The following is a 115,343-nucleotide window of genomic DNA, read 5'->3' on the forward strand; positions in this document are numbered from 1 at the left end:
GCCATTATCGCTGCGGCATTCGAAGAGGTGGATTCTACGCCAATGGAAGGTTTTTCTCCGGAAGAAGTGGATAAAGTATTAAACTTAAAAGAAAAAGGGTTGAAAAGTGTTCTGTTGCTGCCGTTAGGTTACAGAGATGCTTCAAGCGACTGGCTGGTAAACCTTACTAAAGTGAGAAAACCAAAAGAAGATTTCATTACAGAAGTCAATTAATTATTTTACTTATAGAAAAATCCCTTTCAATTATTGAAAGGGATTTTGTTTTATTTTGAAAACAGAAATATCTGTAAGAATTAGAACTGAGTAGTTGGCTTCCAATCCACCACCGCTCTGATAAATGCTTCTGCATTTTCTACAGGGATATTAGGTAAAATTCCGTGTCCTAAATTGGCGATATATCTGTCTTTTCCGAAACGGTTGATCATTTCAGTCACCATTTTCTTGATTGTTTCAGGGGTAGAATGTAATCTTGCAGGATCAAAATTTCCCTGCAGCGTCATCGTATGATTGGTCATTGTTCTTGCCAATTCAGGAGTGATAGTCCAGTCAACTCCTAAAGCAGAAACTTTAGACATGGTCATATCTTCCAGAGCAAACCAACATCCTTTTCCGAAGACAACAACATGAGTTAGCGGGCTTAAAGCCTCAACAATCTGGTTGATATATTTCCATGAAAATTCCTGATAATCTGCCGGAGAAAGCATTCCTCCCCAAGAATCGAAAACCTGAACTGCAGAAACTCCTTTTTCTACTTTTCTTTTCAGGTAAGCAATGGTTGTGTCTGTGATTTTCTGAAGTAATAAATGAGCAGCTTCCGGTTGCTGGAAACAGAAAGATTTAGCAATATCAAAAGCTTTGCTTCCTTTCCCTTCTACACAATAGCATAGAATTGTCCAGGGAGAACCTGCAAAGCCGATCAATGGAATTTCATTGTCTAATTTTTGCAACGTCAATTCAATGGCATCAAAAACGTAACCTAACGTATCATTCACATCCGGAACCACAACATTCTGAACCTGTTCCATAGTTCTGATCGGAGTATCCAACCATGGACCTACAGATTCTTTCATCTTAAAGTCGATTCCCATTGCTTGCGGAACTACCAGAATATCAGAGAACAAAATCGCAGCATCCAACGGAAACCTTCTAATTGGCTGTACCGTAATTTCAGAAGCCAACTCCGGAGTCTGACATCTTGTGAAAAAATCATATTTGTCACGTAGTGCAATGAATTCCGGTAAATATCTTCCGGCTTGTCTCATCATCCAAACTGGCGGTCTTTCTACGGTTTCTCCGCGAAGTGCTTTTAAGTATAGGTCGTTCTTAATCATAATATAATAGACTGATATTGTCAAAAAGACAATTAAATATTCAATTTTTGTTTACAATTTCCTTTCTGATTAACTTTAAAACAGAGATCAGATTATTTCCTGCCGATACTAAAACCGGGTTCGAAGTATATTTTCTCAGTTCGTTGGCCGTAGTTTCACCAATAGAAACTAAGATCATATCATCAAGGGAATTTCGATTTGCAAAACTACGAACTCCGCTCGGACTAAAAAATACAGCGACATGATATTTTTCATTTATCAACGGATTGATTTCCTCAGTGTTGTAAACCGTAATTTTTTTATAGCTGATGTTTTGTAGAGGAAGATTTTCGTCAAGCACATCTAATGCGATGTTTCCACAGAAATGCAGGAACTTTTCATGCTGACAATGGGTGATAATAAATTTTGAAAGGGCATCGGCATTTTTCAGCACTTTAAAAGTTCCGAAACCATTTTTTCTCACTTCCCGTTTTGTTTTTTCACCAACACAATAAATTTTATTGTAATTCTTCGCGGTAAAATCCTCGTTAGGTTTAAAACCATTTTTAAAAAAAGAACTGACTCCTTTTGAACTCGTAAAAATCAACGAATAATTTTTCAGGTCAAAAGGTCTTATTTTTACAGGGTTTGTTTTAATTACCTCAACACAGTCAACCGAAATATCCTCTCCTAATTCTTTGGATATAATGGCTGGATCTATGTTTTTAGTAAATAAAATCTTCATTAAGGTTGATCTTTTAAATGTAAATCGGCGACCTGAAGTCTCACTTTGTTCATGAAATCTTTTCCCGGATCTTCTTTTCCTGTGAAATATTTCGGATCAGATTCTTTCCATAATTTTGAATTTCTGAAAACACCATATTCCGAATGGCCGATAAGATATTCTATTTTATATTTCTGGGTTAAATACCTTACCAATTGTGCATTGGCTAAAACCTGTTTTTCTGTAAGCGGTTCTTTTTTGCTTCCGATATTTTCAATTCCAATCGCACAGTAATTTAATCCTATTGTATGCCTTGCAAACTGAGTTGGCTCCATTAACTGATAAATTGTACCATCACGATCAATAATAAACTGTGAAGAAACATTTAATGTACTTTGTTTTTTTAAAGTACTTCTCCCATTTTCAAGGGTATTTTTATTAAAATATTTAAAATTGCTTTCTACCGTTCCGCCCGCTGTGTAATGAAGAACGATCATTTTAGTAACTATAGTCGGTGTTTTTTGAACCAATCCGTGATGTTCCTTTAGATATTCTAAACTTAAACGAATTCTTTCTTCAGAATAATTAATAGGTTTGTTAATTATTGTGGGTTCGTTTTTCTGTCCTGCCACAAAACCTATAATCAATACAAACAGAAAGCAAATAATATTTTTCATCCTCTTTTCTGATACTGATAATGTCCGGTAATGGTAAATTTAAATAAACAATCTTCGACAACCTGTCCGCCTCCTATATTATGAACAATTAAATATCGTTTTCCGTCTGCGGATTTTTTATTCACTACAATTCCGATATGTGTTAAATTTCCAGGTAAGATCCAGGTTACAATATCCCCCGGAACATACATTTCCGGCTTGGTTTCTATAGATTTTGATGTTCCGAATTTAGCAAAGAATACTCTCAGGTTCGGAACTCTTCGATGGTCGATATTGGTATCAGGCTTTTTTAATCCCCATGTTTTAGGATATTTTGAAAAATTTTTCACCATATCTTCATGCACTTCTTTCTGAAGATCTATCCCCAGTTTTCTGTAGGCTCTGATGATAACATCAGTACATACGCCTTTGTCCGATGGAACATCTCCGTTCGGATATTTTATAGTAAAATAAGCTGGATCATACGTTACTCTGTCTTTTGTTAAGCTTAAAGCCGCATCAGAGAGCTTTTGGGCAAACTGATTCTGTGCTTGTAAAGTCAAAACACAAAACATAATGATAAGAATGGTGAAATACTTTCTCATTATCAGGAAAATTTAGAATCAGTTAAATCTGACTTTTAATTTCTGTCATTAATTCTTTTCCACCATTTTCAAGAACTACTTTTGCAAATTTTTCTCCGAAATTTTCTTCCTCATTATAAAGAAAGCTTTCATCTGTTGCGATGCAATTTTTACCGTCTAATGAACAAAGGGCTCCTTTAAAACGGATCTGATCCTCAAAAATTTCAGCAAATGCTCCGATTGGGGCCGTACATCCGCCTTCCAGTGTGCTCAGGAAATTTCTTTCCATTTCCACACAGATTTGGGTAGGAGTGTGGTTGATTGATTGTAAAATGTCGTTGATTTCTTTTTTATCGGAATGTCCGGCAACGGCAATCACACCCTGTGATGCAGCCGGAATTAAAAATGGCAACATTTCATAATCGATGTCCATTTTCATTCGCTTGATTCCTGCCAAAGATAAAATCGTAGCGTCAAAATCCCCTTCTTCCAATTTTTGAAGACGGGTCTGAATGTTTCCTCGGATATCTGAAAACTCAGCATTCGGGAAATTCTTTAGCCAGAAGGCTCTTCTTCTTAAACTGCTGGTTGCTAATTTAAGTTCGTGGAATTCTTTGTCTTTTGCAGATTCTTTTCTGATCAGGACATCCTGTGGAAAATCTCTTTCCAGATAGGCAATGATCTCAATGTTTTGAGGTAATTGGGTAGGAACATCTTTCAGAGAATGCACGGCAATATCGATCTCGTCATTTAGTAATGCAACATCAAGATCTCTTGTGAAGACACCTGTAATTCCTAAAGAATAAAGTGGTTGGGTAAGGTTTTTATCCCCTGAAGAAACGATAGGGACGATCTCCGTTAAATAATTACTGTTTTGAAGATGCCTTGCAACTTCCCTTGCCTGCCAAAGTGCTAATGCGGAGTTTCTGGTTCCGATTCTAATGCTTTTCATTGAATTCGTTGTTTGGTTGTTCAACTAATATTTCGTGCATTAATTTACTAATTTCTTCGGCTTTTAAAGGATTATCGATGATATATTTTGCAAAACGGTTGGTGATTTTCTGAATCATTTTATCGGAAAGTTCCATGTCCGTGATGTTTATGTATTTATTTTTTTTATAAAAATTATGCATTTCATTACGTTCCATATTTTTTAAAACCGCTTTGAAATGATGAATGTTGGGAGCTAATTTTCTCTTTTTTTCCCATTCGAGGAAATCTTTTGTCAGCTCTTTGATGATGCCTTCAGCTTTTGGAACTTCTTTTTCTCTCTGCTGAATCGTTTCCTGAATCTGTTTTGAAAGTTCATCAATATCAATCAATGTTACATTTTCATTCTCCATTACGTTTTTATCAACGTTATTAGGAATGGAAAGGTCGATTACCAGAGTTTCTTTTCCGTTCGGGAAATGAGATTTGTTGACGATAGGATGTCTTGCTCCGGTTGCAACAATAAGAATGTCGGTTCCACTGAGTTCTTTGTCAAAATCAGCGTAATCGATATGAGGAATATTATATTTTTCAGAAATCTTTGCTGCGGTTTCTTGAGTTCTGTTCGCAATCTTGATTTTCGGCTGATAAACATGCTTTACCAGATTTTCAACCGTATTTTGTCCAATCTCACCAACTCCCAAAAGCAGGATGTTTTTTTCGGCAATTCTCTTTTGGTTATTTAAGATGTAATGAACGGCGGCGTAAGAAACAGAAGCTGCTCCGTTAGAAATCCCGGTTTCGTTTTTGATTCTTTTAGAAATCTGAATTGCAGAATTTATGGCTCTTTCTAAAAAAGGATTCGAATTTTGTCTTTCCTTCTTGAATCGGTTATATGCTTTTTTAATTTGCCCGATAATTTCAAAATCCCCGATAATCTGGCTTTCAAGTCCGGCTGCCACTCTGAATAAGTGAATTAAAGCCTCTTCTTTTGTTAAAATATTGGCAAACTGCAGAAAATCCATCAGATTGACTCCTATTGTTTTGCAATATTCTTCCGCAATCAAAAGATAATTGGGCGAAGTGGTATAGATTTCGGTTCTGTTACAGGTAGATACTACAAATGCATCCCCTAAGTTCTCATCGTGAATTCGGGTAACAAAATTTTTGATGTTTTCATCAAAGAAGGCAAATTTTCCTCTGGTTTCTACATCAGCCTTTTCAAAGCTAATGGAAAGTACCGAGAAATTCGCAGTTTGATGGATGTTGGAATACTGTAACATAAGCGCAGCAAATTTACGTTTTTTTTAATTAATCAGTCTCAGATAGTATATATGATAATTATCGTAAAAAACTATTTCTTCGGATTAAAAATGCAACTAGGGATTTATGCGGATGTTAAAAGTTTTAAGATGAATCAAAATTGTTTTATGATATAGATTTTATTATGTTAAATACTTTTGGTTTTCGACTTTTCCCTTTGCTGCTCGAAATTACCTTAAATCTGGTTGAGCTCAAAGTTCGTAAATATCTAAAGTAAAAGTTAATAAGCGATTAGAAAATTTAATAAAATTTTAACCAAATTATATGCTTGCAGAATTCCTTTGGTAGTGTTAAATTTATATCTTTGTAAATCTTTAAAAAAATCAGAAGTAAAATATGAGTTTATTCGATATGTTTACGCAAGAAATTGCGATAGACCTAGGTACAGCTAATACCCTTATCATCCATAATAATAAAATTGTTATAGATCAGCCGTCAATTGTAGCAATTGAACGCTCTACGGGTAGGCCGATTGCTGTAGGAGAACAGGCAAAACATATGCAGGGGAAAACTCATGAGGATATTAAAACAATTCGTCCGTTGAAAGATGGGGTTATTGCAGATTTTCATGCTTCTGAGCATATGATTAAGGAGTTTATCAAAAAGATTCCTGGAATTAAGGGTAAATTTATTCAGCCTGCATTAAGAATTGTAATCTGTATTCCTTCCGGAATTACGGAGGTTGAAAAAAGAGCGGTAAGAGATTCAGCTCAAAAAGTAAACGCTAAAGAAGTACGTTTGATTTATGAACCAATGGCTGCGGCAATAGGGGTTGGAATCGATGTTCAAAAGCCTGAAGGTAATATGATTATCGATATAGGTGGAGGTACTACGGAAATTGCTGTGGTTGCTTTAGGAGGTATCGTTTGTGATAAATCTGTGAAAATTGCAGGGGATGTATTTACAAATGATATTGCTTACTATTTAAGAACACATCATAATCTTTATATTGGAGAAAGAACTGCTGAAAGAATCAAAATTGAGGTAGGATCTGCAGTTGAAGATTTGGAAGTTGATATTGACGATATTCCGGTTCAGGGTAGAGACCTTATTACAGGTAAGCCAAAAGAAATTATGGTTGGGTATAAGGAAATTGCAAGAGCTTTGGATAAATCGATCATCAGAATTGAAGATTCTGTAATGGAAACCCTTTCTTTAACTCCGCCGGAATTGGCAGCGGATATTTACAAAACGGGTATTTATCTTGCAGGAGGAGGTGCATTATTAAGAGGTCTTGCGGACAGGCTGCACAAAAAGACAGGTCTTCCTGTTTTTGTGGCAGAAGATCCATTGAGAGCCGTTGTTCGCGGAACCGGTATTGCACTTAAGAATATGGATAAATTCAATTTCTTAATAAAATAATTCTAACCTTTTTACGAACACATCTGAATGGGATTTTTGCTGAGATTATTTTCGAAGAACGCACTTTTTGTCTTCTTTATATTTCTGCAAATTATTGCTCTGGTTCTGATATTTTCTAGAAATGCAATGCAAAGATCCTGGATTGCCGGGCAGTCTGCTGCGTTGAATTCCTGGGTTTCCGGATATATTGATGAAGGGGTTTCATATCTTAAATTAAAGCAGATCAATGAAGATCTTGTTGCTCAAAACAAATCTTTAATGATGGAGCTGTACGGAAAGCAGGGCGCAAAAAATCCTGTCTTCAGAAAAGTTCACGACACTTTGGGGGGCGGACAGATTTATACCTTCGTAGATGGTGAAATTGTTTTCAACAGTATTAACCGAAGAAATAATTACTTTACCATCAACAGAGGAAAAAGAGATGGAGTGTATCCGCAAATGGGTGTGATGGCACCAAAAGGAATTGCAGGTATTGTGATCAACTCTACAGATAGCTATGCTTTGGTTCAGTCTGTTTTGAGTGTGAATAAAATCAGAATCAACGCTGCATTGAAAAACTCTGGTTATTTCGGGACATTAACATGGAATGGAGATAATTCTCGCGTTATGCACCTTGCTGATGTTCCCAAATATGTTGCCTTAAAGATCGGAGATACCGTAGTTACGGACGGAAAGTCGGCAATTTTTCCTAAAGGAGTCATGATAGGGACTGTTGCTGGATATTCTGTAGATAATAAGACTGGTTTCTGGGATATTTCCGTTGAGCTAAGTGAGAAAATGGGAGCACTGAACAAAGTATATGTGGTTAAAAACCTGAAAAAAGCTGAGGTTCAAAAGATTCAAGATACAATGCAAGCTGTAATAAAAAAGGAAAATGATTAGCAGAACATTATTTACGGATATATTAATCATGATTTTTCTGGTTGCATTACAAATTTTTGTATTGAACAGGATTACGCTATTCGGTAAATATACTCCGGTGTTGTATCCGGTGTTTGTCATGTTCTATCCTTTTTTTAGAAATAAATTTCAGTTTTTAGCTTTAAGTTTTTTAATGGGTCTTGCGATCGATACGTTTTTACAGTCAGGAGGAATCAATGCTTTTGCAACTACTGCAATCGCCTATTTCAGAACTTTAATTTTCAGAACTTCTACGGATACTTCTACAGATTTTTTCTCTTTTCAGTCCTTACAATGGGGGCAGTTTTTGCTGTTTCTTTTTTCAAGTATCTTCTTGCATCAGCTTTTAGTACAGTATATCGAATTCTTTAAGTTGAGCAGATTTTTTGAAATATTACTTAATGTGTTGGTAACAAGTATAATTTCGTTTATATTTATAGTTATATATGCATTAATATTTAAAATCAAACAGAAAGTTTGAATACGCGTTATTTAAAGATTTTTTCCGTTCTTGTAGTTATAGCCTTGATTTTCGTGGCTAGACTTTCTTATTTACAGTTGTTTACAGACCGTTATGCTCTGAATGCAGCCAATACTTCTATTAAAATTGAATATGTTATTCCACAGAGAGGAGTCATTTTTGACAGAAATGGAAAAATTTTGGTGGGAAATCAGCCTGCCTATGAAATCTCATTTACACAGGCATTAATGAAACCCGATTTTGATACTCTAGGGTTTTGTAGTTTAATGAAAATTACGAAGCCAGATTTTATTAAAAGAATAGAGCTTATTAAAAAAGAAAAATATTATTCCAAACTTACTCCAATGACTTTCATTAAGGATTTGAGTAGAGAGGATATTGCAAGAGTTCAGGAGATTATTTTCAAGTATCCTGCGTTCAGTATCGTATCAAGACCTCAGCGTCAATATGAAGTTTCTACTTCCGGAAACCTTTTAGGATATACGAGTGAAGTCAATGAACGTGAAATTAAAAAGGATTCTCTTTATTATCTTCCGGGCGATTTCATAGGAAAAACAGGAATTGAAAAATCTTATGAAAAAGAGCTTCGTGGAGTGAAGGGAATGAAGTATATCCAAAAAGATATTAGACTCCGAAATGTTGGTCCTTATAAACAGGGCTCTTTAGATAAAGAAGTTGTAACGGGAAAAGATATTACGCTCACTATAGACTATGATCTTCAGAGAATAGCAGAAGAGATGATGGTCAATAAACATGGTGCCATAGTGGCATTAGATCCTAATAACGGAGAAGTTTTGGTTTCAGCTACAGGTCCGGATATAGATCCGAATCTTTTTACAGGTCCTAACAAATCTAAAAATCTTTACGCGCTGTCGAAAGATACGGTTTACGAAAACAAACCAACTTTTGATCGTTCACTACAGGCAGCTTATCCTCCCGGATCTACATTTAAATTACTGACAGCTTTGGCAGCAATGCAGATGGGAGTGATGGATGAGAAAACAATTTTCCCTTGTGGAGGTGGTTTTTTTTACAGAGGGAAAAGAATTAAAGGTCACGGAGGAGCAGAACCGCTCATTCCGTCCATTCAGGTTTCTAGTAACTGTTTCTTCACGTATGCATTCATAGCGATTATTAAAAAATATCCGGGAAATCCCTCAAAAGGAGTTGATGAATGGAAAAAGATTATGAGTAGCTTCGGCGTAGGGGAATTTTTAAATAATGATTTTGCGGTAGGAGCAAGAGGAAGGATTCCTTCAGGTGATTTCTATGAAAGACGCTTTAAAGCCATTATGAAAGCAAGCGGATCGCAGAGAACTGATTTTAAAAATTGGGACGAAATGCCTACCGGAGCAATCTACAACGGAATGGGGCAGGGAGATGTTCTTGTAACACCTATTCAATTGGCTAATTACGTTGCGGCAATTGCCAATCGGGGTTGGTATTATACTCCTCATATTGTAAAATCTATTGACGGTAAGCCAAATCCTGATCCAAGATTTAAAGTAAGACATCAGACTTTAGTAGATAAAAAACATTTTGAGCCTGTTTTAAAAGGTATGGAGGCTGTTGTACTTCGTGGAACGGCGGCAGGTCTGAAATCTCAGGATTTCACTCAGTTGGCTAAAACAGGTACGGCGCAGGTGCCTCAGGGAAAAGATAATTCGATTTTTGTTTTGATTGCTCCTGCAGATAAGCCCAAAATTATTGTTGCGGCTGTAATGGAGCATGCCGGTTTCGGTGCTACATGGGCGGGACCAGCCTGTACATTAATTGCTGAAAAGTATCTGACCGGAGACATAAAAAGAGATTATCTTTATAAAAAAATGGTGACAGCCAGTTTCATGCCTGAATATAAAAGACAATGGATTGCTGATTTGAAGCGTAAAGGTCTGTATAAAGAACCCAAACCCGATTCCATAAAGCTAAAAAGAATGCGGGATAGCCTAAACTTTATTAAAGAGCAGAAAGCTAAGCTGCAGAAGAAACTGGACGAAAAAACAAAAAGTACTAACAACACTAAAAAGGTAAAACAATGAAGTGGGCAGAAGGAATAGATAAACTAGGTCTGGGGTTGTATTTTCTGCTTTGTATTTTTGCCATTGCGAATATTTACAGTGTTGACCAAAAACTGGGTGAGAAGCAGCTTGTTTTCTTTTGCATCTCGCTGTTTGTTGGGCTGGTTATTTTTGTGGGTAGAAGTAAGTTCTTTGAAAATATGTCGGGAATCATTTACATTGGAGGGGTTTTGCTTCTTATTGGTTTGTTCCCGTTTGGAAAAGAAATTCTCGGACAAAAAAACTGGTACAAATTCGGGAGTTTTACCATGCAGCCGGTGGAGTTTGCCAAAATAGGAACGGCACTGATGTTGTCAAACTACGTCTCAGGGCCGGAATTTAATTTAAATAACAGAAAATCATTACTCACCACTTTAGCCATTATAGGAATTCCTGCGGCTGTCGTATTGGCTATTCCGGATGTGGGATCCATGTTGGTTTTTATAGCATTTTTCATTGCATTATACCGTGAAGGTTTAAGCGGGATGCTATTCGCTGTCGGATTTCTTTTTGCAGGAGTTTTCCTGGTTTCTCTAGCTGTTCCCCCTATTTATGTAGTGATTTCGATATTGGTTATTGTAGGAGGCTGGATTGCTCTCAATTATTATAAAATGTCCTGGAATGTTATTTCAATTTCCAGCATTGTAGGATCTGTTCTTGTTTTGTGTGGCTTGGCTTTTGGTTCTCCTTATATTTTAGAAAAACTGCCAAAACACCAAAGAGAAAGAGTTGAAGTTCTTTTTAAAGGGGAGAAAGCATTTAGAGATACTTCCGGGTACAATTTGCTCTATTCGAAGACGGCAATTGGTTCAGGAGGTCTTTTAGGAAAAGGATACCGTGAAGGATCCGTTACTCAGGGAAAATTTGTTCCGGAACAGGAAACCGATTATATTTTCTGTACAGTGGGAGAAGAATGGGGCTTTGTAGGGAGTTCTGTCTTGATTCTTTGTTACATGATTTACATAGGAAGGATCTATTATCTTGCAGAACGACAAAAGTCCTCATTTAATCGTGTCTTTGGGTATTGCTTTGCTTCGATCCTTTTGATGCACTTTTCGATCAATTTAGGGATGGTAATGGGGCTCTTTCCAACAGTTGGAATTCCTTTGCCATATTTTAGTTACGGAGGAAGTTCATTGCTTGCCTTTTCTATTATGACTTTTATTTTCTTTAAACTGAACTATTCCGATAAGAATAGCTTGGTTTAACCTTAAGTAAGTCTAATCAATTATTTTACGAAATAACTACAAAAATAAATCATAAAGCTTTATGAAAGAGGCTTACATCCTAGATCAAACTTTTGAGAATATATACTTTACTCAACAACCTCTGGAGAAAGGTGAATATGATAACTGTACTTTCAGAGATTGTAGTTTTGAATATATCGATCTTTCAGGATTCAATTTTAATGATTGTGAGTTCATAGATTGTAACTTGAGTATGGTAAAACTCTTAGGAACTGCTTTTCGGGATGTTAATTTCAAAGGATGTAAAATGTTTGGGCTTCAGTTCAATGACTGCAATGAATTCGGGTTGTCTTTTAGATTTGACGAATGTTTCTTAAATAATTCTGTCTTTTATCAAACATCAATTAAGAAGACTATGTTTAAGGATTCAAAGCTTATTGAAGTTGATTTTACGGAATGTGATTTATCCGGAGCTGTATTTAATGCCTGCGATTTATCCGGAGCTGTTTTTGACAATACTAATCTTGAAAAAGCTGATTTGAGGACATCCGTTAACTATTTGATAGATCCGGCTCAGAACAGGCTTAAAAAGGCTAAATTTTCACTCTCTGAAGTTTACGGTCTTCTTTATAAGTTGAATATTGAAATTGATAAGAATAGTTAATAATATATGGATTCTTAAAACTTCGTCTGATACATTATAAGAAAAAAGCCTTCAAAATTTTGAAGGCTTTTCATTATTTAAATCAATTATTTAAAATTAAAAACTTGTTCCGTTTGATACTGGAGTTATTGCAGCTAAATTATTATAAGCCTCACCGTTTTCATTGATGATTCTTTTTGCAAATCTGAACTTAGGTCCCCAATAAGAATCGTTAAGAGAAGAAACCATTACTCCTTTTGAAGTGGCAGCATGGATAAACATTACTTCTCCGTTTTCAGAAACGCTTTCAACAATTCCTACGTGAGAAATTCTTCTGCCATGAGAGAAGAAAATCAAATCCCCTTTCTGTAAATTCTCTTTTTCTACTTTTTCTCCTTCTTGTGCCTGAGAAGATGCTACTCTTGGTAAGCTAAGACCTGCTGCTGCACCGAAAACTGAAAGAACGAAGGCTGAACAGTCAATTCCGTTTCTTGTTGTTCCTCCATATCTGTAAGGCGTTCCTAAATAAGTAGCAGCTTCAGATAAAATGTTGTCGATTGTTGTATTGTGTTTGATTGCTTTTGCAATCTCAGAATTTTTAACCGCGTTTTTCGCATTGGCAATAGATACCGCTTTTTCAGCAAGGAAAGAATCAATTAATCTTTGCTTATCAAGCTCTGCTTTCTTAGGATCGAAAGAAGCAAGTTTGGCATCTGTTTTGTATTCTTTTGTATAAGTTGCTGGTTTTGAAACTACATAATTTGTAACACAAGATTGTAATGACATTGTAGAAACTACAGCAACTAAATAAAACAAAACTCTTTTCTTCATATATATTTGATTATCCGTGTTAAAAGGAATAGTTATTTTTCAAAAGCATTACAAAAATAAAGATTCCCATAAAAAGACCCCTGATATGATAATTGTCAGGTTCTTTATTTAACACATTTTAACATATTATTTAAGTATGTTAAAGAAAAACAAACCGTAACCGCCTATTTTAGGTGAGTCTACGGTTTTTTTTATTAAGATTCTTTAACATAATTATTATAGATTATTCCTATCACAGGATTTTTATAAATTTTAAATGAAGAAAATGAATTATAATTTTTGTTAATGAAAGCTTGATTAATAGCCTGTTTAAACAATTTAACTCTAATATTCTACACTTGCTTAAATTTCAGCTTTTTTAAAATTGAGTTTTGGGGTATTGTATTCTTTTTAGGGTTAAATTTCTAAGGTTTTTAAATAAACTTATATGACATTTTAAACAAAAAAACACCCCGATAAATCGAGGAGTTTCACTAATATGGAACTTTACAAATGTTATTTTGTAAACAACATTTCTCTGTATTTTGTCATTGGCCAAAGTTCATCATCCACCATCATTTCAAGATTGTCTGATGCTTCTCTGATGATGTCGAATAAAGGTTTTACTTTGTTACAGTAAGTTTCTGCCTGTTTTTGGCTGTCTGAGACCGCTTTTGCAGCTTCTCTAGCTTTGATTAAGTCTTCAACACCAACTTTAATTTTAGATACGTTTTCAGAGATGCTTGTAATTAAGCTCATTTGCTCTTTCGCTAATGATTTGAATTCTTTATCTCCAAAGATTTCTTTAAGACCTTTTACGTTCTCGATTAATCTGTTCTGATAGTTTAAAGCTGAAGGAATAATGTGGTTTCTTGCGATATCACTTAAAACTCTTGCTTCAATATCGATAACAGTAGAATATTTTTCTAACTTAATTTCGTTTCTCGCTTCAACCTCTCTGTGCGTGAAAATTCCCATTTCTTCATAAAGGGCCAGGAATTTTTTATCCATTTCCTGCTTAAGAGCTTCCGGAGTAGTTTTTAAGTTGTTCAACCCTCTCTTTTTAGCTTCTTTTGCCCAGTCGTCAGAATATCCGTCACCTTCAAACATAATGTTTTTACACTGCTTGATGTATTCTCTCAATACGTTGAAGATCGCTTCGTCTTTTTTAAGACCTGTTTCAATTAAAGCATCAACTTCTTTTTTGAAATCGTTTAATTGTTTTGCCGCGATCGTGTTCATTACCGTCATAGATTCAGCACAGTTTGCTGCAGAACCTACCGCTCTGATCTCGAATTTATTTCCAGTAAATGCGAATGGAGAAGTTCTGTTTCTGTCAGTATTATCCAACAGAATTTCAGGAATTTTTCCTACTACATTTAATTTTAGATCTGTTTTTTCGTCCGGTGAAAGTTTTCCTTCTGTTACTTTTTCAAGCTCTTCCAATACTCTGAACAATTGGCTTCCGATGAATACAGAAATAATTGCCGGTGGAGCTTCGTTTGCACCTAATCTGTGGTCGTTACTTGCAGATGCGATACTTGCTCTCAACAAATCTGCATATTCGTGAACCGCTTTGATTGTATTTACGAAGAATGTTAAGAACTGTAAGTTTTTCTTAGGGTTTTTTCCAGGGCTTAAAAGGTTTTCTCCTGTATCTGTAGCTAAAGACCAGTTGTTGTGCTTTCCACTTCCGTTTACGCCTGCGAAAGGTTTTTCGTGGAATAAAATGTGGAAATGATGTCTGTGAGCAATTCTAGCCATTACGTCCATCAACAAAGAGTTGTGGTCAACAGCAACGTTTACTTCTTCAAACATTGGAGCCAGCTCAAATTGGTTTGGAGCCACCTCGTTGTGTCTTGTCGTTACAGGAATACCCAATTTCATACATTCGATTTCCAGCTCTTTCATGAAGTTCATTACTCTTGTAGGAATTGAACCGAAATAGTGGTCATCTAATTGCTGTCCTTTTGCAGGAGAATGTCCAAGCAAAGTTTTACCTGTTAATACAAGGTCCGGACGAGATTGATACAATGCTGAATCAACCAGGAAATATTCTTGCTCCCAACCTAAAGTAGGAGTTACTTTTGTTACATTTTTGTCGAAATACTGCATTACGTTGGTTGCAGCTTCGTCTACCGCGTTCAAAGCTCTTAAAAGAGGGGCTTTATAATCTAAAGTTTCTCCTGTGTAAGAGATAAAAATAGAAGGAATACAAAGTGTGGTTCCCATAATGAATGCCGGAGAAGTAGGATCCCAAGCTGTATAACCTCTTGCTTCGAAAGTGTTTCTGATTCCTCCGTTCGGGAAAGAAGAAGCATCAGGCTCCTGCTGAATCAATAAGTTTCCGCTGAATCTTTCGATCGCTCTCCCTCCTTCGATGGGTGTGAAGAAAGAATCGTGCTTTTCTGCAGTTGTCCCCGTCAAAGGCTGAAACCAGTGTGTGTAGTGAGTCACTCCTTTGCTCATTGCCCAGTCTTTCATAGCTACTGCTACCTGATCTGCAATGTGCCTTTGGATTTTAGTTCCTTTTTTCATTGCATCCAAAATAGATTGGAATGCTTCTTTTGTTAAATATTCTCTCATTGTTTCTTCTGAGAAAACATTCTGGCAGAATAATTCTGACAATTTCATAGGAACTTCCACAGAGTTATCTCTTCTAAAGTCCTTAAATGGTAAAGTTTCTAACGCTTTGAATCTTAAAGTTGACATATAGGTTAATTTTTTACAGGGCAAATTTACAAAAAAATATAAGATAAAATAAAAACACCCCTAAAAATATGGGGTGTTTTATTTTTTTTATTCTGTTTTTTTGTTTTTAGGGATTTTCTGGGCAGATTCCTCCAATAAGACATAAACAATCACAAGTTGATGGATCAAACTCTACAGGGCAGTTTCTCTGTTGCCATAAAGACATATTGCACCATTGTCCACAAACAGAAGCTGGTTCTGCAGGGCAAGAATTACCTTTTCCTGATACTGAGCGTAATTGCTCTCGCGTTAATTTTTTTAGATTTTTCATAGTAAATTATTTGTTGTATACCAAATGTAATGAAAAAATAAATAATAATTAATAGCATTTTTAAATAATAATTTGTGAATGTAGTATATTTGTGTGAAATTTATTTTATGACAAATTCTAGAGCAAGAGAAACTACCGAAGCAATTGAAAGACTATACATATCTATGAGACATTTGTTTTATAGGGGGTTTTTTAAGCCGAGCGGAGTTTCTGGAGAAAGCATTAGAAGTTTGTTGAAAACGATCAATCCGGAAATTTACGGTACCATGAGTGTTCCAAGCAAATTGGAATTGGATGGTTTGATGTATGTTTTAGACAGACTTCCAGAAGGTATTGAAGAATGTGCTTTCATTCATTTAACTTCAGACGAAGGTTTTGATAAAGGAAGTTTCGAGCCGATCGTTCCCAAAAAGAGAAGAAGAAACTGTTACAGAATCGACGAACACCAGATGAACATCGAAGTTCTTTTGGGGCGTTCAGAGATCTATGATATTCTTACCCACTTAACATTCTTATTCATAGAAGCAGATAAAATCAGAAATTTAGCTTTCATTCAGGAAGAAAACTGGAAGCCTACACGTGCTTTTAAAATTATCGAAGAAGTGGTAAAAGGTGAAAAGAAATTCAGCAGAAAAGAAAAAGAGGTTGCTTTGATTCACTTATCTTCTTTAATAGGAAGAACTTTTGAAGAAACGTTAAATGCTTACAATACTTTCGGAGACGATAATAATCCTGATCGTTTATTTAAGATCATCTACAACTTAGGAAAAGTAAGTTTGGAAGATGCAAAACAGACGAGGGAAAGAGAAATTCATTTCAGTGCTATTTTAAAGGAAAGAGTAGGGCATCACTATTTTGGTGAAAAATGGGCAAACAAAGTGAAGGAAGTTTTATTTGAAAACAATCTTCACATGCGTCCGTTGCATATCATTTCTGCCAATATGCACTCGGTGAAAAATATGTTGTACGCCAACGATGCATTAAAGAAAAAAGATCATAAAGAAGTAGACTACAAATTGTATGGAGATATTTCTGATAAAAAAGAACTTCGCGACAAGGTTTCGAAATACGCTTTGGAGGAGGGGATGATCTATATTAATGATAAGAGCGGAAGTAATATTGATGTTCAGATTATTGATCTAAGCAAAACGAACCTTAAAAACACGCCTTTCCATGATATTAAATTTGGAGGAGACGATGTAATTATGGTTTTTGATTATGCTTTCGGTGAACAGGCTTATGAGGTAATGGACGAATTATTAAGACCTTACGAGCATAAAGGTGAAGTTTACATGATGAAAGTAAAATCCGTTTCCATTATGGGGAAAGCAGGAATTCTGGAAGGTGGAAAAGGTGATATTATGATCCCGACTTCGCATATTTTTGAAGGAACGGCAGATAACTATCCTTTTGAAAATGCCTTGAAACTGGCGGATTTTCACGATGATGAACTGAAAGCGTTTGAAGGACCGATGATTACCGTTTTAGGAACTTCGCTTCAAAACAGAGATATTCTTTCTTATTTTATGAATACTTCATGGAAAGCAATCGGACTTGAAATGGAAGGTGCGCATTATCAAAAAGCAATTCAGGTAGCGTCTAAAATCAGACATCATATTTCACCGGATCTGTTTGTAATGTATGCTTATTATGCTTCGGATAATCCTTTGGAAACGGGAAGTACGCTTTCTTCAGGTGGTTTGGGACTTACTGGTGTAAAACCAACTTATCTGATTACCTTAAGAATCTTAGAAAAGATTTTACAAAGCGGAAAGAAAGAAGTTTCTGCTAAAAAATAATTTTAATTACAATTTAGAATATGATCCTTCAAGGTTTTAAACTTTGAAGGATTTTTTTGTTTCCCACGGATTACACAGATTTGCACAGATGTTCATGTTTAAATTAAAAAAAATATGTGCAATCATCTGTGTAATCTGTGGGAGAAATAAATTTGAATGAAAAATAATTATCTTTAAAAAAATAAAAAACAAGTGAGCTCAACATCACAATTAGCAAAAAGATTTCGGGAAGTATTATTGGATGGTTTGTGGATTGCCAATACGAATTTTAAAGATCAGCTTTCGGATGTAACTTGGGAACAGGCAACAACAAAAATTGGTTCTTTGAATACGATTGCCATGCTTACTTTTCATATCAATTATTATATTGCAGGTCTTGTGAATGTTTTTGAAGGCGGTGATCTGGAAATCAGGGATAAATATAGTTTTGACCTCCCTTCGATTCAATCTCAGGAAGAATGGGAAGAGCTTTTAAACAAACTTTGGATGGATTCTGAAAAGTTTGCTGCGTTATTAGAACAAATGCCTGATTCTAAAATGAATGAAGTTTTTGTTGATGAAAAATACGGAACATATTTAAGAAATATTGACGGGATGATTGAACATGCCTATTATCATCTGGGACAGATTATTTTGATTAAAAGGCTTTTGACGAATTAAGTATTTTTAAACCATGCAGAAAGTATCTTCTCCCTTCATCATTTTATTCCCTTTTTATGGTTTCTCACAATTTAAAATGCCCAAAGGATTTGATTTTTTCAAATAAATTGTTCGGGAAATTAAGTTTAGTAGGGAAAGAATTTGAAAAAGAATAGAGATTTAACAACTCTCGTAAAAATACATCTAAAACCACAATAAACCTCATCATAACGCCAGATTTGAGGCTTTTATTTAAATTACTTATCTTTAGAAAACTAAAAAATTTTAAATGAAAAAATCGGTTGCAATCCTATTTGCGTTTATAATTTCACAATTTCATGCTCAACAGGGGGCTTATTATCAGCAGAGTGCGAAGTACAAGATGGATATTGATGTGAACGCTGAAAAATTTACGTATCAGGGAAATCAGACTTTAGAATACACCAACAATTCTCCGGACGAGCTCAATGTTGTTTATTTTCATTTGTACTGGAATGCTTTTAAACCCAATTCCATGATGGATCAGAGAGTTGCCGGACAAGGAAAAAACGGGGATTCGAGATTGCAGAAAGATGGGATTTCAAGACTGGCTTCTATTCCGAAAGATCAGGAAGGAGCGCAAAACATTCACTGGATAAAACAAAACGGAAAAACACTGAAGTTTGAAGTTCAGGAAACGATCATGAAAGTATATCTGGCGGAACCGATTAAGCCTAATTCAACCACAACATTCACGATGGATTGGGATGCGGTTATTCCTCAACAGATCAGAAGAAGCGGAAGAAATAATAAGGAAGGTGTTGATATGACGATGACGCAATGGTATCCGAAAATTGCAGAATATGATTACGACGGCTGGGCAACATTCGATTATATCGGAAGGGAATTTCACGCGCCATTTTCAGATTTTGATGTGACGATTAAAATCAATAAAGACTATGTTATCGGAGCAGGAGGAATTCTTGAAAATCCAACAGAAGTAAAAGGCTATGATACGAATGCAAAAATAAAAGCCGATAAAAATAAAGCTACCTGGAAATGGACGGCTAAAAATATTTTAGATTTTGCTTGGGCGGCCGACAGAGATTATATTGTAAAAAGTTTTGATGTTCCAGAAGGTCCAAAGGTTTTCCTGGTGTATCAAAATAATGACAAAACTAAAGTCTGGGAGCAGGCTCAACCTTATATTACAAAATATTATCAGTTGATGAATTCCCACTTCGGAAAATATGTTTATCCGACTTACGCTTTCATTCAGGGTGGAGACGGCGGAATGGAATACGGAATGTGTACGATGATTTTAGGAGAAGCAAAAGATATTAAAGGATTGATGGGATTAATGGCTCACGAAGGCGCCCATTCATGGTATCAGCAAATGTTGGCAACAAACGAATCAATGCGTCCGTGGATGGATGAAGGGTTTACAAGCTATGCGGAAAACTATGTAGTGTATCAGTTATTTCCGGAAGATCTTCCGAATCCGTTTGCACACTCTTTGGATGCTTACAGAAATTTTATTAAAAAAGGAATTGAAGAGCCTGCAGTTTGGTTAGGAGATCATCATGATAACGGAACTTCTTATACATATGCTTCTTATGTGAAAGGAGAATTGTATTTAGTTGAGTTAGGTTACATCATGGGAGAGCGGAATCTAGCAGAAACTTTAAAGCAATATTATGATCAATGGGCAATGAAACATCCTTCTGACAGGGATTTTCTGCACATTGCTCAGAAAGTTTCGGGGATGGATCTGAAATGGTTTCAGAATTACTGGATCAATACAACAAAAACCATTGATTATGGAATTAAGGATGTAAAGTATGATGCAAAATCCACAACAGTTACATTGGTAAATAACGGACAAGTTCCGATGCCGATTGATTTTAGCATTATAACAGCAGATAAGAAGATTGTGACTTATCAGATTCCGATGAATATGACCCATACCTGGAAAGAAAAGGATATTTACGGAGATTTTAAAACAATGCCTTATTGGCCTTGGACACAGAAAGAGTATTCAATTACGGTTCCTTATACAAAATCTCAATTGTCTGCATTAGGAATTGATTTTAGCCAAAGAATGGCAGATATCAATTTGCAGGACAATTTTGTTGAGGTGAAATAATAAACAATTACAATAATAAAAATTCCCGGAGAACTTTTTCCGGGAATTTTTTATTTCGAACAAAATGTTTAGAATAGCATTACATAAAGAGTTAAAAATAAGAATCACCCATCAATTTTAATGGGTGATTTTTCTGTAAGTTTAAGTTTTACTATATAAGGCAATATCTTTTAACAGAGCTTGGGCATCCTGGAATAGATGTGTACGTTAAATCAGGTCCTGGATTTAATTGGCATCCCATAGCATACATATTATCTACGCATTGCTGTGTATACCCTCCTTTTACTGTTTTTAGATTTTCTCTTGAAATTTTTTTAAGATTTTTCATAGTGATTAATAGTTTGTTTCTGTATTTTTCCTACTCTTTGTTAAGCTTTTCGGATCCCGCTTTAAATTTATCCTAAAGTAGTGAATTTAATTTGTATGATAAGAATTATTTAAAAATTTTTATAACTTAACAATAGGTGCTCAATAATTTAGTCACTTTGATTAAAAAACAATGATTTACTGTATTCCGAACTGCTGTACCATCCAATGCTTCGAATGATTTTTAATCAAATCATCTTTTATCGTGCTATCTTTGGTATTCAGGTAACTGTACACTTTAAGCGGAACAGAGTCCGGATATTCTTTTAAGCCTTGTGCAACGGTATTTTGAAATTCTTCTTTTTTATGACCGCTTTCTAATGCTTCAGCTTTATAAATATAAATAATGACAGGAATTTTTCCGAAAATATCCTTTGTTTCATTTTCAAGAATATTCATGGTCTCGATCTGGAAGTCTGGATCCGGTTCTTTTCCTACGGCTGCTGTTTTACTGATATGCTGCTGATACATTAGAAAAAGCATAAGAATATGGAGATTTTTGGTATTGGGATCGGAAACCAGTCTTTCAATTTGCTGGATGTCTTCGGGAGTCATTTCTTCCTGGTCTGCCTGGAGATTTTTTTCATAAAAAGTCGTTAAAAGATTATAAATCGTTTTATCAGATTTATCGATTTGGGATTTTTTCTTTAAGTCAGGATAAATGTCTTTAATGGAAGCTTTATTTTGGGCATAAAGAGTCAGATTGATCATTATAAAAAATACCAGAACGAGCTTTTTCATATCTGTAGGATATATTTGAGTGGTTGTGACTTTAAATATAATTAATTGTTTTAAAAAACAAAAATTTCGAAATAATTTCGAGTGTTCTAGGGGCTTGTTTTTATCAAAAATCATTAATTTTGAGCCTTAAATTAATGTGGCTTTTCTATTAGTAAGTAAGCCGGGTTGAAACATAAATCAATGAATTCAATTGTCATAAATGTTGGGAACAGCAATATCAGATTTGGACTTTTTAATGATGATAACTGTGATGTTTCATGGGTAATCAATACAAAACCTTACAGAACTGCCGATGAGTTATATGTTCAAATGGTGATGCTGTATCAAACGTATAAAATTGAACCTAAAGAAATCAGTAAAATAATTATCGGTTCCGTTGTTCCGCAGCTTACCAAAGTAATGAGTGCTGCGATCAAGAAAATACACGATATTACTCCTGTCATTGTAGACAGATCTACTCCTTCCGGGGTTCAGGCAAAGTCGAAGCAAATGGGAACAGATATTTATGCTAATCTTGTAGCGGCTCATAACCTGTATCCCGGCAGAAAAAAAATCATTCTGGATTTCGGAACTGCCCTTACTGCAAGCTGCGTTGCCGAAGATGGGGAGACATTGGGAGTGATTATAGCTCCGGGAATTGTTACTTCTCTCAATTCATTAATCAGCCAAACAGCACAGCTTCCGGAAATTGAATTAAAAAAGCCAAAAACTGTTTTGGGCTTAGATACTGTAACTTGTATGCAAAGCGGAATGGTGTATGGTTTCTTGGGAATGGTAGAAGGGTTTATAGACCGAATTAATGATGAAGTGGATGATGACTGCTTTGTAATCGCAACGGGGGGTGTTTCCCATGTTTACAAACCTTTGACAAATAAAATTCATATTGCAGACAGGTTGCATACCCTGAAAGGGCTTTATTTTTTAGGGAAAGATAAATAAAAAAGCAGCTTTATAAAAGCTGCTTTTTTATTTGATGATTACCTTTATATTATTAATAGAAAATAAGGGAATTATCTTTTGGACTTAAAAAATTCTTTTACGATTAAAGAACATTCATGTTCCATCACCCCAGTTACTATTTCCGTTTTTGGATGAAGAGAAAGGTTTTTATTGATGAATCCTCTCTGTTCGTCCCGTGCTCCGATCACTACTTTAGAAATTTGTGACCAGGAAAGGGCTCCGGAACACATTACGCAAGGTTCTAATGTCACATACAGCGTGCAGTCTTTCAAATATTTTCCACCTAAAAAATTAGCAGCAGAAGTAATGGCCTGCATTTCTGCATGGGCGGTTACATCATTTAAGGTTTCGGTAAGGTTGTGGGCTCTTGCAATGACCCTGCTGTTAGACACAATGACACAGCCAATGGGAACCTCATCTTTTTCCAGAGCAATTCCGGCTTCCTGTAAAGCCATTTTCATGTAATATTCGTCCGTAAACATTTATTCAATATTCATCGTTAAAGGAAGCTTGAAACTGAATCTTACCGATTCCCCATTCAGCGTTGCCGGAGAGAATTTCTCAGGAATAGAGTATAGCGCAATCTCGGCTTGCCTGTTGAAAGTGAAATTATCTCCCTGAGCATTTACATTGCTGATACTTCCGTCTTTTTCGACAATAAAATCAACATTGGCTTTGATTGTTTTGCTTTCGGAATATACTCCGGGTGTATAAAAAATCTGGGCAATCTCCTGTCTCAAAGCATTGATTCCTCCTGGGTAATCGGCATTTTTACTTACTGCTGAACCTCCTTTGGATTGAGTGTTGGATAATTCTACTTTATCGCCTTGATGGTTGATTTTTTTTAAATCTTCCAGATTTTTAACTTTTAATAAAGCTCCGATCATGGCAACATTTTCAATGCTGTCCATTTTTTTCATAAACAGCAGGAAATCCTGTTTTATGGATGCTTTGATCAATGTATTGGTTTCCGCGTCGAATTTCTTTTTAAACTCAGTATTGAGCATACCGCGATGCTGATTGTAAAAGTTTTTTACATTTTTAAATTCTTCTGTCTGTTGCGAAAAACAAAAAGAAGAAATAAGGCAAAACAAACAAAAGAATATAGGTTTCAAATTGAAATATTTATGTAAATGTAATCAAAAATAACCGAAATTCTTTATTCTTTTTTATTCGCTGAGGTAGCTATTCAAAGACTGTTGAAGGTGGTTCCGAATTTCATCAACTAAAGTTTTAGGTTCTAAAACTCGTACTTCTTTTCCATACGAAAGAACTTCCTGCATAAAGTCATAAGTGGGGTGGAGGAAGAATTCAAAATAAATCTCTTCAGGAGTTTCCTTCAGTTCTTTCTGAGACTGGTGAAGCGGAAAACTTTTGATGTATTCTCCCTGATGTCTGCTGCACTTCAGGACGATCTTTTCAGGATTCTGTTCGGAAAGATTCATCACACCGAACGCATTTTTAAAATGTTCCCTGAAGTTATATTTATACTTTTCCCTGAACTGTTTTTCGCTCACATCAAGATAATTGATTCGGTCCAGTCCAAAAGATTTCAGCATTTTATCTTTGGTGTCAATAGCGATCAGATACCATCTGTCTTTAGATTCTTTTAAAGCCAACGGATGAACTTTTCGGGAAGTCATCAGTTTGTTTTTGTAGTTATAATGTTCAAAAGAAACGATTCTTCTGTTTCGGATGGCAAAAAATAAGTCGTAAAAATTTTCAACCCCGGTTGGCTTTCTGCTTTCAAAGAAAATGAAATCGGCAAAGTCCGGATGGGTGTTCATCGCATTGCTTACCTGAAAAGACTCGAGCAGTTTCTGGTTGTATTCATCCACTTCCATGATCGGGCGACTCTCAATATAATACCGGTTGTCACCTTTCTTTTTATTGTGAATGGAAAGATTAAAAAGATCGGAAATTTCCCGAATATCTCTCTGTAAAGTACGGATCGAGTAACTTTTGATTTCTGCATCCTGAAATTCAAAAGAGTTGAGTAGATAGTCCTCCAGTTGCGAATAGGTAGCCGGAGAACTTTCTAATCTTTTTATAATTAAAGCATATCTTGTCAGGTAAAAATCTTTTTTCATTCGGATATATTTATGTTCCAGCTTTGCTGCGTTTTATTTTGTCGAATGGAACGTAAGCGTTTCATGGATGAATTTTATAAGACAAATATATAGGCTTAATGCGACAAAAGGTGTCGTGTTTTATTTTTTGTTGGAAAATTTTATTCCTTTATTTATAATTAAAACGATCTTCATCGGGAAAAGGGAGCTGCTCCTACCAAAGATTTATTAAAATTTCCAGTTAAAATATATTCTTTAGAATCATAATAATAAATATTGCCATGTGGTTTTTTGATAATATTATTGGTTTCTACCATCACTTCAATATCCGCTCCTCCAAAATGTTCTCCTTTACTTTTTAAATAACGCTCAGCTATGGCTAGCATTTCTTGGTCTGTTAACATGATTTTTTTTCAATTTTTGTGATTTTTTACTTTAACTATCAAAGACAACAAAAACAGCAGAAAAATATTCTGCTGTTTTTTAAGATCATATCAGTATTATTTATAATCAAATCTATCTTCGTCTGGATACCAATAAGTATCTAAAGCTGTAGACATAGTCCCGTTTTCATAAGCTTGTATATAATTTTCTAATCTCATTCTTGTACCAAAACTAACCACTCTTCCTGTATTTTTTTCTACTAAAAAGGGAGGGTTACCCGTCAATACTTTATTGAAATCTCTTGTTAAAAGAAATTCTTTAGACTGAAAATAATGAATATTACCATAAGGCTTTTTAATAGTTTCTTCATGTAATATTACGGCTTCCGTATCTTTGTCTACTCTTCTCTTTATAAAACGTTCTGCTATGGCTAGCATTTCTTGATGTGTTAGCATAAGTTGATAATATAAAATAATTTTTAAAGATTATAGTATTCGGCTTATTATTTTGTTGGCTTAAATTATAATTTCCATATATGGAATGCTAATCTAAATTATTAAAAGGGTCTTTACCATCTTCTAAATAGTGTTATAAAAATTCTGATAAACTATTTGTAAGTTTTGGAAAACTGTTTTTTTTCTGACCTTCCTGATAACCATAAACGGGCGGGTTATCTCCCTCATTTAATTTAAAAAAAGCATATATATATCCCTGATGGCTGCTAAATACAAAAATATTATTATTAATCTGGGAGATTAAGTTTATTTTACCATCCTCTTGTAATTGTTCTATTAAACCATCTTTGTTAGTGTAATTTCCAAAAACATCATCAAAGAAAATAGATTCACCGACAAAACCACCTCTTGAATAATCGTCTTTCCTATCCATATCATATCCGAAATTTTCTAGAAATTCCTTGTAACACAAAGGTAGCTTTTTTCCAATTTTTTGTTCAATATTGTTAATTTCATTTAATGAACAACCTTTATATATTGTACCCCATCCTTTTAATATTCCTTCGATGTTATTTAAATATTTCATTCTTTATAAAGATTATCATAACCTTCTTTCACTGTCATATACTCTTTGGTATAAAATTTTCGTCTGTATTCATTTTTAACTTTTAGCTATCTAAAAATAAGAAGAGAAAAACAAGCAAATTTGCCATTTATATTCCATTCTTTTAACTCATAAAACTTTTCCATTCTTTCATAATATCGATTAGCTCTTGAAGAGGCATATCAAAAGATTCATCATCATTTTTAGAGAAAAAATATGCGGTATTTTCTTGAACATCTAACTCACCACTTCCATATCCAATATCTAATGTGTCGTCAGCATACGGTTCTACTGCTTCTTCCCATGTTTTATTATTATCAATAACGGACTCCAATAAATCTATGATTTGCTGAATATTTTTAGGAAAACGATATTTTCCAATAAATAAACTTAGTAAAATAAATTTTGGGTCGTTCGGATGTACGGTTCTAAAACCATCGTCAATTTTTTTAAATTCTATTTTTTTCATTTTAATTAATTACAATATAGGCAGTTAAAACTTCTCTTGTTTCTAAGTCAATCCTCATTTCTATTTTTATTCCATTTTTTGTTTTACCAACAACTCGATTGCCTTGTTTTTCAATAATATTTCCACTTGCTTCATTTACAACGTGTCTTATTTTTTCTAAATTCCAATTAGAAGGAAAGAATGTATGTATGTCATCTTTCAGTTTCCAGATTCTTTTCTCTTCTATCCAATATTTGATAGTAGCTATACGAATAGTCTCTCCGGACGGTATTACATGAGTTGCGCTTTCTACAATTCTAACAAATTGATTATTTATTTTACCAATAATATGAGAGCCTCCCGATCCTTTTATTCTTGCCTGATAGGGTGGTTTAATACTGCTTTGTGATCGACCTTTTCCTAAAATGTACTTATATTCTTCTATAATATAATCCGGATTAGGTCTAAGTTTTCCTTTAACTTTAATCTTCTTAGGAATTTTACTGTTTACAATTTCTATTGTAATATGACCGACTTCAATATGTTCATCGAACTTGCGTCCTAAAATAAACACTGTTTCTAATAAGTTATCTAAGTATTGATCTAATGTTTGTTTATTTTTTTTTGCTTCTTTTTCCATTCTAACAAAGTAATTATCAATTTGTTCGGCAGGAATGTTTTCAGCAATTTTCACGTCGTTTCTTAGAATGTAGCATACTTTTTCACCATTCTTTATTTCAGTTCCTAATTTAATGCATTTCTTCATATTTCCTATATTATTTGTTTAAGATATTGGACACATACTAAATATTCCATTCTCTATCTTGGTAGGATGTAACCCTATTTTTTCCAAATACTCTCTTACTTTTGGACTGAAAAAATCATCATAAATTTCTTTCACAAAATTTTTCACTTTTCCACCAAGATTAAAAATATCATCAATCCATTTTGATAATTGTTTGAATAGAGCTTTACTACCTTCTTTTAGCTTTTTAATAATAAAACGGATAAATTCAATACCCATTGAAAATGTATCACTTGCCGTTTTTACAGCCGCGGCTACAGTTTTACTAAGATTCTGTAAAGGATTTTTCATGAAAGAAGCAACGCCTTCAAAAAGTTTTACAACATCTGCAACGCCGCCTGTAAGGAATGTTTCCAGAACAATGTCTATAATCATCCCGATAATATACCCTAAATAATAAAAGACCTGTTCTAGGGAGACTTCTACGGAACTTTTTGTTAACCATTGATAAAGTTTGTATGCTGCCTGTACCTCGAAAACGACTGTATTCACAATGAAATCTGAAATATCGAAATTTCTTATACTTTCAATTATACCTTCTATTATTTCAAGAAAATATTCAATAAAAAGCATAAAATCATCAGAGGCTTCTTTTTTTATTTTATCCCATTCTGCTTTTGCCTTGAAGAAGAAGCCAATAAGAGAAAAAATACCTGCAATAACATCTATTAAACTGTTATATATTCCACATACCAAAGCATTTGCAGTTGTAAAATTTTTATAGATAATTGCCTGAAGAGAAGGCAAAGAGCTTTTCAAAGATTTCTTTACATTGACTATTTTATTGAAAAATCCATTAATTTCGACATTCAGGACGTTGTAAATAGATTTTGGTAAATATGATTCCATACCAGTGATCATGGATTTGAAATTTTTCCGGGTACCTTCTACCAGTTCGAAAAGATTATCAAAAATTCCAGATACTACTTTTTGACTATTTAGAACATTTTCATTTGGCGTACCATTTTTATGCTCATAAAAAGGCTTTATGGTTTCCCAAACACTTTGAGGAATTAGTTTTGGGTTATACTCTCCTTTTTCTGTTTTAGGATTCCATCCGGATTCGTCTATTTTAAGATTCTCTATACCTTTTGCTATACTTGTAAAATAATTTGCTCCTTGCTCAAATATTTCATTCGTGAAAAAATCGAATATATCCGAAATAGGTGATTTTATAATTTTCATCAACCAGTTTAAAAAGCTTTTTTTATTGGCTAGAACTTTTTTTTCCAAGAGACTTCTCATTTCTTTTGGAGAAATTGTGATATTATGATCTCGTACAAAATTCAGAACTTCAGCGAATGGTACTTTTTTAGGGTCAGTTAAATCTTTTGAGACTTTCATTCTCGCTATTGTGTATAAATTATACTTATCATCTATTTCCATAAATAGAATAATAGTTTTATCTGTAGGCTCTTGGATTTGTCGGAATCTCTCTAATAAAAAAACTCCGTCTTTGCTGGCAAAAAGTTTAACAGTAATGTCTCCGAAAATCCCTTTATAATATTTATAAACTAGTATTTCTTCAATTTGTTGTTCTTTAATAGGATCTGTCTCGTCTGTATAAACCTCATATCCTTCAGATTTGATTAAAGGTTTCCCTCCGAAAAATTGATCAGCCATTTGTTGAGTAGTAAGTTTTTCATTTTTATTTGAATTTTCTAAATCGAATGCCGCCCAATTGTTTTTTGAGTACTCTTTAAAGGATGGTTTGTTATTTATTTCTAAGCTCATTTTGTGATTTTTGATGTTAATAGAAAGGCAGAGTTTTTAGGCTCTGCCAATTTTGATTAATTAAATGAGGTATTTTTTTAATTATATACTCTTATTTCCATCATTCCTAAAGGGATAATTAGCTCCAAGCCTTCACCCGAAGAAAAATTAATTTCTGTATCAGATGGGAAACTATATACTATGCTATTGAACATGGTATAAGGTTCAAAAGACACATTAATTGAAACAACTGTTTTATCACTTACGAAGTGTCCTCCCGTTAAAAGACCTTTATATGCTCCTGTAGCTGTTTTACTCCAGGTAATACTACCTAAATTGTTCTCAAGGACGGTAGTAATTAAATTATAAGAAGAATCTGTTTGTAATTTCGCGACATAAACTTTATAATTCCTGACTTCTGCCAAGGCATGCATTTTTAAATCACCATTGGCATCAATTGCATAATCTGTATAAGTCGTGGAGCCTGGTGCTGCTACCTGATAAATCACATCTACTTCTCTTTCTCCTTCCGGGGGTAATGCATTTACTCTTATAATTTTTCCAATATTGGACATTGTTGTTTGTTTTTTTTAGTTAATAATTTGATTGAAGACAAAGTTTCCTATGATGCACTCATTATTATATTTGGAAGAGCTGAATTAGGAGACTTTGAATAAAAGGATATTTACCAGACGTCTAAAGTCGGCGACAGTATTTATATAATTGAAACATTTGCATTTTCAGATATTTTCAATAGTTTTCCGCCACCCCAAGACATGTATACAGCTGTTTTACCAGATGAAACGACATCTATCATACCATATCCTTCTACACCTACTCTTAAATCAGCACCAGATCCTGATACATTTGAGAATTGATAATATTGATTATCTCTTAAATGAGTGATATTGACAGATCCGTTTGAACTACCATCGAAAATGATATTGTATTTTTTAATACTTGTGTCATCCAGATCAATAGGATTGCTATCTATTAGTTTATATACTTCTAAGAATTTAAAGTCATCGTTGTCATTAACAACATGTGCTAAATTGGCGGCTAACTGTTCTAGGTTTACGGCATGATCTCCACTTGTTGCAGCAGGAATAGATGGACTAGAACTAAATGTTTTATTGCCATTAATTGTTTCATCCCCTTCAGTATTCACAAATCTTTCATCTGATGCAGCCTGATTGAAATAGTTTTGCTGTAGAAGATCTGTTACATAAGATTCTGTAGCATAATTCACGTTATTGCCAGATAAAACTCTACCTTTCGCATCAACATTTACATTATTGTAAGTTCCCGCAGAAACTCCCGAATTCGCTAAGGTCATAGCAATACCAACATTTCCTGATCCGTCAACAGAAGCTGATCCGGTTACATCGCCTATGTAAGATAATGTTCTAGGTGTTGTCCATTTTGTGGAAGCTAAAACGTTTTTCGTGCCATCTGAAGTATTATCTACATTTGATAATCCAAGATCTGATTTACTTAAGTTAACAACTCCTGTTTGTCCGTTTATGGATTGAACAGCTCCAGATGAAATCTGAATATAACTTGAACCTCCCCAACGATAGGTAAGATTTGTATCAATTGCTACATATATTTTTCCTGATTCGCCTGTTGCTGGAAAAGATGCAAGATTTGCAAATTCCAATACATCGTCTACATAGCTTGGTAAATATGCTGAGGATATTTTGGCATCTGAACCTAAGGGAGCAAAGCCATTTGCTATACCTCTTTGAGCTTCTGTTATCGCATTACTACCATTCACAGCCAAAGCACCCGAAACAGATAATCCTGAATTAGTGATAACAACTCTAGTTATGCCATTATTAATAAAAGTATGATTTCCTAATGTTGTATAATAAACATTTGGAATATCATCATTTCCAAAAACCAATACATTTACATTATTAGCATTAAAAACCTGATTTCCCGTTATTCCATTAGATGAAAATATATTCCCATTAAATTCAAATGCTGAAATAACTCCAGTAGTACTTAGATTATTAGTTCCTAAAATAACATTTGAGTTAAACGCAATTGTAGAATCTTGAATTAGCATTTTTTGAACGCCATTTCTGTAAATTCCATAATCTTTATCATTCACCGTTCCCGTAAAGAATCCTGATCCCATTGATTGCAAGAATCCTCTAGCATTTGTTGTAGCATCAGCATCTAATATCCATTCGGTTGAAATACCAGTAAATCTTTTAGTACTAAAAATGTCTACATTTCCTGATATTGGAACATAATCTGCTGGATTGAAATTACCTCCATGCCAAACGTTATTCCCATTTACTGATAATGCACCATTAACGCCTAATCCACTTGAACTAAATGATCCTACATTAACACCATTTACCATAAAATAATGTGATGTATGCGTTTGATAATAAACAGAATTTAAAGCGTTATTTCCAAAATATATTTCTGTGGAGTTTGTCGCTATAAATGTATTACCTGCTAATATTCCTGAATTAAAGGTATTACTCCAAACTGCACTTGATGCTGTAAATGCTTTAGTAATTATATTGCCTGAATCAGTAAATTCAATTTGATTAGCCCAATCAAAATCATCAGCATTATTACTTAAAGAAGGCGCAAAAATTAAATTATTTGATGATGGTTTATGAAATACCCATGATTTATAATTTATATTTTTAAATGTAAATGGCGTTGTCGAATAATAAGATTTTGATGCAGATATATTCTGATCTGTGCTTAAAGTCTGATAAGACCCTAAATCTGATTGGCTTGCAGGATTTGGTAAATTCACATTATCCCAAAGTTGTCTGAATGGTATGTCTGTTGGATTACCACCCCCAGAAAAATACCAGTTTCTATGAGATAAAGAACCATTAGTTTCATGAAAAAACTCAGAAGTAAATGCCCTGCTTGACATCTTTAAAAAATTACCATATCCACTGTTATTAGGGAAATTAGTATTACCTGTTCCGTTGCCTAGTTCTAATGAAATAATTTCACTTTTTTGACTTCCTAAATTGTTAGCGTCTATATTGGACTGAAATCCATTACTTCTATTAACTAAACCATCGGTATAGGCAATAGACCAGTAATTAGAATTACTTGTGGTGGTATAAATTACATAATCATTTGTAATGTAAAGATTTTTATTAGATTCTACATGTGTAGGTCTAACTTCAAAAATAGTTGATCCATTAGCTTGCAGCTGTATACCCAAACTAGCATTTGCATTTATTTTAATTGGTGAACCATAGTTTTCTATATTGTCGTAGATAAGTTTATCAGTTCCACCTTTTGCAGAAATACTATTAGCTCTAACTAAACCAGTATTTCCGTCAATGTCAAACATTCTATTGTAAGTAATACCTCCATCCGTGGAAAAATCAAAACCAAACTTAACATCAGAGGATGAACTATCTCCTCCTCTAACAGTACCATATTTCCAACAACTATTGTAAAAAGTATTTACCCATCCAGATACTATATTACCATTGCCAGATGTTGTATTAAATGATTGAGTGTTATTTTGATTAGACGACTCATTACCATATATAGTAAGTTTGGCAGTTTGTGAAAAATATTTATCCGCTATAATAGCTTGAGGCGTATTTATTGTTACATAATTTGTTGGATTAAAATTATGTGTAGTCCAAATTGTACCAGGACCAACTCCATTTTTCCAATGAATTATATCATTTGTAGATTCTATTCTAAAAGTTGGCAGTGATGTATTACCTGCATAAATTGTATCAGTTGATGCTGACATAATTTGATCTCCAGCAAGACCTGCATATCCAAAATAAGGAGATTTGAAAAATGGAGCTGTTAATGCTCCAGTCATAGTATCACCTGACTTATTCACATAATTTCCTAATTGTGATGACAGAGCAAAATCAGATATTAATTTACTTCCTCCACCACCTAGCAAAATCCAATTATCATCATAACCATCTTTAATGAAAGCAGCAGCTTTAATTTGTCTATACCCTGAATTAGGATCAAGAAAATGATAACCATCCTCTTTAAATTTAAGTTGTCCTGCTACTACACCAGATTTATTAAATGTTACCGCAGGATTTGAACCATCAATACTAACGATTCTTAATGTGTTATTACCATAATTATTCCCACCCGAAGTAATAAAGTTTTTGAATCCGGTAATATCTTGTCCAGTTGTCTTATCAACAAAATCTGATATAAGTTTATGCCCTCCTCCTCCTGTTAGTACATACGAATCTGATGAACCATCTTTATTAAATCCTTTTGCAGTCAAGTAAATATAGTCTGAATCACTAATATTTCTAAAAGAAAATTGATTTGGATCTCTCAAACTTATCGTTCCTGCATGGCTTCCAGGTTGATGAAATGCTATTGTTGGATAAGCACCTATTGTTTGATTACCATTAACCATAATGGCTGCTCCTGTATAAGTATTATTAGTAGCCCCATTAAATGTTTTTCTAGCTTCAACAGTTTGTTCAGTATTTATAGTAACATAATTCGTAAGATCAACAGTTTCTGATAACTTATCCCATCCAGGAGTTCCTGTATTATTTAGATTAAGTACCCAGACATAATTAGCTCCTGTATCTAATATATTCCATACGTCGCCTTCTGTATTTCCAGTAGTTGGTAATGAAGCAAAATTAGCTACAGAACCTTTAGGTCTATATACCGCAGAAAGTTTAGCATCTACTTCAGCTTTATTATATGTCTCTGATTTAGTATAATAGTTTGTTAAAGTACTATTTAGAGCAGGTTGTGAAGTGAAATTATCCGCTACAAATTTTTTTTGTACATAATGCTCATCACTTGTTGGAGGGATGTAATGGTCTCCTTTTAGACCGGATGTATCAAGAATGGCAGAAAATTGTTCATCTGATATTGTTGCTGATATTTCTATACCATTATCATAATGTATATGGATAGAAGAAGAGCTATTTTCTGAGCTGTTATGTGATTTGGCAAGTATACTATCATCTTCTTGAATCGCTAAAACAGCTTCAGAGGTATCAGGAGTATTTGAAACAAATCCAACACTTCCGTCTTCACTTGGATCTACTTCTATATTTTTGGTTAAAGGTTTGCCTTCTTCTGTTCCTGTTAATGGAATGTAAGATGGTGTTTTTAGATCACCATTAGCATCAATAGCATAGTCTTTATAAGTAGCTGCACCTGGTGCAGCTACTTGGTAAATAACATTGTTTTCTCTTTTGTCGGGAGGTGGTAATGCGTTTACTCTTATAATTTTTCCTATATCGGACATTGTTTTTTTATTTTTTTTAGTTAAACCCAGTTTCCTGTAATGACACTCTCGCTATTTTGAGATTGTATGCCCAGAAGATTCTCGTTTTTTTCAAAATTGAATTTGGTCTCGGTAATGACTTCAGACGGAACTTCAAAATCATCAGGATTTTCGGTTGTAAATGGTAGTGCATGAGCGACTTTCAATCCGATACTTTCTGCCTGAAGGATATTCAATGTGGTAGGGAGTCTTGTTAACCAAGCTTTTCCTTGTTTTTCTCCTTTTGGCTGTTTCATTTCATCAACAATTGACAGGTAAAGTTCATCACCGATTACAGGGACTTCGCCGCCATTCCAGATTTTTCCGGTCGCTAAATAGAATTGTACAACATCTTCAAATCCAGGACGAACCGTTACGATCACTCTTGCCATTCCACTTTGTAGAAAAGCTCGGAATAAAGGATCTGTATTTTCAGACAGATAAAGGTCTGCCCAGTTTTGCTTATTTCCCCAATAATAAGGATATAGATAATAAGAAAGATTATCCCATTCAAAAGCTTGTTCCATAAATTTTACGAAAGCTGTATACTTATCTAATTTTGAAGAAAGAGTTGTTTCATAATCTTTAAAAGTACTTCCTTGGGTCAATCCGGATAAACCATAACCATGTGTAGAATCTGTTGCTCTGTCTGCCATATAGGAAATACAGTTTTTACGCAATACAGTATTTTCAATCTGTCTGTAGAAATTAGGATTTGAATCTTTTATTTCCACTGCCTTGCTTTGCTCTTCTGCAAGTTTGTTATTGTAATCTACTAAAGCTTCTTCATAAGCATCAATGATGGCCTTAAAGGCTTTTTGCTGCCAAGCAACTTTAGCTTCTTGGGTAAGTTCACAATAAATAGAAATGTTAATATATGAAGTATAATAGCTGGATGAATATGCAGTAATAGGGATACTTTTTCTAAATTCCTGGGTAAAAGAAGTATATCCTTGTCCTTCATATCTTCCTCCGTTTTGCATCCCTCCAAAAGAAACAAAAATAACATCTCCTGCACTTGCCGTTAATCCTCTTCCATTATTAAGGTTTTCCATTCCCGAAAGCCATGCTTTTGCTTTTTTTGCGGCATAACCGTCAGGAATTGTTAAATTATCTTTATCACTAAAAAATAGAGCTTTAGGATCCGCTCCACTAAAAGATAATCCTTTACCTAAAGTAATACTGCTGTCCGGTTTTTGATCTATTTCAACATTATATTTACTTGACCAGTATTTTAGTTTTGTTTCATCAGTTAAATCACCATAATTTGCAACTTGCATATTTCCGACTGCTCTTGGGTCTTCGGGCTTAATTAATGAAGTCTGAGAGGCCCTTTTATCTGTTGTCATTCCCAAGGTATGAAGCTTAGCAGGCTCCGGAATCATAAATTCAAACATCATTCGTTTACCATAGTTATAAATTTGATTTTTCATCAATTTATCAACCCATCGGTAAACACCTACTACATGTTTATCTCCTTTTCTATTATCAAATCCATGAGAATTATTCTCTTCAAATTCATCAATAATTTTTTCGATTCTTTCTTCATGTATTTTAGTTACAATCCTGTCCATGGCTCTGGAGGTAATATCCTGAGCTTGTGTTACCGCCTGTCTTGTGCTTTCTTCTTTTGAGTTGTGAGTGGCATAGTTTGCAGCAATTCCAGTAGTAAAGCTTCCGTTTTCTCCAGGTGTTTTCCATGAAGCATCGAAATGAGTACTTAGATTCATATCTCTGGCTTCTTGTGCTATTTTCGAAATCTCACTCTGCATTTCATAACGATTGGCAGTCGTTGTATCAGTAAGTTGCTCTTTTTCTGTATCTGTAGATGAGGTTGTGGTATTTTCGCTCCTTCTTAGTCTTCTGGTAGACTTTTCACGATATTCTCTCGCCATTACGTTTTCAATGTTTGCAACTTCACCCTCTACATAAGCATGAGTACTTTGCTCAACTTTCAAATAATCTGCAACCCCAATATTTTTGAATCCAAATCCTGATGGAATAAAGCTATTTTCTTCATCAACAGCTACTGGTGGTTCTCCCTCTTTAACTTCAAGTTCAAACGCGCCTGAGCTACATGCTCTTGCTTGAATTCCTGGCACCAGAATTTCCGTGCTTCTCCCGTTAGAAAAAACAATTTTTACTCTCAAAGTAGCATCCTGAATACTGTAAAAATCTACTCCTGGGTAATGCATATCACTCAAGAAAATGGTATTTCCCGTTCTTGATTTCACAAAGTAATCACTATCAATACTTGTCGTCGAATTCTTGGGAATCAAATTATAAGAAATATAGCTCACATCCCATGATGAATCAGGAACAGTTAAAGCCAAATCTTGAGTATATGCTTTATAAACAAATTTAGGACAAACCTGATAGGTAAAAGGAACAGAAACTGTTCTTGCGACGGGAACAATTATACCGCCAATACTTGTGTAAGTTTCTTCACTTCCTTGCGTATTTTCAAGAATGATATTATTAAGCTTTTCTACAGCTTCATTGATTGCTGAAGTGATTTCTGCAAATGTATTTCTGCCTTCCAATGATGTTTCAAGATCGGCAATATCTTGTTCCGAAGAACGTTCGATGCTTGTTTCAGTTCGGTCAAATTTATGACCTAAAACATCAAGTAATGCTTCAAGATTTTCCTGTTTTAATGAACTAACTAAAGATGATGCAGCTATTTCATCTCTGAAATTAAATTCAAAAGTTGGAAGTTTAGGAAACGGAATTTGTTTCGGTTTTTGGCAGGGATCTTCCGGATTATATTCAGTTCCGGGAGATCTTACTCCACAATATTCAGTCCTTGCTGCTTCAACAGATTCATTATATTCCTGAATAAGAGGTTCTATTCTTGTCTGATGAGCTTCATTTTGAGTTTTATACTCTGCTTGATATTCTTTATGATATTGTTTTTGAACAATAGAAAGATTTTTATTCAAGCTCTCGATTCTGCTAAGTTTTGTTTTCGCTGCAGAAATTGCCTGTTGCTGTTTCATTTCCTCTGTCGGAAAACTTTCTTTTACTGCACTGTCAGCAACTCTTGAAGCGATTTGAGATAAAGAAGAACTTGCATCTACCATTAGCTCTTTTGGAAGGACTACTCTTGCCGTTACTGCCAATTTGAAATCTTCTTCATTAGTTGCGGATAAAGTATGCATAGCCAATAGCATTTGCATAATAACTTCCTTGATGTAAAAATCTTTTTGTGTAACAACCTGGTAAATTAAGTTATTCCATAACTGAGTGAACTCAGGAAGCGCATAAACAGGAGGAAATATTTCCTCTCTCTTAGTAACAAATTCTGTATAAGTGGAGGTACTTTTATGTCTGGCTAACCATGTTGCGAAATTATAAAGATCACCAAAGTCATTTTTCAGATAATTGACATCATTAATACATTCAGAAGTCACTTTGTAATCTGCTGCATATCTCTTTAAAAGATCTTTTTTGGTTCCGGTTCCTGTCGTAACGGGGATATAAAAATGGTTATCCGCTTTTAAAACATCCGGAATTAAAATAAACCTTTTGTCTTGATCTTTGTCATCAGAAAGTTGAGGACTTCTCAAACTTACAAATCTGAAAAGCGTTTGTGTTGGTGTGTTTTCTGCAATTGGCATTGCAGGAGTTTCGTTTTCTGCCATTTTGTAATTTTTTGGTTATAAAAGTTAATATTGAAGCTTATTTCCATTAAGAAGCTCCTGTTGTTAGTGGTTTCAGGCAAAGTGTTTCACCTTTTGTTTACATTTTTGTTTCATGGTATTCTGTTTTTTAGTTTGATTTTTAAGCACAGTTCTAGCTGTCCAACATGGTGTGAATGGTGAATTCAAAGGGTGTTTGAAATGTTTATTGAATGGATTGGTGTGTTATGTGAGTATAGAAGAAATCGTTGGAAGTTTCTGAACTGTGCTAAAAAACAAGATTAATACATATCTTCTTCAAGAATATCTTTCTCAAAATCTTCCCGGAAAAAATTTTCGAGGTCATTAAGATAATTGTCGTAATCGATCTCAATATTTTCAATATCGCTCCATTCTATTGTATAAATACTTTCATTGAAAGAGGTTTGCGAATTGGATTTTGATATTTCCATGCCTTGTTGTTTGAGTTTTTCATTAAGGTTTGAACAGAATTTTGGCTGTTCATCATTAGGGAATGTTGAATTCAAAAAGTTATGTTTTAGTTTTTAGTAATGAATTTTTGTGTTTTTATTTATACTTCAAAAGTAGGGGTGGAAGGCGACAAAACTTGACGTGTCTAAAAAATTTTATGAGAAATAATTATCTTTTTTTTAAGTGTTTCTAAATCAGAATGAAAATATAAGCTACTATAATAAGTATAATCAAAATAGCTTATATTAGTAATTTATAAGTTAAAAAGCTTATATTTTGTTTTTAATCAGTTTTTGGACAATTTGATTCAGTATTTCCTTGTTATCATCAATATACTGCAGTCCAGCCTGTACCAGATTCTCAATATTTGATCTTTTTACATTGTCCATTGCTGGAGAAGCATTTTTTAGCGAAGGATTTAGTCGGTAATAATTTTTTTGGTTTCTTATTCCCAAAGTCTGGAACATTTGACAAAGCTGATAATCTACAGTTTCAGCATTTGCCGACATTAAAATATCAATAATAGGATTTACCCAGCCGATTTTACCAGCTTTTTGCAGCTTTTTAAAAGAATAGGATTTCGCTTCAATTCCGGTTCCGATCGAAACAATAATCATATCATTTACGCTTGGATGATTGGCTTTCTGATGGTTTTTCAATACTTCGGCAAAAGGAATTTTTCTGGCTTCGGCATAAGCACAAAGTGAAGGATTATTGGCAAACATTCCACCATCAATTAAACTGAAGATTTGTCCGTACATTGATCTGATCTGAACCGGTGTAAAATAAGTTGGTGCAGCAGAAGTGGCCCTGCAAACATCTTTCACATAAAAATTATCAGTGCTTAAATGAGCATTCCATGAGTTGAATAATTTGGCTCTTCTGTTTTCGATGTCATAGCTGGTTATCAAGCATGGTTTTATGAGTTCCTTAAGCTCTAAATTTCCGAAAAAGTCATTTAGATTATTTTCAAGGGCTTCCTGTGAGATTTTTTCATTCAGCAACCCGAAAGGATTCACCAGACGCTCCCAGAAAGATACCTGAAATATATCTCCCCCTTTTTCGGCATATAATTCCAATCCTTTTTGGATAGAATATTTTGCCTTCCGGTGTTCATCGGGACATAGAATAATAGACGCAATCAGCCCCCCTGTGCTGCTTCCCGCAACAAGGTCGAAATAATCGCCAAGTTTTGCAGCAGGATGGTCATGCAACTGCAGCTGCTCTTCCATATAACGCAGAATAATACAAGTGATAATTCCTCTGATTCCGCCACCGTCTAAAGAAAGAATGGTTGTCTTTTTCATATGATTTTTTGTTTTTTCCCAGAACTACTTTATTCCTTTAGGCAAGTAAAACCAATAATTTTTGAGAAATAATTATTGGTTTTAACTTATTATAAAAGATATTTTAGTTGTTTTTCTATATAGTAAAAATAGTTCGGGAAGGCGACAGAACGTGTCGTATTAAAATAATTTTAAATAAAAATCAGCCTAAAAAATCACATAATTTTCTTTATCACGGGGCATTTTAATCAACGTTCTCCAGCTCGTTTTCACCAGACCTTTCTGGGTTGGAATATTCTTCTTTTCAAAATGGGGAAGATCTTTAAAAGTCTTCCAGTTTCCGCCCCAGTCCCAGCCGTGTTTTGCGAAAATTTTCACACACTCGTACCAATCGGCAACCTGGTCATTATCCCAGTCTTTTACGGTGTCCCAGCTTGCTATTTTTCCGTCAATGATCAGACAGATATCAACAGCAAGTCCATAATTATGTATGCTTTGTCCGGCTTTGGCATTGGTTACTTTTTTTCCTGAAGTAATTCTTCCGATGGCATACAGTTTTTCCTGTTCTTCAAAGCTTCTTAAGCCTTGTGTAATTCTTACTTTGGCTCTCCCGGTTAAGACTTCATCACACTCTTTAATAATCTGTTTCACTTCCTCTCTTACGAAGGGATGAAGTTTTTCAATTCTCTGTATCGTTATTTTATCCATAATATCAACTTTTTAGCGTTTTTAGAAACCAAAATTAAGCCTGCATAGCGACAAAACTTGACGTATTTTAAATAAATTAATGTTGTGTAAATCAGTTCTTTAATTTAGTTTTAAAATTTTAAATAATTACAATTTTCTATTTTAAAAATCATAATTTTGTGTATTGAAATGTTCCGTTTTGAATCATGTATGCTTTAGTAGATTGCAACAATTTTTTCGTTTCCTGTGAAAGAACGCTGGATCCGGATCTCGAAAATAAACCCGTTGTGGTACTCTCCAACAACGACGGGTGCGTTGTGTCCAGAAGCAAGGAAGCAAAAGATCTTGGAATTCCGATGGCAGCTCCGGCTTTCAAATATAAAGAGCTTTTTAAAGAATATGACGTAAAGAGCTTTTCTGCAAAATTTGAATTATATAATGCCAAAAGCCAGGAAGTGATAAATATTGCCAAATCATATGTGGTAGAGCATGAGGTTTATAGTATTGATGAGCTATTTTTAAATCTTACCGGGTTTAAATACATCAATATATATGACTATTGTGTTGAAATTAAGGATAAGATTAAAAAAGAAGTCAATATTCCTGTAAGCATAGGAATCGCTCCTACAAAAACGCTTTGTAAGGTTGCCAACAGAATCGTAAAAAAAGATCCTGAAAGATTCAATGGTGTTTTTGCTTTAGATACTCCTGAAAAAATTGAAAAAGCTTTAAAATGGCTGAATATTGGAGATGTTTGGGGAATTGGAAGACGTCTTACTGTTAAAATGCAGGATAATGGAGTTTTCAAAGCCTGGGATCTATTACAGAAACCGGAAATGTGGGTTCGCAATATCATGGGAATTCACGGAGTAAGAATGGTGAATGAACTGAAAGGAATCCGCCAGCTGGAACTGGATGCTCCGTCTCCGAAAAAATCGATTGCGGTGACCAGAAGTTTTATGGAAATGCTGACAAAAAAAGAAGAAGTTCGGGAACGTGTAGAAACTTTTGGGATGTATTGTTCGGAGCGTTTAAGAAAGCAAAATACCTGCTGTAAAATGGTGACGGTTTTTGTGCAGACCAACCGTTTCAGAAAAGACCTGCCCGAATACAGAAAAGCGATGACCCAAATCCTTCCTAATCCTACCAACTCTTCAATTTTGATAGGGAGAGTGGTGAATGAACTATTTGAAGCCATTTATAAAGATGGTTTTCATTACAAAAGAGCAGGTGTTTTTGTGAATGATTTCGTTCCTGAAGATCAAAGGCAGATCAGTTTTTTTGAAGAGGATATTCAAAATCAGCATTTACCGGTAATGAAGGCAATGGATGCCATGAACAAAAAATTCGGAAAAGATAAAGTACGCCTCGGAAGCATGAGTGGGCAAAATACTTTCGGACGCGCAAAATTATCTCCGGAATATGAAGCATTTTTAAAAAATAATACGCTTCCTGAAGCCAATTTCAGATTCCACTAAGATTTTAGTTGAAAATAACAATGTATCTAAATATCTTAAAACGGGTGCTTATTTTTTCATATACTTCCAGTTTCTCGCTTTTCCCTCAGAAAGCCATTCTATAGCCTGTTCCATTCGTTTATTTCGGGTAGCTTCTGTTTTGGCCTCTGTAAGCCAGTTGATATATTCTTTTCTGAATGATGGAGAACCTTTGGCAAATACTTCTGATGCTTTTTTATTTTGTTTTAAAGCATTCTGAAAATAATCGGGAACTTCAGTTTCTGTTTTTAACGGAGCTGCCTTTTTCATGGTAACCCCCATATCGGTAAGTTCTATTGCTTCAAGAATCATTTTTTTAAGCAATGGTTTTGAGGGAAGATCTTCGATTTTTGTAATTTTTCCCAGGCTGAACATATTGGTTTGCTCAACGTCGGTTTCGATGTTTTTAAGCGTTTTCATTTCATGATGAAGCCAAAATCCCAAACTGCAATACTGTTTAAACGAAACCATAGAGCAAAGAATTTTTCCTTTGTACATAAAAGTGGGAAACTTCCATTTGATGGTTTCTTCCGTATGGGAACATGTCTCATGAACGGTTTCACGAATATGATTTAAAATAGGTTTTGCAAAATCCTGAGAATTCTCAATATATTCATCAACTTTTGTATTGTATTTTTCCATAGATCCTACTGAAATAATGATACGGTTTCATTCACGAGAAATTTCACCTGATCCGGTCTTCCTCTGTCGGTTTTGGGAAGATTGTTGTAGCTTCCTGTTCTTACGATGACCATATTATGTTCCGGGATCATGATGATATATTGTCCCTGAAGTCCCAGGAAATAATAATGCTTTATGGGATTGTCATTGTTAATCCAAAATCCCATTCCGTAGATATCCTCAGATTTTTTAGTCGGAGTTTTCATTTGATTAATAAAATTAAGATTTAAGATCTGTTCACCGTAAGCTCTCCCATTATCTAAAAACAATTGTCCCAGTTTTGCAAAATCTCTTGCGTTAGAATGAATACAACAATAGGTTTTCTCCATTCCGCTGTCATCAGTACTCCATTCTGCATTTTGCTCCATTCCTAACGGAATCCAGAATTTCTCTGATAAATAGCTTGCTAACGATTGACCGACGGCTTTTCTTACGGCAAATCCTAAAAGTTGGGTAGAACCGCTCTGATATTCAAATTTTGTACCCGGATTTTCTTTGAAATTCCTTGAAAAAGTAGCATCAATAAGACTCTTTCCATAATACGCTTTTGCATTGGGCAAAAAAGGATTTTTATAATCTTCATCCCAATTCAGACCTGCTTCCATTTGGGCTAAATTTCTAAGCGTCAATTGATCTCCGAACTCTTTATGCTTAAATTCTTCAAAATAATCGGAGAATTTATCATCAATACTTTTTATTTTACCTTCCTCCAGAGCTTTTCCTAAAAGCATTACAGTGACTGCTTTAGCCATAGAAAAAGAATTGGTTTTTGAAAGCTGATTATAACCGTTCCAATACTGTTCGTGAACCAGTTTTCCGTTTTTTACGACAAGAAAAGAAGCGGTATTAGACTGAGTCAAATCATCAACTATGTTTTTCGGTAATGTTGTTTTGTTGTATTCTGGTGCTTCTTCCCAAAGTTCTGGTGTTTTTGTGGCGATGAGGTTGCTGGAAAATAACTTACCATCGTCGATATTGGCACTGGATTTCCCGCGCAGATAGGTTTTTGAAATTCCATTAAAAAGATAGGCATACCCTGAAAGGTACATGATGATCGCCAAAGCAATAATACCTGTAATGAAGTAGAAGAAGATTATCATACAATTTGATCTTTAACAAATTTAAAATAATTTTAAAAACATGAAACGAAATGATTTATTTTTGTGAGAATATGATGTAATATGATGAAAAAAATTGTTACTTTTTTACTTCTTTATGCTGTTGTAATGTGTTTCGGGCAGGCTTATAAACCTATTGATACAGCAGATTATCTTAAAAGAAAAGAATTTCTTAAAAGCTTTGCCGCCAATAATGAAAACCTGATCACGAAAAGTAAAAATACCTATTCAGGAAAGAGAGGAAGTGAACTGTCACAAATCTATAAAGATCTTGAAAAAGACTTTGAAAAACAGGTTAAAAATAAAGACTTTGTTTTCAATTCTGTGTTCGAAGGAAAAGTGAAAAGTCTGATTGGCCGTTTAAAGAAGAATAATCCTCAGATTCCACAGGATTTAACGATTCTTGTTGCGAAAGATAATACGCCGAATGCATACTGCTTTGCAGATGGAGTTTTTGTAATCAATATGGGACTTTTTAGCTGGCTGGATAATGATGATCAGCTTGGAGCGGTAATCTCCCATGAATTGGGGCACAAAATATCTGAACATTCCCTGAAAACGTTTCTGCAGATGATTGATCAGGATCAGCTGGACAGAATTACACTGCAGGATATTAAATCAACCAAAGAAAACCGTAACGAAAGGGCTTTTAAGGTGATGAAAAACAGGATTTACCGAAAAGGAGCAGAGAAAAGAAAAGATGAAATGCAGGCGGATTCTTTAGGATATGTAATTTTTAAAAACAGTGATTTTAAGAAGGCAGAATTCGTTAATACATTGAAGAGACTTCAGGATTTTGATACGATTTCGCCAAGAATATTAAAAGTAGAAACCTATAAAAAGTATTTTGATCTTCCGAAGCAGGGTTTTAAAGAGAAATGGCTTAAAAAAGAGGATTTTTCACTGTATAATTACAATAATTTTAAAGAAAAGCTTAATAAAGATTCTTTGGCTTCGCATCCTGAAGTGGTATTAAGAATAGAAAAACTTCGAAAAATATTCCCTGAACTGAAAAATGATGTGAATGCCGAAAAAGCATCAGAATCTTATGCTGCTTTGGAAAAGATCGCAAGAATGGAAACACTTCCGAATTTATTTCATTCCGAAGATTACGGAGTAGGAATTTATACAAGTCTGCAGTTCTTACAGGACGGGGAAGAAGAAAAATATTATAAAGATTGGCTGGGAAAATGTTTTGTTAAAATTTATGAAGCACGAAAAAATTATAATCTTAACCGGTATCTCGATAGAGTAGATCCTAAAAACCAAAGTGAAAGCTATCAGCAGTTCCTCAATTTTATGTGGAATCTGAGCCTGGATGAGATCAAAAATATTGCAGATTACTATCAGACGAAAGAATCCTGACCGAAGGTCAGGATTCTTTTTTATCATTAATAATTTAGCCTCTCAAGACGAACCTTATTGAATTTTTCTTTCTCATTATATTCCCTAAGCAAAATGTAACCTTCTTTTGCAATATAAGGCGTCACTATGAAATTATCTTTTTCAGAAATAGGAATGACCTCCTGCTTGAACTTTCCGTCGATAATGGTATTAATGAAAAGATTCCATTTTTTTTCTTTGGTTACCTGGTCCTTTTTATAATCACGGAAGAAGAAAACAACATCTTTCCCATCATTCAGATATTGTGAGAACAGGTAATCGCTGTTTACCCATTTGGATTTTTCCTTTTCAAAAATCTGAACATCTTTTACCTTAAAATCTTTATCGGTATTAATATAAACCAAATCGGTTGTTTTAGGGGCATTGTATTGTCCCGCTGGCTTGAATTTTTCAGAAAGAATTCCCACACTGCCATCGCTCATAAAATAGACGTCTTTGGTCTGAAGGAAATAGCCGTTTTCTACGCCGCCGTCTGCGCTCAGTTTTGGAATATGGTTGGATAAATCGGGTTTATAATTTAATGTTTTAAGATCAACATGATAATTATTTTTATCTAAGATGAATCTTGCGAAACCTTTGTCTCCTTTATCAAAATTTCTTCCCATTAAAACGACTTTATCATCAAATGTTTTATCGTTATCCAGTTTCTTTCCGCTGGAGTATAATGCATCGATATTATAAATTGTTTCCGGAGTCAGACCTGTGATGGGTTGGTTTGAAAGTTCTTTTCCTGTTTTCATATCGATCACCAAAAGGGAAAAAGTTTTGTCGTCATCATTTACCTTTCTTAAAATTCCGTAAAGACGGTTTTCATCTTTTTCTAATAAAGTAAGATCTGAAAATATCTTTTTGCTGCCATCCGTATTGTAGCGGTATCTCCAGACTTCCTTTTTATTTTCATCAAACTTGATCAGGCTGTTTTTGTTGACATATTTGCCATAATCATTGTATTCTACTGCAAGAAATCCTCCTTCTTTAATTTCTCCCACAGTAGCAACATAGTTGTAGCCTTTATCTTTTTTCTCCGCACGGTTTTCTTTTCTTTCCTCTTTAAAGCTTTTAGGCTGATTAATTTCCACGAAAGTTCCGTTTTCAAGATAATCGTAATACACTTTGGGCTTTACGGTGTTGGTTTTAGGATCTATAACCATTGATACCGGCATTGCAGCATCTTTTGAAAAAGCCTGAAGATAATTGAAATCTGAAGGACGAAGGATGATCTGTCCTTTAAAATCTACATACCCGTAATAATTAGAAACTAAAAGATTGGCTTCAAATTCTTTATTGGCGATAGGGTTGAGGTTTTTATCCAGAAGGACATATTCAAATTTCTGTGTTTTTTTATCAGTCTTTCCGTAAGAATATAAAGAGACATAACCGTATAAATTATCTTTGGAATCGAAAAGAGCATTCATTCCTATGTTTTCCCCTGATGCTAAAGTGGCTAAATCCTGTGTTTGAGAATATGAGAATGTCTGAATCAGACCAAACATCAATAGTGTTATTTTTTTCATGGTTAAAATTTGAAAATCAAAAATAACAAATTAGGATATATGTTGATAAAAAAATAAAGCCCTGATTTCTCAAGGCTTTACATTTATATTTTTGAAAGTAAATTTCTGAAACTTGTCTTTTCGTCGATAATTCTTCTTAATTCTGATACCGGAACTCTTTCCTGAACCATAGTATCTCTATCTCGAATTGTTACTGTGTGATCTGTTAAAGAATCGTGGTCGATCGTGATACAGTAAGGCGTACCGATCGCATCCTGTCTTCTGTAACGTTTTCCGATCGCATCTTTTTCTTCGTAGAATAAGTTAAAATCGTACTTCAGATCGTTGAAGATTTTTTCTGCATATTCTGCTAAACCATCTTTCTTCATTAATGGAAGAATAGCTGCTTTAATTGGCGCTAAAGCCGGAGGTAAAGATAAAACCGTTCTTTCTGAACCGTCTTCCAATGTTTCGTCTCTTAAACAATGAGAGAAAATAGAAAGGAATAGTCTGTCTAAACCTACCGAAGTTTCCACTACATAGGGTACATAGTTTTCATTTCTTTCAGGATCGAAGAACTGAAGTTTTCTGCCAGAGAACTCTTCATGAGCCTTCAAATCGAAATCTGTTCTTGAGTGGATACCTTCCAGTTCTTTAAATCCGAATGGGAAATTAAACTCAATATCAGCTGCGGCATTTGCGTAGTGCGCTAGTTTTTCATGATCGTGGAATCTGTAATTTTCATCACCTAAACCTAACGCTCTATGCCAGTTCAGACGTTTTTGCTTCCACTGCTCATAGAATTCAAGCTCTGTCCCCGGAGCAACGAAAAACTGCATTTCCATTTGTTCGAATTCTCGCATTCTGAAAATAAACTGCCTTGCAACAATTTCATTTCTAAATGCTTTTCCGATCTGTGCGATACCAAAAGGAAGTCTGTGACGTGAAGTTTTCTGAACATTCAAAAAGTTAACGAAAATCCCCTGAGCTGTTTCCGGTCTCAAATAAAGATCCATTGCAGAATCTGCAGAAGCCCCCAATTTAGTTCCGAACATCAAATTAAATTGTCTTACTTCCGTCCAGTTTTTAGAACCGGTATCCGGATCTGCAATTTCCAATTCTTCAATCAAAGCTTTTACATCAGCAAGATCTTCATTTTCTAAAGATTTTGCCAGTCTTGAAAGAATAGCTTCTCTTTTTGCTCTGTATTCCAATACTTTTGGATTCGTTGCAACAAACTGATCTTTATCGAAAGACTCACCGAATCTCTTCGCTGCTTTTTCGATCTCTTTGTTTTCTTTATCTTCAATTTTAGCACAGTAATCTTCTACTAAAACGTCCGCTCTGAAACGTTTTTTGGAATCTTTATTATCAATCAATGGATCGTTGAAAGCGTCTACGTGGCCTGATGCCTTCCATGTTGTAGGGTGCATCAAAATTGCTGAATCAATGCCGACAATATTTTCGTTAAGCTGTACCATCGCTTTCCACCAATATTGTTTGATATTATTTTTTAATTCGGCACCGTTTTGTCCATAATCATAAACAGCGGATAAACCATCGTAGATCTCACTCGAAGGGAAAATAAAACCGTATTCTTTAGCGTGAGAAATCACTTTCTTGAAAACATCTTCTTGCTTTGCCATAATTTTTTTCGTCTGAAGTGCAAAAATAGCAATTTGAATCCCAATTTCATGAGATTCATTAAAAAATGCAGTTAATAATAATGCAAATCTACTTTTTATTTTTATTTCGTCTTTTGTTGCGGAGTTTTTGTTGGAATCAAAATAAGAAGCAATCGTTTAGATTTCTTGGATTTCTTAAGTCTAATTAAGAAAAAGAAATGAATTATAACGCGACGACTTTTGTCGTTTTCAATGGTCATATTTGTCTAAAAGAATCTAAGCGAGATAGAATTCAACGATTTTGTTCAATCCAAAATTTTCTATTGTGAATAAGTAAATCTAGTAATTAATTAAAAAACATCAATGAACAACAAAAACTATTTTAAAGATTATGATGACTTTGATAAAGAAAGTCAAAAAATTCTGTTGGCATTTCAAAAGAAAGTAATTCCAGAATCCCTACAACAAAGCAATTTATCTATGCAAAATGTAATATCCGTAGATAAAACAGCCAATATTTCTGAACTTATGGCAAAGGCTACAGAATGGATAACAGATGAATATATTAATTTAGACAAGTTAATTATTAAAATAAAAGCTGCAAACAGTGGAATAAATGATTATCAATTCGCGTATAATTTTCAGGAGCTAAAAGCCAATGTTCAGAATAAAAGTATTCAAAATAGGAGTGACGGATTTATCCAGTTAAAAGTTTATAGGAATTCTAAAATTGGAAATGTAAGTGTAAAATGGTCAGATACAAGGATAACTCAACAGATAGATCAACGCAATAAGAAGATTTATTACAGATTACATTTTTATTATGCAAATAGTTCAGAATTAGCCATTGTTCTCGAAACATCTTGGTATAAGGATTTTAGAAATTTGAATATATTATTAAATTATGGCGATGTGGATAAATATGAGGCAGATTACAATTATTTTCTTCAAAATTTTGCAACTGTTTTACGGAATGAAAAAGATGCTGACAGATTGAAATTTATCTATGAAAATATTCCAGAATCTATTATAGAAAAACTTTCTGATAAGCTAGATAATGAAGTCCTTTTTAATCATTTGGAAATTCTTTCAAAAGATGATGATTCTGATTTGTTTAAGGATAGTAGTGCAGCAGTGATCAAAATTTTTAAGACATTTATAAGACCCGTTCCTATTTTAAACTACTTCAGGGAAAATCCTGACAAACTAAACAGGATTTATTATAATTTGGACAAGAATGGAGAATATGACGGAAAGGTGATAAGCAATCGAATGATTCTGGCTAATATTATGCTTGTTTTTTCGATGTTTGCTAAAAATGCTAAACAAAAGAAAAACATCAAAACATTTACAATCGGAAAAGGCTATAAAGTAAACAGCAATATTTTAGAAGGTGGAGTTTTTCAGCAGGACGGGGATAAGTATCGAGATACATTTTTCTTGCAACAACAAAAAGAAGAAATAGAGACTCATAATATCCAAAGTAGCCAAACAATGGGAACTTCTGGCGAGGGTACAAGGATTGTAACAACAGATCTGGATGATGGAGCACAATATCATCCGCTAGATATGATCTATATTAAAGATATAAGTGGAGAGAAAGAGGTCTCTTACTTTGTTCCTGCGATTTATTTAAAGGCTTTATCAGATGCTCAGGAATGGGCAGTTGTGCTACAAAATATTCGTATAGCGGCAGATATTGTGGCTGTAATTATAGGTGTACTGACTTTACCGGCAGGAAATCCCTATTTTCTGTTACTTGCTATTGCGGATATTTCTTTGGCGGGGGCAGATTTAACCATACAGACTTTTAAAGAAGAGATTTTAAAATATGAAGGAGGAAAAGAGTTTTTGGAGACGTGGGAGGAAATTTACCTTGTTGGGGGAGCTTTAACGGCTGGAGGTTTATTAGTAGGCTTATTTTATAAAATGGGATTAAAACTTCTTACAATTCCTGAAATTATTAAAAATATCAAGTTGAAGGAAACAATTGCGGCACACATGATAAGTGTTTTATTAGAAGTCAATCTAACTAATTTTGAGAGAGGCTCTGTGAAAATTCTTATCCAGAATACAGAAGTTGTTATGGCAACAAGTGGCTCTCTTAATGAATACCAAATGCTAAAACTACAAGAAAAAGGAGTCATTCTATTATCAGGTGATGTAAGTAAAGGAAATAAAATTCGTAAGGAGTATAATTTGTTTTATAATGGCAATATTGTTGCAAAAGGTGATAAAAATTCTTTTTATAAACAAATAAAAGATCTAAAAGGAAGTTATGATAAAGGAGATAAGCTTATTGAGGTTCTGGAAGAAATGGAAGATGAAGTCTGGAAATATTTTGATAAAGAATATGCTTCTGGAAATAAATACGAAACAAAAAAACTAGAAAATATATATACTATTGGTTCTAAAAAGGATTTTGAAAAAGGGGTAAAATATCTAACTAAAAAAGAACGAGAACCCTATGAGATTTTTGTACAGCATGATAAGATTGTTGATTTTAATGGAGATTTAGTAGACACTAACGGAAGCATTTCTATTTTAGAGAATGGAGATGTGGTCTCAACAGAATATGCTATTTTTGTTATGTCGGAAGAAGGAAATATTTATTTATCAAAAAATTATGCTTTTGGTAAGTTTCATCATTCTTCATTTTTAGCAGGAAAGCCTGTAGCAGCTGCTGGAGAAATGATAATTGAGAAAGGTATTATTAAAGAAGTGACAGATGGAAGTGGTCATTATAAACCATCTTTAAATTTAGTGAGAAGAAATTTAAAAGATGAATTATCTAGCAGAGGTTTTTTTGGTTTTATTAACAAAATAGAAGAAATTAAGTTTAATCATGGATTTTAAAAATATGGAAGATAAAATAATATCAGATGCAATACACGCAGCAATCAGTAGAAAAAGACTAAGCCAAATATATACACATAGAGATATGTATAAAAATATTAATTACAGAGATATATCTGATATTAATATTGACGGAGTTTTAAAAAGTAAAAAAATATTTGAATGGATTATAGAGCATCCTAACTATGATTATAAGGGATTGTTAGAATCTCATTATAGCAATGAAGAACTTTTTAGATTTTTTAAAATATATTATGAAGATATTATTTATACTTTAAATCGATTTTTTAAAGAAGATTATATTATAAAATATTCAGATTTTGAATAATTCAAATTTGGGATTGGTAAATTTTTTTCTTACTTTATGAATAGGTGAACTATAGAACTGAATTTAATTTCATTATTGAATTAAATTTTATATGTTTTTTAATTCTAAAAAGGAGGGTCAATAGAAAATTTCTACTTTTGCACCATGTTAGAAATTCTTTATCGCGATGAACATCTTATTGCCATCAATAAACCCAGCGGATTATTGGTTCACAAATCCTTTTATGCTGGAGAGGCCGATACGTACGCTATTCAGGAATTGAGAAAACAGATCGGGCAAAAAGTTTATCCCATACATCGATTGGACCGGAAAACTTCGGGCGTATTGTTGTTTACTTTAGATAAAGAGACGCTAAGAATTATGAGCGACCAGTTTGCATCAAGAGAAGTTGAGAAGAAATATATTGCCATTCTTCGTGGTTGGGCAAAGGAAGAAGAAACCATTGATTATGACTTAATTAACGAAAATGAAGTCAAACAAAATGCAGTCACTTATTATCATCGTCTGCAGACTTCAGAGATAGATTTACCTTTTTTAAAACATCAGACTTCAAGATATTGTCTGGTAGAAGCGATTCCTGAAACGGGAAGATTTCATCAATTGAGGAAACATTTTAAACATATTTTACATCCGATTTTAGGCTGTCGGAAACATGGCTGTAACAAACAGAATAAATTGTGGTTGCACACATTTGGTATCAACAAAATGACGCTTCACGCTCATCAATTAATATTTAATCATCCGATTTCTAATGAAAGAATTATGATAAATGCCACTATAGATGATGAGTTTAAAAGAGTGGGGGATATTTTGAAGTTTGATCTGAGTTCTTATTCTTAATTTAAACGCAAAGATTATTTTTCAAACGTTTTATTTTTAAGATATCAAAAGCAAATAAGATTTGCTTCGCGAAGCTTGAAAACATCGCTTCATCAAATCAACTTTGTTGATTAATACTTTGCTCTTCTTGAATACTATATTCTAAAGTTAAAATCTTTGCGTTAAAAAATTCACAGATTTTATAACAGACAGATAAATAATAGTGTTTTATAGATAGCATTTATAATACCTTTTTTCATAAAATATCACGGATCAACTTAAGGTTAATTTTAAAATGAGTATTTTTGTAAAACTTTTTTTCAATGTACAAATCGCTCATTCGTCCAATTCTTTTCAAATTCGATCCTGAAGAAGTCCATCACTTTACTTTTTCAATGTTAAAGAATTTTGGATTCCTCACTAAATTATTTTTCCCAAAACCTGTTCAAGATAAACGTCTGGAAAGAGAAGTTTTTGGATTGAAATTTAAAAATCCGGTAGGATTGGCCGCTGGTTTTGATAAAAATGCAGTTTTATTTAATGAACTGGGAGACTTAGGTTTTGGATTTGTAGAAATTGGAACGGTAACTCCGAGAGCGCAGGCTGGAAACCCAAAGAAAAGATTATTCAGATTGATTGAAGACGGCGGAATCATCAACAGAATGGGCTTTAATAATGATGGACTACAAGCTGCGATTGAAAAACTGAAAGGCAACAAAGGAAAAATCATTATTGGAGGGAACATCGGAAAAAATACAGATACAGCTCCTGAAAACTATACACAGGATTACCTGGATTGTTTTGAAGGACTTCATCCTTACGTAGATTATTTCGTGCTGAATGTAAGCTGTCCAAATGTAGGAAGTCACGCTAAATTGGAAGACGTAGAATATCTTCGCGAACTGATTACTGAAGTTAAAAAGATCAACCAGTCGAAAGCTGTACAGAAGCCGATTTTACTGAAAATAGCTCCGGATTTGAATAACAATCAATTAGACGAAATTATTGAACTGATCGCTGAAACGAAAATCGACGGAATTGTAGTTTCCAATACCTCAGTAAACAGGGAAGGGCTGAAAACATCTCCTGAAGTTCTGGCACAAATTGGAAACGGTGGCTTAAGCGGAAAACCGATTCGTGAGAGAAGTACAAAAATGATCAAATATCTTTCTGATAAAAGCAACAGAGCATTTCCGATCATCGGAGTGGGCGGAATTCATTCTGCAAAAGACGCGATTGAAAAACTGGACGCAGGCGCAACTTTAGTTCAGCTATACACAGGCTTCATTTATGAAGGTCCGGGACTAATTAATGATATCAATAAAGAGGTTTTAAAAAGAGCAAGCCGTTTACCAAAATAATTTTTAAGAAAATATATTTAAAAAGAGAGTTTTTTAGCTCTCTTTTTTATTATCTCGACTTTGTAACCGAAGCATTTCTCACATCAACCGTCAAAGTATAAGAAGGTGTGTTCGATGTTTTTTTTATATTAAATTTCAAAACTTTTGAATCTTTTATCTTCGTTGAAGTAGTGTCGTAAATATTTTCAAGGCAGCTTTCAGTTAGATATTCTTTAAAATTTTTATAATCCCAATCTTTGGTAAAATATAAAACCCGGTAGCCTTTTTCACCATCACTTGCGCCACACATCCCACAGAAATTAAAATTTGATAATTCTTCAAAATATAACAAAACCCGATTTCCAGATTTGTCTGAAGCATAAGAAACAAGCTTATTTCCGCCAAGTTTGTTGATGAAATCGTAAGTGTTGATTTTTTTATTGTTCGGAACGGTTAAGTAATTATTGTAGCGATAAATTCGGATATCTTTTGTGAATAATCTAGCCGAAAGGCTTTTATTTCCCATCAAAAAATTTCCAGACACATCTTTGCCGGACTGTTTATCTGAGAAAGTTAAAATTTCTTTAGCCTTTAAAGTTTTTGCTATGCTATCGGACTTTTCGACAAGGTCGCGAGACATTTTTTCTTTAAAACCTTTAGTGGAGCTTTTTTGCTGATCTCCAAAATTAAAAAGGAACAATTCCCCAAGATTATAAACTCCCGTTAACGGAATTTTCTTTTTGTATTTATCATAATAATACCAACCTTTCACAAAATGCTGATATTGATCACAATCGATAATTCCATCAAAATCCAGTTGTAAAATAATTGGATTTCCTGCAATTTCTCCTTTGAAAATTTGAGAAGAATCTATTACTTTTTTTAATTCAACTTTCTGACAGAGGCAAAATGTTAAACCCAAAGAAAATAACAGTGAGAGTATTTTTTTCATGGTTTGGTTGTCGTTTAATTTAAAATTTTCAGAGGAAAAAATGCGAAATTGTATAAATAATCAATCCAACCAGTCCGCCAACTAAAGTCCCATTAACCCTGATGAATTGAAGATCTTTTCCAACTTCCAGCTCCAGTTTTTCGCTTAATTCTTTTCCCTGCCAGTTTCCAACGGTTGAACTGATGAGGTTTCCGAACTGATGGGTGTTTTTCAGGATATATTTATAAGCGGTTACGCGAATCCAGTGATCGATTTTATTCTGAAGGATTTCGTCAGTTTTTAGGTTTTGCGAAAATTCGTTCAGATTTTTTGAAATATAATTTTTTAAAGAAGACTGGTCTTCCTGTAATTCTTTTTTCAATGTGTTTTTAATGGAAATCCAGATGTCATTTGAATATTCATCAAGTTTATTGCCTTTTAAAAGGTCATTTTTAATGGTTGCAAATTCATCTTCCCACTTCGGATCCTGTTTGAGTTCGTTGGAGAAATCATAAATTTTTCGGGTAACCAAAGCTCTGATTTCATGGTTGGGATCTTCTTCCACTTCTTTAAAAAAATCTGAAAGTCCGCTCGCAATTTTATCAGCAATTTTATTGTCAACAAAAGCCGGAATAAAGGAATAGCTTCCTTTTTTTACGCGCTTCTGAATCATTTCGTCATTTTCAAGAATATAATTTTTGATCTGTGACGAAAGGTTGGTGATGATTTTCTGATGATCGTTTTTGTCTAAAAGATAGGTGATTCCATTTCCGAGAATGACATTTAATTTAATTGTATCCGTCATTTCCGAAACCTTTTTGCTGATGAAATGGCTTACTTCAGAATCATCAAGCTTGTTTAAAATATCTAAAACAATATCTGAAAGGTTTTTAATTAAGATGTCCTGGTTTTTTTCTTTTACGAGCCATTCACCTACAAAACCCGAAACTTTTAATTTCTGGATATAAGGACGGATATTCTGAGGTGAGAGAAAATTATTCACTACAAAACTTCCCAGATTGTCACCCAGTTTTTCCTTACTGTTTTCAATTAAATTCGTATGTGGAATGGGCAATCCAAGAGGATGACGGAACAGTGCTGTAACCGCAAACCAATCTGCCAAAGCACCTACCATTGCTGCTTCGGAAAAAGCACGGACGTAACCGATCCAATGAGAATCGTTGGATTTCTGTAGGATCGTGGTCATGATAAAAACGGCCGCCATCAACAGAAATAATCCGGTGGCGAATGCTTTATATTTTCTTAACTGTTTTCTTTTGGCTTCATCATTCATATTCTCAAATTTAGTAAATTTGGGTATGTGATTCATCTTATTTTATAAGACGTTTAATTAGTCTAAAGACTTTAACACTACAAGAATGTAGTAACTGTACTATAATTTAAATACTTAAAATTATTTCATGGAAAACCAAGCAAAAAACAATCCATACTATTCCAGAACAGACCGTACAAAACTTGATATTCCGAATGAGGAGTGGGAAAAAGTCTTAGCTCCGGATGTATACGCGATCGCAAGGGAGGCCGCAACAGAAAGACCCTTCACCGGAAAGTATAATGATTTTGATGAATTGGGAGACTATTATTGTGCGGTTTGCGGAAATCATTTATTCCGTTCGAATACCAAATTTTCGAGCAGCTGCGGCTGGCCGAGTTTCTTTGAAGCTGACAAAGAAGGAGTATATTATAAAAGAGATACAGCTTACGGAATGGAAAGGGTAGAAGTGCTTTGCAAAAGATGCGATTCTCATTTGGGGCACGTGTTTGATGATGGTCCGAAACCTACAGGATTACGGTATTGTATGAATTCTATAAGCTTGGAATTTGTTCCTGATTCTGAAAAATAACTCTGCTTTAAATCACAAAATCAGGAAGTTAAAGTTTCTTAAATTGAGTTAAACTTTGTGGAGTTATTGTGTTTCAACTCATTATGTTTTATACATTTGCCCCACTCAATTGAATTTAACATAATATTGAATGAAAGGATTTTATAGCGTATTAAGTATTGTTTACATGATTACGACTTCATTCTATTTGTCTCCCAAAAAGGCAATTGTGACGAATGAGGTCAGTACAAAAAAAGTTGAAAGAGTAGAAGACACGAAATCTGAGAAGACGGCCAATACAGGATCTTCATCAGAAGAATTATACAAATCTATTGGATTTGAACAGGGACATGAACTTAACGAAGAAGTTTTCTTCAAAGCCTTAACTGGTTTTGAGAATTTGAAGAAAGCTGGTTTGCTTAATCAGGACTCGCATCTTCTTACGATATGCGATTTTTCTATGTCCTCCAATACCAAAAGACTTTGGGTAATTGATACTGAAGAAAAGAAAGTTTTGTTCAATTCTTTGGTTGCTCACGGGAAAAATACAGGTGAAGAATTTGCAACGAACTTTTCCAATACGGAAAGCTCGCTTCAAAGCAGCTTAGGGTTTTACATTACAGATGCAACGTATAGCGGAGACAACGGATATTCTCTTAGATTACTGGGGATGGATAAAGGTTTCAACGATGCAGCTTACAGAAGAGCAATCGTAATGCACGGTGCAGATTATGTAAGTGAATCATTTGCTGCAATGCACAAAAGAATTGGAAGAAGCTGGGGATGCCCTGCAATTCCGAGAGATTTGACACAGCCGATCATTAATACAATAAAAGGAAGAAATCTTCTCTTTATTTATTATCCTGATCAAAACTACCTTTCCAAATCGGAATGGTTGAAATCATAAAACAAAAGCAGTCAAAAAATTGACTGCTTTTTATTTTGAAAATTATTGCAGATATTTTTTCATTATATTACTGGCTTCTTCAATATCATTGCTGAGCCGGGCAATGATTGTTCCGTTTTCATCAATAATAAAATGAAGAGGATAGCCTGTTGCATTTACCTTCTTTTGGAAGTCTTTATTGAGATCAAAGAAATTATTCCAGTCAGCATTATTTTTCTTTAGAATATTTTTAGTGAGTTCTATTCTGTTGGGCTTTTGCTCATCGGTAACCGTAATGAAGTTTACATTTTTGTCTTTGTATTGATGATATAAATTTACAATTTCAGGCATACCTTTTATACAGGGCGCACAAGTGGTTGACCAATAATCAATAAATGTTAGTTTATACTTTTTGAAATCTTCTGCTGTTAATCTATTCTGCTGATCAAAATAAATATCAGGAATTTTTTTCCCAACAGATGCAGATTGTTCTGCTTTTAAACGGGCTTCAACCCCTTTGAATAATTTATTTTGTTTAAAGGTTGTTGAAAACAGATTTAGGTTTTTTAAATAATCAGGTGATAATCATGCAGAGTGTAATCATTTACGATTTCCCATAATGCAACATATGAATTTGGATTTTTCTTGATGTATTCCCCTAAAAATGCCTGCTTTTTGTCCATACTTACCAAGCTGTCCCATCGATCTGAATTGTTGGATTGGACATACAATGGTGATAATAATTTTTGTAAAGTCTGATACTCTTTATTGGTTGGAGAACCTAGATTAAGATCCAATTTGTTGAAGTTGTGAGGTAGCTTAATAGTGAGTTTTCCTTTTTCCAGAAAAAATATCTTGGAGCCTACAAAGGTTTGGGTTTGATGATCCGTGTGGCCGAAAGCAACAGGTTGAGGATATTCTAAAAAACCACTAATGATATTCTCCTGTTGAATTTTTAAATAATATACTGAATGATCCGAATTGATTTTCGTACTAAAATCTGATACGTTTTTGTTAGGTTGTATTCTGAAAGTATAAAGATCACCAAATCCCTTTCTTGTTATGGGAGCTCCCAACATAATGCTGTCATTAATATAGGAATCTGAGGTAAGGTTAATCGTAAAGTTATTTTGAGAATATAGGAAATTGAAAATAAAGATTAATAAAACATACTTCAGTTTTGTCATAAAATATTTTGTAGTGTATGTGCTAACTTACGAAAAAAATGGCATTAAATGTATTTCCATTTTACTTCGTTTCTATATCTACAATTTTTTGCCCTCTTTCTCCCAGATAATGAACGACCAGTTTTTCATAGACTTTATAACCTTCATCAGCATTGGTAAAAATTAAAATTCCCTGTTTGGATTTAGGTAGTATAAAAGTGATACACTGACTTCCCAAATCTGAGCCTCCATGAGATAAGGCAAACTCATCATTTCCGAGGTCATAGATCTCGAAGCCAAGCCCGAAATATTTATTTTCTTTCGTTTTTACCTGCTTTTTTGTCATTTCCGAATAAGTATCTTTATTCAGACTTCCTCCGTCAAGAATACTGACCAGAAAATTTCCGTAATTTTCTATTGTGGTGTGCAGGTCGTCTGCTGCGTTTGCTGTTTTATTTTTTACGGTCTCATAAGGTTTTCCGGTTTTATCATAGCCGATCGCGAATCTTGATTCATCGGTTTTATCATTCCAAACATAATTGGTGTCATGCATTCCCAAAGGTTGAAACAGGAGTTCTTTTGCTATTTCTTCAATGCTTTTTTTGAATTTACTTTCTATAGCTTTTCTTAGATATTCCATACCTTCACCCGAATATTGATATTTTGTCCCAGGTTCAAAATCGAAAGTTAATTTCTTATTTTCCCTCATCCATCGCCAGTTTGGAAATCCTGTCTGGTGACTCAGAATGATTCTGGTAGTTAGCTTTTTGGTTCGGGGATCATCCGCAATATCTGGGTCTGTCCAATATTTATAGACAGGTTCATCAAGGTTCCATTTTCCTGAACTGGTCAATTTCAGAGCAACCATTGCAGTAATTGGTTTGGTAAGTGATGCTACATTGAACATTGTATTATAAGGTGCTGAAATTCCATCCTTGATTTCGCCAAAAACCTGAATCTGTTTTAGCTTTCCGTTTTCAATAATTCCGAGTCCGAGAGTTCGAATATGATTTTCCTTTAACCAGTTTTCAATGGTACTATTGTCATTAAAAATAGGATCAGTAGTTTTTGCCTGTGCATTGCTTTTAATAGAAAAAAGAAAGAAGATGAAAAGGAGAAAATGAATTGTCTTTGTCATTGTTTTTATTTTTCAGCAAAGTTTCAATTTCTTGTTTCTAAGACAAAAAAATTAACCCGACAAAAACCCGACAATTATATTTTTAAATTATATCATGTTGAATTTCAGTTTGTAATGAAGCTTTTGCTTTCTGTCAATTTCAATTGTGTTTCGAATGACAATAAATAAATTGGATAGAACAATGAATACCATCATTCCTAAAGTATAGTTTCCTCTAAGTCTCAGAAAGATCCATAACATGAAAACGATAGGTGCGGCAATTGTCCAGAGAATCTGAATGGAAATGATCTGTTTGGCTACCATATTTTTTTGCTTCAGTTTAAACATCAGAAGAATGGGCACCAAAATATTTAATGGCGGAAATACTATAAAAGGAATCGATGAAAGATTGATGATTTTGAGTAAGGAATAATTGATTGTTGTTTCCTTCTTATTTTCCTGAACTGAAGTATGCTCTTTTTCAGTTTCTGTGCTTCGGATATTTTGAAGAATATCTTCCGAAATTCCCAAGGTTTTTGATAACGTTCGAAGTGTATATCCTTTAGGGATTGTTCCGGCTTCTATTCTTTGTATTGTTCTTACAGAAATACCGGAGCTTTCTGCCAACTCTTCCTGAGTCAGGTTCTGAAGCTCCCGTATTTCTTTTAGTTTTGACATTATTCCTGAGAGAATAAAGTTAAGAAAACTTTTTAAAGATCAAAGTTGCATTATGTCCTCCAAATCCAAATGCATTACTCAATGCATAGTTGATATTCTTTTCTTTAGCTTCTCCAAAAACGATATTGATATCTTTAGGAATATTTTCATCAATCTTATGAAGGTTAATCGTTGGCGGAATAATTCCGTTTTCAATAGCTTTAATGGAAAGAATAGCCTCTGCCGCTCCTGCTGCTCCCAATAAGTGACCTGTCATTGATTTTGTAGCACTGATGTCAAGATTTTTATCTCCTTTAAATAATTTATTAATACCATTGAGCTCAACCAAATCTCCCATCGGAGTGGACGTTGCATGAGGATTAATATAGTCAATATCTTCTGTGTTGATTCCTGCTTCCTTTAACGCCAATTGCATCGCTTTTATGGCTCCGACTCCATCTGGATGAGGTGCTGTCATGTGGTATGCATCGGCTGTCATTGCTGCTCCTACCAGTTCTGCATAGATTTTTGCACCTCTTGCTTTGGCATGTTCATATTCTTCTAAAATTAAGGCTCCTGCGCCTTCTCCCATTACGAATCCGTCTCTTTCTGCATCGTAAGGTCGGCTTGCGGTTGCGAAATCATCATTTCGGGTAGACATTGCTTTCATAATGGAGAAACCTCCGATTGAAGCAGGAGTAATGGCGGCCTCAGAACCACCGCTTACGATCACTTTTGCTTTTCCTAATCTGATATAGTTGAAAGCATCCATTAATGCTGTATTTCCAGTAGCACAAGCTGAAATAGTAGTGTAGTTAATTCCCTGAAGACCGAACTTCATGGAAATCATTCCCGAAGCCATATTGGCGATAAATTTAGGGACGAAAAAAGGATTAAAACGGGGTGTTCCGTCACCTTTAGTAAATTCCATTACTTCGCTTTCGAAAGTCCACATTCCGCCTTGTCCGGTTCCCCAGATCACTCCTGTGTCAAACGGATCCATATTTTCTAACTCAAGACCTGAATCTTTCAGTGCCTCCGTAGTTGAATACATAGCGTATTGTGAAAAAAGATCGCTTCTTTTGATTTCGTTGTGTGTTAAATGAACTTTAGGATCAAAATTCTTAACCTCACAGGCAAAGTGTACTTTAAATTTTTCTGTATCGAAATGGGTGATTTTATTAGCTCCGCTTATCCCGTTTATACTGTTTTGCCAAAATTCTTCGACATTATTTCCCAATGGCGTCACTGCACCAAGTCCTGTAATGACAACTCTTTTCATACTAGTTATTAATTTTGAATAAATTAGAGGTTCCTCGTGCAATTAATCGTGTTTTGTCTGCATTCCATATTTCGCATTCTGCATTCACAAATTGCTTTCCTCTTTTGATGATTTTTGTTTCAGCTACAATATTATCATTTTCTTTTGCCGTTGAAAAATAATCGATGCTGTTATTTATCGTTACGATAAAGTTTTTTTCATTTAAAGAAAACATGGTGGCCCCAATTACGTCATCAAAAATTGCAGCGGTAACTCCACCATGAAGATTTCCCATTGGATTCAGCCACTCCGGTCTTACCGTATATTGAAACTCCAGTTGTCCTTTCTCTGCAGAAATTACGATCGGATTCAGCCATCTCATGAACGGAGAAGGTGAGGCTGTGAATTCTTTTCCGATGAATTGCTTTAATTGTTCTACTCTGTCCATACTTTTATTTTTCTAAGATCATCGTTACACCTTGTCCGCGAGCGGCACAGATCGAAATAAAGCCTTTTCCACTGCCTTTTTCATGGAGTAATTTTGCTAATGTCCCGATGATTCTTCCGCCGGTTGCTGCGAAAGGGTGGGCTACAGCTAAACTTCCGCCTTTTACGTTCAATTTATTTCTGTCGATTTTTCCTAATGCTTTTTCCAGTCCGAATTTTTTGGCCAGATCATCGTTTTCCCAGATTTTTAACGTTGCTAAAACCTGTGCTGCAAATGCTTCATGAATTTCATAATAATCAAAATCCTCCAGACTTATTCCTGCTTTTTTCAACATTCTGTCGGCTGCGAAAACAGGGGCAAGAAGTAAATTTTGTTGATTTTCAACATATTCAATCCCGGCAACTTCTGAAAAAGTGATGTAGGCTAAAATAGGTAAATTATTCGCTTTTGCCCATTCTTCACTTGCCAATAAAACGGCAGAGGCTCCATCAGTAAATGGTGTAGAGTTTCCTGCTGTTAAAGTTCCGTTCTGTTTGTCAAAAGCTGGTTTTAAAGAAGCTAATTTTTCCAAGCTTGTATCACGGCGAAGATTGTTGTCTGTATTTAAACCAAAAGCAGGAGTGATCATATCGTTAAAAAATCCTTCATCATAGGCTTTTGCCATGTTTTGATGACTTTTCAATGCTAAATCGTCCTGTTCTTCACGGGAAATCTGGTAATATTTTGCAGTAATTTCTGTATGACCACCCATTACCAAGCCTGTTTTCGGTTCCTGACCTTTGTAAGGAATCGGCATCCAGTCTTTTAGTTTCGGACTTAATAATTGTTTGATCTTTCCGAATGCAGATTTTTCCTTATTGGCTTTCAGTAAAGCTTTTCTTAATCTCGGAGAAGATTCAAAAGGGATGTTGCTCATGGCTTCAACACCGCAGGCAATTCCGCTTTCAATTTGTCCTAAAGCAATTTTGTTTCCGATGTAAACTGCAGCTTCAATTCCTGTATCACAGGCCTGCTGCAAATCGCACGCAGGAGTTGCCGGATCAAGAGAAGTTTCCATAACGGATTCTCTGATGAGATTGCTTTCGGAAATATGTTTGATTACCGCACCTCCTGCGACTTCACCCAAAAGTTTTCCTTTCAGATGATAGCGGTCAATCAGACCATTCAAAGCAGGAACCAGTAAGTCCTGATTTCCTTTATCCGCGTATGCTGTGTTGATTCTGGCAAACGGAATTCTGTTGTATCCTACAATTGCCACTTTTTTTGTTTCCATATGGTGAAGTTTATGATGGAATAATTTTAAGTTCCTGATTGATCATGAGCAATATTCTGTCTAAAGCAAGATTGAGGTATTTTTCATCTCCGGTAGTTTTAGAGAGTAAAATTCCGCCCTCAACGATCATAATGAATAATGATCCGTATTTGTCAGCATTTACATGAGCGTGTATTTCACATCTTTCCTGTCCTTCTGTGATGACCGTTTTTATAGTCCTGATCCAGCTTTCGAAAGATTCTGTAACTTGTTTTCTTAAAACAGGGAAGGTATCATCTGCTTCAGTTGCTGCATTCATTATAGGGCATCCTCCGTTTTCAAAAACAGCTTTCCAGTTTTTTCTGTAAAAATCCACAAATGCTTTCAGCTTATCGATAGTACTGGGAAATTCGTTGCCCAGCGAGCGAGCCATATTTTTCCCCAGGAGACCGGAATTGTATTTGTATGCTTCAAGAGCCACTTCATCTTTATTTTCAAAATTTCCGTAGATGCTCCCTTTGCTTAAGCCGGTTGCCTGTGTAATATCAGATAAAGACGTAGAAGTATAACCTTTAGTGTTAAACAAAGATGCCGTTTTTTCAATAATATATTGTTTTGTCTTTTCTGCTTTTGACATTTTGAAGACTTTATCATGCAAATATACAAAAAATATACCGACCGGTATATTTTGTTTGAAAATTAAATCTGAACCCCGGATTGAGCTCAGATTTAATAATTTATAGATCGACTCCGTTTCAGAGATTTTAAGCCAAAGTAGCTTCCAGAGTAATCTCAAAATTGAAAGCAGCACTTACTGGGCATCCTTCTTCAGCAATTTTAGCATATTTCTGAAATTCTTCTTCTGAAATTCCCGGAACTTTTGCTGTTAATGTCAATTCAGACCTTGTGATTTTTCCAATATTGGGGTCTAACGTGATGACAGATTTTGTAGTTAATTCTTCAGGAGTATAACCTGCCTGAGAAAGTTCTGCACTTAATTTCATGGTAAAGCATCCCGCATGAGCTGCAGCCAATAATTCTTCAGGATTTGTTCCGACTCCGTCCGCAAAGCGACTGTTGAAAGAATACTGGGTTTGGTTTAATGTTGTGCTTTGAGTAGTGATGTGTCCGTTTCCTTCTTTAATAGTACCGTTCCAAACGGCTGTTGCGTTACGTTTCATAATGTTTTGTTTTTTTTGTGTTGTTACTATTGTTATTTTTTGATGTTACAAAGGTATATCAGATATTGTTCCGGATAAATACACAAATCGACTTAAATATTGTACTTTTTTCCCGAAGTGTAGTTTTTCTTAAAATTTGCAGGTGTGCTTCCGATTTTATTGGTAAAAAGTCTGTTGAAATATGCCGGATCTTCGTAGCCTAAATCATAAGCGATTTCTTTCACAGGTTTATCAGTATAAAATAAAAGTCTTTTGGCTTCCAGCAGAATTCTGTTGATGATAAATTGGTTGGGAGATTCAAGGTTTAAACTTTTAAATTTATGAGTTAATGTTTTCGGAGCAATATGAAGGAAGTCAGCATAATCCGCTACATGATGCTTTTCCCTGAAATGAATTTCCAGATGTCGGCTGAAATCACGAAAAATATCGAGTTCGTTGGTTGGAATTTTCAGGTTATCACTATCCAGATTTTGTTTTTTCCATTTTCGGGTGGCCCGAATGATAATCTGTTTTACATAAGTTCTGATCATTTCTTCGGCGGAAGAATCTTTCCATTCCAGCTCGTCTTTTATGCTTTGAAATAGATTTTGAATGATAAGGTTTTCATTTTCATCCAGCTCTACAAAAGGAATTTCAAAAACATTATGGAAAAGCAATCCGTCACAGGCAACTTCTTTATCATGAATCTGAATGCAGTAAAAATCGCGGTTGTAATATAAAAGATGAGATTCTTCTATACCATTTTCAACTTTTAAATGTTGGTTGGTCAGAAAAAATAAGGCCGGTTTTTCTGTTGTATACTGTTTAAAATCTATGGTCAATTCATACCCGGAAGGAACATAGAATACTTTAATTTCAGATTTATAGTTGGAATCTTTGAATGTTTGCAGATTCTTTTCAGAAAAAGTTTCAAAACCTAATTTCTTATAATGATCTTCAAAGATAAGCTTCTGTGACATAGATTTTCTTTAAGATAAAGGTACAAAAAAGCATGGCTTCTCAATTGTTAAATTATTGAAACCATGCTTTTTCAAACCATTAAGGGAATTAAGCGATTAAGATGAATTAAGAAAAATCAATTTGATTTTTAATAAGCATAACGTTGAAGTAAAGCTCATCTTAATAATCTTAACGTCTTACCAGAGATCTTAATGGTTCAAATTTATTTCGAATGATTTAGAATTTATGAGAAATAATTATCAATCAAACTTTAAAATTCTCAAACACTCAAATCTAGAACGTTACATCAAGTCCGACATAAAAATTAGCTTTCATAATCGGAGCATATACCATTCCGCCATCAAAATAATTTCCGAAAGGATTTTTAAAATCAACGATTGCGTTCTTCTGATAATAAGAAGTCAGGTTTTCTCCTCCTAAATATGCTCTGATTTTTTTATTGAAATTCCTTGAAATTTGAGCATTCAAAATTGCATAAGATTCGGAATAGGTTGGCAATTGAAATTCTTCAGGATTTGATGACGTGTTGGGAAGCCTTTGTTTTCCTACCCAATTCAATGTGGTGTCGAAACTCCAGAAACCACCATTGTTATTTTTATTGGTAGAATAAGCCAGATTCACAAAACCTCTGTGCTTTGCCATGAATGGAATTTCACGTCTTCCTCCTAAATAATCCGCCTGAACATCATAATATTTATAAGCCAATCTTATATCAAAATTCTTGAAAGGTGTAAAATCCCACTGAGTCTGGAAAGAATTGGCAAAAGATTTTCCGTCTAAATTATAGAAAGTAAGTTGTTGAGGTGAGCGGTCCAGATCCACCAAAACCTGATTCTGGAAATCTGTTCTGAAAAAGTCAGCAACAACCGTAGATTTTCTTCCGAAAAGTTTGAATTCCTGTTGCAGACTTGCTCCATAATTCCATGCGATTTCAGGCTTTAAACCATAAATATTTCCTCCGTTTTGTAAAATCTGAACATTCCTGTTCGAGGCAAAATATTGCTGGCTTTCCGCAAAAATATTCGCTGTTCTGAAACCTCTTCCTGCAGAAAGTCTCAAAATAGTTTGTGGAGTAAAATCGTATTTGAAATTCAGTCTTGGTGTGAACTGAGTACCTGCTAAATTGTGGAAATCAACTCTTGCTCCTGCCACCAAAGTATATTTTAAACCTGTCAATGTATATTCTGCAAAAGCTCCGGGAACAATTTCATTTCGTTTAAAATGATCCGTTAAGTATGTTTCATCATATCCGTCATACATAAAACTTGCTCCGGCTTTGTATTTATGATTGGTATTTCCAAGAATACTTTCAAAGATCAGATTTGAATAATAGGTCTGCTGTTTTCCGGAATAATTTCTTAATCCGAAGAAACTATCCTGTTGATGATAGGTATATTGATTCATCCATCCTAAGCTTTGATAAGGTTTCCCTTTGAAAACATATCCTGTCTTATTCCAAACCTGAAATCTCGAAATATCAATTCCGACACCGTAAAGGGATTGCTTGTCCTGTGGAATCTTTTTATCGAAACCAATTTGTCCGGCTGTTCTTTCGTCTTTAATGAAGTTAATTCCAAAATGGGAACCCAATCCTGACTTTTCCAGATCGTTGTAATTCAAGAGATAAGCTGTATTTAGCTGAGTTCCTTTGGGTCTGTCAAGAAATCCATCGTTATTCATATCGGTGTCTCCGAAAGTTCCGTTTCCGTGAAGCAAAAACGTCTGTGACCATTTGTCATTGATCTTGGAAACACTGGTAATATTCGCTTCGGCTCTTCCGTTAAAATCTGCGAAAAGATTGAGTGAGGTTTCCGGTTTTTCGGCATTTTTCAGCAATTCCGTATTGATTTGCCCTGTAATGCTTTCGTAACCGTTTGTCACCGTACTTCCGCCTTTCGTCAGCTGAATACTTTCAATCCATCTTCCGGGAATAAAATTTAATCCGTAAGCAGAAGCTAGCCCTCTGATTTCGGGTAATAATTCTTTCGTTAGACTCGTATATTTTTGGTCTAAGCCTAACATTTTTAACTGTTTTGTTCCGGTCACAGCATTGCTGAAAGAAACATCAACGGTTGCATTGGTTTCAAAGCTTTCGGATAAATTACAGCAAGCAGCTTTTAATAATTCTTTTTTATCAATAGTAAAAACTAATCCTGCTTCTTTTTTGCTTAAAGAGGTTGCTGCTTTCGAACCTGTTACGGTAACGCCTTCAATTTGTTTTTCATTCGCCTTATTGTGCTCAGTATGATTACTGTGTTCAGATGCTGCACCTTCTTCGGTGTGAACTTTTGGATTCGCTTTTTCAAAAGGAATTTCTCTGTCATAAAGACAACACGCGGGCAAATTTTTGTAAGTATTGTCGTTGGATTTATACTTTTCATTGTCGTGGCCAACTTCTGCAATTTTCCTTAAAATTGTATCTGAGGAAGTTTTTGCCGAATTAAAATTCAAAATAACAGTTTGTGTTTCTGCATTCCATTCGGCGGATTCTGCTCCTGCATCTTTGGCTGCTTTTTCAATTCTTGCTTTGCATGATTCACAATTTCCCTTTACGTAGAATTCATTCTCTTTTTTTGAATGATGATCATGATTTTCAACCGGTTTTGTTTGTAGATCCCTTTCGTAATGACAACACCCGGGGAGAGCTTCATATGCTGCGTCGGACGCTTTAAATTTTTCATTGTCATGTCCGGCTTCTGCAACCTTTTTCAGAATATCATCAGTGGAAGTTGACCCGTCAGTTTCTAGCATTAAAGTTTGTAAATCGATAGAATATTCCGCTTTTTTTGCTCCTGATTTTTTGGCGGTACTTTCTATTCTTTCCTTGCACATGTCGCAGTTTCCCTTTACTTTGAATTGACTTTTGGAAAAATGCTGAGCGAAAATAAATTGTGTAGATAATAAGAATATACCAAGAATAATCCTGGAAATATATAATTTCATGTTGTTTAAAATTTAGATTAATTAGATTTAATGTAACAATCTAGCGATGTAATAATCTAATAATCATTGATAAATTGCTAAACTGATACATTGATACATTTTATTTAATTAAGCTATTTTTGGCGGCTGCCAGATTTCTTTTAAACGATCTGAAATATACGGATCGGAGTATTGAAACTGTAAGTTTTTGTTTGATTTATAGTAAGAAATGTCCAATTGAAAACTCTTCGAAAAAGGAGTTTCTATAAAAGTATAACACGCCACGCATGTTGAACAGCAATCATCATTACAATGAGATTTTTGTTCTTTCTTGTTATGGTTATCTTTTGAATGTTCTTTATGATCGTTTTTGCAGCAATCCATTCCGGATTCAGATTTGCAGCAAGTTTCCTGCATGTTTTGAGCATAGAAATTATCTTTAGGAACCAGGAAGATTCCTAAACAGAAAATAAATACTATGATCTGTGCCCATTTCACAACGACAAATTTACGAAAAAATTTAAAGAAGATCTCCCTCTTTTTTAGCGCAGTCATGCCAAGATTCTCCGTGAGAAGTGTTCAATTCCGCTTTTGGTTGATTAAAACAAAATTAGCAAAACATTTCGAAATGTCTTGCTAATTTAAATAATATCTTGTTCTATTGAAGCCGCTTAGTTTTTTACTAAGAGTCTGAATCCTTCCCCGTGTACGTTGATGATTTCCAACCCTTCATCGTCTTTTAATAATTTACGAAGTTTTGCAATATAAACGTCCATACTTCTTGCGGTGAAGTAGTTTTCTTTCTTCCAGATTTTTCTTAAAGCAAGATCTCTTGGCATGAAATCGTTTCTGTGCAGGCAAAGAAGTTTCAGAAGTTCATTTTCTTTTGGTGACAGCTTGTATTCATTATCCCCAACTCTTAATTGTCTCAGCATAGAGTCGAAGAAAATGTTGCTGATCTTAAACTGTTCCTGCTCTTCATTTTCCAGTGTAGAGCTTCTCTGAAGAATGGCTTTGATCTTGTATAAAAGAAGTTCTGTATCAAATGGTTTGGTAATGTAATCATCTGCTCCCAATTGATATCCTTTTAAAATATCCTCTCTCATATTTCTTGCGGTCAGGAAAATGATCGGAGTGTTCTTATCAATTTTTTTAACGTCTTCTGCCAACGAAAAACCGTCTTTTTTAGGCATCATGACATCAAAAATACAGATGTCGAATTCATTTTCTGTAAATTCTTTTAATCCCTGTTCTCCATCTGTGGCAAGAGTAACTTCGAAATTATTTATTGTCAAATAATCCTTCAACACTGCCCCGAAACTCTGATCGTCCTCTACTAATAATATTCTGTTGCTCATAGTTTTAAATTAATTAAAATTAATATGTAAGAATGAACGGGTCACTCTTTTCTTCTTATATTTTGTTATTTGGTTTTATTTATTAAATCTTTCTTTTTTAGCTCATTGGAAGTTTGATTGTAAACGTACTTCCGCTTCCTTTATGAGAGTCTACAATGATTTGTCCTTTATGCAGCTCTACAATTTTCTTTACATAAGACAAGCCTAAACCTTGTCCTTTTACATTGTGAATATTTCCGGTTTCTTCCCTGAAGAATTTTTCGAAAATTTTCGTTTTATTCTGGGTTTCCATTCCCATTCCTTTGTCTGAAACTTCAATTACATAGAAATGCCCTTCGTTTTTTGTTTTAATTGTAATTTCCGGTGCTTCCGGCGAATATTTATTGGCGTTGTCCAAAAGATTCACCAGCATATTGGAAATGTGAAATTCATCTATTTTAAAGACATAATTCGTCGCATTAAATTCTTGATTAAGTGTCCCGTTTCTTTGCTGGACGATCAGATTGAAAGATTCTGTTGTCCTCTTGATCAGTTCTCTTACATTGGTTTCCTTTAAGAATAATTTGACTTCATTACGCTCAAGCTTAGACATATTCAGGACGTTCTCCACTTGCTTTTTCATCCTCAGATTCTCCTGTTTGATCAGTTCCGAATAATATTTTACTTTATCGGGATTGGTCGCAATTTTATCATTGGCTAAAGAATCTGTGGCAACGGAAATGGTTGCCAGCGGAGTCTTAAACTCGTGAGACATATTGTTGATGAAGTCTGTTTTTACTTCTGCCAGTTTTTTCTGCCTCATCATATAATTAATGGAAATAATATAAATTCCTAAAATCGTAAGTAATGAAAGGAATGTTCCCAAAAGCATCGGCCAGTTATTCATGGCTAAAGAATATTCCTTTTTCGGGAAAACTAAAGTAAGTCCGTAAATGGTCCTGTCCTTTTTATCGGTGAAAAGAGGATAGTTGTAGGAATTATTATCTTTTTTCTCTTTATATATTTTGTCGGCAATACTTGTGAGTTTATTGTTTTTGTCGGTAATTCCGTATCCGAAACTGGCGGTGATCCCTCTTATTCTGAGCTCTTTGGTAATAACAGAGTCAAGAACTTTCTGATCTACTCTCTTGGTGATCGGAAGATTATTGCCATAAACTTTTACATATTCTTTCATGGAATAATCGCCCGTTTCGATATCCTGATTGATATCTGCTGTAAGAGGTTCCCGATTGGTCGTATCTCTTTTTAGCTTATAGGCCGCTTCATCTGTATATAAAGTGGTAAGTTTTATGGAGTCGCCTTTTTGGGAAATAGGAAGCTGGGTTTTCTCGATAATATTTTTAGAATAGATGATCTGTCTTTGTGTTCCGGAATCTTCTGTTTGCTGTATCGTTGTTAAAGAAGGTTGCTCACTGTTGGCTAAAATATTTTTTCTGAAATCCTTAAAATCTTCATTCAGATATTTTTCGACTTCAATTTCGCCAATAGTTTTTGAGGTGCTTTCGAGAGCAGAATACACTTTGTTTGTGAATTCCTGTTCCAATGCTCCATAATAACCTTTCAGCCAATAAAACTGGAGTGTGACAAAAACGATCAATGAAATCGTCATAAACACTGAAATTATTGGGATGAATTTGTTATTCATTATTTAATTTTAATAGTTTTTTATAATTGTGAATGTTAAAATTAATCATTTTATGATTTGATAAACAAAATACGGGCCATAAAATTGTATAATTTTTCTTAAAAGAGTGTTTTTTAACATTTATTTATAAATATTTAATCATTTTTATAGAATTGATTTCCGGTTGAGAATAAAAAACTAGCTTTGTTTAAACCAAAATATTGTTATGAAATCTACGATTATTTTTAATGCTGATTTTGATTCAAATTCTGTCTATGTAATGAAAGTTTACGACGCAGAAGTGTCAAAAGTGTGGGATTATTTTACCAAATCTGAACTCCTAGATCAATGGTGGGCTCCAAAACCCTGGAAGTGTGAAACCAAAGAACAAGATTTTAAGGAAGGTGGAACTTGGTTATATTCAATGGTGGGTCCGCAAGGAGAAAGACATTATTCTTTGTTGAAGTACGGAGAAATCAAAGAACACAGAAGTTTTGATGGAACGGATGCTTTCTGCGATGAGGAAGGAAAAACTAATGAAGATTTTCCGCAGGCGAGATGGCTGCTTGGTTTTACTGGAGTAGAAGCAGGGACCAAGGTTACCGTTAATATTCATTTTGCATCACAAGAAGGTTTAAAAAAACTATTGGAAATGGGCTTTGAAGAAGGTTTTAAAACAGGGTTGAATCAGTTGGAAGAGATTCTTTTATCATAAAGAATAAAGCTTGGAATATTTCCAAGCTTTATTTTTATATCAGTTCTTCATCCTGAAAATACTGAATGATCGCTTTTTTCATCAGGATCTGCTGTTCGTTTGGTTTTAGCTCCGGAAGCTCTTCCAGCTTTTCAAAGTGTGGATATCCATCATCATCGTAATGTGAAAATTTATAATATCCAAAAGGTTCCAACAATCTGCAAACTGCAATATGGATTAAGTTTACCTTATCGTCTTTAGTGTATTTTTGCTGGCCACTTCCCAATTCCTGTAATCCAATTAAAAACAAATAGGTTTCAATCGGAGCATCTTTTTCAGTGTCAAAATTTTCAATGAAAAATTGTTGTATTTTTTGCCAGTATTCTGCTTCGTTAATCATCTTTGTTTTCTAGTTTTAATAAAAAGGCATATTCCAATGCGTCTTCTTTTAAGGATTCAAATCTTCCGCTTGCGCCTCCGTGTCCTGCACTCATATCGGTTTTGAAAATCAGAAGATTGTCATCTGTTTTCAATTCTCTCAATTTAGCGGTCCATTTAGCAGGTTCCCAATATTGAACCTGAGAATCATGCAATCCGGTTGTTATGAGCATATTCGGATAATCTTTAGCTTCCACATTATCGTAAGGAGAGTAAGATTTCATGTAGTGATAATATTCTTCATCATTCGGATTTCCCCATTCGTCGTATTCTCCGGTCGTCAAAGGAATAGTTTCATCCAGCATCGTTGAAACAACATCTACGAAAGGAACCTGTGCTACAATTCCGTTGAATAAATTAGGTTCATAATTTACAACTGCTCCAACCAGCAATCCTCCGGCACTTCCTCCCATTGCATATAAATGCTTTGATGAGGTATAGTTTTCTTTAATTAAAAATTTACCAGCATCAATAAAATCGAAGAACGTATTTTTCTTAGACAGCATTTTTCCGTCTTCATACCATTCTCTTCCTAAATATTCCCCACCTCTGATGTGAGCAATAGCATAGATAAATCCTCTGTCCAGAATTGATAACCTTACATTGGAGAAGCTTGCATCAACGGTGTGACCATAACTTCCATAACCGTATAAAAGCAAGGGAGTATCTGCAGATTTTTTAGTGTTCTTATGATACACCAGAGAAATCGGAACTTTCGCTTCTCCATCTCTTGATTCCGCCCATATTCTTTCAGAAATATAATTTTCAGCAAAGAATTTTCCGCCTAAAACTTCCTGTTGCTTTAGCAATTTGGTCGTTTTGTCCTTCATGTTATACTCGTAAGTGGAACCAGGTTGTGTGAGTGAAGTGTAACCGTAGCGTAGCACTTCTGTATCAAATTCCAGGTTGATCCCGATGTAAGCAGTATAAGTCGGATCGGAGAAAGGCAAATAATGAGATTCCTGAGTTTTTTCATCAATAATCTTTATTTGAAGCAGTCCTTCTTCTCTTTCTTCAAGAACCAGGTAGTTTTTAAAGATTTCAAAACCTTCCAGCAAAACTTTTTCACGGTGAGGAATGACATCTACCCAGTTTTCCATTCCACAATTGTCAATTTTTGTTTTTACAATTTTGAAATTGATAGCATCGTCTGCATTGGTAATGATATAGAACTCATCTTCGTAATGTTCAACTGAATACTCCAAATCATCAATTCGTGGCTGAATAATGGTCCAGTCTGCAAAAACATTGTCAGACGGAATAAATCTGTGTTCATCGGAAATCGTGCTCGAACTTGCGATAAAAATATATTCTAAAGATTTGGTTTTAAAAACATTGACATCAAAAGTGTCATCTTTTTCATGGAAAATTAAAACGTCTTCTGAAGTGTCGGTTCCCAGTTTGTGTCTGTATACCTGGAATGCACGTAAACTGTCATCTTTCCTGATGTAAAAGATGTGTTCATTATCATTCGCCCAAACTGCCTTTCCTGTTGTATTTGGTATTTTATCAGTAAGAATTTCTCCAGTCTGTAGATTTTTAAAGTTAATAGAGTAAATTCTTCGGCTTACATTATCTGTAGAAAAAGAGACTAGTTTATTATTTGGGGAAACCGCGACACTTCCTACTTCGAAATAGCTTTCACCTTCTGCTAAAATATTAACATCAAGAATAATTTCTTCTTCGTTCTCTAAACTTTTATATTTTCTGCAAAAAATGGGATATTCTTTTCCTTCTTCATAACGAACGATATACCAGTATTCATTAAAGAAATAAGGTAGTGATTCGTCGTCTTTTTTGTATCGGGCTTTCATCTCTTCAAAAAGATCTTCCTGCAGTTTTTCAGTATCTTTCATGATGAAATCTGCATAAGCATTTTCTTCTTCCAGATATTGTATAACCTCGGGATTTTCTCTTTCATTAAGCCAGAAATAGTTGTCTATTCTTTTGTCGCCGTGTATTTCTAATATTTTTTCTATTTTTTTTGCCTGTGGAGCTTCCATTCAATATTAATTCTTGTTCAAATGTAATTAAAAAAAAACCATCTTTCCTTGTATGAAAAGACGGCTGATTTATTTTTGATATTAAAAACTACTTGTGAAGTGTTTTAATATATTTTTCCAATGCCATAGTCATGGAAGGAGTTTCCTTTGTAGGAGCCATTAAATCTACTCTCAATCCTGCCTCTTCTGCTGCTGCTAAAGTTGTATTCCCAAATACACCGATTTTTGTTTCATCCTGTTTGAAATCCGGAAAGTTTTGTTGTAAAGATTTAATTCCTTGAGGACTGAAGAAAATCAACATTTCGTAATCCTTAATGTTAATATCGGTAAGGTCGCTGCAAACCGTTCTGTACATAATTGCTCTTGTCCAGTCAATATTCGCCGTATCTAATGTTTTTACAATATCCGGACTTAGTACATCCGAAGATGGTAAAAGATATTTTTCTGTAGGGAATTTTTTGAAAAGAGGAGCAAGGTCCGAGAAGTTTTTCTCCCCGAAGCTGATTTTTCTTTTTCTATAGACAATATGCTTTTGAAGATAGTTGGCAATCGCTTCAGATTGACAAATATATCTCATCGTATCCGGTACCGAAAAACGAAGTTCCTCAGCAAGTCTGAAATAGTGGTCTATCGCATTTTTACTGGTAAAGATGATACCTGTATATTGCGTTAGATCTATCTTTTGTGTTCTTAGTTCTTTGTTGTCAACTCCTTCGACGTGGATGAAAGGTCGGAAATCTATTTTTATTTTTTCCTTCTTCGCTATATCCAAATATGGAGAAGATTCACTAGGCGCAGGTTGTGAAACCAATATAGACTTTATTCTCATCATTGACTGTTTTATAAAAATAATACCTTCCAAAGCAATAATATTGGTGCGATTTGGAGGGTGCAAATATACAAAAATTTATAATACCATTTTTCTGGCAAAACGTTGTTTCTGTGAAATAAATAGAAAAAAACCTTGAAAATAAAGACAAAACAAAAGAAGTATAAATAATACAAAAAAGTTTTATTTCTGTCTATCGGGAAATAATAGTGGGTGACACAGAGAATTATTAATAAAAATGATAAAACAAAATAGAATTTTGTGGCGGTAAAATAAAAAACTGACCACTTTTTTCCATCTCCTATACTTTGATAAAATAAAAAACCTAAAATAGATTTAATAGCATAAAAAAATATGATGGTGAGGAAAGTAAACCCGAATTTGTTAAGCTGATAGCCTAAAATTTGGATATCTGCAACAAATTTAGGAATAACAGGGATGTACTGAGATGCTAAAACCGATAAAGTGAGCGCAGTTACACATGAGGTAATAACCCAACTGGGCAAATTATTACTGGCATCGAAATATTTCTGAAGCAGAAAATCTTTTAAATTGGCATCCCTTTCTATGATATTCATCATAAAAATAAATAAAAAGATGCAGCCCAGCAATATAAAAATTACCCAATCGTTGTTTTCAGGTATTCTTACATGGTTTATGAAATTTTGTGATAATAACAACGGAATGTTTTTTGCAAAATTATAGATTATTTTGTATAAAATAAAAAGGTTAAATAAACTATCTTTGCAAACTGAAATGAAAAAACTGGTCATAATTCCAACTTATAACGAAAAGGAAAATATTCAAAATATTATTTCCGCGGTTTTTGCATTGGATGATGACTTTCATATTTTGGTTGTGGATGATTCGTCTCCCGATGGAACGGCGGAAATTGTAAAGGATTTACAGAAGGAATTTCCACACTATTTGCACCTCTCGGTCAGAAAGGTGAAAGATGGTCTGGGAAAGGCTTATATACATGGTTTTAAATGGGCGATTGAGAATAATTATGATTATATTTTCGAAATGGATGCCGATTTTTCCCATAATCCAAACGACCTGCCAAAACTTTTTGAAGCATGCTTACATGCGGATATGGCCATCGGTTCCCGATACTCTAAAGGAGTAAATGTAGTGAACTGGCCAATGGGAAGAGTGTTGCTTTCTTATTTTGCTTCGAAATATGTAAGATTTGTTTTGGGGCTATCTATTCATGATACAACAGCAGGTTTTGTCTGTTTTTCAAGAAAAGTATTGGAAGAAATAGGTCTGGATAATGTAAGACTGAAAGGATATGGATTCCAGATTGAAATGAAATTCAGAACATTCAAAAAAGGATTCAAAATTGTAGAAGTCCCGATTATTTTTACCAACAGGATTTTGGGGGAAAGTAAAATGAACGGAGGGATTATTCATGAAGCTGTTTTTGGGGTTTTAAATTTAAAATGGAAATCAATTATCGGCAGATTATGAAAAAAGCGGTCTTCATTTTTATTCTGATGTGTCTGTTTTCATGTCAGGATTATATTGATAAACCTAAAAATCTGATTCCCAAAGATCAGATGGCGGAGATTATTGCAGATCTTTCGATTAATGATCAGGCCACCTACATGTATCCGAATACCAATCTGGAAGCGGGAACGAGATATGTCCTGAAATCACATAATGTAAAATCAGAAGATTTTGTTGAAAGCTTTAAGTATTATGTCGTAAAGCAAAAGATGCAGGGAATTACTGAAGATGCTCAGTCAATTTTATTAAAAAAAGATCCGAAAGCAGATCAATACATAAAAGATAAATTGAAGAAAAACGGAACTCCTCAAAATGTTCCGACTTTATCAAGATAATTTAAGATGCAAAAGTTTTTTACTATAGAAAAAACCTCAGAAGGGAAGGCGAGAGCGGGTGAAATTACCACAGATCACGGTACAATTCAGACTCCTATCTTCATGCCTGTTGGAACTGTTGCAAGTGTAAAAACAGTTCACCAAAGAGAATTAAAAGAAGACATAAAAGCCCAGATTATTTTGGGAAATACATACCATTTATACCTGCGTCCGGGAATGGAAACCATGCAGGAAGCGGGAGGTTTACATAAATTCATGAACTGGGATCTTCCCATTCTTACCGATTCGGGAGGTTTTCAGGTATTTTCATTGGCGAGCAGCAGAAAAATGACTGAAGAAGGAGCCAGATTCAAATCTCATATCGACGGAAGTTATCATATGTTCTCTCCTGAAAAATCTATGGAAATCCAGAGACAGATCGGAGCAGATATTTTTATGGCTTTTGATGAATGCACACCTTATCCTTGTGAGTACAATCAGGCTAAATCATCAATGGAACTTACGCACCGTTGGCTGAAAAGATGTATTGAGTGGACGGAAAATAATCCTGAATTGTACGGACATAAACAACGACTTTTTCCAATTGTTCAGGGGTCTACTTATTCGGACTTAAGAAAAATTTCTGCAGAGGTGATTTCAGAAGCAGGGGCAGAAGGAAATGCAATCGGAGGACTTTCTGTAGGAGAACCTGAAGAGGAAATGTACAGAATTACTGATGAAGTGACAGATATTCTTCCAAAAGAAAAACCAAGATATCTAATGGGAGTGGGAACTCCTTGGAATATTTTGGAATCTATAGGCTTGGGAATTGATATGATGGATTGCGTAATGCCTACCAGAAACGCAAGAAATGCCATGCTTTTCACCTGGAAAGGAGTGATGAATATGAAAAATGAAAAGTGGAAAAAAGATTTTTCTCCTTTAGACGAATTCGGAACAAGCTTCGTAGACAGAGAGTATTCAAAATCATATGTGAGACATTTATTTGTTTCTAAAGAATATTTAGGAAAACAGATTGCCTCAATTCATAACTTAGCATTTTATTTGGATCTTGTAAAAGTGGCGAGAGAACACATTATTGCAGGAGACTTTTATGAATGGAAAAAATCGGTAGTTCCGGTTCTTAGACAAAGATTATAAGAGAGATGATTACCATTATAGATAAATATATTATCAAAAAATATCTTGGGACATTCAGTTTCATGCTGATATTGTTGTCTATAGTTGTATTGGTAATCGATGTTCAGTCAAAAATTCCCAGGATACAGAGTGCCACAGAGCTGGATCCAAAACTGAATGTGACTTATTTTTTGATCCATTTTTATCCGTTCTGGATTATCAACCTGGTTATGACGTTTCTGTCTATTCTGGTTTTTATTTCAGTGATTTACTTTACCTCAAGAATGGCAAACAATACAGAGATTGTTGCGGTTATAAGCAGTGGAGCAAGTTTTCACCGTTTTGCAAAACCTTATTTGTTGACTTCTGTTTTCATTGCCGGAATTTCTCTTGTCGTGAATCATTTCGTATTGCCTTGGGCGAACATTAAAAAAAATGAACTCGAAGCCTATACCTACAATGCTAGAAATAAAGAAAAAGTATTGGGAACGGCTCCTGCTTCGGCACAGATAAGCCGTACAGAATATATTTTCGTAAATTCATGGAATAAAAGAGAACAAAGAGGTTCCGGATTTATTTTTCAGAAATTCGATAAGGATAGAAAAATGATCTATGAACTCAAGGCTTCTGATGTTTATTGGGATAAAGATAAAAAGCAGTTTGTTCTGAATAGTTATCTTGAAAAAACCATAAATAAAGACAATTCTGCCAAACTCGGAAACGGTAATGAATTGAGAAAAAGCTACGGACACAGTCCGGAAGAACTCTTCCCGAATGAACTTTTAGGGCAAAATAAAACAACTCCTGAACTCCTGAAATTTATTGCCAGAGAGAAAGAAAAAGGAAACAGTAATTTAAATACCCATTTAAATGAGCTTTACCAGAGAACTTCAATGCCTGTTTCTATTGTCATTCTTACCTTTTTAGCACTCTCATTATCTTCTCAGAAAAAGAGGGGGGGATTGGGAATTAACCTTGCTGTGGGGATTTCTTTAGCTTTTGTTTTTGTTTTTTCCTTTGAAGCGTTAAAGGTGGTGTCGGAAAATAAAAGCATGCCGCCGTTATTGGCAATGTGGTTTCCAAATCTTGTCTTTTTTCCTCTAGCAGCTTATTTATATCTCAAAAGAGCCAATCAGTAAAGGAGTTTTATTTCTTTGTGATAAAAAGATTGTAGTCCGTTTTCAAGCTCAATCCAGAGTTCACCTTTTTCATCTGCGTGTCTTATAATGCCATTTTGTCTTTTCTGGTCAAGCTCAAAAACTGAAATTTTATCTTTCCGGAATAAATAGGTGTTGAATTGATTCAGAATTTCTTGCTCAGAAGGAATGTTTTGTAGCTTTTCAACCAAAAAATCATGCAAGCTTAAAGCAAATTGATTGATGCCAAAATGTTTTCCTGTCTGCGTTAAAAGAGAGCCTGCATTGGATATTTCGTCAAATTTTTCCTGCAAGATATTGAATCCGGCCCCAATGATGAAATAATTATTTTGATTAATTTTCTTCTTTTCTATTAAAATTCCAACGATTTTTTTATTTTTAAGGATAATATCGTTTGGCCATTTTATCTCTACTTTATTTTCAGTCAGATTGGCAAGAAAATCTCTAATGATAATTGCGGTATAATAATTGAACATAAAATCTGAAACCAAAATGTTTTGGATCTTTACCGCCAGTGTATAAGCTAAATTTTTCCCTGCAGTCGCAGCCCATGTATTTCCGTACTGTCCGCGACCCTGAGTCTGATTGTAGGTGTGCACCGAAATAAAATCTGAATGATCATAAAGTAAAAACTTTGCTATTTCGTCATTAGTAGAAGAGCATTCTTTTAGATAGAATAATTGGCTCATTTAAGAAAACTTTAAGACATTAAGGGGGTAAAAGTAAGGCTAAAGTAAAAGAAAAACAATAAATTTGCAGATTATAGTATTTTTTAATGAATAAAACAGCAGAAAAACAAGCACTAATAGATAAAATTGTAGAGGCTATCCAGGATGTAAAAGGTGAAGATATCATGATTTTTGATCTTTCCAATATTGAAAACTCTGTAGCAGAAACTTTTATAATTTGTAGCGGAAACTCGAATACTCAGGTTTCGGCTTTAGCAGGCAGTGTAGAAAAAAAAGTAAGAAACGATCTTAAAGACAGACCTTGGCATGTAGAGGGAACAGAAAACTCTATGTGGGTTTTGGTAGATTACGTTTCTGTGGTAGTTCACATTTTCCAAAAAGAAGTACGTGAGTATTATGATATCGAAGAACTTTGGGGAGATGCTGCAATTACACGAATTGAAAATTAATATTAAATTTTAAAAAGTATAAATGAACAATAAGGGATTTAACTGGTTTTTTCCAATAATAATCATTGCTCTTTTGTTATTCGTTGGCTCCAATTTCTTAGGAGGAGACGGTGCAAAATCTATGGATGAAGATGCTTTCTTCAGAGAAATGCAGGCGGGAAAAGTTCAGAACATTATAATTTATAAAGATACTGAAAGAGCGGATGTATTCCTTACAAAAGCGGCAAAAACAGCAACAGTGGACAAATCAAAAGAAAATGATCCTCTTGCTGCCTTTTCAGTAGCTCCAAAAGCTGATTTTACTGTCAAATATGGAGATCTTCAGCTTTTTTTACAAAAATTTGATCAAGTAAAAGCTGCTAATCCAGCTTTAGCAACTACGAAAGACTACGGAACAGGGAAAAATCCAATGATGGAAATTCTTGTTCAGGCGTTGATCTGGATTACTATTTTAGGAATTTTTTATTTCTTCCTTTTCAGAAAAATGGGGAGCGGAGGAGGACCTGGAGGACAAATTTTCTCTATCGGGAAATCTAAAGCTAAGCTTTTTGACGAAAAAGAAAGAATACAGGTTACTTTCAAAGATGTTGCAGGATTAGAGGGAGCCAAAGAAGAAGTACAGGAAGTGGTAGATTTCTTGAAAAATGCTGAAAAATATACAAAACTAGGAGGTAAAATTCCTAAAGGTGTGCTTTTGGTAGGGCCTCCGGGAACTGGTAAAACTTTACTGGCAAAAGCGGTTGCAGGTGAAGCTAAAGTGCCTTTCTTCTCGCTTTCTGGTTCAGATTTCGTAGAAATGTTCGTTGGAGTAGGTGCTTCAAGGGTAAGAGACTTATTCGCTCAGGCTAAAGCAAAATCTCCAGCTATTATTTTTATCGATGAGATTGATGCTATCGGACGAGCAAGAGGTAAAAACAATTTCTCAGGCGGAAACGACGAAAGAGAAAATACATTAAACCAGTTGTTGACTGAAATGGATGGTTTCGGAACCGATACGAATGTTATCGTAATGGCTGCAACCAACAGAGCGGATATCTTGGATAAAGCTTTGATGAGAGCAGGTCGTTTTGACCGTTCAATCTATGTAGATCTTCCTGAACTGCATGAAAGAAGACAGATTTTTGATGTTCACTTGAGTAAAATCAAGCTTGATGATAATGTAGACCGAGAATTCTTGGCTAAACAGACTCCAGGATTCAGCGGTGCAGATATAGCAAATGTTTGTAATGAAGCTGCTTTAATTGCAGCGAGAAATAATCATACTTCGGTAACGAAACAAGATTTCCTTGATGCTGTAGACAGAATTATTGGTGGTCTTGAAAAGAAAAATAAGGCCATTAAACCATCAGAAAAAAAGAGAGTGGCTTATCATGAAGCTGGTCACGCTACGATTTCATGGTTGGTTGAGCATGCTTCACCATTGTTGAAAGTAACAATTGTACCGAGAGGACGTTCACTAGGAGCAGCTTGGTATTTACCTGAAGAAAGACAGTTGACAACAACTGAACAAATGTTGGACGAAATGTGTGCAACATTAGGGGGTAGAGCTGCAGAACAGGTAATCTTTAACAATATCTCTACAGGGGCACTTTCTGATCTGGAAAGTGTAACGAAAAGAGCGCAGGCTATGGTTACGATTTATGGTTTGAGTCCGAATATTGGGAATATTTCTTATTATGACAGTTCAGGTCAGTCTGAATATTCTTTTGGGAAACCTTATTCTGAAGAAACTGCGAAAAAAATCGATATTGAGATCAAAGAAATTATTGAAAATCAATACGACAGAGCGATTCAGATTCTGACTGAAAATAAAGATAAATTGGATGCTTTAGCAAACAAGCTGTTAGAAAAAGAAGTAATCTTCCGTGAAGATTTGGAAGAGGTATTCGGAAAAAGAGCATGGGATCCCGAATTAACGGAAAGACCTGTAACCAATACCATTCCTGACGGAAAAGAAAATGCAGAAGAAATAGCAACTAAAGATAAAGAAGAAGAAAGCGAAATTCAGGCTCCTGAAAGCTCTTCTCAACTATAAAGCCTTTAAAAATAAATAACTTTAAAACCTGGCAACCTCAAATTGTCAGGTTTTTTCATATTTATAACCATATTTTTGGAATCTATTGTAATTTATTTTCTATTTTTGTATAAAGTTGACTAAAAATAGATTGAGTTGAATTTATTCAAGAAGATTGTAAGCAAACTGACCAACCAGCCTGAAGAAGAGGATAATCAGAGTCTGGAGAAACTGGGGGATTCGTTGAAAAATGCGGATCTCGATTATAAGTTTGCCCAATTGTTTACGCATTCGGGAGGTTTTTTTAATTATTGTGCAGATGAAGGGGAAGCGTTACAGACTTTAAATCAAATCATTAAAATAGAAGGAATTAAAAATCTTTTTTGTTGGGATAAAGAACTTCAGAGTTTTTTGAATGTAGTGAAAACTCCTTACACATCGGATCTGGAACATTCTAATGACTGTGCTTTTATTACCTGCGAATATCTTATCGCTTACGACGGCAGAATAATGCTGTCTCACAATAATATTCTTCATTACCATTCTTCAAGATTGCCAGGCAAAATCATCATCATCGCCAATGTTTCACAAATCGTGAATAACCTCAATGATGCGATGGGGAAGATCAAAAGAAACGGTAATATCAAAAATCTAACATCAATCAGCGGTAATCAATCGAAAATGGATACTTCTTCAAATTCTAATACGAAGTTGTTTTTATTGCTTCTTGAAGATTAGGCATCAACTTTCTAAATTTTAAATTTTGGACAAAAACCTTATTCAACGAACCCTTTCCGGAATTGTATATGTAGCAGTTATTGTTTTATGCGTTACTCCTTTGGGAGCACAACTGATTAATTCGATCTCTCCGGGACTGGTGAAACAGCAATACCTTTATTACGGGTTGATCACGTTTTTAATGCTGGTGGGAACCTGGGAATGTGTGAAAATTATGCAGTTTGGCAATGGATATGAAAAGTGGGTTGTGTTGCCTATTATAGCATTCATATTCTATCTTTTCTCTAAACGGTATTTTAACTACGGATTCTTTTTTGATTTCAGACTGAGCGAAATATTGGCGATTGTTTTAATTTTAATCGCAGTAGTTACGTTATTTAAGTTTTCAGGCGAATTATACTATGACAGCGGAAAGCTTATCTTTACAGTGATCTATATAGCTCTCCCGTTCTCTTTTGCTTTAGGTCTTCCTAAGTTTACATCTTACGACAATACATTTTCTTTAGAAGTGCTATTCCTTTTTATTTTGATATGGAGCAGTGATACTTTTGCTTATCTAACAGGGAAATTTTTCGGAAAACATAAAATGGCTCCTAAAATCTCCCCTAAAAAAACATGGGAAGGGTATATTGGTGGAGTAGTACTAACATTGGTTTTGTCTTATTTCATAGAACAGTACCATTCTGACCTTCGAGGGAACTGGATGATTGTAGGTTTTTTAGTGGCTGCATTTGCTCCGTTAGGAGATTTGGTGGAAAGTCAGCTGAAGAGAAATTTCGGTGTAAAAGACAGTGGAAATATCATTCCGGGGCATGGTGGAGTATTAGATAGGCTGGATAGTTTTTTAATCTGCGTTCCTGTCGTATATTTGTACTTTATTTTAGCTAAATTTATTTATATAATCTCATGAAATTACACAAAGAATCGAAAGGAACAATTACAGTAGCTACGATATTGTTCGTCATCCTTGGCGCATTGGCTATTTACTTCCTTAAAATTTGGTCGTTACTCATTATTCTGCCTTTGTTGGTAATATATAGTTTGGTATTTTGGTTTTTCCGGGTTCCAGATCGTAGTATTCTAGATCACAGAGAAAATGTGATTGCTCCGGTTGACGGAAAAGTTGTAATGATAAAAGAAGTGGATGAGGATGAATTTATAAAGGGAAAAGCGATTCAGGTTTCGATCTTTATGTCTCCTTTGAATGTTCATATTTGTAGATATCCTGTTTCAGGAAATGTGATTTACAAGAAATATCATCCTGGAAAATACTTGGTGGCTTGGCATGAGAAATCTTCTACAGAAAACGAAAGGACAACAGTTGCTGTAGAAACTCCGACAAACCATAAGGTGGTTTTCAGACAAATTGCAGGATATGTGGCGAGAAGAATTGTCTTCTATTGTAATGAAGGAGATACGGCTAAAGCAGGACATGAGTTCGGATTCATCAAGTTCGGATCAAGAATGGATGTTTTCTTGCCTGTAGACACTGAGATTGTCTGTAAAATTGGTGATATTACCAAGGGAGGTCTGGATGTGATTGCAAAATTGAAAGATTAAGATTTATATCAAAATATTTTAAAAGACTGTTTCGAAAGAAGCGGTCTTTTTTTGTTTAAATACTTACTGTTTTTATTAAAATATAAGTTTTAGATTGAATGATTTGTGTTTTTAAGTTTATTTAAATGTTTAACCTTGTTTATTTTTATTCAAAAATGTATTTTTGATGTGAAATCATAAATTTAATTTAAAATGAAAAAAGTTTTACTTTCCTTAATGCTTTTTGCCTGTTTTTTAGACATGCAGGCCCAAACTACTATAAATGTGTTTTCTCAGGTTGTTTTTTACGACGGATATGCAGCAAATGTTTCCAATCCGGTTCCTGCAAATACAATTCGACTGGCAAATTACAGATATGCAAAAAAACTAAGTGATGCTGAGTTGAATTCTTTTCAGAATAAGATTCAGATGAATGTAAATATCGGGGCACTCTGCGATAATTATGACCGAATCGGAGGTGTGCACATTGCTTTAGTTCCCAAAAATCAGGCAACTTATACATTGAATGATACGGGAGTGAAAAGATTTGAAGTTGGAAGATATATTACCCCTTTCATGAATAAAAATATTTCTCCAACCACAGTTCCGTACACTTATGAAGTAGATAATCTATATGCAGTTTTCAGTAATACGGCTTTAAGAAATACATATGATATTTATGTGGAGCTCGATGTTTTTGGAGTGCCTTATGCGGCAAATACTCAGGTTTCAGGTTGTTCAGGAAGAAATGATGTTTTTGAAGGAACCTTAAATTTTGTCACGTACAATGATCCTTTAGTTACCACTTCGTATAATAATCTGCTTCCGCTCTTAGATTCCAATGAGCTGAATAACTATAATAATACGGACCAAGCAGGTCAAACGGTAAGATTGGTTAATTTTAATGTAAATCAAAGCACGGATAACGCTAAATTTTTCATTATTTCCACACCTCATGGAGCCAATACTAATGGAGAGGAATATGTAAGAAGGGAAAATCAGGTTTCGTTAGATAATGCCCAGGTCTTAACTTTTACTCCGGGTGGAAAATCCTGTGAACCGTACCGAATGTATAACACGCAAGGAAATGGAATATACGGAACATCCGTAAAAACTACAGCTTGGTGGACTTCTTGGAATAATTGGTGTCCCGGGGATTCCGTACCAATCAGGAGTTTTACATCACCTACACTTACAGCTGGAAATCATGTGCTAAAATATGAGGTCCCGACTGCTGTTTTTTACGGACAGGACGGAAGAATAGTTCTTTCTGTTTATATGCAAAGCAGTAATCAGCTTTTGTCTGTGAAAGATGTTTCTACGATAGATGTATCAATTTATCCTAATCCTACTACAGATTTTGTGAATATAAGATCGGATAAAAAAGTGAAGAATATTCTTGTATATTCTTTAGACGGAAGAAAATTAAATGAGATAAAAGATTCTAGGGTGGATATGACCCCGTATCCAACTGGCATATATTTGCTGGATATTACACTGGAGGGAGGAACTCAATTTAAGCACAAGATCATTAAGAAATAATATGATATTTGTGAAAGTAAAAAAAGAGAAGTCATTTCGGCTTCTCTTTTTTTATCTAATGTATTGTTTTACTTCTTTAATCAGTCCTAAAATAAAATCTACAGGCAAATCCTCTTCCATATCAATTAAAAGGATTTTAAACTTCTTTCTGCCTTCCTGTAGAAGCAATGGATGATCTAGTTTATCCCCATGGTAGAAACTTATATAATGTTGCTTATGTTTTTTGCTATAGTAAAGGTAGCAGAGCATTTTCTTTTTATATTTAAAAAACGACAGACCAAAACTTAAAGTCTCAGTAATATTTTCTGTGTCGGATTCGAGGATTTTATTACGCAAAAAAAGAAGAGTACTTCTTTCAGGCTCATCAATTCTGTAGAAGTACTCTTGTATAGGATTCATTTTAAAATTTAATTTAAAAAGATTTAATCAAAATTCTGAAGCTCAACCAATTTATGATACACGCCTCTTTTAGCAATAAGGTCATGGTGTGTTCCCTGTTCCATAATATCCCCTTTTTCCATGACAACGATCCAATCTGCTTTCTGAATTGTTGAAAGACGGTGGGCTATCACTAAGGATGTTCTGTTTTCCATCATTTTTTCCAACGCATCCTGAACAAATCTTTCGGATTCTGTATCCAATGCCGAAGTTGCTTCATCCAAAATCATAATCGGTGGATTCTTCAATACGGCTCTCGCGATAGAAACCCGTTGTTTTTGACCTCCGGAAAGCTTTCCGCCATCATCTCCAATATTTGAATCATATCCATCAGGAAGATTGGTAATGAATGAGTCTGCATTAGCGATTTTTGCGGCTGCAATTACCTCTTCTCTTGTCGCGTCAGGCTTACCCATCAAAATATTATTGTAAACAGTATCGTTGAATAAAACAGACTCCTGAGTTACCATTCCTAACAGCTTGCGGTATTCTTTCAGTTTTAAATGTTTAATATTAACTCCGTCAATTAAGATTTCACCTTCGGAAACATCATAAAATCTGGCTAGAAGGTTCGCAATGGTTGTTTTTCCACTACCACTTTGTCCGACAAGCGCAACCGTTTTTCCTTTTGGAATAATCAGTGAGAAGTTTTTAAGGATTGTATGATCTTTATCGTAATAGAAACCAATATTATTAAATTCAATAGCATTATTTAGTGTAGAAACTGAAACAGGATTTTCTATCTCATCAATTTTTACATCGGCTTCAAGAATTTCCAACACTCTGTGTAAGGAAGCTTCTCCTTTCTGAACATTGGAAATAGATTGAGATAAACTTTTTACTGGAGGTAAAATCTGGAAGAACATTCCTAAAAATACTAAAAAGTCTTGCGGGGCAATACTGTGCTCTACAACAATTTGTTTTCCGCCATACCAAGCAATAATTAAGAAGGTAACAGACCCAAGGAACTCACTTATTGGCGAAGCCAATTCTTTCTTTCTCCCTAATCTTATTGAACTGTTAATCCATCTTTGCATAGAACCCATAAATCGGTTGTCCATGATTTTTTCAGCACTGAAAATCTTAATTACTTTTGAAGATTTTAAGGTTTCGTCAACAATAGAAAAAATAGTTCCCATTTCGTTCTGGGCTTCATGAGAATCTTTTTTAAGGCTTTTTCCAATCAATGCAATCATTGTTCCCATTACAGGTAATACCAGAAGTGAAAAAAGTGTTAGTTCAGTGCTTAACAAAAATAGACTTATTAATGTACTGATCAACATAAATGGGGCGTTAATCAATTCCACTAAACTTCCTAAAATATTACCTTCAACTTCCCCCACGTCATTAGACATACGAGACATCATATCTCCTTTTCTGCTTTCAGTAAAAAATGAAACAGGTAAAGCTAATACTTTACGATACATTTCTCCACGAAGATCTTTGGTAACACCTACACGATAATTAATCAACAGGAAAGATCCTAAGTATCTGAAAAGATTTCTCAACAAAAACATAAATGCTGTGATGACGCAGAGCCATGCCAAAACATTGAGAGTGCCATAATCATCAACTAAAGATTGAATATAGTAATTAGAATACGCTTTCAGGTATGGAAATAAATCTACAAGCTCTCCGGAATATACAGGTGCAGATTCAAAATCTTCACGCTTAATAGTGCCGAAAAGCATTCCTAGAACCGGCAGAATTGTTCCTAATGAAGCGATTTGAAATACAGAATATAAGAGGTTAAAGAATAAACTTCCGAAAATATATTTCTGGTGTGGTTTAGCGAATTTTAGTATTTTTTTATATTCGTTCATTCAATGAAAAATTGGATAGCAAAATTACGTAATTTAAACGATAAGACGTTTCTAATTGAAATTTACTTTGTCGTTATATTTTGGATTGAAGTTTTTAGGACTTATTTTCTTTAAAGTCTTCCCAAAATTATTGATAATTTGAATGAGATTATCAAAATCAACAACATGTAGATCGTCGCTTTCATTATGATAATGAGAAGCTTTCGTCATATCAACTGTTGAAAAAGAGTGGGCAATAATTTTCTTTTTCACAAAATTTACGTTGTCCGATCTGTAAAATAATTGTTCCGAAGCATAGGGGTCAGGATTGATCTTTAAGCCATTTACAGCATTTTTATTGAAAAGCTCATCAAGATCAGAAAATTCATCACCGGTCATGAATAAAGCATTTTTTCCGAACTGGGATTCTGTTGCCACCATTTCAAAATTAAAAAGAGCCGTCATATTGTTATAGATCTTGTCTAAAGCTTTATCTTCAGAAATAGCTCTTGAACCCAACATTCCTTTTTCTTCTCCGTTAAAAGCCATAAACACCGTAGAAAATTCGGGGTTTTCATTTTTAAAATAATCGGCAATTCCTACCAATGTAGTGATTCCGCTTGCATCATCATCCGCTCCGTTATAGATATTATCCCCACTTTTTTTGCTGGTTCCGATATGATCAAAATGCCCTGAAAAACCTAAATATTTATCTGTTTTTCCTTTCTTAATTCCACAAACATTATAAACAGTTTTTCCTTTATAGTTAAATGGAATCAGATAAGAATTTCCGGTGCAATATTCCAGGTTGTCTTCTTTGAAGAGCTTGGCTATATAATTGGCTGCGTTTTCATTTTCCTGGGTTCCGATTTCACGGCCTTTCATTTCATCAGATGCTAATGTTGCCAACACAGTGGTAATTCTTTCTTTTGAAACCTCTTGTGCAAAAGAAAAGAGAGAGAAAAGAGAGAAAGTAAGGTAAGTTAGTTTTTTCATTGTTTTAGATTTATTAAAATAATCTGTCGCAAGTTTAATAAAAATGTTGCACCTGAATTTCCGTTTTCCACAAAATACACAGATTTACAAATGATTACGTTTTTTTAAATTATAAATTAATCTTTGAAATATTTGCAATCTGCATGAGTTTAACCCATAAAAAAACAGCTCCCAATAAAGAAGCTGCTCTCACTCAAAAAATCGTTGTAAGGTTATCGAAGTCTGTCTACAGATTTTACGAGCCTCTCATCTTTCTTAATATAAATGTTTGCAATGAACAAACAGATAATCGCGATCAATGAAAAAATTGGCTCAATACCCTTCTCAGGAAACTGAATTCCTCCGGATAATTTTAGTAACCAGTAAATCAATATACCAATCAACAAAGCGTTTATAATGATGCTGATCGTATTCAGCAAAATTTGTCTTTTTCTGTTTTTAAAGCTGAACACACTCAGTAGTCCAACCAAAACAAGCACGATACAGGCGATATTAAGCACGGGAAAACTATCAGAAATGATAACATCTTGCCCTGTAACGAACAGAAACACAGCAGCTAAAACTGCTAAAAAAGTCCATATAGTCTGTATTCTTTGTAGCATTGAATATTAAATTCTAGGCAAAAATAATATAAATTTTGCACAATTCAAAAATAAGTGTAGATTTGCATTATACGAATGTACTTGAAAACAACAGTCACCGGACTTACTTTTCTTACTCACAATTAATTACATTTTTACATTAAATATGTTTAACATTGAAACGTTAAGGTCAAAATCCGTAACGGACTTGACTAAAATCTTAAAAGATTTAGGCGTTAAAGTTGCAAGAAACAGCAATGAGAATGATAAAATCTTTGCTATTCTTGACTTTCAGGCTTCCAACCCTAAAGTTGCTAAAGATTATTTCAACGCCACAGAAAGCAGTACAAATACTGAAGAGCCTCCTGCAGAGAAACCTGTAAAGGCACCTGTAAAAAAAGCTGCCCCTAAAAAGGCTGCTCCAAAACCTAAAGCTGAAGCCAAACCGCAGACTGAAGAAAAGGTAGAAGAAAAAGAAATTGTTGCAGAAGAACCTGTGAAAGCAGAGGATACAAAAGCTGAAATCAGTACTGAAGAGATATCTAATGAATCTGGCCCTGCTGCAAATGCTAAGAAGAAAAGAAAAAGACTTCCTTCAGCAAACACGGGAAACTCTGAAAATCCTCAGGAAAAAGCAGAAGTTCCTCATAATACAGAATCTCCAGAAACTGCTTCAGCAGACGAAAAGCCAACTTCTCCTCAACATCAGGCTAGACCTCAAAAAGGTCAAAATCATCCGCAAAACAACGGAAATCAACATAAAAACCAAAACCAACAGCACCACAACCAACATCAAAATCAGAACAGGCAGCAACAGCAGCAGCATTCTGAAAGAAATGAAGAACATCATGAACCGAAGAAGGAATTCAGTTTTGATGGAATGGTAAGCATTGAAGGGGTATTGGAAATCTTACCAGATAATTATGGGTTTTTACGTTCATCAGATTTCAGTTACATCTCTTCTCCAGACGACGTGTATGTTTCTACTGCACAGATCAGAAACTTTGGACTTAAAACCGGAGATACCGTAAAAGGGATTGTAAGATTACCCAAAGAAGGGGAAAAATATTTTTCTTTATTAAGACCAACCGAAGTTAACGGACGTGATCTCGCATTTATTAAAGATCGTGTTGCTTTTGAATATTTAACGCCACTTTTCCCTGAAGAGAAATTTAATTTAGCAGGAAGTGGATCTACGATTTCTACAAGAATTGTTGACCTGTTTGCGCCTATCGGAAAAGGACAGAGAGCAATGATCGTTGCCCAGCCAAAAACGGGTAAAACGATGCTGTTAAAAGACATCGCCAATTCCATTGCTTCCAATCATCCTGAAGTGTATATGATGGTTCTTCTGATTGACGAACGTCCGGAAGAAGTTACCGATATGGAAAGAAGTGTAAATGCAGAAGTAATTGCTTCTACATTTGATGAAGCGGCAGACAAACACGTGAAAGTGGCCAATCTAGTGCTTGCTAAAGCACAAAGAATGGTAGAATGCGGTCACGATGTTGTTATTTTGTTAGATTCAATTACAAGATTGGCAAGAGCTTATAATACCGTTACACCTGCTTCAGGTAAGGTATTGTCGGGAGGGGTTGATGCAAATGCACTTCACAAGCCAAAAAGATTCTTTGGGGCTGCAAGAAAGATTGAAGGAGGAGGTTCTTTAACGATTATTGCAACGGCTCTTATCGATACCGGGTCTAAAATGGATGAAGTTATCTTTGAGGAATTTAAAGGAACAGGAAATATGGAACTGCAACTGGATAGAAAAATCGCCAACAGAAGAATTTATCCTGCCATAGATTTGGTTGCATCCAGTACCCGTCGAGACGATCTTCTTTTAGATGAAGTGACTTCTCAGAGAATGTGGATTTTAAGAAAATATCTTTCTGAAATGAATCCGATAGAAGCTATGGAATTTGTGGATAGAAATATCAAAGGAACTCTAAACAATGAGGAATTCCTTATGTCTATGAATAAGTAAATTAATTTAATATTGTTAAGAAAAAGCACAAACTTTATGAGTTTGTGCTTTTTTATTGATTATGATATGAAGGAAAGGACAGTAGTTTTATAATTCTTTAACTTAATCTTTCTTTTTAAATTCGATTTTAGGATAAAATTTAATTCATTCTAAATCAATATATCAATGTTAAAGATTTATTAAAGTAATCTCCATTTTTTGAATATAGGTCAAATTATGGTTAAATTTGGATTAATAACATTAAAAATAAAATTATGTCATTTGAATTACCAAAACTAGGATATGCTTACGATGCATTAGAGCCAACTATCGATGCAAGAACTATGGAGATCCACCATACTAAGCACCACCAAGCGTATATCGACAATTTAAATAATGCAATCAAAGGGACTGATCTAGAAGGGAAAACTATAGAAGAAATCTGTCAGATCGGAACTGATAAACCAGCGGTAAGAAACAATGGTGGAGGTCACTTCAATCACTCTTTATTCTGGGAAATCTTAACTCCAGGTGGAAGTAATGAGCCTGTAGGAAATGTAAAAGCTGCTATCGAAGCTTATGGAGGGTTAGAAAAATTCAAAACTGATTTTTCTGATGCTGCTAAAACAAGATTCGGTTCAGGATGGGCTTGGTTAGTAAAAAATGCTGACGGTTCAGTTTCTGTTTCTTCTACTCCAAATCAAGACAATCCTTTAATGCCTGTTGCAGACGTAAAAGGAACACCTGTTTTAGGACTTGATGTTTGGGAGCATGCTTATTACTTAAACTATCAAAACAGAAGACCTGATTATGTAGCAGCGTTTTTCTCTGTTGTAAACTGGGATAGAGTTGAGGAATTATTTAACAAATAATTACTTACTGTTTATAAAATAAAAGGTTCAGAAATATTCTGAACCTTTTTTGTTATCTAATGACATCAGCTCCGGAAAGCCCGTTCATACGAAGTTTGTATTTCCAGCTGACATAAGCAAAAACCTGGTAGAATTTATATTCGAATTTAATTCCATAATTTTCTTTCGGATCGTAGTCAATAGACGATTCAATAATATTTCTGTATTTTCCTGAATAGTAATAAGAATTCCATTCATTAACTAGAAAAGTATTTTTTGTTTTTAAATAAGATTCTGAATATTGGCTTATCGGTTTTGCAACTGCATTTAAAAAATAGTCAAATTGAGTGTCTAATACAGTCAGATCCCATTCTCCATCTTCATTTTTTGAAGGTTTCATCTCAGATTTTTATTTATTATTTCTAGCTTCAGTCTGTGCAATACAACTGAAAGGAAAAAGTGAAATAATTATAATTAAAACTATATTTTTCATACATATAAATTTACATAAAAAAAGCACTCAAAATGAGTGCTTATCTGTATTTATTTTTTTATATATTCTTTCTGAACTATTGATACTGCTGGAAAGTGATCACTATATCCTCCGGTAAATCTATCTCCGTCCCAAGAACGTAAAGGATAACCTTTCCATTGTCCTTCTTTATTTATTAAATAAGGCGGAGCGTAAATTTCTGCTTTATAAATAGAATAAGTTGGAGTTATTTTTTCTGTAGAATATAAGTTTTTAGAAACAATAATCTGATCAAATAAGTTAGGAGCATCTCTATAAGCAAGAGAAGCAACTCCCGCTTTATATAATTTATACATTAAATTATAGTAAGGATATTTATCAGAAAGTTCACTAGGATCTCCTACTGCATTTAAATATTTTTTTAAACTCGGGCTTACAGGGTCATCATTGTAATCTCCCATTGAGAATAATTTGATTCCAGGATTTTCTGCTGTTACTCTATCCATTTCATTTTTTAAAGTAGTTGCTGCAGCATTTCTTTTAGCCTGAGATATAGCTTCTCCTCCTCTTCTGGATGGCCAGTGATTCATAAAGATCCCAACTTTTTCTCCATCCAATAATCCGATAGCTACTACAATATCTCTGGTATATTCTCTTTTTCCGTCTTCATCAAAAATTTTGATTTCTTTTTTATAAGAATTCTGTAAGGAAAATCTTGCTTTTTGATAAATGATAGCCACATCAATTCCTCTCGCATCATACGAATTAAAGTGTACAATCCCGTAGTTGCTTCTCGCTAAAGCGGGTTGTTTTATCAGATCTTCAACAACTTGTCTGTTTTCCACTTCAATAAGTCCGCAGATTGCAGGGTTATCATTCGTATATTGTCTTCCTAGCTCAGAGATTACTTTTGCTTCATTCGCTATTTTCTGATTATAAAACTTAGTTCCCCATCTTTTAGGACTGTTGGGAGTAAAATCATCCGCCAAAACTTGCTTACGGATAACTTTTTTACCAATTAAAAGGTCGTCACTCCATTCTCCTTTATAATCTTCAGTAGTTTCTAAAAACTTCAAAGAATCTAATGGTACACTTCTGTGAAATGCAGGGTTAGAAACAGCTAGCGTTCCGTTGATATAATCAGCAGAAGGAATAGTATCCCAAAGGTTTTCAACATTCAAAAAACCAATAGCGGCTCTTTTTACTTGTTTCTGCTGAGAAAACGTAAATCCAAAACAAAAAACGACAATAGCGATTAAATATTTTTTCATATTCTTAGTATTTTCAAAAAAATGAGGGGGTAAAAGTACTAATTTTATATAAGAAAAAAAGATTAAAAAAAATTAATAGATGTTTTTTTGTAATTAATTGTAAAATGGGGATATTTTTAGGATAATAATCATAGGTTAAGAAAAATTAATAGAATAAATTATTAAAAATGTTTGAGTTAATGAAAATAGTTCTAAATTTGTTGCCCCTTAATAAAAGAAGGAGTTTAAAAAAGTTTATATATGATTAAAAAACTATCCCTAATCTCTTTGTTTACTTTATTACCTGCATCTTATTACTTTGCACAAACTACTGTTTTTGCATACGTTAAGGATCAGGAAGGTAAGCCACTGGAGAGAGCAGAAGTGGATCTTGCACAGTCCGTAAATGATGTAACTGCGGATAAAATTGGATACTTCCAGTTTGTAGATCTAAAGCCGGGTCATTATCTCATTACGGTTACAAAACCAAACTTTGAGTCTAAAATTTTAGAGTTTGATGTAACTGCCGATGAGAAAAGAAAGAATCTAGGTGTTATAACACTTAGTAACAATGTAGGTTCATCAGATGCTGGTGTGGTTGTTGTTGATGATTCTGCAAGTGATACTGAAGACGGAGGTTCTGCAATGCAGCCCACAGTTGGTCTTTTAAGTTCAGGAAGAGATGCATTTCAGAATGTGTCAGCATTTGAATTAGGAGCTTACTGGTTCCGACCAAGAGGTGTAGACAACAGATTTGAGGATGTGTTTTTCAATGGTGTTCCAATGTCTAAAAATGATGATGGAAGAATTGACTTCAGCAATTGGGGTGGTTTGAATGATGTTACAAGATATCCATACGAAAACGTAGATAATATTACTCCTTCAGAATATACTTTTGGTAATCTGGGAGGTGTTGTTTATTATAATACAAGAGCTTCAAGCTATAGAAAACAGACTTCTTTAGCCTATTCATTTACAAATAGAAGTTACTTGAACAGAGCTTTGGCAACTTATTCTTCAGGTCTATCTAAAAAAGGATGGGCGTTTACTTTCTCCGGAAGTAGAAGATGGGGAGACAGAGCTATTATAGACGGTGTTTACCAGGATGCTTATGCATACTTCGGTTCAATTGAGAAGCAGTTCAGTGATAGACACTCGATCAACCTTACTGGCTTTGGTTCTCCTACCTATAGAGCTTCCAACTCTCCAAATACTCAAGAAGTATATGATATTATGGGAAAAAACTATAATTCATACTGGGGATGGCAAGATGGAGAAAAAAGAAACTCAAGAATCAGACACGTATTTGAGCCAATCTTTATGTTGACTGATTATTTAAAAATTGGTAAAAACTCTAATTGGGTCAATACAGTTTCTTATCAGTTCGGAAGCGATGCAAGAAGCAGGCTAGACTGGTTCCACGCAGCAGACCCGAACCCTACTTACTACAGAAAACTTCCTGGATACGGACTTTTAACAGAAGATGAGTTTAGAGCTCAGTCTCAGATCGACTGGAATGATTTGTATAGTGCCAACCGTCTTAATCTTAAAAATCCTGATGGATCAGACAGAGGTGCTGTTTATTCAGTTGTAGAAGATGTTAATAAAGATCAAACATTCAATTTCGCTTCTCACTTTGATACAAGATTAAAAGATAACTGGAAATTAAATATCAACTTCAATTATCAGAATCTAAGATCTGATAACTTCAGAAGAGTAAAAGATTTGCTAGGGGCCAATTTTGCTTACAATCAAAATGCTTTTGACGGAGATGTAAGCTACAACATTGATGATCCGAATATACAGGCAAAAGAAGGAGACAGAACTCAGTATTCTTATCTTCTTAGTAAAAACCATTATTCACTAAATGTTTCATCAGAGGTTGATTTCAGCAAATGGAATGTGGTGGCATCAGTTTTCTCTTCTTATTCAGAATCTTACAGAGAAGGAAACTACAGAAGTTACAGATTCCAGAATAACTCTAAAGGAAAAAGTGCGGTTTATGATGCTTTAGATGCAGGTATTAAAGCGAAAATCACTTATAAAATCAATGGAAAAAACTTTATTGTTTACGATGGAGCATTTTTCAGCTTAGCACCAACATTTAATGAGATCTACATCAACCCGAGAACTGTAGACTTCTTAACTCCAGGAGTTAGAAATCAGGTGATTAACTCTAATGATTTGAGCTATATTATGAGAGGTCAGATCTTAAAACTGAGACTTTCAGGATTCTTAACCACCATCAGCAATGCTACGGAAATCTCTAGATACTATGCCGATGTACAAAGTGGTTCTGGAACTGCTTTAAGTACTTTGGTAAACGAAGCGATGAGTAATGTAAACAAAAGATACATAGGAGCAGAGCTTGGTTTTGATGTAAAAATACTTCCTACATTAAATGCAACTGGTGTTGCAAGTGTTGGAGAGTACAAATACACAAGTGATGCTGATGTTTCTACGTTTGATGATATTAACCGTTTTAGAGGAGAAGACTTCTGGAGAGGAAAAGCACAGATTAAAAACTATAAAGTAGCGGGAACTCCTCAAAAAGCATTCTCTTTCGGATTAAAATATAACTCTCCAAAATATTGGTGGATTGGAGCTTCTGCCAACTATTTGATGGATCAATATGTTGATATTTCTGCATTGAATAAAACTCCTTATTTCTATACAGATGCAGGCGGAAGTCCTATTGAAGCAGCGACTCCGGAACTTGTGAAGCAGCTTACAGCTCAGCAGAAGTTTGATGATCAATTTATGTTAAATGCGAATGCCGGAAAATCTTTCGTTTTCGGAAAATACAGAATGGGAATTAGTATTTCTGTAAATAATATTCTAAACAACAGAAATTATGTAACCGGAGGTTTTGAACAGGGTAGGAATGTAAACTTTGATGATGCACTTGCAGATTCTCAAAGAGCGAGACCTTATTTTAGTCCAAAACTTTGGTATGACAAAGGAATCACTTTCTTTACTAACGTTTATTTAAGATTCTAAAAAAAATATTATGAAAAAATATAATTCAATTTTAAAATATATTTTCGTTGTTATAACTGCCTTATTCATTACAGGCTGTGTGCACGATGATAAATATGACGCTCCTAACCTGGATGATTATCAGTGTAGAAACGCAAGTTATTATGAAAATTCGGCTAACGGATTCACAAAATGGACGTTACATGATTTAAAATTAAAACCACAAAGCCAGGCTATTAATGATAATGCTTACGTTGAAGGATATGTATCTTCAACAGACGAAACAGGAAATATCTATAAAACCATTTACATTCAAGATGATCCTGCCAATCCTACAGAAGGTTTGACAGTAAGTGTGGATATGATAAGTACATATACTAAATTTCCTCAAGGATCTAAAGTATACATTGAACTAAAGGGTCTTGCGCTTTCAACATATGGCAGTGTTGTGCAACTAGGAATGATCACAGATACAGGGACAAGAATTCCTGAAAAATATGTTCCTTCTCATATTTATAGAGATTGTAGCGTAAAAGCGACTATTGTTCCTAGAGTAATGACATTTGCTCAAATGGTTACTGCAAATGATAAATACATCGGATGCCTTATCCAAGTAAACAATGCTGAGTTTGACAGCAAAGTCTTGTGTATGAACTATGCACCGGATGCAACAACAGTAGACAGGGTAATCAGAGATAACAGTACTACAACTACAAGAATTGTAAGAAACAGTGGCTTTGCTTCTTTTGCAAATCAGATAATGCCTTCTGGAAATGGTAAATTTGTAGGAATTTACAGTAAATACAACTCTACTTATCAATTATACATCAACAGAGTTTCTGATCTTGAGATGAATAAATTCCCACGTCTGGATGGAATCACGGCAGATCCTTGTAAATTCAGTGATACGGGGCTGACTCAAAAGACGATTGCTGACGTAAAAAAACTTTACATATCAGGGAACTGGAATCAGATTACAGGAGACTTTTACGTAAAAGCTCAGGTAACTGCCAATGATGAAACAGGAAACCTGTACAAATATGTTTATATTGAAGATGTTACTGGAGGTCTTAGATTTAATGTTAACAAAACGAATCTTTACCAGGACAACCGTTTCAGAGTAGGAAAAGATATTTACATTAAATTAAAAGACTTATATGTAAGTAATGTAAACGGAGAAATACAACTAGGAGACTTATATAATGGAGGGATTAACTTTGGGGGTATTGATGAATTAAATATTTACAAAAAGGTTTTCGATGGAAATGCTCCGATAAGAGATGTATTGCCTACTGAAAGAACAATTTCTCAGCTTACAAGTGCGGATGTAGGAAGATGGATCAAATTAAGAGGAGTACAGTTTATAGATTCGGATTTATATCAGCCTTATGCTTCTGGTGCTAGTACAACAAACAGAACATTAACCGATTGTACCGGAAAAACAATTGCTTTAAGAACAAGTAATTATGCAACATTTGCAGGAAAAGATGTATCGGGAGGAAAAGGTGATGTTTATGCTATTTTAAGTGCATTTAATGGTACTTACCAACTATGGATTCCATATCAGATCAATGCGAATTTAAACAATCCGAGATGTGATGGTAGTACATATGTTCCATTATCGACAATTTATGGAGATGATTTCTCTTCAGGCTTGGCAAACTGGACTACGGTAAACGTTACAGGAGCAGAAGTATGGACTATTTCTAATCAAGGAAATTCAGGAAACAATTATGCTATGATGAACGGTTACGCTTCCGGAAATAAAGTTAATGAAGACTGGTTGATTTCTAAAGAAGTAAGTCTGGTAGGAAAGACAATGGCCTTTGCTTCCTTTACTTCAGATGTAAGATATACAGGAAATGCTTTACAGGTATATGCGACGGATAATTATACAGGAACACCTTCTACAACAACATGGACATTACTTCCGGCAACACTGGATACTAATACTGCAGCATATGGAGATTGGGTAAGTTCTGGAAATATAAACTTAAGTGCTTTCTTAGGTAAAAACGTAAGAATTGCATTTAAATACACTTCTACGACTTCTGCGGCAGCTACTTGGGAAGTAGATGACTTCAAGATTAAAGGTAAATAATAAATAGCTTTAAAAAAATAAAAAACGGTAACTCTGATTGGGTTACCGTTTTTTTACTTATTTTACATTATCCTTTATAATTAAGCTTAATATTGTATTTATTATACAGTCAAATCTTCATTAACTATTTTTATTGATAATTACTTAGGTCACCCATCTTTTTCGAGTAACAAGTTTATTTATATTTTATCAGACAAAAGAGATAAATGTTTCTTTACTATTATTTGTAAGTATAAGTGAGGGGCTTTTTATAATGAAGTAATTGAAGACAGGCATATAATATAGATTGAAACTGAAATGACAGGTCATCCTACTCATTTATATTGATCAAAAAATAAAATACGACACACTTTGTCGTATTGCTGTAATATTTTTGTTGCAGTAATAATATGGCATCTTAAAAAATACCCCTAAGGAGATAGAATTAACAATTATTTCATTATAAATCTAATCTATGTGAACTAAAAATAATATTTTGCAACGTTTTAAAGAATTAATAACAAAAACTTAAATAAACTTGAGATGAAAAAACTCTATATAGGTGCATACCTTCTATGCACAGTTCTGAGCCTATCCGCTCAGGAAGTCCTATGGCAGAAAGACATTAAATCTAATACCCAGGATTTTCTAAGCCAGGTGACTCCCACCGTAGACCTTCAGTACCTAATTACCGGAAGCTCCATTCAGTCTAAAAGCCTGTCGCAAGAAGCCGGCAGCCAAAAGCAGAACAACGGTTACGATTTCCATCTCGTAAAACTCAACCAACAGGGCGAAGCCGTCTGGGAAAAATACTTTGTAGGCAAGAACCATGATTACCTTTCAGCATCCCTTTCCACTCAGGATGGAGGCTTTGTTCTCGCAGGAACTTCCTATTCAGGCAAAGGGCTAGACAAAAAAGACGACTCCAAAGGAGGCTCCGATATCTGGCTTATCAGAATCAATGAATTCGGAGACGAATTATGGCAGAAAACCATTGGAAGCACTTCCGATGAAGAAGCCAGAGCAGTCATTCAAACCACCGACCTAGGATTCTTCGTAGCAGGAAACGTTCAAAACTCCGCGCAAGGTTACGGTTCCAAAGATGTTCTTGTCATTAAACTAGACAAAGACGGAAAAGAAATCTCCCAGCTTATTTTAGGCGGAAAAGGCTTAGATGAAGTAGAAAAAATGATTCCCACCAGAGACGGAGGAGTTTTATTAGGAGTCTATTCAAGGAGTTCCGAGGTTCGAGGTTCGGGTTCCGGGTTACAGAATTCGGAGACAAATTTCGGTACTGGTAGTACTAGCCCGAATCCCGTATCCCGTTATCCAAAAAACACCAATAATCAGGGAGAAGGCGATTACTGGATCATTAAACTCAGCAAAGACGGCAAAGTAGAATGGGAAAAGAACTATGGAGGAACAGGAGACGATCACTTAAGAACCATGGCGATGACCACTTCAGGCTTTATCATAGGAGGAGAAAGCCGCTCAGAACGTTCAGGCAATAAAACCATAGGTATAGAAGAAGGAACGGATCTATGGCTAATTTCATTAAATGAAAGAGGTGAAGAAATCTGGCAGAAATCCTACAACTTCAAAAACAGAGATGTTTTAATGGGAATGCATGTCATCTTAGGCCATAATGAAAGAGAAAAGAATAAAGACCTTACCAAAGGAATATTACTCGGAGGCTATACCCAGGCAGAAGGCAGGATAGAAACCGATGATGAAACCTTCTGGATGCTGTATGCAGATGAAAATGGTAATGAACAATGGAGAAAACACGTAAAAGGAGAATCCAGAAAAAAAGAAGAAAGGTTAGCAGACATTAAACTAAACAGGGACGGCTCTATTATTCTGGCAGGAACCAGTGCAGAGGAATTAGGGAAAGAGAATTGGAAGATTGTAAAACTCGGAGATCAGCAGGTAGACCAGCTCATCGAGAAGCAGGATATCAAAATCTATCCGAATCCCGTATCCGATTATGCGTATGTGGAGATTGGATTTGATTTCAAGGAAGCGGATATTACGATGTATGATATGTCAGGAAGACAGCTTCAACAAATAAAGACCAAGAATAAGGTCACCAAGATCAATACCCAGCCATTGATACAGGGAGCTTACCTGGTTACCATAAAAACGGATACCAATAAAACTGCGAATGCTAAATTGATTAAGAAATAAAGAAATGAGAAAAATATATATAGTAGTAGCTATTATTGTATGTGGTAATTTATTTTCACAAACAATAGTAGAAGGAGATGGTGAAAAAAAAGAAAGTACTCTTAGCAAAAGTATAGAAGAGGAAGAAAATGTAAAAATACCTTTATATACTATAAGGGTAGGAAACCTTATTTATCCGGTGGAGCTTTCTTATAATATGTCCGGAATTAAAGTAGATGATGTAGCTTCAGATGTTGGATTAGGGTGGATATTAACTGATTCATTTATAAATAGAGAAGTTTATGATAAAAAAGATGTAGATGAAACAGGAGATGGTCTTCCTCCATTTTGGAATATACCCAACTCATCTTTTAATGGATCTCAATATGTAATGACTGGACATAGACCCGCATTTGAAAATCAAAAAGGTTTTCAAAAAGTTAAAAGTAATCATATTATTGAGCACTATAATACAAATATAGGTAAGCTAGATCATGAGCCAGATATTTTTAACGCTTTTATGCCTAATAATCAAACCTCATTTTACTATCCAATATCTTTATATGGTGCAAAAGAACTATATAATAAAAATTCTATTATTAATCAAGAGATAGAAGAATTGTTTGTTAATTATACTGCGGCATCTGTTTATTCAACACCTAATGTATATCCACCAGGACAAATTAGCCAAAATAGATCGTTTTTTGATTACAAGAATTTTACAGTGAAATTAGATAATGGCATTGAATATTATTTTTCTGATATCGATTATGTGCATGAACCTAGCTTTAGAAAAAGACCTCTGGCACCTAGTGTTTATATGTTACAAAAAGAAGATATATTTAATCCTCCTAATATTGAAAAGTGGCATATCTCAAAAATAATGGATCCCATGACCACCGAGGAAATTAATTTTATATATGAAAATTATACAACAGAAGAGGCTGATAATAAGGTTTACGCAACTAATTTTGATGCTCAAAACAAACCTTACTTAAGAGGGGGAACATTTTCCAGATTAACTTATAAACCAGGTCTAGACTATATTACAAATGATTGTTATATTTTTAGTGATGATGATAATAACTATTTAAATAGAACATATAAAAGATATATTCAAAAGAAAAGATTAAAAACAATTGCTTTTAAAAATGGAACCGTAAATTTTGAATATGGATTAAATAGACAGGATTTTAAAAATGGAAAGGCATTAACAAGAATTGAAATAAGGAATAAGGAAAATAAAATCGTTAATAGTTTTGACTTTACTTATAGCTATTTTAATTCAGAACAATATAGAAATGAGTACAGTAAAAGATTGAAGCTGGAGTCTGTAACTTTTATAGACGGTGGAAAATATTCCTTTGAATATTATGAAAATGATAAAATTCCACAAATAGGAAGTTTTAATAAAGATTTCTTTGGTTACTGCAATACATCTAATGATGATTTTATTAATGCTGACGATCTTATTTCTAAAGATTTGGTCCTTCCTAAATATTATTATTATCCGGATAAATTTGAATATTCATTATTGCCTTATGACATTAATGGACAGCAAAGATTTTCATTAGGAGGGATTATTAATAAAGAGCCCAATGATCTGGCAAAAACATGGTCTTTAAGAAAATTAACTTATCCGACTAAAGGTTATACTATTTTTGATTTAGAAACTAACACATTTAATTTATGGGGTACAACTGTTAAAGGACCTGGTGTGAGAATAAAATCAAAGACAATATTTGAATCAGCGAATGATCCACATCCTAGGATCTTAAGCTTTAACTATAATTTGCCTGATGGAAAAAGTTCCGGCATATTATATAATATTCCTTTAGTAGGATATCCTGTGAAAAAATTCTTTACGTCTTATGTAGATGATTATGGAACATTATTTTCAGCAGGAGCAAGTTTTAATGGTGAGCCGGATTTATATCAGCGTTTTTTTCTATATCAAAATCCTTCTGGAGGAAAATCACAAATAAAGTATTCATTAATAGAGAAGGATGAACTCAATAAAAGAACCATAAATCAATATGAAACGAAAGTAAGTCGATCCAGAAGGCATTTCAGACCTTTTTATCCGAATAATGGGATCAATGATTTTGGTATACACTGTATATCTGAATTTTTATATACTAATAGCGCTGTGGGTATTGATAATACTAATTTTATAAATCATTATTTGATCAATTCTAAGTTATATGAAGGAAATAACATTGTTAAAGAGACTCAAAAAATCTATAAAAACAATAGCAATAAAGACAGTATAAATGACAGTCCAAATGCTGCTTTTTTTCATAGTAATTTTGTTAGAAATGCATTTACGCATTTTAAAGCGGACCCAGTTTTTGATTATAATAATTTAATGCAAACTGATCGGGAGTATTTTACTAGAAGTAATTATTTAATAAATGAAATAGAAAAAGAATACTTACAAAATGGTGAGATCATCAAAAAGAAAGGATATGCCTATACAAATACTGCTGCAGGTAAAGATCCTGTTTTAATAGGAGTAGGTACTCAAGATAGTTTAGGAGATTCTTATGAAACAAAACTATTTTATGCAACAGATCAATACACTTCTCTGGTAAATGCAAATTTAATAGGAGAACCTATTGGCCAGCAAAAATTAAAAAATAATCAACAATTATCTTTTTCAATAAATGAATATGACAATAATAATAACTCAGTATTTCCTGTCGGTATTATGAGTATGAGTCGTTTTCAAAACCTAAAAAATAATATTAAGTTTGACTATTATGATGATAAAGGGAATTTGAGAGGCTATAGAAAAGCAGATGGAACACCTGTTTCAATAATTTTAGGATATAATCAAACTTTACCTATTGCTATTTTAGAGGGAATCACTTATGGTGCTTTGCTTCAAGAAATATACTATACTCAAACAGGAACTCCTGTTTCAGATATTAATGACTTAGATATTGTGCAATTATCAAACCAAGATATAGATAGTGCTTCGGAACAAACATTAATTCAAAAACTAGATGAGTTTAGAGTTAACCCAATGTTTGATGGATATCAATGTAGGATTACCACGTTTACTTACGATACATTAATTGGAGTAACTAGCAAAACTCTACCGTCAGGTGCTAGAGAGGTTTATAAATATGATAGTACTAGCCGGCTTGAGAAAATACTAGATAAAGATGGTAATATAATAAAAGAATATAAATATAATTATAAACAATAATTTTTTAGAATTGCTATGAAAAAACATTTATTAATATTAAGTCTATTGTTTATAACTGTATTATCATATAGTCAAACATTTACTGAAAATTATGTGCAGACGAAGATTTATTTAGAACCAACAACTAATGCAAATACCACTAATGTAAAGAAGAATGAAAATATTCAATATCTTGATGGATTAGGTAGACTCAAACAGACTGTGAATGTTAAAGGTTCTCCAACGCTAAAAGATATAGTTACTTATTTTGAATATGATGAATATGGAAGGCAAGCAAAGCAATATTTGCCGGTACCTCAATCAGTAAGTCAAAATGGGAATTACTATACTTCTCCTCTTGCTGATGCAAATATTTTTTATGGATCTGAAAAGATTTTTTCAGAAAAAATCTTCCAGAATTCTCCATTAGATAAATTAGTTCAGCAAATACAAGTAGGAAATGATTGGGCCACTAAACCTATTAATTATAATTATGCTGTTAATACAAATGCGGATGCAGTAAGAGAGTTTAAAACGGCTACAACTTGGGGAACTGGTAATACTACTGAATCAACAGTTAATATTTCCACTAATTTCAATTATGGTCCAAGTGTATTATATAAGAAAATTATAGATGATGAGGATAGTAATAGGACCATTGAATTTAGTAATAGTTTAGGACAAGTTTTATTAAAAAGAAAAGTTATTAATACTACAGAAAATGCAGATACTTATTATGTTTATAATGAATATAATCAATTAGCTTTTGTATTACCTCCGAAAGCCGTGTTTGCCTTTATTGATGAATATGGAGCTGGTATTGATGATTTTATCCCAACCTCTATATTAGATGATTTATGCTATCAATATAAATATGATGAATGGGGGAGATTAGTAGAAAAAAAAGTTCCGGGAAAAGGATGGGAATATTTCGTTTATGATAAACAGGATAGACTCGCATTAGTTCAAGATGCTAAACTAAAAGAAGAAGGGAAATGGCTCTTTACTAAATATGATCAATTTAATAGACCTCTTTATACCGGCCTTTTTAGCAGTAATGATGGTAGGGTTCAACAACAAGCTAATTTAGAAAGTATAGTAAAAAATAATGAAAAAAGGGCCTCATCAAGTTGGAATAATAGTGGGATAGATAACTATTACACAAATACTGCTTATCCTAATAATAATTTGAAGTTATTAACCATTAATTATTATGATACATATCCACCTTTACTATCTGGGGTAACTTTACCTCAATATATTATTAACACTAATCAAACTGTTCTTGGAGATGACCCTCTTCAAAACAATAATATGAGTACTAAGAATTTATTAGTGGCATCGTATATAAAAAATATTGAAGATGATAATTGGACAAAGAATTATACATGGTATGATAAAAAAGAGCAAATTATCGGAATACATTCAATTAATTATCTGGGAGGGTATACTAAAATTGAAAGAGAGCTGGATTTTATTGGTACTATTCTGCAAAATAAAACATATCATAAAAGGTTAAGCAGTGATTTAGAACGTGTAATTGTAGAAAGTTTTGAATATGATAATCAAAACAGACTTAAAAAACATTGGCATAATGCAACCGGAACTCCTGAGCTTTTGAGAGAAAATACCTACAATGAAATATCAAAGATCATAAATAAAAAAGTGGGGGGTACAGGTATAGTTCCTTTACAGAGTATCGATTACCAGTACAACATACGAGGATGGATGACTAAGATTAATGACCCACAAAATTTGAATGGAAAGCTATTTGGATATGAAATCAAATTTCAAAATCCTGAAAATGGAGCTGTCTTTCCCGCAAAATATAATGGAAACATCTCTGAGATAGACTGGAGAACGTCTAATGGAAATATTTTAAAAAGATATAATTATAAATATGACGGTTTAGATAGATTAAGAGATGCTGTGTATGAGGAACCGTTAGCCACAGTACCTAATACAAATGGTTATGGTGAATCTGTAACCTATGATTTAAATGGAAACCTAAAAAGTTTAAAAAGATTTCATGGTATTACTACTACTCCATTACTGATAGATGATCTTGATTATAATATTTATAAAGGAAATCAGTTAATTAAGGTTGTTGATAATAGTAATAACAGTATAGGCTATCCTTCTACAAGTGGAAATAATATTGCCTATGATGTGAATGGTAATATGATCAATCACATTGATAAAGGAATTACCACAATAGATTATAATTATTTAAATCTTCCAATTTCCTTAAATCTTGCAAATCCTGGAATACCAACTTCACCTGCTATATTAAACTATAAATATAGAGCAGATGGAATCAAAGTTGAAAAAAAATATAGTTATTTTAATCCTAGAGCAGGTCAATATATTACAACAACAGTAGACTATCTTGATGGTTTTCACTACAATGCGGGAGCGTTATCTTTTGTTGCCACGGCTGAAGGTTATTTTGATTTTACAACTGATCGATATGTGTATCAATACAAAGATCAAGTAGGGAATATTAGACTATCCTATTATAAAGATATGTTTGGAGGAACTGCAATTGACAAGGAAACAAATTATTATCCATTTGGACTAGAATATTTTGGGGCTAATGGAACATATCCTTTAAACAGAAGCTATTTTTATGGTTTTCAAGAACAAGAAAGGCAAGAAGAAACAGGATGGAACTCTTTTAGATGGAGAAACTATGACCCTTCAATGGGAAGATTCTTTAATGTAGATCCACTATCAGAAAAATATGCTTATCAATCACATTATAATTTTTCAGAAAATAGAGTCGTTAACTCAAGAGAACTGGAAGGGTTAGAAGCTGTAGATAATAATGATGTAGATTTTGGATCGTTTGATGGCAAAAAAAATTCTCGTTCAGAATTGGCATGGAATAAAACAGATAAAGAAAATGATAAGAATAATGAAGCGGGAATACCAAGGGTAGATTTACCAATGTCTTGGTCGAATCAGGATTTAGGTTTCAACAAGGATATTTCAAAAGAAAATGATAATGACAACGGAGATCGTGATCTCAGTTGGTTAGGAATTGAAAGTAAACAGAAATTTCAAGACAATCTAGAAGAATATAATAAGTGGACTAAGGAGCAAGGTGGAGATAAAATTGAGAGAGAGGCTTATTGGTTCTTTGGAGCTTTTTTTGCAGCACCATTTGTTTTACCTCAAATAGCGACTTGGACTGGGGTTTCTGCTAATACTTATTTGGCTGAATCACTTATCAGAGGAGCCGTCGATGTGACAGTTCAAAGTAGCATTAATGGGAAGGTAAACGCGACACAAACATTTATAAATGCATTTGTTGGCGGCGGCGGCGGCAACCGTGAGGCTTTAATTAAAGTTGTAAGCTCTGCATCTAATGTTGCTCTTAATGCAGTTAATAATTCGACCAATGGTACCTATACAAGTGTTTCAAATGGGGCAACAAGAGGAGTTGCTTCTTTATTAATTATGACTGCCGCAAGCCAAGGGGGAGTGAATAATACAGCCGGTTCAGTAATATATGAAGGGATAGCACAAACCTTAGGTACCACAGCTGATAATGTAATTGATAAGCAGGTACCAAATAAAGAGGCACCAAATAAATAAGTGTTTATAATTTAATATCAATTTATATATTTAAACAATCCACTAACATACTATTGTTAGTGGATTGTTTATTTTACTGTTCTACTTATTACAATAAAAAATTATTTTGCACTTACTTTCAAATTTTTAATTGAATAAATATTCAAATTGTTTACACATTTTCTCATACATAACGGGGTAATTATTTAAAAGCATCCTCACTATAAGAAATTTCATTTTTAGTATATTAAAAGCGATATCGAATTTGAAGTGAGGGAAATCATTAATTCTTACAGATAGAATAGATTTTACGGATAATAAAAGGCACATAAAATAAAAAACCAATGCAATTGCAGTGGTTTTTTATTTAAATTATCTTTTTTAAAAAGAAACTTCATTCACTTCTTTTCCTCTTTGGAAATTCATGTTTTTCTGTTTTCCTTTATAAGCAATGGTAACAAGGTTTATTTGCTTTGGAAAGGCGTTTAAAAGTATCGTGTTTTTTATTTTTAAATCACTGATATCCGAAACTCCTCCGGTTTCAAAATAAACCCACACCGTTTCTCCACTTACCTGACTTCCTGTAAAAGTTATTGTCTTAGGAGAGCCGTTGACGTACACGTCAAAATTGTTATTTACATATTTTTTTACTTCTGCTTCAAATCCAGCGGTATTAGGGTTTATTTTAATAGCATCTGAAATATGATTAGTATTCATTTTTGTAGTAAACTTCAATGTCTTGCTTCCTTCAATATAATCCACTTTTGTCATCGAAGAGAAAAACTCTACATACATAAAACTCATTAACATAAAAAATGTTAAAATCCCTGATATATATAAAAATTTTTTCATCTTAAATAATAGATTTATAATCATCTTTTTTGGTATAAGTCACAAATAATATGCCAATTAGAAATTTACGTTTACAGAATACTTATCGTAGAAAGCTTTAATATGTGCTACTGCTTCGTCTGCCGTATCCACAACCCTGTAAAGATCCAGATCAGCCTCAGCAATCATTCCGTCTTTTAAAAGTGTTGCCTTAAACCAATCCAATAATCCGCTCCAAAATTCAGTTCCTACCAATACAATCGGGAATTTTCCTATTTTCTTAGTTTGAATTAAAGTTAAGGCTTCCGTTAGCTCATCCAAAGTTCCGAATCCACCGGGCATTACTACGAACCCCTGAGAGTATTTTACAAACATTACTTTTCTTACAAAAAAGTAATCAAAATTCATCGAATACGACTTATTGATATAAGGATTGAAATGCTGTTCAAAAGGAAGATCAATATTCAGGCCAATAGATATACCTTTTGCATTAAAAGCACCTTTATTTCCGGCTTCCATAATTCCAGGTCCGCCTCCTGTAATAATTCCGAAACCTATTTTGGTGATTTTTTCAGCAATATCCACCGCCATTTGATAATATTTGCTTTCCTGCTTTAATCTTGCCGAACCAAATATAGATACACAAGGTCCTATTTTGGCTAGTTTTTCGTAGCCATCTACAAATTCCGCCATTACTTTAAAGACCATCCAGCTGTCTTTCGTAATGGTTTCATCCCATTTTTTTTGCTTTAAACTGTTGTGTAATTTAGTTTCGTTAACATCAAATTCCGGATTTACAAGACTTTCATCTCTTTCATTCATTTCCATGGCAATTATTTAAAATGTTTCTCGGCTTCTGTTACAGATTCGGGTCTTCCCACATCGATCAAAATGCTGTCATGCACAAAACCATGTATATGTTCCGTATGCATAAGATCCAAATACTCCTCCATTACAGAAAACTTGCCGGTTCTTTTTATTTTATCAAAAATACTTGGGTTTATGCAATGAACACCACTAAATGCTAATGCTTTAAACCCTTTATTAAATTCAGCGAGCCTTTGTTCTCCGGTTTGTACATTTAGCCATCCTCTTAATACCAATTCGTCATTAAAAAGCAGTTTTCTGGAGCTTTCCCGATCTGAAACTGCTAAAGTAGCAAAATCTTTTATCTTTTTATGATAATTCACCAGTTCATCGATATTGATATTGGTTAAAATATCCGCATTCATAATCAGAAAGTCTTCTCCATGATCCAGGAATTTTCTTGCAAAAATCAATCCGCCTCCTGTTTCTAGCAGTTCTTCGGATTCGTCGGAGATTTCAATATGGCACCCGAAATTATCATTGATTTTTAAAAAATCAACAATCTGATTGCCAAAATGGTGAATATTGATAACAAAATCCTTTATTCCGAAACCTTTAAGATAATTGATGTTTCTTTCCAAAAGTGGAATTCCGTTTACCTTTGCCAAAGCTTTAGGGTGATGATCAGTGAACGGCTTTAGTCTTGTTCCTTTTCCTGCTGCGAAAATGAGAGCTTTCATATTTATGTATAATGAGTAATTGGTAATGAGTAATTGTTGATAAGCTATCTAAGTAATGAGGTTAAAAAATATTACTTATTGCACATTGCTCATTACTTATAATTAAGTTGATGCTGTTCATCATGATGAAGGCTGATTTCCACTTTTTCACCATATTTTTCTTCAATAAAATGAGCAATCTTTATTGCAGAATACACTGATCTGTGTTGTCCTCCAGTACATCCGAAATTGATTTGCAGGTTTTCGAAACCACGCGCAACATAATTGTCAATTGTGATAGATACAAGTGATTTGATGAGCTCTAAAAATTGTGGCATTTCAGTCTTTGTTTCAAGGTATTCCTGAACGCCAATATCATTTCCTGTCTGACTTTTATATTCTTCAATTCTTCCCGGGTTTAGAATTCCACGGCAATCGAAGGTAAAACCACCTCCGTTTCCTGAATTATCCTTTGGAATTCCTCCTTTTTTATAAGAAAAACTGTGAATGTCTATGTGTAGCATTTTTATATTTTAATAATTAAAGTTTAATTAAATTTTACCATTAAGGTATTAAGATAGTTAAGAATGTATTATTCCGGTAAAAGATTAAGATATTCATTTACCAAGGGTTTCATAGATTGCTTTTATAATTCAAATTTATTTTAAAATCTCTTCAATTTTTAACTTGGTTTTTTCCAAACTTAACTGTTCAATCACTTTTTTTAGCTCAGGATATTCTTTCATGTGATCCCAATTTTTAGAAAAATCAGAGATATTTTCAATTCCTTTTTCAATACTTGCAATGAAATGTTGTTTTTTCTGGATTAATCCTCTAAAGCCATACGCTCCTAAAACCTGTAAAAATCTCATCAGCTGAATGGGTTTTACCGACTCTTTTAGTTGAGCTTGAATTTCTTTATTTTCAAATTGTTGAATATAAAAATCGAGCATTTCATTCTTAAAATCTTCAGGAAAGTTTGCCTTTGCCTGAAACAGAAAAGAAATTACATCATACATTAAAGGCCCTTTCATGGCTGACTGATAGTCGATAAACGAAACATTATTATGTTCATTCACCATAATATTTCTTGCCTGGAAATCGCGGATCATTAAGCCTTTCGGTTCCAATTGCTCGATAAGCGAAACGATTGCTTTAAATTCTTTTAAGAGTGTCGATTTATGATATTCCAATTCAAGAACATCGGCAACAAAATTCTTAAAATAATACAGGTCATGCGTTACAGGTAGTTCATCATACCGTTCATATTCAAAGGTTTTGCTGTAATCTATTTTTTTCTGTGTAAGTATCTGAAGCTGATAAAGATTTTCTAGAGTCTTTTGTACCAAATATTTAACATTTTCGGACAACCCTTCCTGGGTGATGATTTCGGAGAGTGTTTTTTCGCCTAAAAATTCCTGAACATACAGTTTTCTGTCTTCTGAGATAGCAAGAATGGCAGGAGTGTTCAGATGTAGCTCTGAAAAAACTTCAGAGTAATAAAAAAAGCTTTCATTCTCCTGAATATTTTCGTTATAAGTGATAATGTATTTGCAGTTGTCAGATTGAGCCCAAAAATTTACCCTTGCAGAACCGCTTTGAGCCAAGGTGATGAATTCAGAAGATTTTTTACCAAGATAGTTTTCAAAAAATCGTTTAGCGTTTTCAGAAATCATAATATGAAACAAATATACTAAATTACAGTCTAATTTTTATCTTTGCACTATGCTAAAGGATTTCAAACCGGTATTAAGCATTTTATTACGTTTCATCATCATTTATCTGGTGTTGTTATTTGCGTATCAGTTTTATCTGAATAGCTTTAAAGAGACCGGGCTTGATCCTTTTTCTCGAATGGTTGCAGAGCAGGTGAGACTTGTTCAGAATGTATTAGGCTATCCTACGATGTTATATGATGATATAAAAGAGGAGCAGGTTTGGTTTCACGTAAAAGGAAACTATGTCACAAGAATGGTTGAAGGATGCAATGCTGTTTCGGTAATGATTCTCTTTGTTTCTTTTATTTTTGCCTTCTATAAAGGAATTAAAACGTTTGTTTTTGTAATTGCAGGGCTGATTATCTTGTATATAATGAATTTTTTAAGGATTGTAGGATTAAATATTGTTGTATCAGACTATCCGAATTACAGTAAAATGGCTCATGATTACATATTCCCTGCGGTTATTTATGGGACAGTGGTTTTGCTTTGGTTAGTATGGATTAAATGTTTTGCCTTAAAAAATGAAAATACTTAGTTGGTTTCTCGTAATAGTAGGGATTTTTGGTCTTATAGGTGTGAGAATGCTTGAAGATACTTTATTCTATGATCCCTTTCTTGGTTATTTTCATGAAGCAAATAAAAATATAAATTTCCCTTCATTTGAATGGAGAAGATTAATTTTTGGACATCTTTTTAGATTTATTTTAAATCTTCTGTTTTCCTGTTTAATTATTCAGTGTCTCTTTAAAAATAAAGAATGGACAACACAGGGGGTTATTTTAATGGTGATCGTTTTTGCAATCATTTTTCCCATTTATTTGTATTGTATTTATTCTCAATTCGAAATAGGATATCTTTTTTCTTTTTATATGAGACGGTTTGTGATTCAGCCATTAGTTCTGCTGTTAATTGTTCCGTTATTCTATTATAGAAAACAAATGGCGGTGAAAAACTGATTACCCGGCTGTATGTTTTTCGATGCTGGTCACATTTTCCGGCGTCCATTCCACTCTTTTTATGAAGTCTTTTTCACGAACCGGACAATCTTTGATTTGACAAATGGAGCAGGAGATAGGTTTACAATCATCCATATGAAAATTGAACTCGACACTTCGGTTAGTATTTTGAGCTAAAAGAATAATTACTTTTTCCATTTCACTATGGGCTTCACGAAGGCTGTAATACCATGGGAGTGTAATGTGGGCATCCATATGAAGGGAAGAACCGAACTGCTGGATTTTCATGTTATGAACGTCGATCCATTCTATTCTTCTGTTTTCTTCAAGTATGGCAATGATCTGGTTCAGTAAATCAGGGTCTTGCTCGTCCATAATTCCGCTTAAAGATTTACGGACAATTTTGTAGCCGACAACAATGATATAAGCTCCAAAAATAAGTGCTACGACGGAATCTATCCAGTAAATTTTTGTGAAATAAACCACGATTAAACTGACTACAACTCCAAGAGTGGTAATGGTATCAGATTGTAAGTGTTTTCCAGAGGATATAAGCACCAATGAATTTTCTCTTTTTCCTTTTTTGATTGAAATATATCCTAATAAATAATTGATAATGGCGGTTGCGGCAATGATGAAGATTCCCCAATCCAGTTTATTTAAAACTTTTCCAACAATTAAGCTGTTTACACCTTCATAGATAATGATAACTCCTGCAATGGCAATAAGAGCTCCTTCAATTCCGGAGGTGACAAATTCTACTTTTCCATGACCGTAAGGATGATCTTCGTCTTTGGGTTTGGCGGCGAGATATAAAGAATACAATCCCATAAAAGCACTGATGATATTCACAATGCTTTCCATGGCATCTGAAAAAACAGCATCGGATTTAGTCAGCTTCCAGGCTATAATTTTCCCGATGAAAAGAATAATGCCAAAAGCTGCAATGAGTTTTTGAAAGCCTATTTTATCTGTATTTGTAGTTTTCTGAATGTTCATAGGTTTGATAAAAAAAAGAATCTCAATTCTGAGACTCTTTTTTATTTTGTTAGTTTAAACTAAGTTATTGGCTACAATATATTCTGCGATCTGTACTGCGTTGGTAGCGGCTCCTTTTCGGAGGTTATCTGCCACAATCCAGAGATTCAGGGTCTTTGGCTGTGAAAGATCCCGTCTTATCCTGCCGACGAAAACTTCGTCTTTACCTTCCGAGTAAAGAGGCATTGGATATTCGTTGTTCTTTACGTTATCCATTACCACAACTCCGGGAGTTTCGGATAGGATTTTTCTTACTTCATCAAGATCGAATTCATTTTCAAATTCGATATTTACACTTTCTGAGTGTCCTCCTTGTACAGGAACTCTTACCGCAGTTGCTGTTAAATTAAATGTATCATCACCTAGAATTTTCTTAGGTTCTTTCATTAATTTAATCTCTTCTTTCGTATAATCGTCATCTGCAAAAACATCACAATGTGGCAATGCATTTTTGAATATCTGATAAGGATACACTTTTGCAATAGAATCGTCGCCGCTGATTTCTCCGTTCAATTGGTCAACAGCTGCTTTACCGGTTCCTGTAACGGATTGGTAAGTAGAAACGATTACTCTTTTTAAATCATATTTTTTGTTCAGAGGTCCTAAAACCATTACTAACTGAATAGTCGAACA

100 protein-coding genes and 1 pseudogene (2 of these 101 running past the window's edge) are annotated in these 115,343 nt (G+C 34.3%); 39 read left to right on the top strand and 62 right to left on the bottom strand.

Translation table 11 applies throughout. The annotated features are described in order from the left end of the window. Positions 1-213 carry the 3' portion of an NAD(P)H-dependent oxidoreductase gene (locus P0Y62_14145; GenBank protein WEK68981.1) on the top strand. It extends 420 nt beyond the left edge of the window, so 213 of the gene's 633 nt are visible here — the last part of the coding sequence; its start codon lies beyond the left edge, outside the window; it ends in the stop codon at positions 211-213. Between the two features lie 80 nt (positions 214-293). Here P0Y62_14145 and hemE read toward each other — a convergent pair whose 3' ends face one another. The 6 genes from hemE to hemA are packed head-to-tail and all read right to left on the bottom strand — an operon-like array spanning position 294 to position 5,487. Then, entirely contained in the window at positions 294-1,331 is a 1,038-nt protein-coding gene (gene hemE / locus P0Y62_14150; GenBank protein WEK68982.1) for a uroporphyrinogen decarboxylase, read from the bottom strand. Between the two features lie 40 nt (positions 1,332-1,371). Next, a complete protein-coding gene (locus tag P0Y62_14155; GenBank protein WEK68983.1) occupies positions 1,372-2,055 on the bottom strand; it encodes a uroporphyrinogen-III synthase in 684 nt (227 codons plus the stop codon). Continuing rightward, positions 2,055-2,711, bottom strand: coding sequence for a peptidoglycan recognition family protein (locus tag P0Y62_14160; protein WEK68984.1), 657 nt, complete (start codon positions 2,709-2,711; stop codon positions 2,055-2,057). The genes P0Y62_14155 and P0Y62_14160 overlap by 1 nt, the downstream gene beginning before the upstream one ends. After that, a complete protein-coding gene (locus P0Y62_14165; protein ID WEK68985.1) occupies positions 2,708-3,295 on the bottom strand; it encodes a DUF1287 domain-containing protein in 588 nt (195 codons plus the stop codon). The genes P0Y62_14160 and P0Y62_14165 overlap by 4 nt, the downstream gene beginning before the upstream one ends. 22 nt (positions 3,296-3,317) lie before the next feature. Continuing rightward, the gene (hemC, locus tag P0Y62_14170) at positions 3,318-4,226 is read right to left on the bottom strand and encodes a hydroxymethylbilane synthase (protein ID WEK68986.1); all 909 of its coding nucleotides are present in this window, start codon (positions 4,224-4,226) and stop codon (positions 3,318-3,320) included. Beyond that, a complete protein-coding gene (gene hemA / locus P0Y62_14175) occupies positions 4,213-5,487 on the bottom strand; it encodes a glutamyl-tRNA reductase (GenBank protein ID WEK68987.1) in 1,275 nt (424 codons plus the stop codon). The genes hemC and hemA overlap by 14 nt, the downstream gene beginning before the upstream one ends. A 376-nt stretch (positions 5,488-5,863) precedes the next feature. Here hemA and P0Y62_14180 point away from each other — a divergent pair, with 376 nt between their 5' ends. From P0Y62_14180 to P0Y62_14205, 6 genes are all read left to right on the top strand, one after another. Next, on the top strand, positions 5,864-6,889 hold the full coding sequence (locus tag P0Y62_14180) for a rod shape-determining protein (GenBank protein WEK68988.1): 1,026 nt from the start codon (positions 5,864-5,866) through the stop codon (positions 6,887-6,889). A 27-nt stretch (positions 6,890-6,916) separates the two neighbouring features. Next, on the top strand, positions 6,917-7,771 hold the full coding sequence (gene mreC / locus P0Y62_14185) for a rod shape-determining protein MreC (protein WEK68989.1): 855 nt from the start codon (positions 6,917-6,919) through the stop codon (positions 7,769-7,771). Then, entirely contained in the window at positions 7,764-8,270 is a 507-nt protein-coding gene (locus tag P0Y62_14190; protein ID WEK68990.1) for a rod shape-determining protein MreD, read from the top strand. The genes mreC and P0Y62_14190 overlap by 8 nt, the downstream gene beginning before the upstream one ends. Then, positions 8,267-10,309, top strand: a complete 2,043-nt coding sequence (locus tag P0Y62_14195) for a penicillin-binding transpeptidase domain-containing protein (GenBank protein ID WEK68991.1) — start codon at positions 8,267-8,269, stop codon at positions 10,307-10,309. Before P0Y62_14190 ends, P0Y62_14195 begins: the two co-directional genes overlap by 4 nt. Beyond that, entirely contained in the window at positions 10,306-11,535 is a 1,230-nt protein-coding gene (rodA, locus tag P0Y62_14200; protein WEK68992.1) for a rod shape-determining protein RodA, read from the top strand. The genes P0Y62_14195 and rodA overlap by 4 nt, the downstream gene beginning before the upstream one ends. A gap of 61 nt (positions 11,536-11,596) precedes the next feature. Further along, positions 11,597-12,178, top strand: coding sequence for a pentapeptide repeat-containing protein (locus tag P0Y62_14205; GenBank protein ID WEK68993.1), 582 nt, complete (start codon positions 11,597-11,599; stop codon positions 12,176-12,178). A gap of 96 nt (positions 12,179-12,274) precedes the next feature. On the opposite strand, the gene P0Y62_14210 is transcribed toward P0Y62_14205, so the two are convergent. Continuing rightward, entirely contained in the window at positions 12,275-12,988 is a 714-nt protein-coding gene (locus P0Y62_14210; protein ID WEK68994.1) for an NlpC/P60 family protein, read from the bottom strand. Positions 12,989-13,483: 495 nt separating this feature from the next. Further along, positions 13,484-15,679, bottom strand: coding sequence for a glutamine synthetase III (locus tag P0Y62_14215; GenBank protein ID WEK68995.1), 2,196 nt, complete (start codon positions 15,677-15,679; stop codon positions 13,484-13,486). A 417-nt stretch (positions 15,680-16,096) separates the two neighbouring features. Between P0Y62_14215 and P0Y62_14220 the strand changes: the two genes are divergently transcribed. From P0Y62_14220 to P0Y62_14230, 3 genes are all read left to right on the top strand, one after another. Beyond that, complete coding sequence (locus tag P0Y62_14220) at positions 16,097-17,788, top strand: hypothetical protein (protein ID WEK68996.1); 1,692 nt, start codon at positions 16,097-16,099, stop codon at positions 17,786-17,788. A gap of 192 nt (positions 17,789-17,980) precedes the next feature. Next, the gene (locus P0Y62_14225; GenBank protein WEK68997.1) at positions 17,981-18,448 is read left to right on the top strand and encodes a DUF1572 family protein; all 468 of its coding nucleotides are present in this window, start codon (positions 17,981-17,983) and stop codon (positions 18,446-18,448) included. A 268-nt stretch (positions 18,449-18,716) separates the two neighbouring features. After that, positions 18,717-20,552: a M1 family metallopeptidase gene (locus P0Y62_14230; protein ID WEK68998.1), complete on the top strand. Its 1,836-nt coding sequence runs from the start codon at positions 18,717-18,719 to the stop codon at positions 20,550-20,552. Positions 20,553-21,056: 504 nt separating this feature from the next. On the opposite strand, the gene P0Y62_14235 is transcribed toward P0Y62_14230, so the two are convergent. Further along, positions 21,057-21,659 carry a hypothetical protein gene (locus tag P0Y62_14235; protein WEK68999.1) on the bottom strand — a complete coding sequence of 201 codons (603 nt, stop codon included), beginning with the start codon at positions 21,657-21,659 and terminating at the stop codon, positions 21,057-21,059. A gap of 180 nt (positions 21,660-21,839) precedes the next feature. On the opposite strand from P0Y62_14235, the gene P0Y62_14240 reads away from it, so the two are divergent. Further along, a complete protein-coding gene (locus tag P0Y62_14240) occupies positions 21,840-22,598 on the top strand; it encodes a type III pantothenate kinase (protein WEK69000.1) in 759 nt (252 codons plus the stop codon). 71 nt (positions 22,599-22,669) lie between these two features. On the opposite strand, the gene P0Y62_14245 is transcribed toward P0Y62_14240, so the two are convergent. The 15 genes from P0Y62_14245 to P0Y62_14315 all read right to left on the bottom strand — a co-directional run bounded on the left by P0Y62_14245 (position 22,670) and on the right by P0Y62_14315 (position 40,481). Then, on the bottom strand, positions 22,670-23,101 hold the full coding sequence (locus P0Y62_14245; protein ID WEK69001.1) for a nucleoside deaminase: 432 nt from the start codon (positions 23,099-23,101) through the stop codon (positions 22,670-22,672). Continuing rightward, positions 23,102-23,626, bottom strand: a complete 525-nt coding sequence (locus P0Y62_14250; protein ID WEK69002.1) for a hypothetical protein — start codon at positions 23,624-23,626, stop codon at positions 23,102-23,104. A 162-nt stretch (positions 23,627-23,788) separates the two neighbouring features. Beyond that, the gene (locus tag P0Y62_14255) at positions 23,789-24,709 is read right to left on the bottom strand and encodes a WYL domain-containing protein (protein ID WEK69003.1); all 921 of its coding nucleotides are present in this window, start codon (positions 24,707-24,709) and stop codon (positions 23,789-23,791) included. Between the two features lie 170 nt (positions 24,710-24,879). Next, positions 24,880-25,092: a hypothetical protein gene (locus tag P0Y62_14260; GenBank protein ID WEK69004.1), complete on the bottom strand. Its 213-nt coding sequence runs from the start codon at positions 25,090-25,092 to the stop codon at positions 24,880-24,882. A gap of 96 nt (positions 25,093-25,188) precedes the next feature. Further along, positions 25,189-25,509 carry a hypothetical protein gene (locus tag P0Y62_14265; protein ID WEK69005.1) on the bottom strand — a complete coding sequence of 107 codons (321 nt, stop codon included), beginning with the start codon at positions 25,507-25,509 and terminating at the stop codon, positions 25,189-25,191. Positions 25,510-25,660: 151 nt separating this feature from the next. Beyond that, positions 25,661-26,113: an SMI1/KNR4 family protein gene (locus tag P0Y62_14270; protein WEK69006.1), complete on the bottom strand. Its 453-nt coding sequence runs from the start codon at positions 26,111-26,113 to the stop codon at positions 25,661-25,663. 142 nt (positions 26,114-26,255) lie between these two features. After that, positions 26,256-26,600, bottom strand: coding sequence for a hypothetical protein (locus P0Y62_14275; GenBank protein WEK69007.1), 345 nt, complete (start codon positions 26,598-26,600; stop codon positions 26,256-26,258). Position 26,601: 1 nt separating this feature from the next. Next, positions 26,602-27,345, bottom strand: coding sequence for an EndoU domain-containing protein (locus P0Y62_14280; protein WEK69008.1), 744 nt, complete (start codon positions 27,343-27,345; stop codon positions 26,602-26,604). Positions 27,346-27,363: 18 nt separating this feature from the next. Then, a complete protein-coding gene (locus P0Y62_14285; GenBank protein WEK69009.1) occupies positions 27,364-29,118 on the bottom strand; it encodes a hypothetical protein in 1,755 nt (584 codons plus the stop codon). A 77-nt stretch (positions 29,119-29,195) separates the two neighbouring features. Beyond that, positions 29,196-29,672 (bottom strand): hypothetical protein, encoded by a 477-nt coding sequence (locus P0Y62_14290; GenBank protein WEK69010.1) that lies wholly within the window; start codon positions 29,670-29,672, stop codon positions 29,196-29,198. A 140-nt stretch (positions 29,673-29,812) separates the two neighbouring features. Then, on the bottom strand, positions 29,813-34,357 hold the full coding sequence (locus P0Y62_14295; GenBank protein WEK69011.1) for a hypothetical protein: 4,545 nt from the start codon (positions 34,355-34,357) through the stop codon (positions 29,813-29,815). 20 nt (positions 34,358-34,377) lie between these two features. After that, entirely contained in the window at positions 34,378-38,019 is a 3,642-nt protein-coding gene (locus P0Y62_14300; protein WEK69012.1) for a hypothetical protein, read from the bottom strand. A 278-nt stretch (positions 38,020-38,297) separates the two neighbouring features. Continuing rightward, positions 38,298-38,543, bottom strand: coding sequence for a hypothetical protein (locus P0Y62_14305; protein WEK69013.1), 246 nt, complete (start codon positions 38,541-38,543; stop codon positions 38,298-38,300). A gap of 213 nt (positions 38,544-38,756) precedes the next feature. Further along, positions 38,757-39,794 (bottom strand): patatin-like phospholipase family protein, encoded by a 1,038-nt coding sequence (locus P0Y62_14310; protein ID WEK69014.1) that lies wholly within the window; start codon positions 39,792-39,794, stop codon positions 38,757-38,759. 186 nt (positions 39,795-39,980) lie between these two features. Next, a complete protein-coding gene (locus tag P0Y62_14315; protein WEK69015.1) occupies positions 39,981-40,481 on the bottom strand; it encodes a M15 family metallopeptidase in 501 nt (166 codons plus the stop codon). Between the two features lie 185 nt (positions 40,482-40,666). Between P0Y62_14315 and P0Y62_14320 the strand changes: the two genes are divergently transcribed. Beyond that, the gene (locus P0Y62_14320) at positions 40,667-41,938 is read left to right on the top strand and encodes a DUF4113 domain-containing protein (protein ID WEK69016.1); all 1,272 of its coding nucleotides are present in this window, start codon (positions 40,667-40,669) and stop codon (positions 41,936-41,938) included. A gap of 48 nt (positions 41,939-41,986) precedes the next feature. On the opposite strand, the gene P0Y62_14325 is transcribed toward P0Y62_14320, so the two are convergent. Together P0Y62_14325 and P0Y62_14330 are read right to left on the bottom strand one after the other, a co-directional pair. After that, the gene (locus P0Y62_14325) at positions 41,987-42,598 is read right to left on the bottom strand and encodes a YdeI/OmpD-associated family protein (GenBank protein ID WEK69017.1); all 612 of its coding nucleotides are present in this window, start codon (positions 42,596-42,598) and stop codon (positions 41,987-41,989) included. A 5-nt stretch (positions 42,599-42,603) separates the two neighbouring features. Then, positions 42,604-43,737, bottom strand: coding sequence for a serine hydrolase (locus tag P0Y62_14330; GenBank protein WEK69018.1), 1,134 nt, complete (start codon positions 43,735-43,737; stop codon positions 42,604-42,606). A gap of 81 nt (positions 43,738-43,818) precedes the next feature. Here P0Y62_14330 and P0Y62_14335 point away from each other — a divergent pair, with 81 nt between their 5' ends. After that, positions 43,819-45,120 (top strand): M48 family metalloprotease, encoded by a 1,302-nt coding sequence (locus tag P0Y62_14335; protein WEK69019.1) that lies wholly within the window; start codon positions 43,819-43,821, stop codon positions 45,118-45,120. Positions 45,121-45,146: 26 nt separating this feature from the next. Here the strand turns inward: P0Y62_14335 and P0Y62_14340 are convergent, their stop codons facing one another. Together P0Y62_14340 and P0Y62_14345 are read right to left on the bottom strand one after the other, a co-directional pair. Continuing rightward, positions 45,147-46,673, bottom strand: coding sequence for a hypothetical protein (locus P0Y62_14340; protein WEK69020.1), 1,527 nt, complete (start codon positions 46,671-46,673; stop codon positions 45,147-45,149). A gap of 83 nt (positions 46,674-46,756) precedes the next feature. Further along, positions 46,757-48,298: a glycine--tRNA ligase gene (locus P0Y62_14345; protein ID WEK69021.1), complete on the bottom strand. Its 1,542-nt coding sequence runs from the start codon at positions 48,296-48,298 to the stop codon at positions 46,757-46,759. A 342-nt stretch (positions 48,299-48,640) separates the two neighbouring features. On the opposite strand from P0Y62_14345, the gene P0Y62_14350 reads away from it, so the two are divergent. The 4 genes from P0Y62_14350 to P0Y62_14365 all read left to right on the top strand — a co-directional run bounded on the left by P0Y62_14350 (position 48,641) and on the right by P0Y62_14365 (position 53,641). After that, positions 48,641-51,133 (top strand): hypothetical protein, encoded by a 2,493-nt coding sequence (locus P0Y62_14350; protein WEK69022.1) that lies wholly within the window; start codon positions 48,641-48,643, stop codon positions 51,131-51,133. Between the two features lie 4 nt (positions 51,134-51,137). Then, positions 51,138-51,461 carry a hypothetical protein gene (locus P0Y62_14355; protein ID WEK69023.1) on the top strand — a complete coding sequence of 108 codons (324 nt, stop codon included), beginning with the start codon at positions 51,138-51,140 and terminating at the stop codon, positions 51,459-51,461. 144 nt (positions 51,462-51,605) lie between these two features. Further along, positions 51,606-52,301, top strand: coding sequence for a pseudouridine synthase (locus P0Y62_14360; GenBank protein ID WEK69024.1), 696 nt, complete (start codon positions 51,606-51,608; stop codon positions 52,299-52,301). 302 nt (positions 52,302-52,603) lie between these two features. Continuing rightward, positions 52,604-53,641: a quinone-dependent dihydroorotate dehydrogenase gene (locus P0Y62_14365; protein WEK69025.1), complete on the top strand. Its 1,038-nt coding sequence runs from the start codon at positions 52,604-52,606 to the stop codon at positions 53,639-53,641. A 49-nt stretch (positions 53,642-53,690) separates the two neighbouring features. Here the strand turns inward: P0Y62_14365 and P0Y62_14370 are convergent, their stop codons facing one another. Both P0Y62_14370 and P0Y62_14375 read right to left on the bottom strand, forming a co-directional pair. Next, positions 53,691-54,572 (bottom strand): hypothetical protein, encoded by an 882-nt coding sequence (locus tag P0Y62_14370; GenBank protein WEK69026.1) that lies wholly within the window; start codon positions 54,570-54,572, stop codon positions 53,691-53,693. Positions 54,573-54,600: 28 nt separating this feature from the next. Beyond that, on the bottom strand, positions 54,601-55,845 hold the full coding sequence (locus P0Y62_14375; protein ID WEK71815.1) for a DUF445 domain-containing protein: 1,245 nt from the start codon (positions 55,843-55,845) through the stop codon (positions 54,601-54,603). Between the two features lie 127 nt (positions 55,846-55,972). On the opposite strand from P0Y62_14375, the gene msrB reads away from it, so the two are divergent. Continuing rightward, positions 55,973-56,416, top strand: coding sequence for a peptide-methionine (R)-S-oxide reductase MsrB (gene msrB / locus P0Y62_14380; protein ID WEK69027.1), 444 nt, complete (start codon positions 55,973-55,975; stop codon positions 56,414-56,416). A 130-nt stretch (positions 56,417-56,546) separates the two neighbouring features. Then, complete coding sequence (locus tag P0Y62_14385; protein WEK69028.1) at positions 56,547-57,302, top strand: murein L,D-transpeptidase catalytic domain family protein; 756 nt, start codon at positions 56,547-56,549, stop codon at positions 57,300-57,302. A gap of 42 nt (positions 57,303-57,344) precedes the next feature. Here P0Y62_14385 and P0Y62_14390 read toward each other — a convergent pair whose 3' ends face one another. The 14 genes and pseudogenes from P0Y62_14390 to P0Y62_14455 all read right to left on the bottom strand — a co-directional run bounded on the left by P0Y62_14390 (position 57,345) and on the right by P0Y62_14455 (position 71,248). Then, positions 57,345-57,746 (bottom strand): TlpA disulfide reductase family protein, encoded by a 402-nt coding sequence (locus P0Y62_14390; GenBank protein WEK71816.1) that lies wholly within the window; start codon positions 57,744-57,746, stop codon positions 57,345-57,347. A gap of 101 nt (positions 57,747-57,847) precedes the next feature. Then, positions 57,848-58,468 (bottom strand): hypothetical protein, encoded by a 621-nt coding sequence (locus tag P0Y62_14395; protein ID WEK69029.1) that lies wholly within the window; start codon positions 58,466-58,468, stop codon positions 57,848-57,850. A 61-nt stretch (positions 58,469-58,529) separates the two neighbouring features. Then, a pseudogene (locus P0Y62_14400) lies at positions 58,530-59,507 on the bottom strand (serine hydrolase). 165 nt (positions 59,508-59,672) lie between these two features. Further along, complete coding sequence (locus tag P0Y62_14405) at positions 59,673-60,242, bottom strand: helix-turn-helix domain-containing protein (protein ID WEK69030.1); 570 nt, start codon at positions 60,240-60,242, stop codon at positions 59,673-59,675. A gap of 19 nt (positions 60,243-60,261) precedes the next feature. Next, positions 60,262-61,503, bottom strand: coding sequence for a beta-ketoacyl-ACP synthase II (gene fabF / locus P0Y62_14410; protein WEK69031.1), 1,242 nt, complete (start codon positions 61,501-61,503; stop codon positions 60,262-60,264). Between the two features lies 1 nt (position 61,504). Further along, the gene (locus P0Y62_14415) at positions 61,505-61,930 is read right to left on the bottom strand and encodes a PaaI family thioesterase (protein WEK69032.1); all 426 of its coding nucleotides are present in this window, start codon (positions 61,928-61,930) and stop codon (positions 61,505-61,507) included. A gap of 4 nt (positions 61,931-61,934) precedes the next feature. After that, entirely contained in the window at positions 61,935-63,203 is a 1,269-nt protein-coding gene (locus tag P0Y62_14420; GenBank protein WEK69033.1) for an acetyl-CoA C-acetyltransferase, read from the bottom strand. Between the two features lie 10 nt (positions 63,204-63,213). After that, the gene (locus P0Y62_14425; GenBank protein WEK69034.1) at positions 63,214-63,819 is read right to left on the bottom strand and encodes a TetR/AcrR family transcriptional regulator; all 606 of its coding nucleotides are present in this window, start codon (positions 63,817-63,819) and stop codon (positions 63,214-63,216) included. Between the two features lie 127 nt (positions 63,820-63,946). Then, complete coding sequence (locus P0Y62_14430) at positions 63,947-64,363, bottom strand: OsmC family protein (GenBank protein WEK69035.1); 417 nt, start codon at positions 64,361-64,363, stop codon at positions 63,947-63,949. A gap of 92 nt (positions 64,364-64,455) precedes the next feature. Beyond that, positions 64,456-65,322 carry an AraC family transcriptional regulator gene (locus tag P0Y62_14435; GenBank protein ID WEK69036.1) on the bottom strand — a complete coding sequence of 289 codons (867 nt, stop codon included), beginning with the start codon at positions 65,320-65,322 and terminating at the stop codon, positions 64,456-64,458. 274 nt (positions 65,323-65,596) lie between these two features. Then, positions 65,597-68,266 (bottom strand): TonB-dependent receptor, encoded by a 2,670-nt coding sequence (locus P0Y62_14440; GenBank protein ID WEK69037.1) that lies wholly within the window; start codon positions 68,264-68,266, stop codon positions 65,597-65,599. Positions 68,267-68,374: 108 nt separating this feature from the next. Beyond that, positions 68,375-68,743 carry a hypothetical protein gene (locus P0Y62_14445; protein ID WEK69038.1) on the bottom strand — a complete coding sequence of 123 codons (369 nt, stop codon included), beginning with the start codon at positions 68,741-68,743 and terminating at the stop codon, positions 68,375-68,377. A 173-nt stretch (positions 68,744-68,916) separates the two neighbouring features. Continuing rightward, entirely contained in the window at positions 68,917-69,603 is a 687-nt protein-coding gene (locus P0Y62_14450; protein WEK69039.1) for a response regulator transcription factor, read from the bottom strand. 97 nt (positions 69,604-69,700) lie between these two features. After that, positions 69,701-71,248 carry a HAMP domain-containing sensor histidine kinase gene (locus P0Y62_14455; GenBank protein WEK69040.1) on the bottom strand — a complete coding sequence of 516 codons (1,548 nt, stop codon included), beginning with the start codon at positions 71,246-71,248 and terminating at the stop codon, positions 69,701-69,703. A gap of 205 nt (positions 71,249-71,453) precedes the next feature. Between P0Y62_14455 and P0Y62_14460 the strand changes: the two genes are divergently transcribed. Then, a complete protein-coding gene (locus tag P0Y62_14460; GenBank protein ID WEK69041.1) occupies positions 71,454-71,942 on the top strand; it encodes an SRPBCC domain-containing protein in 489 nt (162 codons plus the stop codon). Between the two features lie 34 nt (positions 71,943-71,976). Here the strand turns inward: P0Y62_14460 and P0Y62_14465 are convergent, their stop codons facing one another. The 4 genes from P0Y62_14465 to P0Y62_14480 form a co-directional block, all read right to left on the bottom strand. After that, complete coding sequence (locus P0Y62_14465; protein ID WEK69042.1) at positions 71,977-72,321, bottom strand: hypothetical protein; 345 nt, start codon at positions 72,319-72,321, stop codon at positions 71,977-71,979. Beyond that, complete coding sequence (locus P0Y62_14470) at positions 72,314-74,362, bottom strand: S9 family peptidase (GenBank protein ID WEK69043.1); 2,049 nt, start codon at positions 74,360-74,362, stop codon at positions 72,314-72,316. Before P0Y62_14470 ends, P0Y62_14465 begins: the two co-directional genes overlap by 8 nt. 88 nt (positions 74,363-74,450) lie before the next feature. Further along, positions 74,451-75,191 carry a uroporphyrinogen-III synthase gene (locus tag P0Y62_14475; GenBank protein WEK71817.1) on the bottom strand — a complete coding sequence of 247 codons (741 nt, stop codon included), beginning with the start codon at positions 75,189-75,191 and terminating at the stop codon, positions 74,451-74,453. Positions 75,192-75,202: 11 nt separating this feature from the next. Continuing rightward, positions 75,203-75,964: a DUF4271 domain-containing protein gene (locus P0Y62_14480; GenBank protein ID WEK69044.1), complete on the bottom strand. Its 762-nt coding sequence runs from the start codon at positions 75,962-75,964 to the stop codon at positions 75,203-75,205. On the opposite strand from P0Y62_14480, the gene P0Y62_14485 reads away from it, so the two are divergent. From P0Y62_14485 to P0Y62_14500, 4 genes are read left to right on the top strand one after another with little or no spacing between them, the layout of a single operon-like run. Next, entirely contained in the window at positions 75,948-76,664 is a 717-nt protein-coding gene (locus P0Y62_14485; protein ID WEK69045.1) for a polyprenol monophosphomannose synthase, read from the top strand. The two genes, P0Y62_14480 and P0Y62_14485, sit on opposite strands and share 17 nt — an antisense overlap. After that, on the top strand, positions 76,661-77,038 hold the full coding sequence (locus P0Y62_14490) for a DUF4296 domain-containing protein (protein ID WEK69046.1): 378 nt from the start codon (positions 76,661-76,663) through the stop codon (positions 77,036-77,038). Before P0Y62_14485 ends, P0Y62_14490 begins: the two co-directional genes overlap by 4 nt. 6 nt (positions 77,039-77,044) lie before the next feature. Further along, entirely contained in the window at positions 77,045-78,178 is a 1,134-nt protein-coding gene (gene tgt, locus P0Y62_14495; protein WEK69047.1) for a tRNA guanosine(34) transglycosylase Tgt, read from the top strand. A gap of 8 nt (positions 78,179-78,186) precedes the next feature. Then, on the top strand, positions 78,187-79,296 hold the full coding sequence (locus tag P0Y62_14500) for an LptF/LptG family permease (GenBank protein WEK71818.1): 1,110 nt from the start codon (positions 78,187-78,189) through the stop codon (positions 79,294-79,296). Here P0Y62_14500 and P0Y62_14505 read toward each other — a convergent pair. Further along, a complete protein-coding gene (locus tag P0Y62_14505) occupies positions 79,290-80,003 on the bottom strand; it encodes a biotin--[acetyl-CoA-carboxylase] ligase (GenBank protein ID WEK69048.1) in 714 nt (237 codons plus the stop codon). The genes P0Y62_14500 and P0Y62_14505 overlap by 7 nt on opposite strands. An 86-nt stretch (positions 80,004-80,089) precedes the next feature. Here P0Y62_14505 and rsfS point away from each other — a divergent pair, with 86 nt between their 5' ends. The 6 genes from rsfS (at position 80,090) to P0Y62_14535 (ending at position 86,285) form a co-directional block, all read left to right on the top strand. Next, a complete protein-coding gene (gene rsfS / locus P0Y62_14510) occupies positions 80,090-80,452 on the top strand; it encodes a ribosome silencing factor (protein WEK69049.1) in 363 nt (120 codons plus the stop codon). 22 nt (positions 80,453-80,474) lie between these two features. Then, on the top strand, positions 80,475-82,487 hold the full coding sequence (ftsH, locus tag P0Y62_14515) for an ATP-dependent zinc metalloprotease FtsH (GenBank protein ID WEK69050.1): 2,013 nt from the start codon (positions 80,475-80,477) through the stop codon (positions 82,485-82,487). A gap of 135 nt (positions 82,488-82,622) precedes the next feature. Beyond that, positions 82,623-83,204: an LUD domain-containing protein gene (locus tag P0Y62_14520; protein ID WEK69051.1), complete on the top strand. Its 582-nt coding sequence runs from the start codon at positions 82,623-82,625 to the stop codon at positions 83,202-83,204. A gap of 25 nt (positions 83,205-83,229) precedes the next feature. After that, positions 83,230-84,114: a phosphatidate cytidylyltransferase gene (locus P0Y62_14525; GenBank protein ID WEK69052.1), complete on the top strand. Its 885-nt coding sequence runs from the start codon at positions 83,230-83,232 to the stop codon at positions 84,112-84,114. Next, positions 84,111-84,764 carry a phosphatidylserine decarboxylase family protein gene (locus P0Y62_14530; protein ID WEK69053.1) on the top strand — a complete coding sequence of 218 codons (654 nt, stop codon included), beginning with the start codon at positions 84,111-84,113 and terminating at the stop codon, positions 84,762-84,764. Before P0Y62_14525 ends, P0Y62_14530 begins: the two co-directional genes overlap by 4 nt. 192 nt (positions 84,765-84,956) lie before the next feature. Continuing rightward, positions 84,957-86,285, top strand: coding sequence for a peptide-N-glycosidase F-related protein (locus P0Y62_14535; GenBank protein ID WEK69054.1), 1,329 nt, complete (start codon positions 84,957-84,959; stop codon positions 86,283-86,285). Positions 86,286-86,336: 51 nt separating this feature from the next. Here the strand turns inward: P0Y62_14535 and P0Y62_14540 are convergent, their stop codons facing one another. The 4 genes from P0Y62_14540 to P0Y62_14555 all read right to left on the bottom strand — a co-directional run bounded on the left by P0Y62_14540 (position 86,337) and on the right by P0Y62_14555 (position 90,123). Further along, the gene (locus tag P0Y62_14540) at positions 86,337-86,684 is read right to left on the bottom strand and encodes a DUF1801 domain-containing protein (GenBank protein ID WEK69055.1); all 348 of its coding nucleotides are present in this window, start codon (positions 86,682-86,684) and stop codon (positions 86,337-86,339) included. A 23-nt stretch (positions 86,685-86,707) separates the two neighbouring features. Next, a complete protein-coding gene (locus P0Y62_14545; protein ID WEK69056.1) occupies positions 86,708-88,546 on the bottom strand; it encodes an ABC transporter ATP-binding protein in 1,839 nt (612 codons plus the stop codon). 51 nt (positions 88,547-88,597) lie between these two features. Continuing rightward, entirely contained in the window at positions 88,598-89,521 is a 924-nt protein-coding gene (locus P0Y62_14550) for a M28 family peptidase (GenBank protein WEK69057.1), read from the bottom strand. Positions 89,522-89,733: 212 nt separating this feature from the next. Next, complete coding sequence (locus tag P0Y62_14555) at positions 89,734-90,123, bottom strand: DUF4293 family protein (protein WEK69058.1); 390 nt, start codon at positions 90,121-90,123, stop codon at positions 89,734-89,736. Between the two features lie 145 nt (positions 90,124-90,268). On the opposite strand from P0Y62_14555, the gene rho reads away from it, so the two are divergent. Together rho and P0Y62_14565 are read left to right on the top strand one after the other, a co-directional pair. Further along, entirely contained in the window at positions 90,269-92,089 is a 1,821-nt protein-coding gene (gene rho / locus P0Y62_14560) for a transcription termination factor Rho (protein ID WEK69059.1), read from the top strand. Between the two features lie 254 nt (positions 92,090-92,343). Continuing rightward, the gene (locus P0Y62_14565) at positions 92,344-92,940 is read left to right on the top strand and encodes a superoxide dismutase (protein WEK69060.1); all 597 of its coding nucleotides are present in this window, start codon (positions 92,344-92,346) and stop codon (positions 92,938-92,940) included. A gap of 52 nt (positions 92,941-92,992) precedes the next feature. Here the strand turns inward: P0Y62_14565 and P0Y62_14570 are convergent, their stop codons facing one another. Together P0Y62_14570 and P0Y62_14575 are read right to left on the bottom strand one after the other, a co-directional pair. Then, entirely contained in the window at positions 92,993-93,319 is a 327-nt protein-coding gene (locus tag P0Y62_14570) for a DUF6146 family protein (GenBank protein ID WEK69061.1), read from the bottom strand. 143 nt (positions 93,320-93,462) lie between these two features. Continuing rightward, complete coding sequence (locus P0Y62_14575) at positions 93,463-94,662, bottom strand: endonuclease (GenBank protein WEK69062.1); 1,200 nt, start codon at positions 94,660-94,662, stop codon at positions 93,463-93,465. 240 nt (positions 94,663-94,902) lie between these two features. Between P0Y62_14575 and P0Y62_14580 the strand changes: the two genes are divergently transcribed. From P0Y62_14580 to P0Y62_14600, 5 genes are all read left to right on the top strand, one after another. Next, positions 94,903-97,641 (top strand): TonB-dependent receptor, encoded by a 2,739-nt coding sequence (locus P0Y62_14580; protein WEK69063.1) that lies wholly within the window; start codon positions 94,903-94,905, stop codon positions 97,639-97,641. Between the two features lie 10 nt (positions 97,642-97,651). Continuing rightward, positions 97,652-99,721, top strand: coding sequence for a DUF5689 domain-containing protein (locus P0Y62_14585; protein ID WEK69064.1), 2,070 nt, complete (start codon positions 97,652-97,654; stop codon positions 99,719-99,721). Positions 99,722-100,243: 522 nt separating this feature from the next. Beyond that, complete coding sequence (locus P0Y62_14590) at positions 100,244-101,887, top strand: T9SS type A sorting domain-containing protein (GenBank protein WEK69065.1); 1,644 nt, start codon at positions 100,244-100,246, stop codon at positions 101,885-101,887. Between the two features lie 4 nt (positions 101,888-101,891). Further along, a complete protein-coding gene (locus tag P0Y62_14595) occupies positions 101,892-105,080 on the top strand; it encodes a hypothetical protein (protein WEK69066.1) in 3,189 nt (1,062 codons plus the stop codon). 15 nt (positions 105,081-105,095) lie between these two features. Then, entirely contained in the window at positions 105,096-108,659 is a 3,564-nt protein-coding gene (locus P0Y62_14600; protein ID WEK69067.1) for a DUF6443 domain-containing protein, read from the top strand. Positions 108,660-109,019: 360 nt separating this feature from the next. Here P0Y62_14600 and P0Y62_14605 read toward each other — a convergent pair whose 3' ends face one another. From P0Y62_14605 to P0Y62_14625, 5 genes are all read right to left on the bottom strand, one after another. Then, positions 109,020-109,490: a M penetrans family 1 protein gene (locus tag P0Y62_14605; GenBank protein ID WEK69068.1), complete on the bottom strand. Its 471-nt coding sequence runs from the start codon at positions 109,488-109,490 to the stop codon at positions 109,020-109,022. A gap of 57 nt (positions 109,491-109,547) precedes the next feature. Continuing rightward, entirely contained in the window at positions 109,548-110,291 is a 744-nt protein-coding gene (locus tag P0Y62_14610) for a TIGR00730 family Rossman fold protein (protein WEK71819.1), read from the bottom strand. 11 nt (positions 110,292-110,302) lie between these two features. Beyond that, positions 110,303-111,016, bottom strand: a complete 714-nt coding sequence (locus P0Y62_14615) for a nucleotidyltransferase family protein (protein ID WEK69069.1) — start codon at positions 111,014-111,016, stop codon at positions 110,303-110,305. A gap of 92 nt (positions 111,017-111,108) precedes the next feature. After that, the gene (locus P0Y62_14620) at positions 111,109-111,519 is read right to left on the bottom strand and encodes an RNase adapter RapZ (GenBank protein WEK69070.1); all 411 of its coding nucleotides are present in this window, start codon (positions 111,517-111,519) and stop codon (positions 111,109-111,111) included. A gap of 135 nt (positions 111,520-111,654) precedes the next feature. After that, on the bottom strand, positions 111,655-112,671 hold the full coding sequence (locus P0Y62_14625) for a phosphotransferase (protein ID WEK69071.1): 1,017 nt from the start codon (positions 112,669-112,671) through the stop codon (positions 111,655-111,657). Between the two features lie 49 nt (positions 112,672-112,720). Between P0Y62_14625 and xrtF the strand changes: the two genes are divergently transcribed. Next, positions 112,721-113,251 carry an exosortase family protein XrtF gene (xrtF, locus tag P0Y62_14630; protein ID WEK69072.1) on the top strand — a complete coding sequence of 177 codons (531 nt, stop codon included), beginning with the start codon at positions 112,721-112,723 and terminating at the stop codon, positions 113,249-113,251. Beyond that, entirely contained in the window at positions 113,238-113,672 is a 435-nt protein-coding gene (locus P0Y62_14635; protein ID WEK69073.1) for an exosortase F system-associated protein, read from the top strand. The genes xrtF and P0Y62_14635 overlap by 14 nt, the downstream gene beginning before the upstream one ends. Here P0Y62_14635 and P0Y62_14640 read toward each other — a convergent pair whose 3' ends face one another. Together P0Y62_14640 and P0Y62_14645 are read right to left on the bottom strand one after the other, a co-directional pair. Further along, a complete protein-coding gene (locus tag P0Y62_14640) occupies positions 113,673-114,671 on the bottom strand; it encodes a cation diffusion facilitator family transporter (protein ID WEK69074.1) in 999 nt (332 codons plus the stop codon). Positions 114,672-114,725: 54 nt separating this feature from the next. Next, positions 114,726-115,343, bottom strand: the 3' portion of a protein-coding gene (locus P0Y62_14645; protein ID WEK69075.1) for an aspartate-semialdehyde dehydrogenase. The gene runs 375 nt beyond the window's last position; the window shows 618 of its 993 coding nt (coding positions 376-993); the start codon falls outside the window, past its right edge; the stop codon is at positions 114,726-114,728.

The sequence above is a fragment of the Candidatus Chryseobacterium colombiense genome (assembly GCA_029203185.1).
Classification (GTDB): domain Bacteria; phylum Bacteroidota; class Bacteroidia; order Flavobacteriales; family Weeksellaceae; genus Chryseobacterium; species Chryseobacterium colombiense.

Coding starts and splice junctions, on each gene's coding strand:
- hemE (WEK68982.1), bottom strand. CDS start 1,331: ATGATTAAGAACGACCTATACTTAAAAGCACTTCGCGGAGAAACCGTA.
- P0Y62_14155 (WEK68983.1), bottom strand. CDS start 2,055: ATGAAGATTTTATTTACTAAAAACATAGATCCAGCCATTATATCCAAA.
- P0Y62_14160 (WEK68984.1), bottom strand. CDS start 2,711: ATGAAAAATATTATTTGCTTTCTGTTTGTATTGATTATAGGTTTTGTG.
- P0Y62_14165 (WEK68985.1), bottom strand. CDS start 3,295: ATGAGAAAGTATTTCACCATTCTTATCATTATGTTTTGTGTTTTGACT.
- hemC (WEK68986.1), bottom strand. CDS start 4,226: ATGAAAAGCATTAGAATCGGAACCAGAAACTCCGCATTAGCACTTTGG.
- hemA (WEK68987.1), bottom strand. CDS start 5,487: ATGTTACAGTATTCCAACATCCATCAAACTGCGAATTTCTCGGTACTT.
- P0Y62_14180 (WEK68988.1), top strand. CDS start 5,864: ATGAGTTTATTCGATATGTTTACGCAAGAAATTGCGATAGACCTAGGT.
- mreC (WEK68989.1), top strand. CDS start 6,917: ATGGGATTTTTGCTGAGATTATTTTCGAAGAACGCACTTTTTGTCTTC.
- P0Y62_14190 (WEK68990.1), top strand. CDS start 7,764: ATGATTAGCAGAACATTATTTACGGATATATTAATCATGATTTTTCTG.
- rodA (WEK68992.1), top strand. CDS start 10,306: ATGAAGTGGGCAGAAGGAATAGATAAACTAGGTCTGGGGTTGTATTTT.
- P0Y62_14205 (WEK68993.1), top strand. CDS start 11,597: ATGAAAGAGGCTTACATCCTAGATCAAACTTTTGAGAATATATACTTT.
- P0Y62_14210 (WEK68994.1), bottom strand. CDS start 12,988: ATGAAGAAAAGAGTTTTGTTTTATTTAGTTGCTGTAGTTTCTACAATG.
- P0Y62_14215 (WEK68995.1), bottom strand. CDS start 15,679: ATGTCAACTTTAAGATTCAAAGCGTTAGAAACTTTACCATTTAAGGAC.
- P0Y62_14220 (WEK68996.1), top strand. CDS start 16,097: ATGACAAATTCTAGAGCAAGAGAAACTACCGAAGCAATTGAAAGACTA.
- P0Y62_14230 (WEK68998.1), top strand. CDS start 18,717: ATGAAAAAATCGGTTGCAATCCTATTTGCGTTTATAATTTCACAATTT.
- P0Y62_14235 (WEK68999.1), bottom strand. CDS start 21,659: ATGAAAAAGCTCGTTCTGGTATTTTTTATAATGATCAATCTGACTCTT.
- P0Y62_14240 (WEK69000.1), top strand. CDS start 21,840: ATGAATTCAATTGTCATAAATGTTGGGAACAGCAATATCAGATTTGGA.
- P0Y62_14245 (WEK69001.1), bottom strand. CDS start 23,101: ATGTTTACGGACGAATATTACATGAAAATGGCTTTACAGGAAGCCGGA.
- P0Y62_14250 (WEK69002.1), bottom strand. CDS start 23,626: ATGCTCAATACTGAGTTTAAAAAGAAATTCGACGCGGAAACCAATACA.
- P0Y62_14255 (WEK69003.1), bottom strand. CDS start 24,709: ATGAAAAAAGATTTTTACCTGACAAGATATGCTTTAATTATAAAAAGA.
- P0Y62_14260 (WEK69004.1), bottom strand. CDS start 25,092: ATGTTAACAGACCAAGAAATGCTAGCCATAGCTGAGCGTTATTTAAAA.
- P0Y62_14265 (WEK69005.1), bottom strand. CDS start 25,509: ATGCTAGCCATAGCAGAACGTTTTATAAAGAGAAGAGTAGACAAAGAT.
- P0Y62_14270 (WEK69006.1), bottom strand. CDS start 26,113: ATGAAATATTTAAATAACATCGAAGGAATATTAAAAGGATGGGGTACA.
- P0Y62_14275 (WEK69007.1), bottom strand. CDS start 26,600: ATGAAAAAAATAGAATTTAAAAAAATTGACGATGGTTTTAGAACCGTA.
- P0Y62_14280 (WEK69008.1), bottom strand. CDS start 27,345: ATGAAGAAATGCATTAAATTAGGAACTGAAATAAAGAATGGTGAAAAA.
- P0Y62_14285 (WEK69009.1), bottom strand. CDS start 29,118: ATGAGCTTAGAAATAAATAACAAACCATCCTTTAAAGAGTACTCAAAA.
- P0Y62_14290 (WEK69010.1), bottom strand. CDS start 29,672: ATGTCCAATATTGGAAAAATTATAAGAGTAAATGCATTACCCCCGGAA.
- P0Y62_14295 (WEK69011.1), bottom strand. CDS start 34,357: ATGTCCGATATAGGAAAAATTATAAGAGTAAACGCATTACCACCTCCC.
- P0Y62_14300 (WEK69012.1), bottom strand. CDS start 38,019: ATGGCAGAAAACGAAACTCCTGCAATGCCAATTGCAGAAAACACACCA.
- P0Y62_14310 (WEK69014.1), bottom strand. CDS start 39,794: ATGAAAAAGACAACCATTCTTTCTTTAGACGGTGGCGGAATCAGAGGA.
- P0Y62_14315 (WEK69015.1), bottom strand. CDS start 40,481: ATGGATAAAATAACGATACAGAGAATTGAAAAACTTCATCCCTTCGTA.
- P0Y62_14320 (WEK69016.1), top strand. CDS start 40,667: ATGTATGCTTTAGTAGATTGCAACAATTTTTTCGTTTCCTGTGAAAGA.
- P0Y62_14325 (WEK69017.1), bottom strand. CDS start 42,598: ATGGAAAAATACAATACAAAAGTTGATGAATATATTGAGAATTCTCAG.
- P0Y62_14330 (WEK69018.1), bottom strand. CDS start 43,737: ATGATAATCTTCTTCTACTTCATTACAGGTATTATTGCTTTGGCGATC.
- P0Y62_14335 (WEK69019.1), top strand. CDS start 43,819: ATGATGAAAAAAATTGTTACTTTTTTACTTCTTTATGCTGTTGTAATG.
- P0Y62_14340 (WEK69020.1), bottom strand. CDS start 46,673: ATGAAAAAAATAACACTATTGATGTTTGGTCTGATTCAGACATTCTCA.
- P0Y62_14345 (WEK69021.1), bottom strand. CDS start 48,298: ATGGCAAAGCAAGAAGATGTTTTCAAGAAAGTGATTTCTCACGCTAAA.
- P0Y62_14350 (WEK69022.1), top strand. CDS start 48,641: ATGAACAACAAAAACTATTTTAAAGATTATGATGACTTTGATAAAGAA.
- P0Y62_14355 (WEK69023.1), top strand. CDS start 51,138: ATGGAAGATAAAATAATATCAGATGCAATACACGCAGCAATCAGTAGA.
- P0Y62_14360 (WEK69024.1), top strand. CDS start 51,606: ATGTTAGAAATTCTTTATCGCGATGAACATCTTATTGCCATCAATAAA.
- P0Y62_14365 (WEK69025.1), top strand. CDS start 52,604: ATGTACAAATCGCTCATTCGTCCAATTCTTTTCAAATTCGATCCTGAA.
- P0Y62_14370 (WEK69026.1), bottom strand. CDS start 54,572: ATGAAAAAAATACTCTCACTGTTATTTTCTTTGGGTTTAACATTTTGC.
- P0Y62_14375 (WEK71815.1), bottom strand. CDS start 55,845: ATGAATGATGAAGCCAAAAGAAAACAGTTAAGAAAATATAAAGCATTC.
- msrB (WEK69027.1), top strand. CDS start 55,973: ATGGAAAACCAAGCAAAAAACAATCCATACTATTCCAGAACAGACCGT.
- P0Y62_14385 (WEK69028.1), top strand. CDS start 56,547: ATGAAAGGATTTTATAGCGTATTAAGTATTGTTTACATGATTACGACT.
- P0Y62_14395 (WEK69029.1), bottom strand. CDS start 58,468: ATGACAAAACTGAAGTATGTTTTATTAATCTTTATTTTCAATTTCCTA.
- P0Y62_14405 (WEK69030.1), bottom strand. CDS start 60,242: ATGTCAAAACTAAAAGAAATACGGGAGCTTCAGAACCTGACTCAGGAA.
- fabF (WEK69031.1), bottom strand. CDS start 61,503: ATGAAAAGAGTTGTCATTACAGGACTTGGTGCAGTGACGCCATTGGGA.
- P0Y62_14415 (WEK69032.1), bottom strand. CDS start 61,930: ATGGACAGAGTAGAACAATTAAAGCAATTCATCGGAAAAGAATTCACA.
- P0Y62_14420 (WEK69033.1), bottom strand. CDS start 63,203: ATGGAAACAAAAAAAGTGGCAATTGTAGGATACAACAGAATTCCGTTT.
- P0Y62_14425 (WEK69034.1), bottom strand. CDS start 63,819: ATGTCAAAAGCAGAAAAGACAAAACAATATATTATTGAAAAAACGGCA.
- P0Y62_14430 (WEK69035.1), bottom strand. CDS start 64,363: ATGAAACGTAACGCAACAGCCGTTTGGAACGGTACTATTAAAGAAGGA.
- P0Y62_14435 (WEK69036.1), bottom strand. CDS start 65,322: ATGTCACAGAAGCTTATCTTTGAAGATCATTATAAGAAATTAGGTTTT.
- P0Y62_14440 (WEK69037.1), bottom strand. CDS start 68,266: ATGAAATTATATATTTCCAGGATTATTCTTGGTATATTCTTATTATCT.
- P0Y62_14450 (WEK69039.1), bottom strand. CDS start 69,603: ATGAGCAACAGAATATTATTAGTAGAGGACGATCAGAGTTTCGGGGCA.
- P0Y62_14455 (WEK69040.1), bottom strand. CDS start 71,248: ATGAATAACAAATTCATCCCAATAATTTCAGTGTTTATGACGATTTCA.
- P0Y62_14460 (WEK69041.1), top strand. CDS start 71,454: ATGAAATCTACGATTATTTTTAATGCTGATTTTGATTCAAATTCTGTC.
- P0Y62_14465 (WEK69042.1), bottom strand. CDS start 72,321: ATGATTAACGAAGCAGAATACTGGCAAAAAATACAACAATTTTTCATT.
- P0Y62_14470 (WEK69043.1), bottom strand. CDS start 74,362: ATGGAAGCTCCACAGGCAAAAAAAATAGAAAAAATATTAGAAATACAC.
- P0Y62_14475 (WEK71817.1), bottom strand. CDS start 75,191: ATGAGAATAAAGTCTATATTGGTTTCACAACCTGCGCCTAGTGAATCT.
- P0Y62_14485 (WEK69045.1), top strand. CDS start 75,948: ATGAAAAAACTGGTCATAATTCCAACTTATAACGAAAAGGAAAATATT.
- P0Y62_14480 (WEK69044.1), bottom strand. CDS start 75,964: ATGACCAGTTTTTTCATTTCAGTTTGCAAAGATAGTTTATTTAACCTT.
- P0Y62_14490 (WEK69046.1), top strand. CDS start 76,661: ATGAAAAAAGCGGTCTTCATTTTTATTCTGATGTGTCTGTTTTCATGT.
- tgt (WEK69047.1), top strand. CDS start 77,045: ATGCAAAAGTTTTTTACTATAGAAAAAACCTCAGAAGGGAAGGCGAGA.
- P0Y62_14505 (WEK69048.1), bottom strand. CDS start 80,003: ATGAGCCAATTATTCTATCTAAAAGAATGCTCTTCTACTAATGACGAA.
- rsfS (WEK69049.1), top strand. CDS start 80,090: ATGAATAAAACAGCAGAAAAACAAGCACTAATAGATAAAATTGTAGAG.
- ftsH (WEK69050.1), top strand. CDS start 80,475: ATGAACAATAAGGGATTTAACTGGTTTTTTCCAATAATAATCATTGCT.
- P0Y62_14530 (WEK69053.1), top strand. CDS start 84,111: ATGAAATTACACAAAGAATCGAAAGGAACAATTACAGTAGCTACGATA.
- P0Y62_14535 (WEK69054.1), top strand. CDS start 84,957: ATGAAAAAAGTTTTACTTTCCTTAATGCTTTTTGCCTGTTTTTTAGAC.
- P0Y62_14540 (WEK69055.1), bottom strand. CDS start 86,684: ATGAATCCTATACAAGAGTACTTCTACAGAATTGATGAGCCTGAAAGA.
- P0Y62_14545 (WEK69056.1), bottom strand. CDS start 88,546: ATGAACGAATATAAAAAAATACTAAAATTCGCTAAACCACACCAGAAA.
- P0Y62_14550 (WEK69057.1), bottom strand. CDS start 89,521: ATGAAAAAACTAACTTACCTTACTTTCTCTCTTTTCTCTCTCTTTTCT.
- P0Y62_14555 (WEK69058.1), bottom strand. CDS start 90,123: ATGCTACAAAGAATACAGACTATATGGACTTTTTTAGCAGTTTTAGCT.
- rho (WEK69059.1), top strand. CDS start 90,269: ATGTTTAACATTGAAACGTTAAGGTCAAAATCCGTAACGGACTTGACT.
- P0Y62_14565 (WEK69060.1), top strand. CDS start 92,344: ATGTCATTTGAATTACCAAAACTAGGATATGCTTACGATGCATTAGAG.
- P0Y62_14570 (WEK69061.1), bottom strand. CDS start 93,319: ATGAAACCTTCAAAAAATGAAGATGGAGAATGGGATCTGACTGTATTA.
- P0Y62_14575 (WEK69062.1), bottom strand. CDS start 94,662: ATGAAAAAATATTTAATCGCTATTGTCGTTTTTTGTTTTGGATTTACG.
- P0Y62_14580 (WEK69063.1), top strand. CDS start 94,903: ATGATTAAAAAACTATCCCTAATCTCTTTGTTTACTTTATTACCTGCA.
- P0Y62_14585 (WEK69064.1), top strand. CDS start 97,652: ATGAAAAAATATAATTCAATTTTAAAATATATTTTCGTTGTTATAACT.
- P0Y62_14590 (WEK69065.1), top strand. CDS start 100,244: ATGAAAAAACTCTATATAGGTGCATACCTTCTATGCACAGTTCTGAGC.
- P0Y62_14595 (WEK69066.1), top strand. CDS start 101,892: ATGAGAAAAATATATATAGTAGTAGCTATTATTGTATGTGGTAATTTA.
- P0Y62_14600 (WEK69067.1), top strand. CDS start 105,096: ATGAAAAAACATTTATTAATATTAAGTCTATTGTTTATAACTGTATTA.
- P0Y62_14605 (WEK69068.1), bottom strand. CDS start 109,490: ATGAAAAAATTTTTATATATATCAGGGATTTTAACATTTTTTATGTTA.
- P0Y62_14610 (WEK71819.1), bottom strand. CDS start 110,291: ATGAATGAAAGAGATGAAAGTCTTGTAAATCCGGAATTTGATGTTAAC.
- P0Y62_14615 (WEK69069.1), bottom strand. CDS start 111,016: ATGAAAGCTCTCATTTTCGCAGCAGGAAAAGGAACAAGACTAAAGCCG.
- P0Y62_14620 (WEK69070.1), bottom strand. CDS start 111,519: ATGCTACACATAGACATTCACAGTTTTTCTTATAAAAAAGGAGGAATT.
- P0Y62_14625 (WEK69071.1), bottom strand. CDS start 112,671: ATGATTTCTGAAAACGCTAAACGATTTTTTGAAAACTATCTTGGTAAA.
- xrtF (WEK69072.1), top strand. CDS start 112,721: ATGCTAAAGGATTTCAAACCGGTATTAAGCATTTTATTACGTTTCATC.
- P0Y62_14635 (WEK69073.1), top strand. CDS start 113,238: ATGAAAATACTTAGTTGGTTTCTCGTAATAGTAGGGATTTTTGGTCTT.
- P0Y62_14640 (WEK69074.1), bottom strand. CDS start 114,671: ATGAACATTCAGAAAACTACAAATACAGATAAAATAGGCTTTCAAAAA.